Annotated in this window: 106 protein-coding genes and 3 tRNA genes (1 of these 109 cut by a window edge); 66 read left to right on the top strand and 43 right to left on the bottom strand. The window is 72.2% G+C overall.

Annotated features, from left to right (window positions below; translation table 11 throughout):
• Window positions 1-135, top strand: partial view of a histidine phosphatase family protein gene (locus ACWEJ6_RS09900; RefSeq protein ID WP_358283976.1) — the end only. The gene continues 495 nt to the left of window position 1, outside the view; the window shows 135 of its 630 coding nt (coding positions 496-630); its start codon lies beyond the left edge, outside the window; it ends in the stop codon at window positions 133-135.
• A 9-nt stretch (window positions 136-144) separates the two neighbouring features.
• Here ACWEJ6_RS09900 and ACWEJ6_RS09895 read toward each other — a convergent pair whose 3' ends face one another.
• Window positions 145-1,332 (bottom strand): FAD-dependent monooxygenase, encoded by a 1,188-nt coding sequence (locus tag ACWEJ6_RS09895; RefSeq protein ID WP_452422751.1) that lies wholly within the window; start codon window positions 1,330-1,332, stop codon window positions 145-147.
• A gap of 155 nt (window positions 1,333-1,487) precedes the next feature.
• Between ACWEJ6_RS09895 and ACWEJ6_RS09890 the strand changes: the two genes are divergently transcribed.
• A complete protein-coding gene (locus ACWEJ6_RS09890) occupies window positions 1,488-2,399 on the top strand; it encodes a TetR/AcrR family transcriptional regulator C-terminal domain-containing protein (protein ID WP_452422749.1) in 912 nt (303 codons plus the stop codon).
• Window positions 2,400-2,465: 66 nt separating this feature from the next.
• Window positions 2,466-2,538, top strand: a tRNA-Ala gene (locus tag ACWEJ6_RS09885).
• A 44-nt stretch (window positions 2,539-2,582) separates the two neighbouring features.
• Here the strand turns inward: ACWEJ6_RS09885 and ACWEJ6_RS09880 are convergent.
• Both ACWEJ6_RS09880 and ACWEJ6_RS09875 read right to left on the bottom strand, forming a co-directional pair.
• Window positions 2,583-3,065 carry a hemerythrin domain-containing protein gene (locus tag ACWEJ6_RS09880; protein WP_452422748.1) on the bottom strand — a complete coding sequence of 161 codons (483 nt, stop codon included), beginning with the start codon at window positions 3,063-3,065 and terminating at the stop codon, window positions 2,583-2,585.
• A gap of 176 nt (window positions 3,066-3,241) precedes the next feature.
• A complete protein-coding gene (locus tag ACWEJ6_RS09875) occupies window positions 3,242-4,213 on the bottom strand; it encodes a helix-turn-helix transcriptional regulator (RefSeq protein WP_452422746.1) in 972 nt (323 codons plus the stop codon).
• Window positions 4,214-4,259: 46 nt separating this feature from the next.
• On the opposite strand from ACWEJ6_RS09875, the gene ACWEJ6_RS09870 reads away from it, so the two are divergent.
• Window positions 4,260-4,715, top strand: a complete 456-nt coding sequence (locus ACWEJ6_RS09870) for a hypothetical protein (protein WP_452422744.1) — start codon at window positions 4,260-4,262, stop codon at window positions 4,713-4,715.
• Between the two features lie 21 nt (window positions 4,716-4,736).
• On the opposite strand, the gene ACWEJ6_RS09865 is transcribed toward ACWEJ6_RS09870, so the two are convergent.
• The 4 genes from ACWEJ6_RS09865 to ACWEJ6_RS09850 form a co-directional block, all read right to left on the bottom strand.
• Window positions 4,737-5,006 carry a hypothetical protein gene (locus ACWEJ6_RS09865; RefSeq protein ID WP_358283989.1) on the bottom strand — a complete coding sequence of 90 codons (270 nt, stop codon included), beginning with the start codon at window positions 5,004-5,006 and terminating at the stop codon, window positions 4,737-4,739.
• Window positions 5,007-5,090: 84 nt separating this feature from the next.
• Window positions 5,091-5,594, bottom strand: a complete 504-nt coding sequence (locus ACWEJ6_RS09860; RefSeq protein WP_387663405.1) for a hypothetical protein — start codon at window positions 5,592-5,594, stop codon at window positions 5,091-5,093.
• Between the two features lie 36 nt (window positions 5,595-5,630).
• Window positions 5,631-7,427: a Na+/H+ antiporter NhaA gene (nhaA, locus tag ACWEJ6_RS09855; protein WP_452422742.1), complete on the bottom strand. Its 1,797-nt coding sequence runs from the start codon at window positions 7,425-7,427 to the stop codon at window positions 5,631-5,633.
• An 88-nt stretch (window positions 7,428-7,515) separates the two neighbouring features.
• The gene (locus ACWEJ6_RS09850) at window positions 7,516-8,886 is read right to left on the bottom strand and encodes a Dyp-type peroxidase (RefSeq protein WP_452422740.1); all 1,371 of its coding nucleotides are present in this window, start codon (window positions 8,884-8,886) and stop codon (window positions 7,516-7,518) included.
• A 140-nt stretch (window positions 8,887-9,026) separates the two neighbouring features.
• On the opposite strand from ACWEJ6_RS09850, the gene ACWEJ6_RS09845 reads away from it, so the two are divergent.
• Entirely contained in the window at window positions 9,027-9,626 is a 600-nt protein-coding gene (locus tag ACWEJ6_RS09845; protein WP_397163118.1) for a TetR/AcrR family transcriptional regulator, read from the top strand.
• A gap of 41 nt (window positions 9,627-9,667) precedes the next feature.
• The gene (locus tag ACWEJ6_RS09840) at window positions 9,668-10,048 is read left to right on the top strand and encodes a hypothetical protein (protein WP_358284001.1); all 381 of its coding nucleotides are present in this window, start codon (window positions 9,668-9,670) and stop codon (window positions 10,046-10,048) included.
• Here ACWEJ6_RS09840 and ACWEJ6_RS09835 read toward each other — a convergent pair.
• Window positions 10,024-10,518 (bottom strand): DUF523 domain-containing protein, encoded by a 495-nt coding sequence (locus tag ACWEJ6_RS09835; RefSeq protein WP_358284004.1) that lies wholly within the window; start codon window positions 10,516-10,518, stop codon window positions 10,024-10,026. The two genes, ACWEJ6_RS09840 and ACWEJ6_RS09835, sit on opposite strands and share 25 nt — an antisense overlap.
• Before the next feature lie 79 nt (window positions 10,519-10,597).
• On the opposite strand from ACWEJ6_RS09835, the gene ACWEJ6_RS09830 reads away from it, so the two are divergent.
• The 5 genes from ACWEJ6_RS09830 to ACWEJ6_RS09810 all read left to right on the top strand — a co-directional run bounded on the left by ACWEJ6_RS09830 (window position 10,598) and on the right by ACWEJ6_RS09810 (window position 14,164).
• A complete protein-coding gene (locus tag ACWEJ6_RS09830; protein WP_358284006.1) occupies window positions 10,598-10,960 on the top strand; it encodes a hypothetical protein in 363 nt (120 codons plus the stop codon).
• Window positions 10,957-11,334: a hypothetical protein gene (locus ACWEJ6_RS09825; protein ID WP_452422736.1), complete on the top strand. Its 378-nt coding sequence runs from the start codon at window positions 10,957-10,959 to the stop codon at window positions 11,332-11,334. The genes ACWEJ6_RS09830 and ACWEJ6_RS09825 overlap by 4 nt, the downstream gene beginning before the upstream one ends.
• A gap of 31 nt (window positions 11,335-11,365) precedes the next feature.
• On the top strand, window positions 11,366-11,983 hold the full coding sequence (locus tag ACWEJ6_RS09820; protein WP_357984730.1) for an SRPBCC family protein: 618 nt from the start codon (window positions 11,366-11,368) through the stop codon (window positions 11,981-11,983).
• Between the two features lie 181 nt (window positions 11,984-12,164).
• A complete protein-coding gene (locus ACWEJ6_RS09815; RefSeq protein ID WP_452422734.1) occupies window positions 12,165-13,346 on the top strand; it encodes a CynX/NimT family MFS transporter in 1,182 nt (393 codons plus the stop codon).
• Window positions 13,343-14,164: a metal-dependent hydrolase gene (locus ACWEJ6_RS09810; protein WP_452422732.1), complete on the top strand. Its 822-nt coding sequence runs from the start codon at window positions 13,343-13,345 to the stop codon at window positions 14,162-14,164. The genes ACWEJ6_RS09815 and ACWEJ6_RS09810 overlap by 4 nt, the downstream gene beginning before the upstream one ends.
• A gap of 25 nt (window positions 14,165-14,189) precedes the next feature.
• Here the strand turns inward: ACWEJ6_RS09810 and ACWEJ6_RS09805 are convergent, their stop codons facing one another.
• A complete protein-coding gene (locus tag ACWEJ6_RS09805) occupies window positions 14,190-14,930 on the bottom strand; it encodes a dienelactone hydrolase family protein (RefSeq protein WP_452422730.1) in 741 nt (246 codons plus the stop codon).
• Window positions 14,931-14,979: 49 nt separating this feature from the next.
• Here ACWEJ6_RS09805 and ACWEJ6_RS09800 point away from each other — a divergent pair, with 49 nt between their 5' ends.
• From ACWEJ6_RS09800 to ACWEJ6_RS09765, 8 genes are all read left to right on the top strand, one after another.
• The gene (locus tag ACWEJ6_RS09800; protein WP_449920323.1) at window positions 14,980-15,399 is read left to right on the top strand and encodes a MarR family winged helix-turn-helix transcriptional regulator; all 420 of its coding nucleotides are present in this window, start codon (window positions 14,980-14,982) and stop codon (window positions 15,397-15,399) included.
• Between the two features lie 50 nt (window positions 15,400-15,449).
• Window positions 15,450-15,665, top strand: coding sequence for a hypothetical protein (locus tag ACWEJ6_RS09795; RefSeq protein WP_352357954.1), 216 nt, complete (start codon window positions 15,450-15,452; stop codon window positions 15,663-15,665).
• 3 nt (window positions 15,666-15,668) lie between these two features.
• Window positions 15,669-16,199, top strand: a complete 531-nt coding sequence (locus tag ACWEJ6_RS09790) for a Clp protease N-terminal domain-containing protein (RefSeq protein ID WP_452422728.1) — start codon at window positions 15,669-15,671, stop codon at window positions 16,197-16,199.
• A gap of 105 nt (window positions 16,200-16,304) precedes the next feature.
• Window positions 16,305-16,377 (top strand) — tRNA-Ala (locus tag ACWEJ6_RS09785).
• 138 nt (window positions 16,378-16,515) lie between these two features.
• A complete protein-coding gene (locus ACWEJ6_RS09780; protein ID WP_387663430.1) occupies window positions 16,516-17,313 on the top strand; it encodes a hypothetical protein in 798 nt (265 codons plus the stop codon).
• Window positions 17,310-18,452 (top strand): sensor histidine kinase, encoded by a 1,143-nt coding sequence (locus tag ACWEJ6_RS09775; RefSeq protein WP_452422725.1) that lies wholly within the window; start codon window positions 17,310-17,312, stop codon window positions 18,450-18,452. Before ACWEJ6_RS09780 ends, ACWEJ6_RS09775 begins: the two co-directional genes overlap by 4 nt.
• A complete protein-coding gene (locus tag ACWEJ6_RS09770) occupies window positions 18,449-19,090 on the top strand; it encodes a response regulator transcription factor (protein ID WP_364329480.1) in 642 nt (213 codons plus the stop codon). The genes ACWEJ6_RS09775 and ACWEJ6_RS09770 overlap by 4 nt, the downstream gene beginning before the upstream one ends.
• Window positions 19,091-19,166: 76 nt before the next feature.
• Window positions 19,167-19,613, top strand: a complete 447-nt coding sequence (locus tag ACWEJ6_RS09765) for a MarR family winged helix-turn-helix transcriptional regulator (RefSeq protein WP_387663435.1) — start codon at window positions 19,167-19,169, stop codon at window positions 19,611-19,613.
• Here the strand turns inward: ACWEJ6_RS09765 and ACWEJ6_RS09760 are convergent.
• The 3 genes from ACWEJ6_RS09760 to pdxR form a co-directional block, all read right to left on the bottom strand.
• A complete protein-coding gene (locus tag ACWEJ6_RS09760; RefSeq protein ID WP_452422722.1) occupies window positions 19,610-21,118 on the bottom strand; it encodes a pyridoxal-dependent decarboxylase in 1,509 nt (502 codons plus the stop codon). The genes ACWEJ6_RS09765 and ACWEJ6_RS09760 overlap by 4 nt on opposite strands.
• Before the next feature lie 88 nt (window positions 21,119-21,206).
• The gene (locus ACWEJ6_RS09755; protein WP_352326433.1) at window positions 21,207-21,392 is read right to left on the bottom strand and encodes a DUF4236 domain-containing protein; all 186 of its coding nucleotides are present in this window, start codon (window positions 21,390-21,392) and stop codon (window positions 21,207-21,209) included.
• A 36-nt stretch (window positions 21,393-21,428) separates the two neighbouring features.
• Entirely contained in the window at window positions 21,429-22,874 is a 1,446-nt protein-coding gene (gene pdxR, locus ACWEJ6_RS09750; protein ID WP_452422720.1) for a MocR-like pyridoxine biosynthesis transcription factor PdxR, read from the bottom strand.
• Window positions 22,875-22,945: 71 nt separating this feature from the next.
• Here pdxR and ACWEJ6_RS09745 point away from each other — a divergent pair, with 71 nt between their 5' ends.
• From ACWEJ6_RS09745 to araA, 12 genes are all read left to right on the top strand, one after another.
• On the top strand, window positions 22,946-23,695 hold the full coding sequence (locus ACWEJ6_RS09745) for a metallophosphoesterase (RefSeq protein WP_452422718.1): 750 nt from the start codon (window positions 22,946-22,948) through the stop codon (window positions 23,693-23,695).
• A 451-nt stretch (window positions 23,696-24,146) separates the two neighbouring features.
• Window positions 24,147-25,121, top strand: a complete 975-nt coding sequence (locus ACWEJ6_RS09740) for an ABC transporter substrate-binding protein (protein WP_452422716.1) — start codon at window positions 24,147-24,149, stop codon at window positions 25,119-25,121.
• Between the two features lie 52 nt (window positions 25,122-25,173).
• Window positions 25,174-26,682: a sugar ABC transporter ATP-binding protein gene (locus ACWEJ6_RS09735; RefSeq protein ID WP_387663445.1), complete on the top strand. Its 1,509-nt coding sequence runs from the start codon at window positions 25,174-25,176 to the stop codon at window positions 26,680-26,682.
• Window positions 26,682-27,695, top strand: coding sequence for an ABC transporter permease (locus ACWEJ6_RS09730; protein ID WP_352326440.1), 1,014 nt, complete (start codon window positions 26,682-26,684; stop codon window positions 27,693-27,695). The genes ACWEJ6_RS09735 and ACWEJ6_RS09730 overlap by 1 nt, the downstream gene beginning before the upstream one ends.
• A 5-nt stretch (window positions 27,696-27,700) precedes the next feature.
• Window positions 27,701-28,675, top strand: a complete 975-nt coding sequence (yjfF, locus tag ACWEJ6_RS09725) for a galactofuranose ABC transporter, permease protein YjfF (protein WP_387665247.1) — start codon at window positions 27,701-27,703, stop codon at window positions 28,673-28,675.
• A gap of 208 nt (window positions 28,676-28,883) precedes the next feature.
• Window positions 28,884-30,002, top strand: coding sequence for a multiple monosaccharide ABC transporter substrate-binding protein (gene chvE / locus ACWEJ6_RS09720; RefSeq protein WP_352326442.1), 1,119 nt, complete (start codon window positions 28,884-28,886; stop codon window positions 30,000-30,002).
• A gap of 61 nt (window positions 30,003-30,063) precedes the next feature.
• The gene (mmsA, locus tag ACWEJ6_RS09715; protein ID WP_358284042.1) at window positions 30,064-31,593 is read left to right on the top strand and encodes a multiple monosaccharide ABC transporter ATP-binding protein; all 1,530 of its coding nucleotides are present in this window, start codon (window positions 30,064-30,066) and stop codon (window positions 31,591-31,593) included.
• Between the two features lie 5 nt (window positions 31,594-31,598).
• Complete coding sequence (gene mmsB, locus ACWEJ6_RS09710) at window positions 31,599-32,858, top strand: multiple monosaccharide ABC transporter permease (RefSeq protein WP_364329458.1); 1,260 nt, start codon at window positions 31,599-31,601, stop codon at window positions 32,856-32,858.
• Window positions 32,859-32,930: 72 nt separating this feature from the next.
• The gene (locus ACWEJ6_RS09705; RefSeq protein WP_452422776.1) at window positions 32,931-33,914 is read left to right on the top strand and encodes a LacI family DNA-binding transcriptional regulator; all 984 of its coding nucleotides are present in this window, start codon (window positions 32,931-32,933) and stop codon (window positions 33,912-33,914) included.
• A gap of 104 nt (window positions 33,915-34,018) precedes the next feature.
• Window positions 34,019-35,587, top strand: coding sequence for a ribulokinase (araB, locus tag ACWEJ6_RS09700; RefSeq protein WP_452422774.1), 1,569 nt, complete (start codon window positions 34,019-34,021; stop codon window positions 35,585-35,587).
• 11 nt (window positions 35,588-35,598) lie between these two features.
• A complete protein-coding gene (locus ACWEJ6_RS09695) occupies window positions 35,599-36,246 on the top strand; it encodes an L-ribulose-5-phosphate 4-epimerase (RefSeq protein ID WP_452422712.1) in 648 nt (215 codons plus the stop codon).
• A complete protein-coding gene (gene araA, locus ACWEJ6_RS09690) occupies window positions 36,243-37,697 on the top strand; it encodes an L-arabinose isomerase (protein WP_452422710.1) in 1,455 nt (484 codons plus the stop codon). The genes ACWEJ6_RS09695 and araA overlap by 4 nt, the downstream gene beginning before the upstream one ends.
• On the opposite strand, the gene ACWEJ6_RS09685 is transcribed toward araA, so the two are convergent.
• Complete coding sequence (locus ACWEJ6_RS09685) at window positions 37,694-38,041, bottom strand: PLDc N-terminal domain-containing protein (RefSeq protein WP_387663450.1); 348 nt, start codon at window positions 38,039-38,041, stop codon at window positions 37,694-37,696. The two genes, araA and ACWEJ6_RS09685, sit on opposite strands and share 4 nt — an antisense overlap.
• A gap of 66 nt (window positions 38,042-38,107) precedes the next feature.
• Here ACWEJ6_RS09685 and ACWEJ6_RS09680 point away from each other — a divergent pair, with 66 nt between their 5' ends.
• The 3 genes from ACWEJ6_RS09680 to ACWEJ6_RS09670 all read left to right on the top strand — a co-directional run bounded on the left by ACWEJ6_RS09680 (window position 38,108) and on the right by ACWEJ6_RS09670 (window position 40,637).
• Window positions 38,108-39,313, top strand: coding sequence for an FAD-binding protein (locus ACWEJ6_RS09680; RefSeq protein WP_452422708.1), 1,206 nt, complete (start codon window positions 38,108-38,110; stop codon window positions 39,311-39,313).
• A 91-nt stretch (window positions 39,314-39,404) separates the two neighbouring features.
• Entirely contained in the window at window positions 39,405-40,196 is a 792-nt protein-coding gene (locus ACWEJ6_RS09675) for an LLM class flavin-dependent oxidoreductase (RefSeq protein ID WP_452422706.1), read from the top strand.
• Between the two features lie 36 nt (window positions 40,197-40,232).
• The gene (locus tag ACWEJ6_RS09670) at window positions 40,233-40,637 is read left to right on the top strand and encodes a DUF3224 domain-containing protein (RefSeq protein ID WP_452422704.1); all 405 of its coding nucleotides are present in this window, start codon (window positions 40,233-40,235) and stop codon (window positions 40,635-40,637) included.
• Between the two features lie 29 nt (window positions 40,638-40,666).
• On the opposite strand, the gene ACWEJ6_RS09665 is transcribed toward ACWEJ6_RS09670, so the two are convergent.
• A tRNA-Ala gene (locus tag ACWEJ6_RS09665) sits at window positions 40,667-40,739 on the bottom strand.
• 94 nt (window positions 40,740-40,833) lie between these two features.
• On the opposite strand from ACWEJ6_RS09665, the gene ACWEJ6_RS09660 reads away from it, so the two are divergent.
• Window positions 40,834-41,499 carry a tRNA-dependent cyclodipeptide synthase gene (locus ACWEJ6_RS09660; RefSeq protein WP_452422702.1) on the top strand — a complete coding sequence of 222 codons (666 nt, stop codon included), beginning with the start codon at window positions 40,834-40,836 and terminating at the stop codon, window positions 41,497-41,499.
• 14 nt (window positions 41,500-41,513) lie between these two features.
• Here the strand turns inward: ACWEJ6_RS09660 and ACWEJ6_RS09655 are convergent, their stop codons facing one another.
• Together ACWEJ6_RS09655 and ACWEJ6_RS09650 are read right to left on the bottom strand one after the other, a co-directional pair.
• On the bottom strand, window positions 41,514-43,004 hold the full coding sequence (locus ACWEJ6_RS09655) for a YfbK domain-containing protein (protein ID WP_452422700.1): 1,491 nt from the start codon (window positions 43,002-43,004) through the stop codon (window positions 41,514-41,516).
• A 271-nt stretch (window positions 43,005-43,275) separates the two neighbouring features.
• The gene (locus tag ACWEJ6_RS09650; RefSeq protein ID WP_452422698.1) at window positions 43,276-44,295 is read right to left on the bottom strand and encodes a type III polyketide synthase; all 1,020 of its coding nucleotides are present in this window, start codon (window positions 44,293-44,295) and stop codon (window positions 43,276-43,278) included.
• Between the two features lie 184 nt (window positions 44,296-44,479).
• On the opposite strand from ACWEJ6_RS09650, the gene ACWEJ6_RS09645 reads away from it, so the two are divergent.
• Complete coding sequence (locus tag ACWEJ6_RS09645; RefSeq protein ID WP_452422772.1) at window positions 44,480-45,427, top strand: helix-turn-helix domain-containing protein; 948 nt, start codon at window positions 44,480-44,482, stop codon at window positions 45,425-45,427.
• A gap of 1 nt (window position 45,428) precedes the next feature.
• Here ACWEJ6_RS09645 and ACWEJ6_RS09640 read toward each other — a convergent pair whose 3' ends face one another.
• On the bottom strand, window positions 45,429-46,091 hold the full coding sequence (locus ACWEJ6_RS09640; protein ID WP_452422696.1) for a TetR/AcrR family transcriptional regulator: 663 nt from the start codon (window positions 46,089-46,091) through the stop codon (window positions 45,429-45,431).
• A 22-nt stretch (window positions 46,092-46,113) separates the two neighbouring features.
• Here ACWEJ6_RS09640 and ACWEJ6_RS09635 point away from each other — a divergent pair, with 22 nt between their 5' ends.
• Both ACWEJ6_RS09635 and ACWEJ6_RS09630 read left to right on the top strand, forming a co-directional pair.
• The gene (locus tag ACWEJ6_RS09635; protein ID WP_452422694.1) at window positions 46,114-47,445 is read left to right on the top strand and encodes an MFS transporter; all 1,332 of its coding nucleotides are present in this window, start codon (window positions 46,114-46,116) and stop codon (window positions 47,443-47,445) included.
• Window positions 47,442-47,855, top strand: coding sequence for a hemerythrin domain-containing protein (locus tag ACWEJ6_RS09630; protein WP_387663465.1), 414 nt, complete (start codon window positions 47,442-47,444; stop codon window positions 47,853-47,855). Before ACWEJ6_RS09635 ends, ACWEJ6_RS09630 begins: the two co-directional genes overlap by 4 nt.
• 15 nt (window positions 47,856-47,870) lie before the next feature.
• On the opposite strand, the gene ACWEJ6_RS09625 is transcribed toward ACWEJ6_RS09630, so the two are convergent.
• From ACWEJ6_RS09625 to ACWEJ6_RS09615, 3 genes are all read right to left on the bottom strand, one after another.
• Entirely contained in the window at window positions 47,871-48,734 is an 864-nt protein-coding gene (locus ACWEJ6_RS09625; protein WP_452422692.1) for a pyridoxamine 5'-phosphate oxidase family protein, read from the bottom strand.
• A complete protein-coding gene (locus tag ACWEJ6_RS09620) occupies window positions 48,735-49,178 on the bottom strand; it encodes a VOC family protein (protein ID WP_364329419.1) in 444 nt (147 codons plus the stop codon). It abuts the gene before it with no gap.
• A gap of 88 nt (window positions 49,179-49,266) precedes the next feature.
• A complete protein-coding gene (locus ACWEJ6_RS09615) occupies window positions 49,267-49,842 on the bottom strand; it encodes a CGNR zinc finger domain-containing protein (RefSeq protein ID WP_452422689.1) in 576 nt (191 codons plus the stop codon).
• A gap of 98 nt (window positions 49,843-49,940) precedes the next feature.
• On the opposite strand from ACWEJ6_RS09615, the gene ACWEJ6_RS09610 reads away from it, so the two are divergent.
• Both ACWEJ6_RS09610 and ACWEJ6_RS09605 read left to right on the top strand, forming a co-directional pair.
• Window positions 49,941-50,570 (top strand): TetR/AcrR family transcriptional regulator, encoded by a 630-nt coding sequence (locus ACWEJ6_RS09610; RefSeq protein WP_387663470.1) that lies wholly within the window; start codon window positions 49,941-49,943, stop codon window positions 50,568-50,570.
• The gene (locus tag ACWEJ6_RS09605; protein WP_452422687.1) at window positions 50,567-52,048 is read left to right on the top strand and encodes an FAD-dependent monooxygenase; all 1,482 of its coding nucleotides are present in this window, start codon (window positions 50,567-50,569) and stop codon (window positions 52,046-52,048) included. Before ACWEJ6_RS09610 ends, ACWEJ6_RS09605 begins: the two co-directional genes overlap by 4 nt.
• Here the strand turns inward: ACWEJ6_RS09605 and ACWEJ6_RS09600 are convergent.
• Window positions 52,007-52,621, bottom strand: a complete 615-nt coding sequence (locus ACWEJ6_RS09600) for a TetR/AcrR family transcriptional regulator (RefSeq protein WP_358284086.1) — start codon at window positions 52,619-52,621, stop codon at window positions 52,007-52,009. The genes ACWEJ6_RS09605 and ACWEJ6_RS09600 overlap by 42 nt on opposite strands.
• A gap of 38 nt (window positions 52,622-52,659) precedes the next feature.
• Here ACWEJ6_RS09600 and ACWEJ6_RS09595 point away from each other — a divergent pair, with 38 nt between their 5' ends.
• Both ACWEJ6_RS09595 and ACWEJ6_RS09590 read left to right on the top strand, forming a co-directional pair.
• On the top strand, window positions 52,660-53,109 hold the full coding sequence (locus tag ACWEJ6_RS09595) for a hypothetical protein (RefSeq protein ID WP_452422685.1): 450 nt from the start codon (window positions 52,660-52,662) through the stop codon (window positions 53,107-53,109).
• Window positions 53,110-53,147: 38 nt separating this feature from the next.
• Window positions 53,148-53,912 (top strand): class II aldolase/adducin family protein, encoded by a 765-nt coding sequence (locus ACWEJ6_RS09590; RefSeq protein ID WP_352357888.1) that lies wholly within the window; start codon window positions 53,148-53,150, stop codon window positions 53,910-53,912.
• Between the two features lie 6 nt (window positions 53,913-53,918).
• Here the strand turns inward: ACWEJ6_RS09590 and ACWEJ6_RS09585 are convergent, their stop codons facing one another.
• Entirely contained in the window at window positions 53,919-54,869 is a 951-nt protein-coding gene (locus ACWEJ6_RS09585) for a GlxA family transcriptional regulator (RefSeq protein WP_387663476.1), read from the bottom strand.
• A 71-nt stretch (window positions 54,870-54,940) separates the two neighbouring features.
• Here ACWEJ6_RS09585 and ACWEJ6_RS09580 point away from each other — a divergent pair, with 71 nt between their 5' ends.
• Together ACWEJ6_RS09580 and ACWEJ6_RS09575 are read left to right on the top strand one after the other, a co-directional pair.
• Window positions 54,941-56,209 (top strand): MFS transporter, encoded by a 1,269-nt coding sequence (locus ACWEJ6_RS09580; RefSeq protein ID WP_452422682.1) that lies wholly within the window; start codon window positions 54,941-54,943, stop codon window positions 56,207-56,209.
• Window positions 56,209-56,877 (top strand): peptidyl-tRNA hydrolase, encoded by a 669-nt coding sequence (locus ACWEJ6_RS09575; protein ID WP_452422680.1) that lies wholly within the window; start codon window positions 56,209-56,211, stop codon window positions 56,875-56,877. The genes ACWEJ6_RS09580 and ACWEJ6_RS09575 overlap by 1 nt, the downstream gene beginning before the upstream one ends.
• Here the strand turns inward: ACWEJ6_RS09575 and ACWEJ6_RS09570 are convergent.
• Complete coding sequence (locus ACWEJ6_RS09570; protein WP_452422678.1) at window positions 56,867-57,832, bottom strand: DUF3616 domain-containing protein; 966 nt, start codon at window positions 57,830-57,832, stop codon at window positions 56,867-56,869. The genes ACWEJ6_RS09575 and ACWEJ6_RS09570 overlap by 11 nt on opposite strands.
• A 170-nt stretch (window positions 57,833-58,002) precedes the next feature.
• Between ACWEJ6_RS09570 and ACWEJ6_RS09565 the strand changes: the two genes are divergently transcribed.
• From ACWEJ6_RS09565 to ACWEJ6_RS09540, 6 genes are all read left to right on the top strand, one after another.
• On the top strand, window positions 58,003-58,803 hold the full coding sequence (locus ACWEJ6_RS09565) for a hypothetical protein (RefSeq protein ID WP_452422676.1): 801 nt from the start codon (window positions 58,003-58,005) through the stop codon (window positions 58,801-58,803).
• A 37-nt stretch (window positions 58,804-58,840) separates the two neighbouring features.
• A complete protein-coding gene (gene ftsH, locus ACWEJ6_RS09560) occupies window positions 58,841-60,760 on the top strand; it encodes an ATP-dependent zinc metalloprotease FtsH (RefSeq protein WP_358284106.1) in 1,920 nt (639 codons plus the stop codon).
• A 101-nt stretch (window positions 60,761-60,861) separates the two neighbouring features.
• Window positions 60,862-61,452 (top strand): DUF937 domain-containing protein, encoded by a 591-nt coding sequence (locus tag ACWEJ6_RS09555; RefSeq protein WP_387663487.1) that lies wholly within the window; start codon window positions 60,862-60,864, stop codon window positions 61,450-61,452.
• A 28-nt stretch (window positions 61,453-61,480) separates the two neighbouring features.
• Window positions 61,481-62,062 (top strand): Maf family protein, encoded by a 582-nt coding sequence (locus ACWEJ6_RS09550; protein ID WP_352327805.1) that lies wholly within the window; start codon window positions 61,481-61,483, stop codon window positions 62,060-62,062.
• A gap of 10 nt (window positions 62,063-62,072) precedes the next feature.
• Window positions 62,073-62,840 carry an EI24 domain-containing protein gene (locus tag ACWEJ6_RS09545; RefSeq protein WP_452422673.1) on the top strand — a complete coding sequence of 256 codons (768 nt, stop codon included), beginning with the start codon at window positions 62,073-62,075 and terminating at the stop codon, window positions 62,838-62,840.
• 308 nt (window positions 62,841-63,148) lie between these two features.
• Window positions 63,149-64,252 carry a DUF4192 domain-containing protein gene (locus ACWEJ6_RS09540; RefSeq protein ID WP_452422671.1) on the top strand — a complete coding sequence of 368 codons (1,104 nt, stop codon included), beginning with the start codon at window positions 63,149-63,151 and terminating at the stop codon, window positions 64,250-64,252.
• Window positions 64,253-64,296: 44 nt separating this feature from the next.
• On the opposite strand, the gene ACWEJ6_RS09535 is transcribed toward ACWEJ6_RS09540, so the two are convergent.
• Window positions 64,297-64,641: a hypothetical protein gene (locus ACWEJ6_RS09535; protein ID WP_352327808.1), complete on the bottom strand. Its 345-nt coding sequence runs from the start codon at window positions 64,639-64,641 to the stop codon at window positions 64,297-64,299.
• A gap of 130 nt (window positions 64,642-64,771) precedes the next feature.
• On the opposite strand from ACWEJ6_RS09535, the gene ACWEJ6_RS09530 reads away from it, so the two are divergent.
• Window positions 64,772-65,368 (top strand): DUF1707 and DUF4870 domain-containing protein, encoded by a 597-nt coding sequence (locus tag ACWEJ6_RS09530; protein ID WP_387663493.1) that lies wholly within the window; start codon window positions 64,772-64,774, stop codon window positions 65,366-65,368.
• A gap of 1,496 nt (window positions 65,369-66,864) precedes the next feature.
• Here the strand turns inward: ACWEJ6_RS09530 and ACWEJ6_RS09525 are convergent.
• The 4 genes from ACWEJ6_RS09525 to ACWEJ6_RS09510 form a co-directional block, all read right to left on the bottom strand.
• Window positions 66,865-67,677: a septal ring lytic transglycosylase RlpA family protein gene (locus ACWEJ6_RS09525; RefSeq protein WP_452422669.1), complete on the bottom strand. Its 813-nt coding sequence runs from the start codon at window positions 67,675-67,677 to the stop codon at window positions 66,865-66,867.
• Window positions 67,678-68,409: 732 nt separating this feature from the next.
• Complete coding sequence (locus ACWEJ6_RS09520; RefSeq protein WP_452422667.1) at window positions 68,410-69,933, bottom strand: ATP-dependent DNA ligase; 1,524 nt, start codon at window positions 69,931-69,933, stop codon at window positions 68,410-68,412.
• A gap of 109 nt (window positions 69,934-70,042) precedes the next feature.
• The gene (locus ACWEJ6_RS09515) at window positions 70,043-70,417 is read right to left on the bottom strand and encodes an FKBP-type peptidyl-prolyl cis-trans isomerase (protein ID WP_352357863.1); all 375 of its coding nucleotides are present in this window, start codon (window positions 70,415-70,417) and stop codon (window positions 70,043-70,045) included.
• A gap of 139 nt (window positions 70,418-70,556) precedes the next feature.
• The gene (locus tag ACWEJ6_RS09510; protein ID WP_387663500.1) at window positions 70,557-71,996 is read right to left on the bottom strand and encodes a GuaB1 family IMP dehydrogenase-related protein; all 1,440 of its coding nucleotides are present in this window, start codon (window positions 71,994-71,996) and stop codon (window positions 70,557-70,559) included.
• A 96-nt stretch (window positions 71,997-72,092) separates the two neighbouring features.
• Between ACWEJ6_RS09510 and ACWEJ6_RS09505 the strand changes: the two genes are divergently transcribed.
• Window positions 72,093-72,545, top strand: coding sequence for a GyrI-like domain-containing protein (locus tag ACWEJ6_RS09505; protein WP_358284121.1), 453 nt, complete (start codon window positions 72,093-72,095; stop codon window positions 72,543-72,545).
• A gap of 10 nt (window positions 72,546-72,555) precedes the next feature.
• Here ACWEJ6_RS09505 and ACWEJ6_RS09500 read toward each other — a convergent pair whose 3' ends face one another.
• Window positions 72,556-73,074, bottom strand: a complete 519-nt coding sequence (locus tag ACWEJ6_RS09500; protein ID WP_364329365.1) for a TetR/AcrR family transcriptional regulator — start codon at window positions 73,072-73,074, stop codon at window positions 72,556-72,558.
• A gap of 82 nt (window positions 73,075-73,156) precedes the next feature.
• On the opposite strand from ACWEJ6_RS09500, the gene ACWEJ6_RS09495 reads away from it, so the two are divergent.
• The gene (locus tag ACWEJ6_RS09495) at window positions 73,157-74,383 is read left to right on the top strand and encodes an FAD-dependent monooxygenase (protein WP_452422663.1); all 1,227 of its coding nucleotides are present in this window, start codon (window positions 73,157-73,159) and stop codon (window positions 74,381-74,383) included.
• A 7-nt stretch (window positions 74,384-74,390) separates the two neighbouring features.
• On the opposite strand, the gene ACWEJ6_RS09490 is transcribed toward ACWEJ6_RS09495, so the two are convergent.
• Window positions 74,391-75,512, bottom strand: a complete 1,122-nt coding sequence (locus tag ACWEJ6_RS09490; RefSeq protein WP_387663506.1) for a CaiB/BaiF CoA transferase family protein — start codon at window positions 75,510-75,512, stop codon at window positions 74,391-74,393.
• 221 nt (window positions 75,513-75,733) lie between these two features.
• On the opposite strand from ACWEJ6_RS09490, the gene ACWEJ6_RS09485 reads away from it, so the two are divergent.
• The 4 genes from ACWEJ6_RS09485 (at window position 75,734) to ACWEJ6_RS09470 (ending at window position 80,994) form a co-directional block, all read left to right on the top strand.
• Window positions 75,734-77,272, top strand: a complete 1,539-nt coding sequence (locus tag ACWEJ6_RS09485) for a protein kinase domain-containing protein (RefSeq protein ID WP_452422661.1) — start codon at window positions 75,734-75,736, stop codon at window positions 77,270-77,272.
• Window positions 77,269-78,252, top strand: a complete 984-nt coding sequence (locus tag ACWEJ6_RS09480; RefSeq protein ID WP_452422659.1) for an NAD(P)-dependent oxidoreductase — start codon at window positions 77,269-77,271, stop codon at window positions 78,250-78,252. Before ACWEJ6_RS09485 ends, ACWEJ6_RS09480 begins: the two co-directional genes overlap by 4 nt.
• A gap of 130 nt (window positions 78,253-78,382) precedes the next feature.
• A complete protein-coding gene (locus tag ACWEJ6_RS09475; RefSeq protein ID WP_364329616.1) occupies window positions 78,383-79,732 on the top strand; it encodes an FAD-binding oxidoreductase in 1,350 nt (449 codons plus the stop codon).
• Window positions 79,733-79,734: 2 nt separating this feature from the next.
• Window positions 79,735-80,994 (top strand): cyclopropane-fatty-acyl-phospholipid synthase family protein, encoded by a 1,260-nt coding sequence (locus tag ACWEJ6_RS09470; RefSeq protein ID WP_352357847.1) that lies wholly within the window; start codon window positions 79,735-79,737, stop codon window positions 80,992-80,994.
• Window positions 80,995-81,084: 90 nt separating this feature from the next.
• On the opposite strand, the gene ACWEJ6_RS09465 is transcribed toward ACWEJ6_RS09470, so the two are convergent.
• Window positions 81,085-81,462, bottom strand: a complete 378-nt coding sequence (locus ACWEJ6_RS09465; RefSeq protein WP_452422656.1) for a hypothetical protein — start codon at window positions 81,460-81,462, stop codon at window positions 81,085-81,087.
• Window positions 81,463-81,557: 95 nt separating this feature from the next.
• Here ACWEJ6_RS09465 and ACWEJ6_RS09460 point away from each other — a divergent pair, with 95 nt between their 5' ends.
• Window positions 81,558-81,920, top strand: a complete 363-nt coding sequence (locus ACWEJ6_RS09460) for a DUF488 domain-containing protein (RefSeq protein ID WP_358284134.1) — start codon at window positions 81,558-81,560, stop codon at window positions 81,918-81,920.
• 13 nt (window positions 81,921-81,933) lie between these two features.
• On the opposite strand, the gene ACWEJ6_RS09455 is transcribed toward ACWEJ6_RS09460, so the two are convergent.
• The 3 genes from ACWEJ6_RS09455 to ACWEJ6_RS09445 form a co-directional block, all read right to left on the bottom strand.
• Window positions 81,934-82,953, bottom strand: coding sequence for a phosphotransferase (locus ACWEJ6_RS09455; protein ID WP_452422654.1), 1,020 nt, complete (start codon window positions 82,951-82,953; stop codon window positions 81,934-81,936).
• 9 nt (window positions 82,954-82,962) lie between these two features.
• The gene (locus ACWEJ6_RS09450) at window positions 82,963-83,613 is read right to left on the bottom strand and encodes an HAD family hydrolase (RefSeq protein ID WP_452422652.1); all 651 of its coding nucleotides are present in this window, start codon (window positions 83,611-83,613) and stop codon (window positions 82,963-82,965) included.
• Window positions 83,614-83,738: 125 nt separating this feature from the next.
• Window positions 83,739-85,274, bottom strand: a complete 1,536-nt coding sequence (locus ACWEJ6_RS09445; protein ID WP_452422650.1) for a long-chain-fatty-acid--CoA ligase — start codon at window positions 85,272-85,274, stop codon at window positions 83,739-83,741.
• A 147-nt stretch (window positions 85,275-85,421) separates the two neighbouring features.
• On the opposite strand from ACWEJ6_RS09445, the gene ACWEJ6_RS09440 reads away from it, so the two are divergent.
• Both ACWEJ6_RS09440 and ACWEJ6_RS09435 read left to right on the top strand, forming a co-directional pair.
• Window positions 85,422-86,966: a GMC family oxidoreductase gene (locus ACWEJ6_RS09440; RefSeq protein ID WP_452422648.1), complete on the top strand. Its 1,545-nt coding sequence runs from the start codon at window positions 85,422-85,424 to the stop codon at window positions 86,964-86,966.
• A gap of 54 nt (window positions 86,967-87,020) precedes the next feature.
• Window positions 87,021-88,274, top strand: coding sequence for a cytochrome P450 (locus ACWEJ6_RS09435; protein WP_387663524.1), 1,254 nt, complete (start codon window positions 87,021-87,023; stop codon window positions 88,272-88,274).
• On the opposite strand, the gene ACWEJ6_RS09430 is transcribed toward ACWEJ6_RS09435, so the two are convergent.
• Complete coding sequence (locus tag ACWEJ6_RS09430; protein ID WP_452422645.1) at window positions 88,249-89,730, bottom strand: FAD-dependent oxidoreductase; 1,482 nt, start codon at window positions 89,728-89,730, stop codon at window positions 88,249-88,251. The two genes, ACWEJ6_RS09435 and ACWEJ6_RS09430, sit on opposite strands and share 26 nt — an antisense overlap.
• Window positions 89,731-89,780: 50 nt before the next feature.
• Between ACWEJ6_RS09430 and ACWEJ6_RS09425 the strand changes: the two genes are divergently transcribed.
• Complete coding sequence (locus ACWEJ6_RS09425; protein WP_452422643.1) at window positions 89,781-90,467, top strand: TetR/AcrR family transcriptional regulator C-terminal domain-containing protein; 687 nt, start codon at window positions 89,781-89,783, stop codon at window positions 90,465-90,467.
• Here ACWEJ6_RS09425 and ACWEJ6_RS09420 read toward each other — a convergent pair.
• Complete coding sequence (locus ACWEJ6_RS09420; RefSeq protein ID WP_452422641.1) at window positions 90,397-91,038, bottom strand: TetR/AcrR family transcriptional regulator C-terminal domain-containing protein; 642 nt, start codon at window positions 91,036-91,038, stop codon at window positions 90,397-90,399. The two genes, ACWEJ6_RS09425 and ACWEJ6_RS09420, sit on opposite strands and share 71 nt — an antisense overlap.
• 47 nt (window positions 91,039-91,085) lie before the next feature.
• Here ACWEJ6_RS09420 and ACWEJ6_RS09415 point away from each other — a divergent pair, with 47 nt between their 5' ends.
• Complete coding sequence (locus ACWEJ6_RS09415) at window positions 91,086-91,490, top strand: ester cyclase (RefSeq protein ID WP_397163202.1); 405 nt, start codon at window positions 91,086-91,088, stop codon at window positions 91,488-91,490.
• Here the strand turns inward: ACWEJ6_RS09415 and ACWEJ6_RS09410 are convergent.
• Complete coding sequence (locus ACWEJ6_RS09410) at window positions 91,432-92,769, bottom strand: MFS transporter (RefSeq protein WP_387663534.1); 1,338 nt, start codon at window positions 92,767-92,769, stop codon at window positions 91,432-91,434. The two genes, ACWEJ6_RS09415 and ACWEJ6_RS09410, sit on opposite strands and share 59 nt — an antisense overlap.
• 74 nt (window positions 92,770-92,843) lie before the next feature.
• Here ACWEJ6_RS09410 and ACWEJ6_RS09405 point away from each other — a divergent pair, with 74 nt between their 5' ends.
• Entirely contained in the window at window positions 92,844-93,683 is an 840-nt protein-coding gene (locus ACWEJ6_RS09405) for an alpha/beta fold hydrolase (protein WP_358284160.1), read from the top strand.
• A 48-nt stretch (window positions 93,684-93,731) separates the two neighbouring features.
• Here ACWEJ6_RS09405 and ACWEJ6_RS09400 read toward each other — a convergent pair whose 3' ends face one another.
• Window positions 93,732-94,922, bottom strand: coding sequence for a methyltransferase domain-containing protein (locus ACWEJ6_RS09400; RefSeq protein ID WP_452422638.1), 1,191 nt, complete (start codon window positions 94,920-94,922; stop codon window positions 93,732-93,734).
• A 228-nt stretch (window positions 94,923-95,150) separates the two neighbouring features.
• On the opposite strand from ACWEJ6_RS09400, the gene ACWEJ6_RS09395 reads away from it, so the two are divergent.
• Window positions 95,151-96,392: a cytochrome P450 gene (locus ACWEJ6_RS09395; protein ID WP_387663540.1), complete on the top strand. Its 1,242-nt coding sequence runs from the start codon at window positions 95,151-95,153 to the stop codon at window positions 96,390-96,392.
• Between the two features lie 24 nt (window positions 96,393-96,416).
• Here ACWEJ6_RS09395 and ACWEJ6_RS09390 read toward each other — a convergent pair whose 3' ends face one another.
• On the bottom strand, window positions 96,417-98,093 hold the full coding sequence (locus tag ACWEJ6_RS09390) for a hypothetical protein (protein ID WP_452422635.1): 1,677 nt from the start codon (window positions 98,091-98,093) through the stop codon (window positions 96,417-96,419).
• A 537-nt stretch (window positions 98,094-98,630) separates the two neighbouring features.
• Between ACWEJ6_RS09390 and leuS the strand changes: the two genes are divergently transcribed.
• The gene (gene leuS, locus ACWEJ6_RS09385) at window positions 98,631-101,078 is read left to right on the top strand and encodes a leucine--tRNA ligase (protein WP_452422633.1); all 2,448 of its coding nucleotides are present in this window, start codon (window positions 98,631-98,633) and stop codon (window positions 101,076-101,078) included.
• 4 nt (window positions 101,079-101,082) lie between these two features.
• On the opposite strand, the gene ACWEJ6_RS09380 is transcribed toward leuS, so the two are convergent.
• On the bottom strand, window positions 101,083-102,051 hold the full coding sequence (locus ACWEJ6_RS09380) for a TIGR03557 family F420-dependent LLM class oxidoreductase (protein ID WP_452422631.1): 969 nt from the start codon (window positions 102,049-102,051) through the stop codon (window positions 101,083-101,085).
• A 49-nt stretch (window positions 102,052-102,100) separates the two neighbouring features.
• Window positions 102,101-102,523 (bottom strand): hypothetical protein, encoded by a 423-nt coding sequence (locus tag ACWEJ6_RS09375; RefSeq protein WP_387663548.1) that lies wholly within the window; start codon window positions 102,521-102,523, stop codon window positions 102,101-102,103.
• Between the two features lie 156 nt (window positions 102,524-102,679).
• Between ACWEJ6_RS09375 and ACWEJ6_RS09370 the strand changes: the two genes are divergently transcribed.
• The gene (locus ACWEJ6_RS09370) at window positions 102,680-105,826 is read left to right on the top strand and encodes a S41 family peptidase (RefSeq protein ID WP_452422629.1); all 3,147 of its coding nucleotides are present in this window, start codon (window positions 102,680-102,682) and stop codon (window positions 105,824-105,826) included.
• 116 nt (window positions 105,827-105,942) lie between these two features.
• Here the strand turns inward: ACWEJ6_RS09370 and ACWEJ6_RS09365 are convergent, their stop codons facing one another.
• Together ACWEJ6_RS09365 and lexA are read right to left on the bottom strand one after the other, a co-directional pair.
• Window positions 105,943-107,070 (bottom strand): MalY/PatB family protein, encoded by a 1,128-nt coding sequence (locus ACWEJ6_RS09365; RefSeq protein WP_452422627.1) that lies wholly within the window; start codon window positions 107,068-107,070, stop codon window positions 105,943-105,945.
• A gap of 334 nt (window positions 107,071-107,404) precedes the next feature.
• Window positions 107,405-108,112: a transcriptional repressor LexA gene (gene lexA, locus ACWEJ6_RS09360; RefSeq protein ID WP_352357808.1), complete on the bottom strand. Its 708-nt coding sequence runs from the start codon at window positions 108,110-108,112 to the stop codon at window positions 107,405-107,407.
• Between the last annotated feature and the right edge of the window lie 2,132 nt (window positions 108,113-110,244).

The raw sequence follows: 110,244 nt of genomic DNA, 5'->3' as shown, positions 1-110,244 counted from the left end.
GCGCTGGGCGGGCTGGGCAACTGCTCCTGGTCGGTGCTGCAGGAGGGCCGTCAGGGCTGGCGGCTGCTCGAACACAACGCGGGCACCCTGCCCGAGCCCATCAGCAGCGACGACCGCCCTGACGCGGAGGCGTAGCCGACCGGCTCAGGCCGGCTGCGCGGGGCGGCGAGCGCCCTGCCGGGGATGGTCCGGCAGCGTGACGGCGCTCGCGGCCTTGTCCGTCATCCGCTTGACCATGCCCTTGCCCGGCAGGTACGGCAGCATGCGCATCATCTGGTTCCGCATGCGGATCCGCGCCCGCGTGCCCGGCACGAGGTATTTGTCGGCCCCCTCGGCCTGCTTCTGGCACACCTCGACGTACGGCCTCATCCGCCGCTCGTAGGCGTCGAAGGCGGCACTGTGGTCGCCGGGGGCCGCGGCCAGCTCGGCGGCCAGCACGTACGCGCCGATCATGCCGAGCCCCGTGCCCATGCCGCCGGGGCCGGGGGCGTACCCGGCGTCGCCGACCAGCGCCACCCGGCCGGAGGACCACCGGGGCAGGACGACCTGGGCGGCCTGCCAGAAGTAGAAGTCCTCGGCCCTGTCCATGGCCGCCAGCAGGGACGGGACCTGCCAGCCCACTCCCCGGAACGCCCGCGCCACCAGGGCCCGCTGCGCCGCCTGATCGCGGTGGCCGACGTCGAGCGGGGGCGTGGCGAAGTCGAGCGACGCCCTGGTCCGGCCGTTCGTCCTGACGATGGTGGCGCAGCGGCCCGGTACGTTGTGCATGAGGCCGTCGTGGTCCAGCCCGTACGTGCCGGGGATGGAGAAGACGGCCCCGTAGAAGCCGAGATGGCGCAGGGGAGTGGCCGGGAAGGCCAGCTCGCGTACCTTGCTGCGGATGCCGTCCGCGCCGACGACCAGGTCGAACGTGCGGGGCGCGGCCTGTTCGAAGGTCACGTGCACGCCGTCGGGGCGCTCGGTCAGGGAGGTGATCGAGTCGCCGAGGAGCCGTTCGGCGGGGGCGGCCTCGTTCAGGATGCGGGTCAGGTCGCCGCGCAGGATCTCCACGTCGCCGCTGAACACCTCCGACGGCAGCCTGGCCAGCCGTCTGCCGTCGCCGTCGACGATGGCGATGTCGCCCATGCCGGTCTGGGCCGCCCTGATGGCGTCCAGCACTTCCATGCGCTGCAGGACCTCCAGCTGCGGGGCGCCGCGGAAGTCGACGGCCTGGCCGCCGGTGCGCAGGGCGGGGGCGCGTTCGACGACGGTCGGCCGGAACCCGAGGCGGGCCAGCCAGTGGGCGAGCGTGGGCCCGGCGACGCCGCCGCCGGAGATGAGGACGGTCTGCACGGATGCCTCCCTGGGTAGTGCGCCATGTACGTTGTACGCGTACCGTAGGTTCGGGTTTTCCAGCAGGCAAGAGGGTCGCCCGGCGCACTAGTGCGGTGAGAAGGTGCCGCCGGGTGCGCCGAGCCTGGTGCACTAGTGCTGCGGAAGGGGTGGCCGTGGATCGGCCCGTGTATCTGCGGATCGTGGCGGAGTTGCGCGACCGCATCGCCGCCGGCGAGCTGGCGCCGGGGGACAAGGTGCCCTCGACCCGCCAGATCATCCGCGAGTGGGGCGTGGCGATGGCCACCGCGACCAGGGCCCTCGGCAGGTTGCGCGAGGAGGGGCTCACGCGGGCCGTGCCGGGGGTCGGGACCGTCGTCGCCGGGCCCGTGCGGCGACCGGCGCAGGACCTCACCGCTCGGCGCGTCGTGCGCGAGGCGATCAGGGTCGCCGACCGGGAGGGGCTGGCCGCCGTGTCGATGCGCCGCCTGGCCGCCGAGGTCGACGCCTCGGCCATGTCCCTGTACCGGCACGTCGCGGGCAAGGACGAGCTGGTCCGGCTCATGATCGACGCGGTCTACGGCGAGGAGCCGCCCGCCGGGCAGCCGCCGCGCGACTGGCGGGCCCGGCTGGAGCTGGAGCTCCGGCAGCTGTGGCGGGTGCACCTGCGGCATCCGTGGCTGGCGCAGGCGGTCTCGCTGACCCGGCCGCAGCTCGTGCCCAACGGCATGGCGTCCACCGAACGGCTGCTGCGGGCCCTGGACGGGCTCGGCCTCGACGCCGGCACCATGCTGCACGCCGTCGTGTCCCTGGTGAACTTCGTCCGGGGCGCCGCCGTGGCCCTGGAGGCGGAGCTGCAGGCGCGTACCGAGACCGGGGTGACCGAGGACGACTGGCTGAGTGAGCACGAAGGGGAGATGGCGGAGTTGCTCGCCTCCGGCGCCTTCCCGACTCTGGCGAAGGTGGTCACGGATCCCGGGGTGGATCTGGACCTGGACTCCGTCTTCGAGTTCGGGCTCCGCGGGCAGCTCGACGGGCTCGCCGTGCTGGTGGCACGGGCGCAGCGGGGACGGCGGCCGGGCGATTAGGCGAAAGGGCGCGGATGGCTATATGCTCTCGGAGCGCCGCAACGGGTGATCCCGCAGCGGTGACCAGGGGCTATGGCGCAGTTGGTAGCGCGCCTCCATGGCATGGAGGAGGTCTGGGGTTCGAATCCCCATAGCTCCACACAGATTGTTTCCCTGGTCCGGGCAGTCAGGCTCGGCCGCGCGTCAGTCCAGGAACGCCGGAGCGCTCCACGTCGTGGCGGGCAGGGCGTTGAGGGCCGCGACGATCCGCTTCTCCTCGTAGACGAAGTGCGATTCCAGCAGGGCCGACAGGCCGTCCAGCTCGGTGCGCACGTCACGGGTGGCGGGCGCGTCGGCGGTCAGCAGGGTTTCCAGGTCGCGCAGGATGGCGGCCACCTGCTCGTGGTCCCGGCGCAGTTCCTCAAGGACGGGGCGCAGTTCGGGGAACTCGGCGGCGAGCACCGGGAAGGCCGTGGCGTCCTCGCCGGTGTGGTGGGTGATGATCGCCGAGCAGAAGGTCAGGCAGTGCGTGCGCAGGTCGCGCAGGGAACCGCCGCGGCCGGCGGTGTCGCGCAGCCTGGCCAGCTCTTCGCGGAGCCGGAGATGCACGTCGATCAGTTGGTTGCCGAAGGCCGCCAGACGGCGGGCCGGCTCGGGGAAGTCGTTCATGGTCGTGTCCGATGTCACGGCGCCTCCATGCCCGCGGCGGTCTCCTGGCCGGGTGCACTGCGACGCTGATCTGGGATCAGATCATGCTTTTCGCGGCGAATCAACTCGGCGGGCCGAGCCCCGAAGAGGCCCGGCCCTGGAACGGGGTGCGTGTTCCAGGCGTTGGCGGTGTAGGAGACGCGGCAACCTTTCGGTCAGGCGTAGCGCCGGGCCAGCTCCGCCGCCGCCGCGCCCAGGGCCTCGCGCAGCGCGGGCGGGGACAGCACCTCGACGTCGGTCCCGAGCCGCAGGAACTCGCCGAGCGCGTGGTCGTGCGACTCGATCGGCAGGGTGACCCGCGTCCAGCCCTCGGCGTCCGGCGGCTCGGCGGTCTCCCGGGCGGCCGCCGCGACGCCGGGCGTCATGAGGTCGGGCAGGCGTTCCAGGCCGCGCGGCGACAGCCGCACCACCGCCTCGCCGCGCCGCAGCCTGGCCTCGAACTCGGCCAGGTAGTCCTGCCAGTACGCCGCCAGGGAGAAGTCCTCCGGCCTGGCGAACGTCTCGGGGAGGGCGTGCAGGTCGAGGATCTGGGAGACGCGGTAGGTGCGCACATGCTCGCCGCAGCGCGCCACCAGGTACCAGCGGCCCGCCTTGACCACCAGCCCGTACGGCTCCAGCCGCCGTTCCACCTCCTGCGGCGCCTTCCACCGCCGGTAGGTGACCTGGACGGCCCGCTCGTTCCACACGGCGTCGGCCACGGCCGGCAGGTACGTGACCGGCTCGGCGTCCCGGTACCAGGAGGGCGCGTCGAGATGGAACCGCTCCTGGATGCGGCCCGCGCGGTCGCGCAGCTCGACAGGCAGCGCGGCCATCAGCTTGAGCTGGGCGGCGGTCACCACCGCGCCGAGGCCCAGCTCGGCCGCCGGCCCCGGCAGCCCGGCCAGGAACAACGACTCGGCCTCGTCGGTGGTCAGCCCGGTGAGGCGGGTGCGGTAGCCGGCCAGGAGCTGGTAGCCGCCGTTGGGCCCGGCGTCGCCGTAGAGCGGGATGCCGGCGGCGTGCAGGGACTCCATGTCGCGGTAGATGGTGCGGACGGAGACCTCCAGGCGCTCGGCGAGGTCGTGGGCCGTCATGCGGCCGCGCGTCTGCAACAGCAGCAGGATCGAGACCAGGCGGGAGGCGCGCACGGACACTGACACTACATGTCAGTGACCCGGCCGTACGTTCGCCCGCATGGACGACTTCGACTTCCTCGCCGGCACCTGGGACGTGGTGAACCGCAGGCTCCTCAAGCCGCTGGCCGGCAGCGACGAATGGGACGAGTTTCCCGGCCGCTCGGTCGCGACCCGGCACTTCGACGGCGCGGCCAGCTTCGACGAGATCGCCTTCCCCACCAAGGGCCGGCACGGGATGACCGTGCGCGTCTACAACCCCGCCACCCGGCAGTGGTCGATCTACTGGGCCAGCAGCGCGACCGGCACGCTGGACACCCGGCCCATGGTGGGCGCGTTCACCGGGAACCGGGGCGAGTTCTACGGCGAGGAGACCCACGAGGGCCGGCCGGTGCGCTGCCGGTTCGTCTGGACCGTCGTCGACGAGCACCGGGCCAGGTGGGAGCAGGCCTTCTCGGCGGACGACGGCCAGACCTGGGAGACCAACTGGACGATGGACTTCACCCGGGCGTCCTGACCGAGGGGCTTCGTCCGGGCCTCAGGACGCCTGGCCGCGCACCCACAGGACCGTGGCCACGGCCACCACCGCGACCAGCAGCAGGAGCCCGCCCACCAGGACCACCCACCGCCAGGCCGACTTCGGCGGCGGCGGGGGCTCGTACAGGGGGACGTCGGGGAGCATGTCGGGGGTGTAGGGCAGGCTCTGCGTGTACGGCGCTTCCGGGGGGCCCTGGGGAGGGTGCTCCGGGTGCGGGACGCGATGTCGGACGGTCTGGTTCGGGTCCGGCTCCTGCGGCTCTCGCTTCATGATCCCCTCAGACGCGGCTCTGGAGGTGGGTTTCATCGACATTGTCATACTTGCCGGTGAAACGCGGTCCAGACGTCGGAAGGCTCAGTAACCGCTCTGATCGCCGCCGTGCGGCGGCTGCGGCGGCTGCCAGCCACCCTGGGGACCACCCTGGGGACCACCCTGGGGGCCGCCCTGGGGGCCGGGCTGCTGGTAGGGCTGCTGCTGGTAGGGCTGGTGGTACGGCTGCGGGGGCTGCTGCCAGCCGGGGCCCTGCGGCCGCTCCTGCTGGGGGGCGGCGCGGCGCGCGACGACGGCCCAGATCAGCAGCCCGATGCCGGCCAGGTGGAACAGCGAGGAGATGAGGTAGGCGAACGGCAGGACGGCCATCATGCTGGAGCCGTACGACTCGATCAGCGTCTGGGTCAGGATGCTCAGCACGAGGTTGATCAGCGTGCCGATCAGCAGCAGGCCGCAGCCCGACATGCCGAGGGTGGCCGCGCGGCCCACGTGCCGTCTGTTCATCCCGATCAGGACGATGCCCACCACCAGCAGCAGGGCGGTGATGAGAGTGGGGAGCAGGTTCGTGAGCATGTTGAGGAAACTCATGGGGCGACTCCAGCCAGAAGGGGGACTCGGGCGACGTTACGGGGATCCGCGCAGTTCTTCCACCGCACGGCTGATCGACTGCAGGTCGAGACCGCCCTTGTGCCGGCGGCCGTTCAGGAACAGGGTGGGGGTGCCGCGTACGCCGCTCTCCTTGCCCGACGCCTCGTCGAGCGCGATGCGGGAGGCGTGCCCGGCCACGTCCGCCCAGGGGTCGACGTCGAGCTCGGCGGCGTAGTGTTCGAGGTCGGCGTCGGTGAGGAAACGCTGGTTGTCGTAGAGGATGTCGTGCATCTCCCAGAACCGGCCGCGGTCGGCGGCGGCCTCGGAGACGATGGCGGCGGACGCGGCCCGGGGGTGCAGCGTCCGGATCGGGAAGTGCCGGAAGACCAGCCGGACGTCGGGGTTCCGGCGCAGGATCTCGTCCAGGACGGGGTGGAGACGGCCGCAGTAGGGGCACTCGAAGTCGCCGTACTCGACGATGGTCACCTTGGCGGTCGACGGACCCCGTACGTGGTCGTCGGGGCCGACCGGCACCGACAGCACGTCGGGCAGCTCCTCGTCGGGCTCGGCCTCGGGCGGCGCGCAGACGCCGCCCCGGTCCCAGGCCAGCCGGAAGACCACCCAGCCCAGCGCGGCGGACAACAACGACCCGGCCAGGATGCCGATCTTGGCCTGGCTCTGGATCGCCGGGTCGTCGAAGGCCAGGTCGACGATGAACAGCGCCACCGTGAACCCGATGCCGGACACCGCCGCGCCGCCCAGCAGCTGCCCCCACACCAGGTTCCCCGGCAGGATGCCCCAGCCGAACCGCAGCGGCAGCCACGTGCCGAGCGAGATCCCGGCGAACTTCCCGAGCAGCAGCCCCAGCGCGATGCCGAGGGAGATCGGCGAGGTCAGCGCCGCCCGCAGGGTCTCGCCGTCGAGCCGCACCCCGGCGTTGGCCAGGGCGAACACCGGCACGATCACGTAGCTGCTCCAGGGGTGCAGGCGGAGCTGGAGCCGTTCGTTGACCGAGACGGCGCGCTGCACGCGCCGCGAGGCCTCCCTGGCCGCCCGCGCGCTCGGCTCGGTGGTGAACTCCTGGACGGCCTCGCCCGCCAGCAGCAGCTTCTGGTCGCTGGGGGCGTAGACGAACACCAGGACGCCGAGCGCGATGCCCACGAGCGTCGGGTGGATGCCGCTCTCCAGCGTCGCGACCCACAAGCCGAACCCGAGGGCGATGTAGGCCGGCGCCCGCCAGATCTTCAGCCAGCGCAGCAGCACGATCGCCGCCAGCAGCACGACGGCCACGACGAGCGCGGTGAGCTGGAGGCTGGCCGTGTAGAAGATCGCGATGATCATGATGGCCAGCACGTCGTCCACGATGGCCAGCGTCAGCAGGAACGCCCGCAGCGGGTCGGGACAGCGCGCGCCGACGACGGCCAGCACGCCCAGCACGAACGCGGTGTCCGTGGCGATCGGCACACCCCACCCGCCCGCGCCGGGGCCGCCGAGGTTGAGCGCGAGGTAGACGGCGGCGGGCACCAGCATCCCGCCGAGCGCGGCCACGGCCGGGACGGCGATCAGCCGCCGGTCCCTGAGCTGCCCGAGCCGCACCTCGTAGGAGACCTCCAGGCCGATCAGGAAGAAGAACACGCTCATGAGGCCGTCGTTGACCCAGTGACGCAGGTCGAGGGAGAACACCGCGTCGCCGAACGAGATGCCCATGGGCAGGTGCCAGAACGACTCGTAGGTCCCGGCCCACGGCGAGTTGGCCCAGACCATGGCCAGGGCGGTGGCCACGAGCAGCACGCTCGTGCTGCCCGCCTCGGTCTTGAAGAACGCCCGCAACATCGTCAGATCTCCCCCCGGAGATCCGATCTTAGAACCCGCCCCGAAGGCGGCCGGGCCCGGCGGGGGTGTTCCCCGCCGGGCCCGGATGTCACAGGTTGCGGAGATAGGCCAGGGACGGCGCGAAGAAGTACTCGCCGCCCTTCATCGTGATCGTCTGGGCGACCTGCGCCTGCGGGGCCGACGGCTCGGCCCGGCCCCACACCTTCGGCCAGCTCACCTTGGCCTCGCGGGCTCCCTGCCCGATGAGCGGGTCGTGGCCGGTCGCCGGGTTCTGGAAGTCCTCGTTGTTCGCCCAGCTCTGCTGGGTGAACTCGAACTGGGCGAGCAGGCTGCTGTTGAACGCCATGAACAGCAGGCCGACCTCGCCGCTCGGGCGGGCGCCGGGCGGGGAGTCGTCCCAGGGGTCGTCGGTGCGGTCGCCGTAGGTCTGGCCCCGGCGGGCCATGAGGACCTCACGGCCGAACGATCGCGGGTTCGTCTTCCTGATGTGCCCGCTGAAGGGGCACTTCGAGCCCGGGTCGTCGTCGAAGGTGAAGTCGTTGGCCACCGGGCCCCCGCCCGGCTTCTGCTTGAGCGTGACGGGCGTGCCGTCCTTGAAGCGGCCGACGAGCAGGGCGCCCGCGCGGTCCCGGTCGGCGCCGAGCAGGCCGAGGGCGTCGGCCAGGTCCTGCTCGATCTCCTTGAACGCCCGTACGTTCTGCTCCAGCTTCCTGAAGACCAGGTAGCTGCCGAAATGCCGCTCCGGGTGCGGTGCGAAGGGGTCGGCGACCAGGATGTTGGAGAGCGGGAAGGCGGGGTCCCAGTGCTCCTTCGGCTCCTTGTCCACCTCGTCCCGCACGAACAGCGGCTGGCTGCGGCCGTCCACGTACCCGAAGTGCTCGATGCCGTCGCCGGCGGGGTTGCGCATGCCGTGGCCGGTCTCCTCGCCGAGCAGCCGCGCGCTTGCGGGCAGCTCGCCCAGGATCTCCTCGCGCAGCTCCTCGACCCGGTCCTGGCGGGCGTCGCCGATGAGGATGACGGCGTGGATCTCCCGCTGGTAGGCGGGCTCCCACTCCGTCACCGGCGGGTCGTCCAGCTCGGCGCCGCGCCGCTTCATGCCGTCGCGGAACGCCTTGTCGCCGAACCTGCGCACGTCCTCGACCGAGTGGCCGAGGTCGCGGTAGCCGGCCTTGCTGATGCCGATGCCGACGTACGGCGTGCCGCGCCGGCCGTTCGCGCCGAACTCGCGCACCTCCTCAAGGTGCCGGCGCGCCGACTTCATCTTCGTGACGGCGATGTGCCGCAGGAACGCCTTTCCCGCGGCGACGTCGTTGAACCTGACGAACAGCACGGACAGGTGCTCGCGCACGTGCGCGCGGAGAATGTTGGGCTGGAGATTGTCCAGCATCTCCTTGGTGTCCGCGTCGAGCTTGGCCGAATCCCAGGCCAGGGGTTGTGCGTTGTTCAGGTCGACAGCCATTGTCGCCGAATCCTTTCCCCGTTTCGAAATGAATCGGGCCCCCTGCATCTGTACGACTCCCGGGAATGCGAGAAAGTTTCCACTTGATCAGGTCAGTTCGATTTCCTGATCAAACCCGGCGGACCGTACATAATGACCGGATGAAGAACCGGGGCTGGGGACGTTCCAGCGGCACCCGCGACACGCTGCTGCGCGCGGCCCGCGAGGTCTTCCTGGCCAAGGGATACGCCGAGGCCACCGTCGCCGACATCGTCGAGACGTCGGGCATCAGCGTCGGCAGCCTGTACCACCATTTCGGCGGCAAGCCGGGTCTGTTCCTCGCCCTGTGGGAGCAGTTCATGCGCGAACAGGAGGAACGCACCTCCCGCGCGGCCAAGGCCACCGCCGGCGCCGGCGAGGAACGGTTCCTGGCCGGCGCCCGCGCCTATCTGGAGGGCTCGTGGGAGCAGCGCGACGTGGCCAGGCTGTTCCTGGAGAACGACGGCCCGGCCGAGTTCACGACCCTGCGCAGGCAGCGCGGCTGGGAGTGGATCGGCGGCAACAAGCGGCTGCTCGGCCTGGCGGACACGCCGGAGGGCAACGTGCTGGTGGTGCTGCTGACCACGGTGATGGGCGAGGCCGGGCGCGAGGTGGCGGCCTGCGAGTCCGACGGGGACGCCCAGGTGACCATCGACGAGGTGATCCGGATCGTCCGCCGCATGCTGGCTACGACGGGCGGCGTACCGCGGCCTTCTCCCTGAGGACGATTCCGCCGGGCCCCCGCGATGCGAGCGTGTAGCCCATGGACGCACTGCGCAAAGCCCTCGGCGTGCTCTCCCTGGCCTACGCGCTGATCTTCGCCGGGGCCGCGCTGCTGCACTCGGGCGTCACGGTCGGCCCGCTGTCCCAGCCGGTCGTGCCGCCCGCGGTGGTCGTGGAGACGTTGTGCGCCCTCGGCCTGCTCGCCGGCGGCCACGGCGCGCTGACCCGCCGCCGATGGGCCTGGGACGGCCTGGTCCACACCCACGCGGGGGCGCTGGGCGGCGTGCTGATCGGCATCCTGGCGCTGGCCCTGCACCCGTCGGCGGCCACGGCGCTGAGCACCTGGTTCCACGACACGATGGCGGTGCTGCTGGCCGCCGGGCTGGCCGGGGCCTTCTACGCCTCCAGATCGCGCAGGTGATCGGCCGCCTCGGGCAGCTGGTCCTCGGTGAACACGCGGACGCCGTGCGCTTCGAGCAGGGCGGTGGTCACCCCCTGGCCGGGCACCCGCCGGCCGCCGAACGTTCCGTCATGGATCGCCAGCGCGCCGCACGAGGGGCTGCCCTCCTTGAGCACGGCCAGCCGGACCCCGGCCGAACGGGCGGCCTCAAGCGCGGCCCGCGCCCCCGCCACGAACTCGGCCGTCACGTCGGAGCCGTCGCTCGCCAGCACGCGGGCGTCGCCGGAGAGCACCGCCGCCCCGCCCGCGCCGCCCTCGATCTCGGCCGCCGGGCGCGGAACGGGCAGCCCGCCCGCCACCTCGGGGCAGAAGACCACCAGCCGCCCCTCCGCCCGCCAGCCCGCGAGCAGGGCGTCGGCGCTGGTCTTCGCGCCGCCGTCGTAGCGGACCCGGCGGCCCATCAGGCAGGCGCTGACGAGGATTCTCTGCACGTCCCCGATCCTATGAGCGCGATCGGCACCAGCGGGACGGCGGCGAGGGCGACCCGCACGGGCGCTAACCTGTGTCGCGATGAACACCACCGTCGCCACGATCGTCATCGTCGGCTCACTGCTGCTCATGCTGGCGAGCCTGGTCGTCGCCGTCCGCGACCGGCCCATGGGCATGGTCCTGCTGGTCGGCTTCGCCGTGCTGGAGGTGGCGATCCTGGTGCAGGCCGGGTTCGTGATCGCGGCGGTGAGCGGCGGCGAGGGGCCGCCGGAGAAGGCCACGCTGTTCGGGTACATCGGCGGTCAGGTGCTCATCCCGCCTGCCGGGGTGTTCCTCGCGCTGGCCGAGCGCAGCCGGTGGGGCACGGCGATCCTGGTCGTGGCCGGGTTCGCGATCGCGGTGATGAACGCGCGGCTGCTGCAGATCTGGCAGGGCGTGGCGTGAGCGCCCCGATCGGCACCGGCCCCGGGCGCGCGCTGGTCGCCGTCTACGGGCTGTTCTCGCTGGCGGCCGGGGCGCGGGCGGCGGTGCAGATCGCCACCAGGTTCGGCGAGGCGCCGCTGGCCTACGCGCTGTCGGCGTTCGCCGCGCTGGTCTACGTCGTGCTCACCGTCGCCCTCGTGCGCGGCGCCCGTCGTCTCGCGCTCGGCGCGCTCGTCATCGAGCTGGCCGGGGTGCTGCTGATCGGCACCGCGAGCGTGGCCGACCCGGCGGCCTTCCCCGACGCCACGGTGTGGTCGTCGTACGGCAAGGGTTACCTGTTCATCCCGCTCGTGCTGCCCTTCATGGGGCTCTACTGGCTGCTGCGCAGGCGTTAACGCCGGGCGTGCGCGGGCAGGGACAGACCCCATGAGCACGATCGAGCACTCAGTAGACGTCAACGTCCCGATCCGCGTGGCCTACAACCAGTGGACCCAGTTCGAGAGCTTCCCCGAGTTCATGGAGGGCGTGGAGTCCGTCAAGCAGATCTCCGACACGCTCACCGAGTGGGTGGTCGAGATCGCCGGGGTCCGCCGCGAGTTCCAGGCCGAGATCACCGAGCAGCACCCCGACGAGCGCGTCGCCTGGCGCGGCACGGACTCGCCGCACCACGCGGGCGTCGTCACCTTCCACCGCATCGACGCCGACACCACCAAGGTCACCCTCCAGATGGAGTACGACCCGGAGGGCGTCGTCGAGACCGTCGGCGACGCGCTGCAGATCGTCCGGCTGCGCATCAGGAACGACATGGAGCGGTTCAAGTCGTTCATCGAGTCGCGCGGCGGCGAGACGGGCGGCTGGCGCGGCGACGTCCCCGGCGCCCACCAGCACCAGCACGAGCACGGCTCCACCTACGGCGACAGCGGCGCGCCGGTCCCGCCCGGCACCGTCGGCGGCGGCGACTACCCGCCGAGCGGCACCCTGCCGCCCCCCGGCCCCGTTCCCCCGCGCAACCAGCCCCCGGAGGGCCCGAGCCCGGTCCTGTAGGACGGGATCTCCCCCGAGAATCTCAGCCCCCGCCCCGGGGGCTTTCTCATGTCCAGGAATAAAGGGACATTTCGGTCCTGTTAAGGTGGTGATTCGTCCCATGATTTGATGAGTGGAGGACCTGACCAGCATGAGCGTGCTAGCCCAAGAGGCCCGTGGCAGAACAGGCAGAACCGCCCCCTTGGCCTGGCTTCTCGTGCTGGGCATCGTTCTGGCGGCGCTGAACCTGCGTACGGCCGTCACCAGCGTCGGGCCGCTGCTCGACCAGCTCGCCGGGGCGCTCGGCATGAGCAGCGTCGGCACCGGCCTGCTCACCACGCTGCCCGTGCTGGCCTTCGCCGGCGTCGGCGCGGTCACCCCCACCCTGGCCCGCCGGATCGGCGAGCACCGGCTGCTGCTGCTCGCGCTGGTCACCCTCGGCTCGGGCATGCTGGTCAGGTCGCTGGTCGGGTCGGCCCCGGTGTTCCTGCTGAGCAGCGCGGTCGCGCTGTCCGGCGGCGCCGTCGGCAACGTGCTCATCCCGACGCTGATCAAGCGTCACTTCCCCGCGCGTACCGGGATCATGACCACCGTCTACACCACGGCCCTGGCGGCGGGCACCATGCTGGCCGCCGCCGCGACCGTGCCGATCGAGCGCGCGTCGGGGGACTGGCACATCGCGCTCGGCGTGTGGGCGGCCCTGGCCGCCGTGGCCGCCATTCCGTGGCTTGCGCTGCTGCGCAGTGAGCCGGAGCGGGACACGGGCAGCCGGGACGCGGGCATCTCGACCCTGCTCAGGAGCAGACTCGCCTGGATGGTGGCGATCTACTTCGGCACCCAGTCGATGATCGCCTACATCATGTTCGGATGGCTGGCCACGATCCTGACCGACGGGGGATACACCTCCTCGCAGGCCGGGATCATGCTCGGCGTGTTCACCGCCCTGAACATCCCGGTCTCGATCCTCGTGCCGACGATCGCCGCGCGCTTCCGCGACCAGCGGCCGGTCGTCGTGGGGCTGGTCGTGTTCTACACGATCGGCTTCCTCGGGCTGTGGTTCGCGCCCTCCTCGACCGCCATGGTCTGGGTGGTGTTCGTGGCGGTCGGCATGGGGTCGTTCCCGCTGGCGCTGGTGATGCTGGGGCTGCGCACCCGTACGCCGGAGAGCACGGCCGCGCTGTCGGCCTTCGGGCAGAGCGCCGGATATCTCATCGCCGGCGCCGGCCCGCTGCTGGTCGGGGTGATCTACCAGATGACCGGCGGCTGGTCGCTGACGTACGTGCTGATCTTCGGCGTGATCGCCGTCCAGCTCCTCACCGGCCTGTACGCCGGCCGTGACCGCTATCTGGAGGACGAGCGCCGCCCTGCCACAATGACCAGGTGAGATCCACTGTCGTCACCTTCCCCAACGGCCGGGTCAGCGGCCGTTCCCCGATTGTCGGGGCCGTGCCGGTGGGGGACCGGCACGGCCTCGTCACCGCCGAGACGCCGTTCCATCCCCTCGACCACACCTGGCCCGACCAGCCCGCAGACCGGGGGACGATCGGCGAGCTGCCGGTCCTCGACTGCGTGACAGGGGCCCAGTCGAACGACGGTGAGATCTTCGTCGGCGAGTCCATCCCGGTCCGGCGGGGCGCCGAGGGCTGGGAGTGGCTGGTCGTCCACGTCACCGACACCCCGCTGCCCGTCGGCGCCGAGGTGGACCTGGAGGTGGACGCCGGACACCGGGCGGCGCTCTCGGCCGGCCACACCGCCTGCCACCTGGCCGCGCTGGCGCTCAACGCGGCGCTGGCGGACAGGTGGCGCAAGGAGGTGCGGCTGGACCGGCTCGGCCACCCCGACTTCGACCAGACGGCGATCACCTCCTCGCGCATCGTGCCGCACGGCAGCGTGGACGAATACCGCCTCGGCAAGTCGCTGCGCAAGAAGGGCTTCTCCGCCGACGACCTGGACCTGACCGAGCTGGCCAGGCGGGTGAACGAGCAGCTCGGCACATGGGTGGCGGCCCGGGCGCCGGTCCGGCTCGACGTGCCGGGGCCCGGTCTGACCGCGTTGCGCACCTGGCACTGCTCGCTGCCCGAGGGCGAGGCGTCGATCCCGTGCGGCGGCACGCACGTGCGCGACACGGCCGAGCTCGGCACGGTCGAGGTCGCGTTCACCCTGGAGGAAGCCGCCCTCACGATGCGCACCACCTGCGGCTAGCGGGCCCTTAACGCAGGGGCCCGTGTCAGGCTCTCGCTGCCAGGAAGGCGAGGACCCGGCGCCAGGCGTCCGCGCAGATCGCCTCGTGCTCGCCGTGGGCCTCGTCGAAGAAGCCGTGCGGGGCGTCCGGGTAGACGACGATCTCGTGCTCCACCCCGGCCCCGGTCAGCGCGGCCCCGAACTCGGCCACCTGCTCGGCCGGGATGCCCTCGTCGGCCCCGCCGAACAGACCGAGGATCGGCGCGCCCAGCTCGGCGGCGTGCTGGGTGGGGCCGGGGCCGTACGGGCCGGCGATCCCCGGCGCGCCGTAGAACCCGATCACGCCGGCGAACCCGAACCTGGGCGCCGAGGCGAAGAACGCGTTCCTGCCGCCCATGCAGAAGCCGAGCGCCACGGCCGGACGTCCCAGGCGCTCGGTCGCGGCCTGGAGGTCGGCCTGGATGTTCTCCCTGGTCAGCTTGGGGATGTGCGCCATGACCTGGAACGACTCGCCCCGGTCGTCGTCGGTGGCGGTCCTGCCGTAGTAGTCGAGGGCGAGCGCCGGATGGCCCTGCTCGGCCAGCCGTACGGTGAGCTCCTTGTAGAAGCCGTGCAGGCCGCGGACGTCGGGGAGGATCACGACGCCGGGGCCGCTCACCCGGTCGGGACGGGACTCGTAGGCGGCGAACGACGTGCCGTCGGCGGAGGTCAGGCGGAGGTCGGCGGAGCGGGTGCCGGTGATCGGCGGTTGCGGGCGCGGTGGTGCGGCGTCGTTGTCGTAGCACATAGTGCCGGGAAACTACCAAAGCTGGATTGATAAAGCTAGACTTGGTTTTGTGCTCGCCAAGGAACTGCGAATCTCGGTCGGGCGGCTCGCCCGCCGCATCCGGCAGCTTTACACCAACGCCTCGGGCGACGACGTGTCGTTCACCGAGCTCGCCGTGCTCTCCCGCCTCGACCGGGACGGGCCGCACACCTCGGCCCAGCTCGCGCACCTGGAACGCATCACCGCCCAGGCGATCGGCACCGTCCTGGGCGGCCTCCACCAGCGCGGCATGGTGGCCCGCGAGCCCGACCCGGCCGACCGGCGGCGGGTGATCACCGCCATCACCGGCTCCGGCCGCGCCGCGCTCGTCAGCCGCGAAGAGGTGATCACCGAACGCCTGGCCGCGGCCGTCGACTCCCTCACTCCCGACGAGCGCGAACGCCTCGCCGCGGCCCTGCCCGTCCTCGCCGACCTGGCCGAACGGCTATGAGGCGTCAGCATGTGTTGACAAGCGGCGCTCTGTCAGCACATGCTGACACCATGGACGTCACCGAACTGGCCGGGGCGGCAGCCGACCGCGACCCCGGAACGGGCCTCGCGGCGGTGGCCGCGCTCAGGGCCCTGCTGGAGGAGCTGGAGGCGGTCCACGTCAGCAACGCCCGCGCGGCGGGGTGGTCGTGGGAGCAGATCGCCGGCGCGCTCGGGGTCCGGCGGCAGTCCGCCCATCGCAAGCACGCCCGCAGAACGGGGAGGTAGCAGGTGTTCGACAGGTTCACGGAAGGCGCCCGCCGGGCGGTGGTCCGGGCCGGGATCCACGCGCTCGACGCCCACCGCGCCACGCTCGACGCCGACCTCCTGCTGCTGGGCGTGGCCGAGGTGCGGCCGTTCTCGTTGTTGTCGTTCACCGCCTCCGATGCCGGCTTGCGCGCCCGCGTCGACCTGGGCGACGCGCGTGCGCTTCTGGCCACCCTCGGCATCGACCTCGACGAGGTGCATCGCCGCACCAGGGCCGGAACGGACGCGCCCGGCCAGTGGGCCCTGCGCCGGTCCCGGCTGCGCCCGCTGCGCGTCGCCCTGGACGGGCCGCTGGGCACGATCCCGCTGGCCATGCACGCCAGGAAGGTGATCGAGGTGGCGATGTGGAAGCCGGGGCCGGTCACCGGCGAACGGCTGCTGTGGGGCCTGCTCGCCGACGGCGCGAACGGCGCCGGCCGCCTGCTCCGCGAGGCCGGGGTCGACGTGGCCGTGCTGGTCAGGGAGGCGGGCATCCCGTCCCGCCGTGCCGCCTGACGCCACGCCGTTCGGGGCGGGCCGGAGAGCTCCTCCGGCCCGCCGGGGCGCGGGATCCGGCGTGACGCGAGGGGTCCGGAAGTCCGATACACTTGGTGATCGCAAGGGGCTATGGCGCAGTTGGTAGCGCGCCTCCATGGCATGGAGGAGGTCTGGGGTTCGAATCCCCATAGCTCCACAGAAGAAAAGGTGGCGTCCGTGAGGGCGTCACCTTTTTTCGTGTCTCCGCCAGGCCGTGTCAATACCTCTCAGGTCACCTCTTGTCCGGACCTGGGGGAGACGCGGGCGGCGGGCCGGAGCCGCGATCGTCGAGGGCATGCGACTTCAACGACTGCAGATCTCGGCGCTCTCCGTCCTCGCGCTCGTCGTGGCGCTCGCACTCGCGCCGCTGCCGGGGCTGCCGTACACCATGGGGTTCGCGCCGCACTGGGTGACCGTGCTGGCCGCCGGGGTGGGGGCGGTCTTCGTGGTGCGGCCGCATCCGGCGGGGCTGCTGCCCGCCCTGCTGCTGCTGTGGTCGGCGGGTGGGCTCGTGCTCGACGTCTTCCGCGCCTTCTTCGCGCTCACCGGCATCCCCGCCGGGGAGTTCGCGCAGGTCGACTGGCCCGGGATGGCGCTGCGCGGGCTCAGCCTGGCGGGCTGCGCGCTGCTGGGCGCGCTGCTGCTGCCGCGCGTCAGGGTGCCCAGCGGGCCCTGGCTCGGGTACGCCGCGTTCGCCCTCGGGTTCGTCTACCCCCTCGCCAAGCTCTACTGGTCGGCGGGCGGCACCCTGCTGCGCCCCGCGGACTACGGCGAGGGCTTCCCGTACGGTGAGACGATCATGCTGGTCATCGGCGCGGTCGGCTCGCTGGCCCTCGTGCAGAGGTGGGGACGGTCGCTGCCGCGGCGGCTGGTGCTGGCCGGCGGTTGGACGGGCGCCGCCATGTTGACCACTATGGGAGCCATGTCCGTTCTAGGCACGTTCTCCCAGCTTCTCGGCCTCACCCAGGGGCCCGTGCCGCTGTCCGAGCCGGCCACGGTGGCGGCGGTCGCGGTCGTGTACGGGAGCTGGCTGCTGTTCGGACTCGCGGTCGCCGGGGCCACCCTCTCCTACCAGCGCACGACGGCACGATGACGCCCCGCCGCGCCGACGTGGTCCTGGCCCTGGTCGCCGGGGTGACGCTGTTCCCGCTCTCGCTGACGGTGGCGGTGTTGTCGGCGCCCGGCGTGCGGGCGGTCCTGCTGGCGGGGGCCTGCCTGGCGGCGCACGCGGCCGTGGCCTACCGGCGGCGGACGTGGGCGTTCCTCGTGGTCGCCGCGGCCTTCGCCGTCCAGGTCGCGGTGACCGGGTTGTTCCTCGTGCTGCCGTCGTCGGCGCTGTTCCCGCTCGCGGTCTACTCCTGCGCCGCCCACGCCCGGCGGCACCCGCCGCTGGTGGTCGGCCTGGCGGGGGCGGGGGCGGCGGCGGCCAGGTTCGCGACCGACTCCAGCGTCGCGGCGGCCGGGCTCGGGCCGGACCCGTGGCTGCTGCTGGCGTTGCTGGCCGCGGTGGTGGTCGCGGCGTGGGGGCTCGGGCTGTACCGGCGGACCCAGCTCGCCCACCTCGACCTGCTGCGGGAGCGGGCCGGCGAGGCCGCGGCGCGGGCCACCGCCGAGGAACGGGCCAGGATCGCCAGGGAGATGCACGACGTGGTCGCCCACGCGCTGGCCGTCATCGTCGCCCAGGCCAGGGGCGGCCGGTTCGCGCCCGCGCGGGCGGCCGAGATCCTGGCCACGATCGAGGAGACGGGCCGCGCGGCCCTCACCGACATGCGGGCCGCCGTCGGCGCGCTGCGCGCCACGCCCGGGGACGGGCCGCCGCCCGGACTGACCGGCCTGCCGGACCTGGTGGCGCGGACCCGGGACGCCGGGCTGCCCGTCGAGGAGATCGTCCGCGGCACGCCGCGTCCCCTCGGGCCGGGGGCCGATCTGGTCGCCTACCGCGTGGTGCAGGAGGCGCTGACGAACACGCTCAAGCACGCGGGCGCGGGGGCGCGCAGCACCCTCCGGTTGGAGTGGACGGACGACGCCCTGCGCATCACCGCCGGCGACACGGGCGGCGACACGGGCGGCGACGCGGGCGGCATCGCCTCCGCCACGACGTGCGGTGACGGGCCGGGGAACGGGCTGGCGGGCATGCGCGAGCGGGTGACCGCGCTGGGCGGGACCCTGGACGTCCGGACGGAGGAGGAAGGCGGGTTCGTCGTCGAGGCCCGCCTTCCGTACCCGGCATGACCATCGGCGTGTACGTCGTCGACGACCAGCGGCTGGTGCGTACCGGCACGGTGATGGTGATCGACGCCCAGGACGACATGCGCGTGGTGGGGGAGGCCGGCGACGGGGTGGAGGCGCTGGCCGGGCTGCGCGCGGTGACGGCGGACGTGGTGCTCATGGACGTCCGCATGCCGCGCATGGACGGCGTGGAGGCGACCCGGCGGCTGCTGACGACCCCCGGCGCGCCCAAGGTGATCGTCCTGACCACCTTCGACCTGGACGAGTACGCCTTCGCTGCGCTGCGGGCCGGCGCGTCGGGCTTCCTGCTCAAGGACGCCCCCGCCGAGGAGCTGCTGGCCGCGGTGCGGACCGTCCACCGGGGGGACGCGGTGATCGCCCCCTCGACCACCCGCCGCCTGCTCGACCACGTCGCGCCGCACCTGCCGGACGCCGGGCCCGACCCGCTGACCGAACGGGAGCGGGAGGTGCTGCGGCACATCGCCTGGGGCGAGACGAACGCCGAGATCGCCGGCGCGCTGTTCCTGTCCGAGGGCACCGTCAAGACCCACGTCGGCCGCATCCTGGCCAAACTCGGGCTGCGCGACCGGGTCCAGGCGGTCATCTGGGCCTACGAGCACGGCCTGAACCGCCGTCCCTGAGCGGTCGTGCACCGGACGCGACGGGCCGTCGAATCATTCATGCTCTGAATGATGTATCGACGCTACCATCGTGCACGTGGACGAAGTCAAGCCGGTGTCGGTGGCGGGGACGATGGCCTTCAGGATCGGGACGCTCGGGGCGATCCTGACCGAGCGGTTCACGGCCGCGCTCGTCCCGCTCGACCTCAAGCCCAAGCACGTCGGGCTGATGACCCTGCTGGAGGCGCGCGGCGCGGCCTCGCAGCTCGACGTCGCCAAGACCATGGGCGTCGCGCCGAGCCTGGTGGTGACGCTGGCCGACCACCTCGAACGGCTCGGCGCGATCTCCCGGGTGCGCGACCCCGGCGACCGGCGGCGTCAGCTCCTCGACCTCACCGCCGAGGGACGCGCCCTGCTCGGCCGGTGCCTGGAGGTGACGCTGGAGCTCGACGCCGAGCTGACCGGCGGGCTCGGCCCGCGGGACCGGGCCGTGCTCGCCAGGGTCCTCGGCACGCTGGCCGCCCAGGCGGGGCTGCCGATCTAGTCGTCGCGGGCGGTCTCCCGGGCGGTCTCCCGGGCGTTCTCCCCGGCGGTCTCCCCGGCCAGGGCGGCGTGGCCCCGGCGGATGTCGGCCCAGGCCCGCTCGACGTGGCGGAGTTCGGTGGCGGGGCCGCCGACGGCCATGCGGAGCACGATCCGGCCGCCGATCGCGGTGTGCGTCAGGTAGAGGGAGCCGCCGGCGTTCAGGGTCTCCATCAGGCGCAGCGTGGCGGCGTCGGCGTCGGCGGGCGGCAGGCCGGGCCAGCGGGGGCGGAAGCAGACCAGGCCGAGCGGGTGCGGCTCGTGCAGTTCGAAGGCGGGGTCGGCGGCGATCAGGGCGGCCAGGTGCTGGGCCAGGGAGACGCCCTTGCGGATGTGGGCGCGCAGGCCCTCGGCGCCGTACCAGCGGATCACCGACCACAGTTTCAGCGCTCTGAACCGGCGGCCCAGCGGGATCTGCCAGTCGCGGTAGTCGACCACCGAGCCGGCCGTGGTCGCGGCGTTGCGCAGGTACTCCGGCAGGATCGACAGCGCGCCGAGCAAGGGGGCGCGGTCGGCCGTCCACAGGACGGTGCAGTCGAAGTTGGTCAGCAGCCATTTGTGCGGGTTGGTGGAGTAGGTGTCGGCGTACTCCGCCACGCCGTCGTTGAGCCCGCGGAACTCGGGGCAGACGGCGGCGACCCCGGCGTAGGCGGCGTCCACGTGCAGCCACACGTCGTGCTCGCGGCACACCTCGCCGATCTCCGGCACCGGGTCGACGGCGGCCGAGGAGGTGGTGCCGACGGTGGCGCAGACCATCGCGGGGACCGCGCCGGCGGCCTTGTCGGCCGCGACCAGCTCGCGCAGCCGTCCCGGGTCCATGGCCAGCGTACGGGGGTGCACGTCCACCACCCGTACGCCGTCGGAGCCGAGGCCCGCGACGCGGGCGGCCTTCTCCAGCGAGGAGTGCGTCTGCGACGAGACGTAGATCGTGTACCGCTCGGCGACGCCCGTGCGCGTGACCCGGCCGCCGCTCGCCCGGTGCAGGGCGGCGAGCAGCGCCACCAGGCAGGCGCTCGACGCCGAGTCCTGGATCACGCCGCCGCCGCGCGCGTCGGTCCTGAAGTGCGCGGGCAGGCCGAGCAGGCTCGCCAGCCAGTCCACCACCACGGTCTCCAGCTCGGTGCAGGCGGGGCTGGTGACCCACAACATGCCCTGCACGCCGAGGCCGCTGGAGAGCAGGTCGCCGAGGATGGCGGGGCCGCTGGCGTTGGAGGGGTAGTAGGCGAAGAAGGAGGGGTGCTGCCAGTGGGTGATGCCGGGCAGCAGGATGGTGTTCAGGTCGTCCAGGACGGCCTCGAACGGCTCGCCGTGCTCGGGCGGCTCGGCGGGCAACGCGCGGCGGACGTCCCCCGGCTCGGCCCGTGACATCACCGGACGGGACTCGATGCCCGCCATGTAGTCCGCGATCCAGTCGACGACCTGCCTGCCGTGGCGGCGGAACTCCTCGGGGGTCATGTGGGCGTTCATGCCTACAGATCATCATCCGGGCGGCGTCCGGGGAAGACGGGAACGGGCCGGAGGCCGCGCGCCTCCGGCCCGTCGTTCCGGCGGGGGGTCAGCGCCCGCTGAGCGTCTTGCGCCAGTGGAAGCCGCCGGGCAGGTTGACCGACAGCGTACGGCGGCCGTCGGCGGTACGCGTCACCCTGAACAGCCGGTTGCCCCAGCTGTGTCCAACGCCGCCGCGGGACAGGTTCAGCCGGACCGGGCCCAGCTTGATCGTCTTGCGGTAGCTCCAGCTCATCGGACTCCTCCGTCGAGGTCGGTGAGAGCCGGTCAACTACCCCGAAAGGCCGAAAATATCGGGGTTTTCGGCGCTGGAGGCGCCTCCTTCGGCGGATGCCCAGGTCAGAGCGTCGGCCAGGGCGTCCAGGGCGGCGGGGAAGGCGCGTTCGGAGGGGGCGGCGTACCCGATCAGCAGGCCGCCGGGGCCGGGCGTCTGGCGCAGCGGGCTCAGGCCGCGCAGGGCGATGCCGCGCCGTTCGCAGGCCGCCAGCACGGCGGACTCGGCCGGCCCGGACGGCGGGAGCAGCAGCAGGGCGCGCAGGCCGGCGGCCACGCCGGGCAGGCGCGCGCCGGGCAGCGGGGCGTCCGGTCCCGGGCCGAGCCGCGACAGCAGCAAGTCGCGGCGGCGGCGGTAGCGCAGCCGCGCGGCGCGGACGTGCCGGTCGTAGTCGTGGTCGTCGATCAGCCGGGCCAGGACGAGCTGGCCCAGCACCCCGGTGTGGGCGTCGGCGTGCAGCTTGGCCTCGGCGACCGGGCCCACCAGGGCGGGCGGGAGCGCCATCCAGCCCAGGCGCAGCGCCGGGGAGAGCGACTCTGAGGTGGTGCCGCAGTAGACGACCTGGTCGGGGGCCGTGCCCTGGAGGGCGCCCACGGGACGGCGGTCGTAGCGGAACTCGCCGTCGTAGTCGTCCTCGATGACCGGGCCGCCCCACTCGCGCAGCAGGCGGCGGCGCGCCGGGGCCAGCGGGACGCCGGTCGGGTACTGGTGCGCCGGGGTCAGCACGGCGGCCGCCACCCCGGACGTGAGGTCGCCGGTACGGGCGCCCTGCCCGTCCACCGCGAGGGGGACGACCGTGCGGCCGGCGCGGCGCAGGACCTCGCGGTAGAAGTCGTGGCCCGGGTCCTCCATGGCGATCGGGCCCGCGCCGAGCACGCCCGCCAGCAGGTTGAGCGACTGGACGAAGCCCGTGGTGACGACGATCCGGTCGGGGGTGGTGCGCACGCCGCGGGTCCTGCCGAGGTAGCCGGCCAGCGCGGTGCGCAGTTCGATCCGGCCCCGGGGGTCGCAGGGGCCGAAGACGTCGGCGGGGGCCGCGGCGAGCACGTGGCGGGTGGCCCGCAGCCAGGCGCGCGCGGGGAAGGCCGACACGTCCGGCTGCCCGGGACGAAGGTCGTGCACCGGCTGCGTCGGCCCGGCGACGGAAGGGGAGCCGAGCAGCGCGGGGGCGGGTGGCAGGGTGTCGGCGACCTCGGTGCCCGAACCCGGACGGGTGGTGAGGTAGCCCTCCTCGGTGAGCTGGTCGTAGGCGGCGCTCACCGTGCCGCGGGCGAGGCCGAGCCCGGCCGCGAGCACCCTGGTCGAGGGCAGACGGGTGCCGGGCGGCAGCCGCCCGTCGCGGACGGCGGCGCGCAGCGCGTCCTCGACGGCCCGTCGCCGCCCGAGTGCGGGATCGAGCTCCAGATGCAGGTCAACTCCGGAACTGGCCCAATATTTAGCCACAAAACCGGATCTTACGGGTGGGCCGGTGGGCGGCTACCGTCGAGGGCGTACCTCGAAAGGAAGTTCTGCCCATGCTCGTGATCGCCCATCTCAGCGACATCCACCTCGGCGGCTCGGACCGGTCGGTCGAGCGCGCCGACGCCGTCATGCGCTATCTGGACGCCCTCCCGTACGACCTCGACGCGGTGCTCGTCACCGGCGACATCGCCGACCACGGTCTGCCCGAGGAGTACGAGCAGGCGCGCAAGCTGCTGACCTCGCGCCACCCGGTCCTCGTGTGCCCTGGCAACCACGACGTCCGCGAGGAGTTCCGGCGGGTGCTGCTCGGCGAGCCGGCCGCGTCCGGGCCGGTCAACCGGGTCCACCGCACCGGCGGGGCCGTCTACGTGTTGTGCGACTCCTCCGTCCCGGGCCGGCCCGAGGGCCACCTGGACGACGAGACGCTGGCCTGGCTCGACGGCGTGCTCGGCACGGAACGCGGCCTGCCGGTGTTCGTGGCCTTCCACCACCCGCCCGCGACGCTGCACTCGCCGGTCGACACGATCATGCTCCAGGCCCCGGAACGCCTCGCCGGCCTGCTGGCCGGACACCCGCACGTGACGGCCGTGCTGGTCGGTCACGCCCACACCGCGGCGGCCACCACCTTCGCCGGCCGCCCGCTGCTCGCCGCCCCCGGCGTGGTGTCCACGCTGCGGCTGCCGTGGGAGGGCGCGACCACGCTGGCCGACTGCGCCGACTACGAACTCCCGCCGGGGCTCGTCTTCCACGTGCTGGACGACGACGGCCGGATCACCACCCACCACCGCGTCGTGCCGGTCTGAGGACGGGCGGCGGCGGGCCGGGAGGCCGCGGGCCTCCCGGCGCCGGGACGGTTCGCTTCATGGGGGGCTCCTCGGACGAGGGACTGTTAGCGCTACCAGTCGGAGTGACCGCTAACAAAGATGATCGGCGTCACGTTAGGGAGGGAACACCCCTGGAGTCAAGGGGTGTCCGGCGTGACGTGACCGTGATGCGGAGGACTCTTGACGGATGTGCTTGTTAACGTTCACAGTCGTGGCCAAGCCAGGAAAGGAGCGATCGCGGGATCGGTCCGGGGTCGTCTCCCCTCGGTCGCGGCCGAGGAGGCGAGGTGGCGGCCCGCCTCCTGGCGCCCCGCGGTCGCCGGTACGCGAGACGGGCACGGCCCGACGGGACCGCGCAGGCCCCCGAGGCAGGAAGGCGCCGGCAGCCGGGTTCGGTTGTTAGCGCTCACATGAGAAGGGAACCCCCCACGTGTTCAGAAGGATCTCGGCGCTGGTGCTCGCCGGGCTCACCGCGATGTCGGTGGCGAGCTGCGGCGGAGGCAGTGGCGGCAGCGGCGGCGGCGACGGCTCGATCACCATGGGCTTCGCCCAGGTCGGCGCGGAGAGCGGCTGGCGCACCGCGAACACCAAGTCCGTGCAGGACTCGGCCAAGAACGCGGGCGTGACGCTCAAGTTCTCCGACGCCCAGCAGAAGCAGGAGAACCAGATCAAGGCCATCCGCTCCTACATCCAGCAGAAGGTGGACGTCATCGCCTTCTCGCCGGTGGTGGAGTCCGGCTGGGACACGGTGCTCAAGGAGGCCAAGGACGCGAAGATCCCGGTCATCCTGACCGACCGCGCCGTCGACTCCAAGGACACCTCCCTGTACAAGACCTTCCTCGGCTCCGATTTCGTCGAGGAGGGCAAGAAGGCCGGTCAGTGGCTGGTGCAGGAGTACAAGGACGCCAAGGACCCGGTGAACATCGTCGAGCTCCAGGGCACCACCGGCTCGGCCCCCGCCAACGACCGCAAGGCCGGGTTCGCCCAGGTCATCGGCGCCGACCCGAAGTTCAAGGTGATCGCCTCGCAGACCGGCGACTTCACCAGGGCCAAGGGCAAGGAGGTCATGGAGGCCTTCCTGAAGTCCAACCCGGACATCGACGTGCTCTACGCCCACAACGACGACATGGGCCTGGGCGCGATCGAGGCCATCGAGGGCGCGGGCAAGGTGCCCGGCAAGGACATCAAGATCATCACGGTCGACGCCGTCAAGGACGGCATGCAGGCCCTGGCCGACGGCAAGATCAACTACATCGTCGAGTGCTCGCCGCTGCTCGGCCCGCAGCTCATGGACCTGGCCAAGAAGGTCGTCAAGGGCGAGCAGGTGCCGGCCCGCGTGGTGACCGAGGAGACCACGTTCACGCAGGAGCAGGCCAAGCAGGTCCTGTCCAGCCGTCAGTACTGATCGTGCGGGCCGGGCCCGGTGGCCCGGCCCCTTCAGGCGGAAGGGGAGGCGCATGGCCGCACCCGTGCCGGTCCTGACGATGAACGGGATCGGCAAACAGTTTCCCGGGGTCAAGGCCCTGGACGGCGTGGACCTGCGGCTGCTGCCCGGCGAGGTGCACGCGCTCATGGGCGAGAACGGCGCCGGCAAGTCCACCCTGATCAAGGTGCTCACCGGCGTGCATCCCGCCGACTCGGGCACGATCGAGCTGGGCGGGCGGCCCGTCGCCTTCGCCGGCCCGGCCGAGGCGCAGCGGGGCGGCATCAGCACGGTCTACCAGGAGGTCAACCTCTGCGCGAACCTGTCGGTGGCCGAGAACATCTTCATCGGCCGCGAGCCGCGCAGGTTCGGGCGCATCGACTGGAAACGCGTGCGGGCCAGGGCCGGCGAACTGCTGAGCGGGCTGGACCTGAGCATCGACGTCTCGGCGCCGCTGTCGGCGTACTCGCCGGCGGTGCAGCAGATGGTGGCCATCGCGCGGGCGGTCGACATCGAGGCCCGGGTGCTGATCCTGGACGAGCCCACCTCCAGCCTGGACGCCGACGAGGTGCGGCAGCTCTTCCGGGTGATGCGGCGGCTCAAGGAGGAGGGCATCGCCATCCTCTTCGTCTCCCACTTTCTCGACCAGATCTACGAAATTTCGGACCGTATGACGATCCTGCGCAACGGACGGCTCGTCGGCGAGTACCTCACCCGCGAGCTGCCCCAGCTCGACCTGGTCGCCAAGATGATCGGCCAGGAGCTGGCCGCGCTCGACCGCCTGCACGGCGAGGCCAGGGTCTTCGACCGCCCGCTGGTCGAGGCGCGCGGGCTGGGCCGGGCCGGGGCCGTCGAGCCGTTCTCGCTCACCATCCACGAGGGCGAGGTCGTGGGGCTGGCCGGGCTGCTGGGCTCGGGGCGTACCGAGGTCGCGCGGCTGCTGTTCGGCGCCGACCACGCCAGCGGCGGCGAGCTGTCCGTCGGCGGCGCGCCCGCCGCGCTGCGCACGCCCCGCGCGGCGATGAACCACAAGATCGCCTTCTGCTCGGAGAACCGCAAGGAGGACGGCCTGATCCCCGACCTCACCGTGCGCGAGAACATCATCCTGGCGCTCCAGGCCACCCGGGGCTGGACCAGGCCGGTGCCGCGCGAGCAGCAGGACGAGCTGGTCGCCCGGTACGTCAAGGCCCTGCGGATCAGCCCGCCCAACCCCGAGCACCTGGTGCGGAACCTGAGCGGCGGCAACCAGCAGAAGGTGCTGCTGGCACGCTGGCTCATCCTGGAGCCCCGGCTGCTCATCCTCGACGAGCCCACCCGCGGCATCGACGTCGGCGCCAAGACCGAGATCCAGCGCCTGGTCGCCGAGCTGTCCGACGGCGGCATGGCGGTGTTGTTCATCTCCGCCGAGCTGGAGGAGGTGCTGCGGCTCAGCCACAAGGTCGAGGTGCTGCGCGACCGGCGGCTGGTGGCCGAGCTGCCCAACGACGAAGCCCTCACCACGGACGTGCTGATGGAGACGATCGCGAGCGGAGGGCGGCCCTGATGCGGCGGCTGTTGTGGCCCGTGGCGGTGCTCGCGCTGCTGCTGGCCCTGAACGTGTTCTTCACCCCCAGCTTCCTGTCCGTCCAGGTCAGGGACGGGCACCTGTACGGGAGCCTGATCGACATCCTGCGCTTCGGCGCGCCGCTGATCCTGGTCTCGCTGGGCATGACGCTGGTCATCGCGACCGGCGGCATCGACCTGTCGGTGGGCTCGGTGGTGGCGATCTCGGGCGCGCTGGCCTGCCTGCGGATCAGCGAGGACGCCGGCGTGCTCGCCGCCGTGGCGCTCGCGCTCGGACTGTGCCTGCTGCTCGGCGCCTGGAACGGGTTCCTGGTCGCGCAGGCGGGCATCCAGCCGATCATCGCCACGCTGATCCTCATGGTGGCCGGGCGCGGCCTGGCCCAGCTCATCACCGACGGGCAGATCATCACGGTCAACAGCCCGTCGTACAAGCTGATCGGCGGCGGGTATCTGCTGGCGGTGCCGTTCGGGGTGCTGCTGGTGCCGGTCGTGCTGGCGGTCACCGCGTTCCTGACCCGGCGGCTGGCGCTGGGCCTGCTGATCGAGTCGGTCGGCGGGAACGCCGAGGCCAGCCGGCTGGCGGGCATCAGGTCGCGCGGGATCGTCATCATGGTCTACGCCTTCGCCGCCCTGTGCGCGGGCATCGCCGGGATCCTGATCAGCTCGAACGTCTCCAGCGCCGACGGCAACAACGCCGGCCTGTGGATCGAGCTGGACGCGATCCTGGCCGTGGTGATCGGCGGCACCTCGTTGTCGGGCGGCCGGTTCTCGCTGGGCGGGACCGTGGCCGGCGCGCTCGTCATCCAGACGCTCACCACGACGATTTACTCCATCGGCGTGCCGCCCGAGACGACCCTGCTGTTCAAGGCGCTGGTCGTGACGGCGGTCTGTCTCGTGCAGTCGCCGTCGTTCCGCGCGAAGGCGCTGCGCCGGCGCGGCGGCAGCGCGCCGCCCAGCCCGGCCCCCGAGGAGAAAGTGCGGGTGACCCTGTGACGACCATGACCGTGGGCCGGGTCGCGTTGCCGGCCCGCCACCTGCCCGTGCTGGTGACGGCGTGCCTGTTCGTGGCGATGTTCGTCGTCGGCGGCCTCCGGTACGAGGGGTTCGCCAGCGGGCAGGTGGTGCTCAACGTCTTCATCGACAACGCGTTCCTGCTGGTGGTGGCGGTGGGGACGACGTTCGTGATCCTGGCCGGGGGCATCGACCTGTCGGTGGGGTCGGTGGTGGCGCTGTCCACGATGATCTCGGCGTCGCTGATGTCGGGGCCGGGGTGGCCGCCGTACGTGGTGGTGCCGGTGGTGCTGGCCGTCGGGTCCGGGCTCGGGCTGGTGATGGGGTACATCGTGCACGCCTTCGACATCCAGCCGTTCATCGTGACGCTGGCCGGGATGTTCCTGGCCAGGGGGCTGTGCTACACGATCGGCACGGACTCGATCCCGATCGAGGACCCGACGTTCACGGCGTTCGCGCAGACCAGGATCGACCTGTTCGCCGGGCTGTGGATCTCGCCGAGCGTGCTCATCGCGGTGGGGGTCGTGCTGGTGGCGGCGTACGTGCTGCACTACACCCGGCTCGGCCGGGCCGTGTACGCGACGGGCGGCAGCGAGCAGTCGGCGCTGCTCATGGGCCTGCCGGTGGGCCGGACGAAGATCACGGTCTACACGGTGAGCGGCTTCTGCTCGGCGCTCGGCGGCGTGCTGCTGTCGTTCTACATGCTCTCGGGCTACGGCCTGCACGCCGTGGGCATGGAGCTGGACGCCATCGCCGCCGTGGTGATCGGCGGCACGCTGCTCACGGGCGGCAGCGGCTTCCTGCTCGGCACGGTGCTCGGCGTGCTGGTGCTCGGCCTGATCCAGACGATCATCAGCTTCGAGGGCACGCTCAGCTCCTGGTGGACCAAGATCTTCATCGGCCTGCTGCTCTTCGTCTTCATCGTGCTGCAACGGATCTTCAGCGCGCGCCCAAGGCGCTGACCTGCGAGGAGACTGCCGCGAAAGTTACCTAAAGGTTTCCGTGAGGTTATGCTCAACCGTTGACATCGTCTTTGTTAGCGATAACAATCGGCGGGAACGAAGCGAGAACTTTGTTCTGATTCGGCACGTTCTGTGACTGAGTCCTCTGCAAGATCGGCAGTTAACGCTCACATTCCGCTGCCGCAACCCCCATTGCAAGGAGTGCCACATGAGGTTGGGACGTATCGGGGGCGTGGTGTCCGCCATCGCGCTCGCCGCGACCATGACGGCCTGCGGCTCCAGCCAGAAGACGGTCGACGCCGACGCCTCCACGTCGGCCGCCGCCGGCGGCGCGGGCGCCCTGATCGGCGTCACGATGCCCACCAAGTCGTCCGAGCGGTGGATCCACGACGGCGACAACGTCAAGCAGCAGCTCGAACAGCTGGGCTACAAGGTCGACCTCCAGTACGCGGAGAACGACATCCCGACGCAGGCCAACCAGATCGAGAACCAGATCACCAAGGGCGCCAAGCTCCTGATCATCGCCTCGATCGACGGCACCGCGATCACCTCGCAGCTCCAGCAGGCCGCCGACGCCAAGATCCCGGTCATCTCCTACGACCGCCTGATCCGCAACAGCCCCAACGTCGACTACTACGCCACCTTCGACAACTTCAAGGTCGGCGTGCAGCAGGCGACCTCGCTGCTCAAGGGCCTCGGCGTGGACGACGGCAAGAAGGGCCCGTTCAACGTCGAGCTGTTCGGCGGCTCGCCCGACGACAACAACGCCACGTTCTTCTGGAACGGCGCCATGTCGGTGCTCCAGCCCAAGATCGACGACGGCACCCTGCTGGTCAAGAGCGGCCAGAAGGACTTCAAGACCGCCGCCATCCTGCGCTGGGACCCGGCCACGGCCCAGAAGCGCATGGAGGACATCCTCACCAAGACCTACACCGGCGGCACCAAGGTGGACGGCGTGCTGTCCCCGTACGACGGCCTGTCCATCGGCATCCTGTCGGCGCTCAAGAGCTCCGGCTACGGCACCAGCGGCCAGCCCTACCCCGTCGTGACCGGCCAGGACGCCGAGCTCGCCTCGGTCAAGTCGATCATCGCCGGCGAGCAGTACTCCACCATCTTCAAGGACACCCGCAAGCTCGCCGAGCAGACGGTGAAGATGGCCGACGCGGTCCTCAAGGGCGGCAAGCCCGAGGTGAACAACACCAAGGACTACGACAACGGCAACAAGGTCGTCCCCTCCTACCTGCTCGACCCGGTGATCGTGGACAAGAGCAACTACAAGGAGATCATCGTCGGCGGCAACTACTACACCGAGGACCAGCTCAAGTAAGGGCCCGCCCCGGGGGACCGCGGTCCCCCGGGGGCACTTCCCACACCTGAGCGAGGGGCATATGACCGAGCACATCTTGCGGATGAGCGGGATCACCAAGACGTTCCCCGGTGTCAAGGCGCTGCAGGACGTCAACCTGGCCGTCCGGCGCGGCGAGATCCACGCCATCTGCGGCGAGAACGGCGCCGGCAAGTCGACGCTGATGAAGGTGCTGTCCGGGGTCTACCCGCACGGCGACTACGAGGGCGAGATCACCTTCGAGGGCGCGCGCTGCGAGTTCGCCGGCATCCGCGACAGCGAGCACGCCGGGATCGTCATCATCCACCAGGAGCTGGCGCTCAGCCCGCAGCTGTCGATCGCGGAGAACATCTTCCTCGGCAACGAGCGCGCCAGGCGCGGCTTCATCGACTGGAACCGCACCAACTACGAGGCCGCCGAGCTGATGCGCCGCGTCGGCCTCCAGGAGAACCCCACCACCACGGTCTCCGACCTCGGCGTCGGCAAGCAGCAGCTCGTCGAGATCGCCAAGGCGCTGTCGAAGGAGGTGAAGCTGCTCATCCTCGACGAGCCGACCGCCGCGCTCAACGACGACGACTCGGCCCACCTGCTCGACCTGCTGCGCGGCCTGCGGGACGAGGGCATCACCTGCGTGATCATCTCGCACAAGCTCAACGAGGTGACCGCGATCGCCGACTCCGTCACGATCATCCGCGACGGCCGCACCATCGAGACCCTGGACATGGCCACCGACCACGTCACCGAGGACCGGATCATCTCCGGCATGGTCGGCCGCGCGCTGGACAACCGCTTCCCGCCGCACGAGTCGACGATCGGCGAGGAGGTGCTGCGGATCGAGGACTGGACGGTGCACAGCCCGAGCCAGCCCGGCCGGAAGGTCGTGGACGGCGCCTCACTCACCCTGCGCAGGGGCGAGATCGTCGGCCTGGCCGGCCTGATGGGCGCCGGGCGCACCGAGCTGGCGATGAGCCTGTTCGGCCGCACGTACGGCGTGCACATCTCCGGCAAGGTCTTCAAGGACGGCGAGCCGATCGAGATCCGCAACGTGCAGGACGCGATCCGCCACGGCCTGGCCTACGCCACCGAGGACCGCAAGCGGTACGGACTCAACCTCATCGAGGACATCAAGCGCAACATCAGCGCCGCCGGGCTCAAGGGCCTGGCCCGGCGCGGCTGGGTGAACGAGAACGAGGAGTACAAGGTCGCCGAGGAGTTCCACCGGAGCATGAACATCAAGGCGCCCAGCGTCAACAGCGTCGTCGGCAAGCTGAGCGGCGGCAACCAGCAGAAGGTCGTGCTCTCCAAGTGGATCCTGACGCAACCTGACGTGCTCATCCTCGACGAGCCCACCCGCGGCATCGACGTCGGCGCCAAGTACGAGATCTACACGATCATCAACCGCCTCGCCGACCAGGGCAAGGCCGTGCTGGTGATCTCCAGTGAGTTGCCTGAGCTGCTCGGCCTGTGCGACCGCATCTACACGCTCTCCGAAGGTCGCGTCACCGGCGAGGTCCCCCGCCGGGAGGCCACCCAGGAAAGCCTCATGCATCTCATGACCAAGGGACAGGAGTAGCTCCGATGAGCAGCATCACGCCCGCCGACGTGCAGGTCGGCGCGGGAGGCGACGGGGGAGCGCCGCGGCGGCCCGGCCGGGTGTCGCTGGGCGGCCTGTCGCTGAACCTGCGTTCGAGCGGCATCTACATCGCCTTCGCGCTGATCATCGTGCTGTTCTCGGTGCTCACCGACGGCGCGTTGCTCCAGCCGCAGAACATCTCCAACATCATCGTCCAGAACTCCTACGTCCTGATCCTGGCGATCGGGATGATCCTGGTCATCATCGCCGGGCACATCGACCTGTCGGTCGGCTCGGTGGTGGCGGTCACCGGGGCGCTGGCCGCCGTGCTCATGGTGAACATGGGCCTGCCGTGGCCGCTGGCCCTGCTGATCACGGTCGCCGCCGGCGCGCTGATCGGGGCCTGGCAGGGGTACTGGATCGCCTACTTCGGCATCCCGGCCTTCATCGTCACCCTGGCCGGCATGCTGCTGTTCCGCGCGCTCACCATGACCGTGCTCGGCAACCAGGGCATCGGCCCGTTCCCCGACCAGGTCCGCACGCTGGCCAACGGCTTCACCGACGGCTACCTCGGCAACGTGGGCCTCGGCCCGCTGGGCGGCGCCGACCTGTTCAGCCTGCTCATCGGCCTGGTCGCGATCGGCGGCATGGTCGCCGCCCAGTGGCGCACCCGCAACGCCCGCAGGGGCTACGGCCAGTCGGTCGAGCCGATGGCCGTGTTCGCGCTGAAGATGGCGGCCGGCGCCGCGCTGATCCTGTTCCTGGTCGTGCAGCTCGCCCGCTTCAAGAACCTGCCGTGGGTGCTGGTGCTGCTGGCCGCGCTGGTGCTGGCGTACTCGCTGATGGCCAACCGCACGGTCTTCGGCCGGCAGATCTACGCCATCGGCGGCAACCTGCAGGCGGCGGTCATGTCCGGCGTCAAGGTCAAGTCGGTGGTCTTCTGGATCTTCGTCAACATGGGCGTGCTGGCCTCCGTGGCCGGCATCATCTTCGCCGGCCGGCTCAACCAGGCGGGCCCGACCGCGGGCAACAGCTTCGAGCTGGACGCCATCGCGGCCGCCTTCATCGGCGGCGCGGCCGTCCAGGGCGGCGTGGGCAAGGTCGTCGGCGCGATCACCGGCGGTCTGATCATGGCTGTCATCAACAACGGCATGTCGCTCATCGGCTCGCCCAGTGAGCGCGTGATGCTCGTCAAGGGCGCCGTGCTGCTGGCCGCCGTCGCGTTCGACGTGTGGACCAAGCGGCGCGCCGGCGCCTCCCGCTGACCGCCGCAGGCCCCGGCAAGCCCCGCGAAAGGAGAACCCGTGGTACCGAGCCCCAGGCCGCGTCCGCCGGTCATGGCCGACGTGGCCAAGGAGGCCGGCGTGTCGCACCAGACGGTCTCACGGGTGCTCAACGACCACCCGAACGTCCGGGCCGACACCCGTGCCCGGGTGGAGGAGGCGATCGTCCGGCTGGGCTACCGGCGCAACCTGGTCGCCCGCGCGCTGGTCACCAAGCGGTCGCGCACCCTCGGGGTGGTGAGCTTCGACACCACCCTGTACGGCCCGGCCAGCATGGTCTACGGCATCGAGCAGGCGGCCAGGACCGCGGGGTACTTCGTCAGCATCGTGAGCCTGAAGTCGATCGACGCGGCCAGCGTCCGTGACGCGCTCGACTACCTGGCCGAGCAGAGCGTGGACGGGGTGGTGGTGGTCGCGCCGCAGCGCTCGGCCGCCTCCGCGCTGGAGAGCCTGCCGGCCGGGGTGCCCGCGGTCGTGGTCGAGGGCGCGCACGGCGCCGACGTCTCCGCGGTCTGCATCGACCAGGTCGAGGGCGCCAGGCTCGCCACCCGGCACCTGCTCGACCTGGGCCACGAGACGGTCTGGCACGTCGCGGGGCCGTCCGACTGGCTGGAGACCGAGGGGCGCGTCGAGGGCTGGCGGGCCACGCTGGAGGCGGCCGGCCGCCCGGTGCCCGAGCCGCTGCCCGGCGACTGGAGCCCGCGCGCCGGGTACGCGGCCGGCCGGCGCCTGGCCGGGATGGAGGGGGTCACCGCGGTGTTCGCCGCCAACGACCAGATGGCGCTGGGCGTGCTGCGCGCGCTCAGCGAGGCCGGGGTGCCCGTCCCCGGGCGGATCAGCGTCGTGGGCTTCGACGACATCCCCGAGTCCGAGTTCTTCTCCCCGCCGCTCACCACGGTCCGGCAGGACTTCGACGTGGTGGGCCGCCACTGCATCGAGGTGCTGCTGCGGCAGATCGACGCCGGGCCGGCGGCGTACGAGCGCATGGTGGTGCGTCCCAGCTTCGTCGTCAGGTCCAGCACCGCGCCGGCCCGATAGCCGGCAGGCGAACAGACAACTCTCTGGAGTGCAATGTGAACGCTAACAAGTTCGTGGTCGGAGTGGACTTCGGCACGCTGTCGGGGCGCGCGGTCGTCGTCCGCATGTCCGACGGCGCGGAGCTGGGCAGCGCCGTCCACGAGTACGCCGAGCGCGTCATCGAGCACACGCTCCCCGGCACCGGCGTGCGGCTCGGCCCCGACTGGGCGCTGCAGTCGCCGCGCGACTGGCTGGACGTGCTGCGCGTGGCCGTGCCCGGCGCCCTGGCCGCCGCCGGGGTCGCCGCCGAGGACGTGATCGGCATCGGCACCGACTTCACCGCCTGCACCGTCCTGCCGACCACGGCCGACGGCACGCCCCTGTGCTTCGAGACGCCCGAGCAGCCGCACGCCTGGCCGAAGTTGTGGAAGCACCACGCCGCCCAGCCGCACGCCGACCGCATCAACGAGCTGGCCGCGCGGCGGGGCGAGAGCTGGCTGCCGCGCTACGGCGGCAAGATCTCCTCGGAGTGGGAGTTCGCCAAGGCCCTGCAGGTCCTGGAGGAGGCCCCCGAGGTGTACGCCAGGGCCGAGCGCTGGATCGAGGCGGCCGACTGGATCGTCTGGCAGCTGTCCGGCGTCGAGAGCCGCAACATCTGCACCGCCGGCTACAAGGGCGTCTTCCAGGACAGGAGCTACCCCTCCGAGGACTTCCTCGCCGCGCTCGACCCGGGCTTCTCCGGCTTCGTCGGCAAACTGGCCACCGGCGTGGTCGGCGACGACGTCGGCGGCGTCACCCTGGCTCCCCTCGGCGGCCTGGCCGGCGTGCTGACGGCGCGGGCGGCCGGATGGACCGGCCTGCCCGAGGGCATCGCCGTGGCCGTCGGCAACGTGGACGCCCACGTCACCGCCGCCGCCGCGGACGCCGTGCGACCCGGCCAGATGGTGGCCATCATGGGCACCTCCACCTGCCACATCATGCCCAGCGACCGGCTGGCCGAGGTGCCCGGGATGTGCGGTGTCGTCCGGGACGGCATCGTGCCCGGCCTGTGGGGCTACGAGGCCGGCCAGTCCGCCGTCGGCGACATCTTCGCCTGGTACGTCGACGCCTTCGGAACCGACGGCCACGAGCGCCTGACCGAACTGGCCGAGCGCCAGGCGGTCGGCGCGCACGGGCTGGTCGCGCTCGACTGGTTCGGCGGCAACCGCTCGGTGCTCGTGGACCACGACCTGTCCGGCGTGATCGTCGGCCAGACCCTCGCGACCAGGCCCGAGGACGTCTACCGCGCGCTCATCGAGTCCACCGCGTACGGCGCCCGCATGATCGTCGAGACGTTCGAGAAGTCCGGCGTGCCCGTCGAGGAGTTCGTGGTCGCCGGCGGGCTGCTCAAGAACCGTTTCCTCATGCAGGTCTACGCCGACGTGCTGCGCCGCCCGCTGTCGGTCATCGGCTCCGACCAGGGCCCCGCGCTCGGCTCGGCCGTGCACGCCGCCGTCGCCGCCGGGGCCTACCCGGGCATCGAGGAGGCCGCCGCGGCGATGGGCAAGCGCACGCGGGCGGCGTACGTGCCGGACGAGGCCCGCGCCGACGCCTACGACCGCCTGTACGCCCAGTACCGCGAGCTGCACGACCACTTCGGGGACGGGCGCATGCTGCACACCCTCCGCGCGATCAGGAACGAGGCCGCCAAGTGAACCACGAGGCAATGAGAGCGACCGTCGCCGGGCTGCACGCCGAACTGGTGCACTACGGGCTGGTCGTCTGGACCGCGGGCAACGTCTCGGGCCGCGTCCCGGGCGAGGACCTGTTCGTCATCAAGCCGTCCGGGGTCTCCTACGACGAGCTGACCCCGGAGAACATGGTCGTCTGCGACCTCGACGGCAACCTCGTCGAGGGGGCCCACGCGCCCTCCAGCGACACCGCCGCGCACGCCTACGTCTACCGCGAGATGCCCGAGGTGGGCGGCGTCGTGCACACCCACTCGACCTACGCCTCGGCGTGGGCGGCCCGCGGCGAGGCCATCCCGTGCGTGCTGACGGCCATGGCCGACGAGTTCGGCGGCGAGATCCCGGTCGGCCCGTTCGCGCTGATCGGGGACGACTCCATCGGCCAGGGCGTCGTGGAGACGCTCAAGGGGCACCGCTCGCCGGCCGTCCTCATGCAGAACCACGGCGTCTTCACCATCGGCAAGGACCCCAAGGCCGCCGTCAAGGCCGCCGTGATGTGCGAGGACGTGGCCCGCACCGTCCACGTGTCCAGGCAGCTCGGCACGCCGCTGCCCATCGGCCCGGCCCACATCGACCGCCTGTACGACCGCTATCAGAACGTCTACGGACAGAGGAGCCCGCGTTGAACATCTGGTTTCTGACCGGCAGCCAGGGACTGTACGGCGAGGACACGCTGAGCCAGGTGGCCGAGCAGTCGCGGCGCATCGCCGAGCAGCTTCCCGTGCCCGTGCAGTGGCGGCCCGTGCTGACCGACGCCGCCGCGATCAGGCGCGTCATGCTGGAGGCCAACGCGGACGACGAGTGCGCCGGCGTCATCGCCTGGATGCACACCTTCTCCCCGGCCAAGATGTGGATCGCCGGCCTCGACGCGCTGCGCAAGCCGCTGCTGCACCTGCACACGCAGGCCGACGTCGAGCTGCCGTGGAGCTCCATCGACATGGACTTCATGAACCTCAACCAGGCCGCGCACGGCGACCGCGAGTTCGGGTTCGTGCAGACCCGGCTCGGCGTGCCGCGCAAGACGGTCGCCGGGCACGTCAGCGACCTGGCCGTCGGCGCGCGCGTCGAGGCGTGGGCGCGGGCGGCCAGGGGCGTGGCCGAGGTGCGGGCGTTGCGGCTGGCCCGCTTCGGCGACAACATGCGCGACGTGGCCGTGACCGAGGGCGACAAGGTCGAGGCGCAGCTGCGCTTCGGCGTCTCGGTCAACACCTACGGCGTCAACGAGCTGGTCGAGGCCGTGGACGCGGCCTCCGACGCCGACGTGTCGGCACTGGTCAAGGAGTACGCCGAGCTGTACCGGGTGGCCCCCGAGCTGCTCGGCGAGCGCCACGAGTCGCTGCGGTACGCCGCCAGGATCGAGCTCGGCCTGCGCGGCTTCCTGGAGCGCGGCGGCTTCCGCGCCTTCACCACGAACTTCGAGGACCTCGGCGGCCTGCGCCAGCTCCCCGGCCTGGCCGTGCAGCGCCTGATGGCCGACGGCTACGGCTTCGGCGGCGAGGGCGACTGGAAGACCTCGGTCCTGCTGCGCACCCTCAAGGCCATGAAGCCGGGCGGCACGTCGTTCATGGAGGACTACACCTACGACCTGACGCCCGGCAACGAGCTCATCCTCGGCGCCCACATGCTGGAGGTCTGCCCGTCCATCGCCGCCGGGACGCCGTCGTGCGAGATCCACCCGCTGAGCATCGGCGGGCGGGAGGACCCGGTGCGGCTGGTGTTCGACGCCGCGCCCGGCCCCGGCATCGTCGTCGGCCTGGCCGACATGGGCGACAGGTTCCGCCTGGTGGCCAACGAGATCGACGTCGTCGCGCCGCCGCAGCCGCTGCCGAAGCTGCCCGTGGCCCGCGCCGTCTGGTCGCCGCGGCCGAACCTGCGCACCTCGACCGAGTCCTGGCTGACCGCCGGGGCGCCGCACCACACCGTGCTGTCCACGGCCGTCGGGCGCGAGGAGCTGACCGACCTGGCCGACATGCTCGGCGTGGAGCTGCTGGTGATCGACAAGGACACCACGACGGCGCAGTTCACCAAGGAACTGCGCTGGAACCAGGCGTACTACCGGCTCGCCCAGGGCTTCTAGTCCTCCGGCGGCTTCTTCGGGGCGTTCCTGCGCTGCTCCTCGGCACGTTCGCGGCAGCGGCGCAGGAACTCGGCGTCGTCGTCGGGGTCGGTGGCGGCGAACCGCCCCGGGCGGTCGTACTCGGGGAACGCGCTCGGGCGCGAGGCCGCCTGCGGGGCGCGTTCCGGACGGCCCGCCACGAGCCAGATGACCGAGCCGACCAGCGGGAACAGCAGGACCACCAGCACCCATACGATCTTGGGCAGGTTCCTGCAGACCGCGTCCGGCGTGGTGATCACGTCGAAGAGGCAGTAGAGCCACAACACGAGGGTGGCCAGGCCCATGGCCTCGGACAGATACAGCACGGGGCCGAACGTAGTGACGGGCGGGGGAGTCGGCAAGGGAAACCGGATGAATAGGGTGAAGCCGTGATGTTGACCAACTGGGCGGGCAACACCGCCTTCCGGGCGCGGGCCGTCCACCGTCCCGCCTCGCTCGACGAGCTGCGCGGCCTGGTGGCCGGAAGCGACCGGGTGCGGGCCCTGGGCAGCGGTCATTCCTTCAACGACGTCGCCGACACCACCGGCGACCTCGTCGTGCTCGACCGCATGCCCGCGACGGTCGAGATCGACAGCGCGGCGCGCAAGGTCCGGGTCGCGGCCGGCACCACGTACGCGCGGCTGGCCGAGGCGGTGCACGCGGCCGGGTTCGCGCTGGAGAACATGGCCTCGCTGCCGCACATCTCGGTCGCAGGCTCGGTCGCGACCGGCACGCACGGCTCCGGCGACGCCAACCGCTGCCTGGCCGCCGCCGTGTCCGGGCTGGAGCTGGTCACCGCCGACGGCTCGCTGCTGTCGTTGTCGCGCGGGGACGCCGACTTCGCCGGCGCGGTCGTCTCGCTGGGCTCCCTTGGCGTCGTCCACACGCTGACGCTCGACCTCGTACCGGCCTTCGAGCTGCGGCAGTACGTCCGCGAGGGCCTGACGCCCGACGCGCTCGACGGATTCGACGACATCATGGCGAACGGCTACAGCGTCAGCCTGTTCACCGACTGGCGCGACACCCGGATCTGGCTCAAGCGCCACGAGGAGTTCACCGCCGGCTCCTGGCACGGCACCCGCCCCGCCCCGGAACCCCGCCACCCGCTGCCCGGGATGCCCGCCGACGCCTGCACCACGCAGCTCGGCGTGCCGGGCCCCTGGCACGAGCGGCTGCCGCACTTCCGGCCCGACGCCCCGCCGAGCGGCGCCGGTGACGAGCTCCAGTCGGAGTTCCTGCTGCCCCGCGCGCACGCGGTCGCCGCGCTGCGTGAGCTGTACGCCGTCGGCGACCGCGTCCGCCCGGCCCTGCAGATCTCGGAGGTGCGCACGATCGCCGCCGACGACCTGTGGCTCAGCCCCTTCCGCGACCGCGACAGCGTCGGCGTGCATTTCACCTGGATCAGGGACGTCGCCACCGTGCTCCCGGCGATCGACCTGGTCGAGCGGACGCTCGCGCCCTTCGACCCGCGGCCCCACTGGGGCAAGCTGTTCACCCGCCGCCCCGGCTGCCCCGCCGGCTTCCGCGAGCTGGCCGGGCGGCTGGACCCGGCGGGCAAGTTCGCCAACGACTTCGTCCGGCTACTGCCGGAGGAGTAGCGGCCCGCGCCGGGCATGCGCCCGCCGTCGTAGCGGGCCACCGGTCCGGCGGACGATGTGCCGGCCGGGCCGTCGCGGCATCGTGGAGCGCATGACCGATCACCCGTTCAGATTCGGGGCCGTCGCCGGTTACGCCCCCACCGCGCAGGCCTGGACCGGGCTGGCCCGCAGGGTCGAGAGCCTGGGCTTCGCCACCCTGCTCGTCCCCGACACGCTCGGGACGCTGTCGCCGTTCGCCGCCGCGGCCGCGGCCGCCGCCGTCACCACGACGTTGCGCGTCGGCACGTACGTGATCAGCGCCCCGTACCGCACGCCCGAGACCGTCGCCTGGGAGACCGCCACCCTGCACACCCTCACCGGCGGACGCTTCGAGCTGGGGCTGGGCGCCGGGCGTCCGGGCGCCGAGCAGGACGCGGCGGCGCTCGGCGTGCCGTTCGGCACCCCGGCCGAGCGCGTGGCACGCCTGGACGCGACGATCGACGCGGTCAAGGACGTGCCGATCCTGGTCGCCGCGACGGGCGCGCGCGTGCTGGGGCTGGCCGCGCGCAAGGCCGACACGGTGGCGCTCGGCGTGCCGCCGCAGCACACCGAGGACCAGATCGCCGCCAAGCTGGACGAGCTGTACGAGCTGGCCGGCGACCGCTTCCACGACCTGGAGCTCGGCATGAACCTGGTGGCCGCCGGCGGCGAGCCGCCCGCCTGGCTGGCCGGCCGCTTCGGCCCGCTCGGCCCCGAGGCCACCGGCCTGCTCACCGGCACCCCCGACGAGATGGCCGACGTCCTGCGGCGGCGCAGGGACCGGCTCGGGATCTCGTACGTGACGGTGAACGCCCAGTTCATCGACGCCTTCGCGCCCGTCGTGGAACGTCTGGCCGGTACCTGACGGAAACTGACAGGTAAGACCGGCAGGATGTCTCCCATGACCGCACAGGGAACCTTCGACACCGCCGGCTGGGACGCCAAGCCGCCCTTCGACGACCGCGACGGCGTCGCGCTCGGCCTCGTCAGCATGACCAAGACCTTCCACGGCGACCTGACCGGGACGAGCGTCGTCCATCTGATGGTGGCCTCGACCCCGGTGGAGGACTCGCGCGCCTACGTGGCGCTGGAACGCATCGAAGGCACCTTGGAGGGCCGGAAGGGCGGCTTCGTCGTGGCGCACCAGGCGCTGAGCGACCGCGGAGGCCAGTCGCTCACCATCACGATCGTGCCCGACTCGGGCGTCGGCGAGCTGACCGGCATCGCGGGACGGATGAACATCATCATCGCCCCGGACGGCTCGCACTCCTACACCCTGGACTACGAGCTGCGGGAGAGGAAGTGACCCGGGCGAACGCCCGGGTGGATGAGGGGTGGAGCTATGGGGATTCGAACCCCAGACCTCCTCCATGCCATGGAGGCGCGCTACCAACTGCGCCATAGCCCCTTGCTGCGGTCACAAGTGTATCGGACTCCGGGACCCGCCACACACATGCGCGTACCAGGCATACGCTGAGTCAAATCTTGCTACTCTCCGTGCCATGTCCAGCGTGCAGGCCGTCCCGTTGACCCCGCGGTGCGCGAAGATCCTCGCTGCTCGTGAGCATGCCGTCGTCGAGGTCAGCGCGTTCAACGGGTTCTTCACCCTGCGGGCCATCCGCAGCCTGCTGGAGTGGGCGACCCGCACGTTCACCGGCGTGCACGTGCTCGTGCCGGGCGTCGAGCTGGCCGGCACGCTGGTCGCGCGCGGGCTCCCGTCCGGGGCGGCGCTGATCAAGGCGCGGTCGGCGGCCAACAACACGCGCAACCGGGTGATCCGGGTGCTCGAAGGCATGGGCGCGGCCAACGTCACCGTCTTCGACTGGAACGAGCTGGCCGGCAACCGCGCCTACCGGCGCTCCCGGCGGGAGCTGGAGCGGCTGGCCGCCAAGGACGCAGCGTTCCGCGCCCGGTGCGTGGCGGCGGTGCTGCCGAGCGTCGGCGGCCAGGAGCTCACCCCCGAGCAGGCCGCGAACGCGCTGCCGTTCCTGCTGGCCGGGCTGCCGCTGGTGCTGAACAGCCCGGCGATCCTGCGCACGGGCTCGTCGGTGTTCTGCCACCCCGAGCCCATGCCGCTGGTGGGGGAGCTCTACGCGGGCACGCTGCCCGTCTCGCGCTCGCCCCACCAGGGCTTCGTCGCCTCCCGGCCGGCCCCCGACCCCGCCTGACTCCCGGTCGGCGGTCAGCCGACCGAGCGGGCCTTGTCGATCAGGGTGACCAGCTCGGCGACCATCGGGTCCTCCGAGGTCCGCGCCAGGCGTCCGGCGTGCTCGCGCAGCGCCGGCAGGTCCAGGCCGAACGCCTTCCTGTCGCGCAGGTAGACCGCGAAGGCCGCGACCACCACGTCCACCTGCAGCCGGACCGGCGTACCGGTCCAGATCGAGGCGTTCAGCTCGTCGGCCCGCAGCGACTTGCCGGCCTCGGAGGCCGCCCGGGTGTCGGGGTCCTGCCAGCGCACGGTCGCCTGGGCGAGCTGTCCCCGCGCGCCCGGCTTGAGGCGCAGGGCGTACAGGGCCGTGACCGAGTGGCCGGGGCCGATCTCGCCGCCGTCGCGGCTGTCGTCACGGAACTCCTCGGCCGACATCGCGCGGTTCTCGTAGCCGATGAGCTGGTAGCTCTCCACGACCGAGGGGTTGAAGACGACCTGCGCCTTGGCGTCGCGGGCCCGTACCTCGATGGTGGCCGGGAGCTGGGTGGTGAAGACCTTCTCGGCCTCCTGCTCGGAGTCCACGTAGACGGCCATGCCGTCGCCGTTGTCGGCCAGCTGCTCCATCAGCTCGTCGCCGTAGTCACGGCCGACGCCGACGGTGAGCAGCGTGACCTGCTTGCCCGCGTACTCCTTGACCTGCTCCACGATGGACCGCCACTCGGTGGCGCCCTGGTTGGCCAGGCCGTCGGAGAGCAGGACGACCCGGTTCGTGGCGGCGGCCCGGAACGCCTGCGACGCCTCCCGGTACCCGGCCAGGACGCCGCTCTGCAGGTTCGTGCCGCCGGCGGTGTCCAGCTCGTCCACCGCGGCGTGGAGCTGGCTCCTGGCGGTGAGCGGCGTCATGGAGGCCAGCACCTCCGCCTCGTCGCTGAACGCCACGAGCGACACCTGGTCGCCGGGCGCGAGCTGGTCGAGCAGCTTGTGCAGGGCCGACTTGACCAGGTCGAGGCGGCCGGTCTCGGCCATCGAGCCGGAGACGTCGACCACGAACGTGAGGTTGGCCGGGCGGCGCGCGGCCGAGTCGGAGGCGCGGGTCTGCAGGCCCACGCGGAGCACGGCCTCGTCGCGGCCGGGCAGCCGGGCGCCGTCCACGTGCACGGCGAAGCCGTCGTCGGAGGGCTGCGCGTAGTCCTGCCCGAAGGCGTTGACCCACTCCTCGGGGCGGATCTCGCCGGGCGCGGGCCAGCGCCCTTCCTGGAGCGTACGGCGGGCGTAGCCGTACGAGGCGGTGTCCACGTCCAGGGCGAAGGTGGAGATCTGCGCCTTGGTCGTGTCCTGCTCGGATTCCTGGGTGCCGGCCGGGGACGCGCTCGGCGCGGGTTGACGCTGTGTGTCGGACAGGGGGGCCCGCGCGGCGCTGCCGCTGGACGATCCGCCGGAGCCGCCGCACGCGGCGAGTCCGAGAAGCGCGGCGAGCCCGACGCTGATGGCCAGGGGACGAATGGCTAAGGGGCGACATCTCATCACAACCACCTCCGCGTCCTTTGACGGAGATCCGTGTGGCAGCGGCCGGGCCGGAGACGCAAGCGAGCACAAACCGCGATCGTCACGTGATCAGTTGTGACAGATCAGGATTGATGGGATGGGCGGGGATGTGCGGCGTGGGCGGTCCCGCGGGCCCGGAGGAGGCCGCCGTCGCCCCGCCGTTACCGGCCGTCGCCCGGTCGTTGTCGGCCTTCGCCCGCCCGTCGCCCGGTTGTCGCCTGGTTGTCGGGCCGGTCGTCGGCCGGTCGCGTCACCAGTGCAGCAGGAGCAGTTCGGCGGAGAAGCCGGGCCCCAGGGCCATCAGGACGGCGGGGCGCCCGGGGTGCCCGCGGGTCTCCTGGAGCACGTGGAGCACCGAGACCGACGACAGGTTCCCGTACGTCCGCAGCGACCGCCAGGTCACGTCCAGGGCCCTGGGGTCGAGATCGAGGCTCTGCACGATCTTGTCGATGACCTTGGGGCCGCCGGGGTGGCAGATCCACGTCGGCACCTGGTCGGGGGTCAGGCCGTAGTCGGCCAGGAAGGCCCTGATGTCGTCGGCCAGCACCTGGTCCACGAAGTGGGTGAGGTCGGCGTCGAGCACGATGTGGAACCCGTGGTCACCCACCTCCCATCCCATCAGGTGCTCGGTGTCGGGGTAGAGCCTGCTGCGGGTGGCGACGACCTCGGGGCCCCGGCCGCGCCCGGTGGCCACGACGGCCGCCGCGCCGTCCCCGAACAGGCCGCTGGCGATCATGTTGGCGATCGAGGAGTCGTCGCGCTGGATGGTCAGCGAGCACAGCTCCACGCAGACCAGCACGGCGGCGTGGTCCGGCCAGCCGCGCAGATAGTCGTGCAGGCGCGACAGGCCCGAGGCCCCGGCGGCGCAGCCGAGGCCGAACACGGGCACCCGCTTGACGTCGCCGCGCAGCCCGAGGCGCTGGGCGAGCCTGGCGTCCAGCGAGGGCGTGGCCAGGCCGGTGGTCGAGCAGAACAGCAGGTGGTCGATCTTCCCCGGCGGCACGTCGGCCTTTTCGAGGGCGCCTCGGACGGCCTGTTCGCCCAGGTCGAGGGCGATCTCGACGTACATGGCGTTGGCGCGGGCGAAGGAGTCGAGCTTGGTGTAGCCCTCCAGCGGGAGTGCGAGGTTGCGGCCCACGACGCCGGTGGCCGCGTGGAAGCGCCGCAGCAACTCCTCGTCGCAGTCCGTCAGACGGGAGAACGCTTCGGTGATCTCCGCCTGCTCGTAGCGGTGATCGGGGAAAACGGTCTCTACCCCCGAAATATGCATATATCACTCCTGCCGCAGGGAGCGGAGCGCTAACCTGCTCGCGCCGGATATGGGCGGTTAATATGCGTATGTGCCGCTTCCGACCTCCGGCCGACCGCCCTCGACCCCCGCCGCCCCGCTTCCGGCCCCCGCCCGGCCGCCGGTTCCGGTTCCGCCGCCGGTTCCGCTGCCGGTTCCCGCCCGGTTGCCCACGGTCGCCGTGCTGGCCTTCGACGGGATGGCGCCGTTCGAGCTGGGGTGCGTCGTGGAGTTCTTCGGGCTGCCCCGGCCCGAGCTGGACGTCCCCTGGTACGACCTCAAGGTGTGCGCCGAGACCGCCGAGCCGCTGCGCGTGGTCGGCGGGTTCACCATGCAGGCCGCGCACGGGCTCGACGTCCTGGCCGGGGCCGGGACGGTGATCGTGCCCGGCGTGGCCGACGTCCGGGGCGAGGTCTCGGGCGAGCTGGTCGAGGCGCTGCGCCTGGCCCACGGCCGGGGCGCCCGGATGGTGTCGATCTGCTCCGGCGCGTTCGCGCTGGCCGCCGCCGGCCTCCTGGACGGCCGCGAGGCCACCACCCACTGGAGGTACGCCGACCTGCTCCAGCGGCGCTTCCCAGCCGTCCGCGTCAACCCCTCGGTCCTGTACGTGGACGGCTGCGACGTGCTGACCAGCGCGGGCAGCGCCGCCGGCCTCGACCTGCTCGTCCACCTGGTACGCAACGACCACGGGCCGAACGTGGCCAACGCGGTCGCCCGCCGCCTGGTCGTCCCGCCGCACCGGGAGGGCGGTCAGGCCCAGTTCATCGAGGCCGCCGTCACGCCCGTGGCCGACGACGGCGGCGTGGCCAGGGCGATGGGGTGGGCGCTCGACCACCTGGCCGAGCCGATCGGCGTGGCGGACCTGGCCGCGGTGGCGCACATGTCGCAACGCTCGTTCATCAGGCACTTCAAGCGGCAGACCGGGACCAGCCCGCTGCGGTGGGTGATCTCGCAGCGGGTGGCGGCGAGCCTGCCGATGCTGGAGTCGACGGCGGTGCCGGTGGAGGAGATCGGGGCGGCGGTCGGGTTCGAGAGCCCGGCGACGTTCCGCCACCACTTCACCCGCGCGATGCGCACCTCGCCCTCCGCCTACCGCCGCGCCTTCGGCCCCTGACTCAACCCGTCGCCGTCTGGCCGGGGCGGGGGAGCAGGCCGTCCACCAGGGCGCGCAACCCCAGCTCGTAGGTGTCCTCGGCGGTGAGCTCGGCCCAGCGGCCGCCCAGCTCGGCCAGGCGGGGCAGGGCGGCCGGGTCGAGGCCGGCGAAGACCTGGTCGCGGTAGGTCGGCCCGCCCTCCTCGCGCCTGCGCCCGGCCGCCGCGCGGACGGCGATCTCGCCCGCCGTGTAGTGCCAGATGATCCGGTAGAGGTGCACGGCGCGCTCGGCCGTCAGGCCCGCGCCGAGGGCCGCGTCGATGATCTTCTCCGGATACCACAGCGCGCCGACCGCGAGCAGGTCGTCGGCGCGCAGCACGTCCACCGCCCAGGGGCAGCCGGCCACCGCGTCGCGCATGGCCAGGGCCACCACGACCACCCGTTCGCGCGGGTCGGCGGGCAGGTCGGGGCGCGGCAGGCCGGCCGCGTACTCGTCGAGCAGGAGCAGCAGCAGCTCCTCCTTGTCGCGGACGTGGTGGTAGAGCGCCATCGGCGTGCTGCCGACCTCCTTGGCCAGCCTGCGCATGGTCAGCCCGCCGACGCCGTCGGCCTCGATGACCCGGTGCGCCGCTGCCACGATGTCCGCCCGCGAGATCCGGGGCGGCCTTCCAGTGCGTGCGGGCATGCCGTCATGTTACTTTCTATACATGTATAAAAAGACATCTCCCTGGACGGCGGTGGTGGTCCTGGCGTTCGCGGTCGCCGTCGGGTCACTCCAGATGACCGTCGTCGTCCCGATGCTCCCGCTGCTCCAGCAGCAGTTCGCCGCCTCACCCACCTCCGTCTCCTGGACGCTCACCGCCGGCCTGCTGTCCGGCGCGGTCGCGATCCCGCTGCTGTCCCGGCTCGGCGACATGTACGGCCGCCGCGCCGTCGCCCTGTCCGCGCTCGCCCTGCTCGTCGCCGGTGCGGCGGTCGCCGCGCTGTCCGGCGCGCTCGGCGCGGTCGTCGCCGGACGGGTTCTCCAGGGCGTGTCCGCCGCGCTGCTCCCGCTGGCCATGGGGCTGGCCAGGCAGGCGGTCCCCGCGCACCGGCTGGCCACGGCGATCGGCGTGCTCAGCGCCACGATCGGCGTGGGCAGCGGCGGCGGCATGATCCTGGCCGGGCTGGTCGGCGGCGACCACCGGGCCATGTTCTGGATCCTGGCGGCGCTGGGCGCGCTGAGCTTCGTGCTGGTGGCGGCGCTGGTGCGGGAGGCCGTGCCGGCAGGGCGGGCGGGGCGTCCCGACCTGGTGGGGGCCGTGCTCGTCGCCGGCTGGCTGGTCTGCCTGCTGCTCGCGATCAGCAAGGGCGGCGCCTGGGGCTGGACGTCGCCGCCGACGTTGGGCCTGCTCGCGGGGGCCGTCGTGCTCGCGGTGGCGTGGGTGGTCACGGCCCGGCGCACCGCCGCGCCGCTGATCGAGATCCCCATGCTGCTGCACCGGGGCACGGTCGGGGCCACGGTGGCCTCGTTCCTCATCGGGTTCGCGCTGTTCGGGGCGATCACCACGCTGTCGGCGGTCGCCCAGGGCAACCTCGGGGCCTCGGTGCTGCAGGTGGGGCTGTACCTGCTGCCGACCACGGTGCTGATGCTCGCCGTCTCGATGCTGGCCGGGCCGCTGATGCGGCGCTTCCCGGCCGCGGCGCTGGTCTCCGGCGGCTCCGCGCTGGTCACCGCCGCCGCGGTGTGGCTGGTGGTCTTCCGCGACACCGCAGCCGACCTGTACGGGGCCGCCGCCGTCCTGGGCCTCGGCGTCGGCCTGGTGTACGCGGCGCTCGGCACGATGGCCGTCGAGCACGTCGAACCGGCCAAGACCGCGGCGGCCGGAGGCGTGAACGCGCTGGTCAGGGTCGTGGGCAGCAGCCTGGCCGGAGCCGTCGGCGCGGCCGTGTCGGCCGCCGGAGGAGCGGGCTGGAGCTTCGGCGTCGCCGCCGGGGCCGCCCTGCTGGCCGCCGTGTTCGCGGCCGTCCACCGGGCGAGGGCGGTGGCGTGGGCATGAGCGCGGAACAGCGCCTGATCGCGTGGGGTGACGAACTGGTCAAGCTGCACGACGGCTTCCGGCGGGAGCTGGCACGCCTGCGGGCCGGCGGCGAGGGGTTCGACCTGCGCACGCACTGCCTGGCCTTCTGCGCCGCCCTGCACGCCCACCACGAGGGCGAGGACGCGGTGCTGTTCCCGCACCTGGCCGCCGAGCGTCCCGAGCTGGCCGACGTCCTGGCCCGGCTGGGCGCCGAGCACCGCGTGGTGGCCCGGCTGGTGGCCCGCGTCCGCGACCTGGCCGGCACGGACGCGAGCGCGGGCGACGAGCTCGACCGGCTGGCCGCCGAGCTGGAGGCCCACCTGGACTACGAGGAGGAACAGCTCGTCCCGCTGCTGAACGGCATGACCTCGATGCCCGAGAACCTCTGAGCCCGCCGCCCGTCGTCAGCGGGTGACGGGCGGGTTGAAGCGGTGGAGTTCCGGCGGGGTCCAGCCCGCCCCGACCGTGCCGTCCACCTCCGTGTACGCGGTCAGCTCGAACCGCACCGACCGCTGCTCCGCGGCCCAGTCCACCTCCGCCCGGCCGGTCAGGTGAAGGGTCCGGCCGGCGTCCCAGTCGACGAACAGCAGCCCGGCGGCCGGGTCGAGCTCCAGGTTGCCGAGCGTCATGTACATCGAGTTGCCGACGTAGTCCGGGAACTCCAGCGACCCCGGCCCGGTCACCCGGACGAACCCCGGGTTGCCGCCCCGATGGGAGACGTCGGCCCCCAGCCCCGCGGCGCGGGTGGCGATGAAGAACGTGTCGGCCCGCTCGATCCATTCGACGTGGCCCGGCGCGAGCCGCGTCCCGCCGCCGATGACCTCCGGGACGCCGGGCGCGGCGGTGGGCTCGCGGACCTGGATGTACTTGGGGCAGTTGGAGTACACCTGCTCCGTCCAGATCACCAGGCCGCCGCCCGCCTGGACGGCGGTGCCGTTCACGCGCATCCGGCGCCGGGTGCGCGGCTCGATGGCCAGCAGCCCGATGTCGCGTTCCGCCGTGAACAGGCCGCGCAGCGGCGCCGCGGGCAGGGCGCGGACGGTGATCGTGCGGTCGTCGTCGGCGTCGGCGAACCCCGGCTGCCCGGTCAGCACGTCGGCCCACACCTGGCCGAGGTCGTCGGCCGCGCCCGCGACCAGCAGATGCTGGGCCCGCAGGAACGCGGCGGCCACCTCGGGGATCTCGGGACGGGTGCGCGAGCTGCCGAGCGCGCCCGGCGTCCGCACCCCGGCGCGGGCCTGGACGGCGATCTCCCCCGGATGTCTCATTTAGAAGAACCCGCAGGTGGGAGCGCCGGCCGTGGGAGCGGGACGGTCGCCCGCGGCGCCGGGGGCGGAGATCTCCAGCCGGATGCCGTCGGGGTCCTCGAAGAACACGCCGCCGGAGGAGGCGCCCTCGCCGTGCGGGACCACGCCGTCGTGGTGCAGCTTCGCGCCGATCTCCCTGATGACCTGCTCGGCCCTGCGCACCGCGTCGAGGTCCTCGACCTGGAAGGACAGGTGGTGCAGGCCGGGCAGGGCGGTGGGGAAGCGGCCGTCGCTCTGCTGCCAGAGCGTGACGACCAGCTTGCCGTCCTGGGCGAGGAGGGCGTAGCGGCGGCCGTCCTCGGCGGACTCGTGGGCGACGGTGAAGCCGAAGACGCGGCCGTAGAACTCCTTCGACCTGTCGAGGTCGGTGACGTTGAGCCCGACGTGCCCGGTCCGGAATGACATACGACTCTCCTCGTCTAACGGTTGCACGACTGCTTGGCCGTTAGAAATCACTATAACGGCAAAAGTGGGTCGTTGGCGTTAGAGAGGGCTATTTCTTGTGTTCCCGGTAGTGGCGCGCCGCCCGCGCGCGGTTGCCGCACGCCGGTGAGCACCACTCCTGGCGCGGGTGCTCCTTGACGAAATAGAGCACGCAGCGCGGGGCCCCGCAGGTGCGGAGCAGGACGCGGTCGGGGCCGGCCAGGAACTCCACGGCCGCGACGGCGAGCCGTCCCCGCAGGCGCGTGGACGGGTTCGCCTTGGTCGCGGGGGCCATGGTCAGCGCCGGCTCGCCGGTCCACGACAGTTGCGGGGCCGTGGGCGCGGCCAGGGCGGTGGCGTTGACCAGGGCCAGCGACTCGGCGAAACCGGGCAGGGTGGCCGCGTCCGCGGCGCTCGGCGGCTCCGGGGCGATCGCCCTGGCCAGCAGCGCCCGGACGGCCTGGCGCAGCCGTACGGTCTGCTCGCGCAACTCCTCCGTGGCGGTGAAGCCGGGCGGCAGGTCCAGGTCGGTCGCGTGCTCGCGGAGCCATTCGGTCATCGCGGCGGCGTCGCGCAGCCGGTCGACGGGCCCGGAGCGGTCGGCCCTGACCGTGCCGGCGAACTCCATGGTCAGCGTGGTGGACATCTCTCCAATCTAACGCCTGCTCGATCGTACGGCCGTTAGGTAAATATTTGCTTGTTCAGAAAGTTTGCGTGATCAGAAAAAGTGCGTACCCTGAAAGAGTGACCGGATTGAGGGAACGGAAGAAGCAGGCGACCCGCGAGGCGCTGATGGACGCGGCGCTCCGGCTGGCCCTGGAGCGGGGGCTGGAGAACGTCCGGGTGGAGGACGTCGCCGAGCTGGTCGGCGTGTCGCCGCGCACGTTCAACAACTACTTCTCCAGCAAGTACGAGGCCCTCGCCGCCCGCCACACCGACCGCGTCCGGCGGACGGTGGCCGTCCTGCGCGCCCGCCCGGCGGCCGAGCCGCTGTGGGAGGCGCTGATCGCGGCCGTCGCCGAGCCCTGGGAACACGCCTTGACCAGCCCGGGGCCGCCCGACGCCGACCGGCTGGCCCTCACCAGGCTGCTGGCCGAGGAGCCGGCGTTGCGCGCCGAGGCGCTGAAGGCGCAGTTCGCGGCCGACGGCGAGCTGGCCGCGGCCGTGGCCGAGCGCACGGGCACCGACCCGGACGAAGACCTCTACCCGCACCTGGTGGCGGCCACGGTGAGCGCCGCCGTGCAGGTGGCCGTCGGCCACTGGCTGCGCTCCGACCCGCCCGTCCCGCTGGTGCCGGTGCTGCGCGAGGCGCTGCACCGCCTGGCCGCGGGGCTGCCCGCCCCCCACCCCAGAACCGAAGGAGAGACCCCATGACCTCGACAGACGCCGCGGTCGCGGACGTCGTCATCGCCGGCGCCGGACCCAACGGCCTGATGCTGGCCTGCGAGCTCAGCCTGGCCGGAGTCCAGCCCGTCGTGCTCGAACGCCTGCCCGCCCGCAGCGGCCGGCCCAAGGCCAACGGCATCATCGGCCAGGTCGTCGGCCTGCTGCACCAGCGCGGGCTCGCCGCGGCGCCCGCGCCGGTGCCCGCGTTCGTCTTCGGCGCCATGCCGCTCGACCTGGCCGGGCTCGACGGCAACCCGCTGCGGGCGCTGCCCGTCCGGCAGCCGGAGCTGGAGGAGCTGTTCGAGCGGCGGGCCGCCGAGCTGGGCGGGCAGATCCGGCGCGGCCACGAGCTGACCGGCTTCGAGCAGGACGCCGAGGGCGTCACGCTCGCGGTGACGGGCCCCGAAGGCCCCTTCGAGCTGCGGACGCGCTACCTGGTGGGCTGCGACGGCGCCCACAGCCTGGTCAGGAAGCGGGCCGGCATCGGCTTCCCGGGGGTGAGCGCGCCCGACGTCGTCAGCCGCACGGCACACGTCACCGTGCCGGGGGCGGTCGTGCGGCCCGGCACGGCCGAGATGGAGGTGCCCGGCCACGGCACGTTCGTGCTCTACACCTGGCACCGGACCGAGCGCGGCGCGTACGCGATGCTGCCCACGGGGCCGGGCGAGCTCTCGGTCACCGCGATGGAGTGGGGCGGCGAGGTCCCCGGCGACGACGTGCCGATGACGATCGGCGAGCTGCGCGCGAGCCTGGCCCGCGTGCTCGGGGCCGACCTGCCGCTCGCCCCGCCCACCGGCGAGGGCCCCCACCTGCTCCGGCGGCTGAACGGCCGCGAGACCCGGGTGGCCGACCGCTACCGGGCGGGCCGCGTCCTGGTGGCCGGCGACGCCGCCCACGTGCACTCGGCCATGGGCGCCCCCGGGCTCAACCTCGGCCTCCAGGACGCCGCCAACCTGGCCTGGAAGCTGGCCGCCGAGCTCCAGGGCTGGGCGCCCGAGGGGCTGCTCGACACCTACGACGCCGAGCGCAGGCCCGCCGCCGAGCGGGTGGCCCTGCACTCCAGCGCCCAGCTCGCCCTGGCCGCGCCGGGCCCCGACGTGACCGCCCTGCGCACGCTGTTCGCCGAGCTGCTGGACGACGACGCCAACCGGCGGCGCGTCGCGGCGCTCATGGCGGGCTCCGACCTGCCCTACCCGACGCCCGGCAGCGGGCATCCCCTCGCCGGCCGGTTCCTGGCCGATCTGCCCGCCGAGCCCGCCTCCCGGGCCCGTCCGCTGCTGCTCGACCGCACCGGCGAGCTGCGTGTGCGGCACGAGCGGGTCGAGACGGTCACCGTGCCGTCGTGCCCGGCCGAGGCCGTGCTGGTCCGCCCCGACGGCTACGTGGCCTGGGCGGGCACGCCGGACGAGACGCTGACGCGGGCGCTAGAGACCTGGTTCGGCAAGGGTGTCGAGGTGGCGGCGTAGACAGCGGCGCATCAGGCCGGGCGTCATCCGCTCGGGGTGCAGCACGCCCTCGACCGTGAGCCCGTCGATCAGCGCGCACAGCCGTTCGGTCTCCACCTCGACGTCGGCGTCCAGGCGGCCGTGCGCGGCGATGCCCTCGATGATCCGGCCGACCAGGCGGCGCATGCCGTCGTACGCCTCGCGGGCCTGCGGCCGCAGCTCCGGCCGGGTGCGCGCGGCCGTCGTGAAGGCCAGCCAGACCGCCGCCTCCTCCAGCCGCGGCTCGTCCAGGGGCAGCAGCTCCGACAACATCTGCTCCACCAGCTCGGCCCGCTCCTCGCCGTTCCGCGCGGCGAGCAGCGGGCCGACGCGTTCCTCCAGACGCGCGCTGATCCGCTCGATCGAGGCGCGCATCGCGAAGGTCATCAGCTCGGTGTGCCCGGCGAAGTAGTGGCGGACCGAGCCGATGGCGAGCCCGGCCTCCTCCGCCACGTTCCGCAGCGACGCCTGCTCGAACCCGGCGCGGCGCACGACCCGGAACACGGCGTCGGCCACCTCGTCGCGGCGGGCCTCGGGATCCACGACTTTCGGCATGTTGTCCTTTATAGCACGGCCCTGCTAATTTATTTAGCATGGACGTGCTACTAATCGCCGCACTCGTCGTCTACTCCGTGGCCCGGCGCATGATCGGCCAGCCGCTCGTCGCCAAGGACGTGTACGCGCCGCCGGTCATCCTCATCGGCATCGGCCTCCACGGCCTGCTCGACCTGCGCCCCACCGCGCTCGACATCATGTGGCTGGCGGTCACCGCCCTGATCGGCGTCGCCTTCGGCGCCCTGCGCGCGGCCACCACGCAGGTCTTCCCCAGGGAGGGCGTGCTCTGGCAGCGCTACACCTGGCGGACGCTGGTCGTGTGGGTCGTGACGTTCGCGATCAGCTTCGGCGTGGGCGCGCTGGCGCTGGCCACCGGCATGCACGAGGAGGTTCGCTCGATCCCGCTGTCGATCGGCGTCGGCCTGCTCGGCGAGGCCCTGGTGATCCTGGCCAGGTCGCGGACGGCGGGCGTGCCGTTCAGGCGTTAGTCTGCGGTCAGAACAACATTCTGTGCACGAGGAGAGCCATGCCGGACAACCTCATCTTCCGCCTGCCGCCGACGTTCGAGACGATCGAGGAGGAGCGGCGGCACCGCAAGGAACGCCTCGCGGCGGCGCTGCGCATCTTCGGCAGGTTCGGGTTCGAGGAGGGCGTGGCCGGGCACATCACCGCCCGCGACCCCGAGCTGAGCGACCACTTCTGGGTCAACCCGTTCGGCATGTCGTTCAAGCACGTCAGGGTCAGCGACCTCATCCTGGTCAACCACGAGGGCCAGGTCGTCGAGGGCCGCTACCACGTCAACGAGGCCGCCTTCGCCATCCACTCGCAGGTGCACCAGGCCCGTCCCGACGTCGTCGCGGCCGCCCACAGCCACTCGATCCACGGCCGCGCCCTGTCGGCGCTCGGCCAGACCATCGAGCCCATCACCCAGGACGCCTGCGCCTTCTACCAGGACAACGCGCTGTTCGACGACTACACGGGCGTCGTGACCGACCTGGAGGAGGGCAAGCGCATCGCCGCGACGCTGGGCGGCAACAAGGCCCTCGTGCTGCGCAACCACGGTCTGCTGACCGTCGGCGACACGGTCGACGCGGCCGCCTGGTGGTTCATCACCATGGAACGCTCGGCCCAGGTGCAGCTCCTGGCCAAGGCCGCCGGGCAGGTCGTGCCCATCGAGCCCGACAACGCCGCGCTCACCCACCAGCAGATCGGCAACGACCTGGTCGGCTGGATCAACTACCAGCCGCTGCACGACCAGATCGTGCGCGAGCAGCCCGACCTGTTCGAGTAGGGGCTCTCAGGAGCTGCGGAAGGTGTGCCGGTAGGTCAGCGGCGCGACGCCGACGGCCGCGTGCAGGTGCTGCCGGAGCGAGACCGCCGTGCCGAAGCCGGAGCGCCTGGCCACCTCCTCCACGCCGAGGTCGGTGGTCTCCAGCAGCCGCCTGGCGTGGCGGACGCGGTGGCCGGACAGCCATTTGGCGGGGCTCATCCCGGTCTCCTCGCGAAAGCGCCTGGTGAAGGTGCGCACGCTCATCCTGGCGTGGGCGGCCAGCACGGCCAGGTCGAGCGGGGCGTCGAGGTGGGCCAGCATCCAGTCGCGGGTCGCGGCGGTGCCGCCGGCGCCGTCGTGCGGCAGGGGGCGCTCGATGTACTGCGCCTGGCCGCCGTCCCGCCAGGGCGGCATCACGCAGCGGCGGGCGGTCCGGTTGGCCACCTCGGTGCCGTGGTCGCGCTTGATCACGTACAGGCACAGGTCGAGGCCCGCCGCGACGCCGGCCGAGGTCAGCACGTCGCCGTCGTCCACGAAGAGCACGTCGGGGTCCAGCTTGACCTGGGGGAACAGGGCGGCGAACCGGGCCGCCTCGCGCCAGTGCGTGGTGGCCGGACGGCCGTCCAGCAGGCCCGCCGCGGCCAGCACGAACGCGCCCGTGCAGATCGACATGACCCGCGGCCGGTTTTGCAGGGCCGCGCGCAGGGTGGCGGTGATCGTGCCGTCCTTCATCGCCCGTCCCGCGTGGATGCCGGGGACCAGCACCGTGTCGGCCGTGTCCAGCACGTCGAGGTCGTGGTCGGGCAGCACGGTGTAACCGGCCGTGCAGCGGACCGGCTCGCGGTCGGGAGAGCAGGTCACGACCTCGTAGAGCTTCTCGCCGTCCGGCGTCTCGGCCGACTCGAAGACCTGGCCGGGCACGCCGAGGTCGAGCGGGGCGAAGTGGTTCAGCACGACGACCGCGACACGATGGGCCATGGCCCGATTCTTGCACATATTGGCTTTCGGGCCACTCGCGCCGTCAAAATGCGATGAATCAGGATTGGCGCATGACGTTGAGCACCACCCCCGCCCCCACGCGGACCCGCCGGATCCACCGCGCCTGGTGGGTCGCGGCCGTGGCCTTCGTGGCCATCCTCGGCGCGGCCGGCTTCCGCGCCACCCCCGGCGTGCTGATCACCCCGCTGCACGACGAGTTCGGCTGGAGCACGGGCACGATCTCGCTGGCCGTGTCGATCAACCTGGTGCTCTACGGGATGACCGCGCCCTTCGCCGCCGCGCTGATGGACCGCTTCGGCATGCGCCGCGTGGTGTCGCTGGCCCTGCTGCTGGTCGCGGTGGGCAGCGGGCTCACCGTGGTCATGACGGCGAGCTGGCACCTGCTGCTGTTCTGGGGCGTGTTCATCGGGCTCGGCACCGGGTCGATGGCGCTGGTGTTCGCCGCCACGGTGACCGACCGCTGGTTCGTCCGGCACCGGGGGCTGGTCACCGGCATCCTGACCGCGGCGGGCGCGACGGGGCAGCTCATCTTCCTGCCCGTGCTGGCCTGGCTCGCCGAGGGACCGGGCTGGCGGGTGGCCTCCCTGACGGTGGCGGGCGCCGCGCTCGCGGTGGTGCCGTTCGTCTGGTGGTTGCTGCGCGACCACCCCGAGGAGGTGGGCACGACGGCGCTCGGCGCCGAGGCGGGCGCCGTACGGACCCGGCCGGCCGGCGGGAACGCGGCGGCGCGGGCGCTGACGGTGCTGCGCTCGGCCGCGCGCACGCGGCCCTTCTGGTTCCTCGCCGGCGGCTTCGCGATCTGCGGCATGAGCACGAACGGCCTGGTCGGCACGCACTTCATCCCCGCCGCGCACGACCACGGCATGGCCGAGCCGGTCGCCGCCGGCCTGCTCGCGATCATCGGGATCTTCGACATCGCCGGGACGGTCGCCTCCGGCTGGCTCAGCGACAAGGTCAACCCCAAGCTGCTGCTCGGCGTCTACTACGGCCTGCGCGGCCTGTCGCTGATGCTGCTGCCCGGCCTGTTCGCGGCCACCACCGAGCCCAGCATGCTGATCTTCATCGTGTTCTACGGCCTGGACTGGGTGGCCACCGTGCCCCCGACCGTCGCCCTGTGCCGCCAGATCTACGGCCAGGACGGCGCGGTCGTGTTCGGCTGGGTGTTCGCCTCGCACCAGGTGGGCGCCGCCGTCGCCGCCGTGGGCGCCGGCCTGACCCGCGACCACCTCGGCGCCTACGACCTGGCCTGGTACGCCGCCGGCGCCCTCTGCCTCCTGGCCGCGGGAATGTCCCTGGCCATCCGGCATGCTAGACGGTGATGAACGAGACCGAACTGATGGTCCTCCCCCTCGTGGTCAGGATCGAGAGGGCCGCTCCCCCCGAGCGCACCGACGCGCTGGAGGCCGCCGCCATGGCCGTGCTGAGCCTGCTGGACGACCCGGGGGAGTGGGCCGCCGAGCTGCACGCCTGGCAGTCCACCGGCAAGATCCGCAAGGTGGTGCGGCGCGCCAGGGGCGCCGAGTGGCGCAGGGCCGCCGCGCTCCCCGGCCGCACGGTCGAGCACCGCACGGCGGAGGTGCGGGTGCACCCGCCCGTCCCGCTCGACGCCTGGCCCAAGGACCTGGCCCGGCTCCAGGTGGGCGGCACGGAGCTGAGCGACGCCGCCGAGCCCGGCGACCCGCCCGCCGGCCCGCCGGTCCTGTGGGAGAACCCCGTGCTGACCATGTCGGCGGGCAAGGCCATGGCCCAGGCCGGGCATGCCGCGCAGCTCGCCTGGTGGGCCAGTGACGAGGCCGAGCGGGCCGCCTGGCGGGCGGACGGCCTGGCCGTCTCCGTGCGCGCCGCGCCCGGCAGCGACGACTTCGACGCCAAGGTGGCCGCCGGGCTGCCCGTGGTGCGCGACGCCGGGTTCACCGAGATCGAGCCGGGTTCGTGCACGTTCGTCGCCGAGGCGCCCTGGCTCCTGGGACGGGTCGCTAGATCGTGAAGACGTCGGCCAGCACGCCGCCCGCCGGGGTGATCCGGGCGGGCGACGGGCTGTCGTAGACGACCATGAGCCGGCCGTCGGGCAGCACGGCCAGGCCCTCCGGATGGTCGTCGCCGACGCCGTAGGGCAGCTCCAGGACCGTTTCCAGGTCGTGCGCGGGCACCAGCCCGCCGCCCTGCCGCTCCCGCCAGCGCACGACCCGGACCGGGCCGTCCAGGCTCATCGTGGGCCCGGTGAGCAGCAGCAGGTCGCCGCCGTGCGGGCACATGTCCCGCACGCCCAGCCCGCCGAGGTCGAGGAAGTGCTTGCGGTACGGCCCGTCGAGCCGTAACCGGCCGCCGCCGTCGTCCACGGGACGGATCTCCAGCACCACCGCCCAGCCGCGCAGCACCGGCCCGCGCAGCCCCAGGTAGACCCGCTCGCCCACGACCGCGATGCCCTCGATGTCGAGCCCGTTGTCCTTGCCCGGCAGCGCCAGGAACGGCGCCAGATGGCGGTCGCCGGACAGCATGGCGGCGACGTTGCGCTCGCCGGACAGGATCGCGCCGGGCAGCGGACGCTCGCCGGTCGCGTCCAGCGGCAGGCGGACCAGGATGAACCGGTTCTCCTCGCGGACGACCGTGCCCAGCCGCCTGATCGACTTCTCCGGGCTGCCCGGCTTGGCCTTGCGGCGCTTGAGGCTGTGCGAGCCGACCGCCCACAGATGGCCGTCGGTCCTGGCCAGGCCCTCGATGTCGGCCTCGTCGAAGCGTCCGGCGGGCAGGTCCACGTAGTCGGCCAGGAAGAAGGAGCGCTCGTCGCCGAAGTGGTCGCCGGTCCAGGTGAGCCGCTCGACGGTGGCGGTCTCGTCGCCGGCCACCCACAGTCCCGACGGCTCCCACCTGACCGCGGAGAGATTCGTGTGCGTCTGGGCGAACCGGGAGTCCTCGCCGAACCGCAGTTCCACCTGTTCCACCCCGCCATGATTGCACTTCGGTCGCTTCACACACGCAATGGCGGGATATGTCGTACGCTCCCGTCGTGCTCCATGGGGAAGATGAGACCGAGGGTTCACGAGTGAGAACCACAGACCGCCCTGCGAACCCTGTTTCACCGCCCAGGCGCTCCCGCATCGGCGATGTCCGGATGCGGTCGATATATCGGGGGCTCGCCGTCGTGGCGGCCGTGGCGGTCGGCGCCACGGTGATCGTCCTGGCGCTCCCGTCCGGGCCGGACGAGGTCGTGGCGGGGCCGGTAACCGCGCCGCCGGCCGCACCCGCCTCGTCCGCACCCGCCTCGTCCGCGGCGGCCCCCACGCCGTCGGCCACCCCCACGCCGACGTCCTCCCTCACGCCGACGTCCGCTCTCACGCCGACCCCGACGCCGTCGCCGGGCTCCTCGCTCGCGCCCGGCTACACCGCCATGCAGGCCCTGTACGCCGACCCGCGGGTGCCCCGCCTGACCGGCCGCGTCAAGCGGATGGCCCTGCCCCGGCCGGCCAGACGGCTGGTGAAGGACCGGCGCACCGGCCTGGCCGTGCCCCGGCTGGGCAAGCCGTGGAAGACGCACGGGGCGGCGCCGTTCACCAGCAAGCAGGTGCTGCCGGCGGTGCGCGGCGGCAGGCTGCGCGGCATGCTGGTGACCTGCCCGCTGCCGATCATGGAGCAGAAGTCGCCGCGCGACACGGCGCTGCTGGCCGCGCGCTGGACGCTCAACCACCACCCCAAGGGCTCCAAGATCAGCTGGCTCGCCTCACAACGCGTCAAAACCGGATGGATGCTCGTATACCGCGTCAAATACGGCAAACATTCCTCCCGGGCGGCCGTCGTGGTGATGGACGGGGGAATGAGCAAGCCAGGACTTGCGTTCGTCACAGTGCCTGACTCGCAGAGGAAGCGTTGGCGTGATATTGGCCGCGTGGTCTCAGGAGTGCGTGTTCTAGGCTAGAAAGATCATGTATGCGGCGATGTGGGGGAGTGACGCCGTGGAACGCTCTGGACCGCCGCAGGCACCGAACAAGGGCAAGGTCAAGCCGCCCTGGCGCTCGGAGGGCCTGCCCGGTTCGCCAGGCGGGCGGCCGAAGATCAACTGGTGGCGCTTCGTCGTCACCCTGCTCGTGGTGTACGCGGGCTTCTTCGTCGTCTCCTCCCTGGTCGACAACAACTCGGTCGAGACGATCTCCTACACCGAGTTCACCAAGCAGGTCGAGGCGAAGAACGTCAAGGACATCTACGCCCAGGGGCTGTCGGTCGAAGGCGACCTGAGAAGCGCGGCCAAGAACCCCGAGAGCAACGAGTCCTACACCAAGTTCCAGACCGAGATCCCCGCCTTCGCCAACACCGACCAGCTCGACCAGCAGCTCAAGTCGGCCCAGGTGGAGACCACGTCCAAGCCGCTGACCCGCGGCTTCTTCTCCAACCTGCTGCTGTCGCTGCTGCCCGTGCTGCTGCTGGCCGGCCTGTGGATCTGGATCATGCGCCGCGGCGCCAGCATGATGGGCGGCGGCCTGAGCGGGCTCGGCAAGTCCAAGGCCGCCAAGCCGGTCGAGGCCCACAAGGTGCGCGTCACGTTCGACGACGTCGCCGGCATCGACGAGGTGGAGAACGAGCTCGTCGAGGTCGTCGACTACCTGAAGGACCCCGGCAAGTACCGCCGGCTGGGCGCCAAGCTGCCCAAGGGCGTGCTGCTCGCCGGCCCTCCCGGCACCGGCAAGACGCTGCTGGCCAGGGCCGTGGCGGGCGAGGCCAAGGTGCCGTACTTCTCGGCCAGCGCCTCCGAGTTCATCGAGATGATCGTCGGCGTGGGCGCCTCGCGCGTCCGCGACCTGTTCGAGGAGGCCCGCAAGGTCGCGCCCTCGATCGTGTTCATCGACGAGATCGACGCCATCGGACGGGCCCGCGGCGGCGCGGGCGGCATCGGCGGCCACGACGAGCGCGAGCAGACGCTGAACCAGATCCTCACCGAGATGGACGGCTTCTCCGGCGCCGAGGGCGTGATCGTCATCGGGGCCACCAACCGGCCCGAGATCCTCGACCCGGCGCTGCTCCGTCCCGGGCGCTTCGACCGTACGGTGCAGGTGGGCCTGCCCGACGCGGCAGGACGCACCGCCATCCTGGAGGTCCACTCGCGCGGCGTGCCGCTCGACGGCGAGGTCAGCCTCGACCGCATCGCCAAGACCACCCCCGGCATGACCGGCGCCGACCTGGCCAACCTGGTCAACGAGGCCGCACTCCTCGCCGCCAAGCGCGGCAAGGAGAAGGTCGACATGTCCGACTTCGCGGACGCGCTGGAGAAGCTCCAGCTCGGCGCCGCCCGCAGCATCGTGATGCCGGAGGAGGAGCGCACCCGCACCGCCTTCCACGAGGCCGGGCACGCCCTGCTCGGCATGCTCCAGCCCGGCGCCGACCCGGTCAGGAAGATCTCGATCATCCCCCGCGGCCGGGCGCTCGGCGTCACGCTGTCCACCCCCGACACCGACCGCTACGCCTACGACGAGCCGTACCTGCGCGGGCGCATCACCGGCGCGCTCGGCGGCATGGCGGCCGAGCAGGTCGTCTACGGCATCATCACCACCGGCGCCGAGAACGACCTCGAACAGGTCACCATGATCGCGCGCGGCATGGTGGGCCGCTGGGGCATGTCGGAGAAGATCGGCCCGCTGACCATCCTGCCCAACGACGGCTCCTCGCCGCAGGCGTCGCCGGCCACGCTGGCCACCGTCGACGAGGAGGCGCGGCGCATCGTGGACGAGTGCTACGAGCGCGCCGTCCAGGTGCTCACCGAGAACCGCGAACGGCTCGACGGCATCGTGGCGGCCCTGCTCGAACACGAGACGCTCGACGAGGCGAGCGCGTACGCCGCCGCCGGCCTGGCCAGCGGCAGCAAGCAGCCCGCCCTCGACTGAGCCCCGCGGGAGACCCGCCTTTCCCGAGACTTAGGGGAACCCCGGCCTTGCCTCGATCACGGCCGGGGAACGTCTCCCGCGACTCGGATCGGGGGACTGCCTTGACACTGAATGACGAGCTTCTCACCCAGCTCGGCGACTCAGGCGTAGACCAGATCGCCGGCATGCTCGGCACCGACACGGCCACGGCGCGCAAGGTCGTCGAGGCCGTGGCCGGCACCGTCATCGGCGGCATGGCCCGCAACGCCGAGCACCCCGACGGCGCCGAGGCCCTGCGCGGCGCCCTCGACGACCACGTCGACGCCGACCCCTTCAACGGCGACGTGGCCTCCCTGACCCGCGACGGCCACAGCATCCTCGGCCACGTCCTCGGCGGCCAGGGCACCGAACGGGCCGCGGCCGGGCTCTCGCAACTGGCCGGCGTCAGCTCCGGCACCATCATGCGGCTGCTCCCGCTGGTCGCCCCCATGGTCATGTCCCTCCTGGCCGGCCGCGCCGCCAAGGCCAACATGGACGCCTCCGCCCTGGCCGCCGACCTGCGCGAGGAGCACGCCTCGCTGCCCGGCGGCCTCGGCCACCTGCTCGACGGCCTGCTGAGCGGCATCTTCGGCGGCGCCGTCCCGGCCCAGGGCGGACCGTACGACCCGGCCGACCGGCAGCCCGCGAGGGGCACCCCCAACCACGACTGGTGACCGCGCGGGCCTTCGGTAAGCTGGGACGGTGATCGTTCTGGCCTCTGCCTCGCCCACCCGCCTCACCGTTCTGCGCAACGCCGGCCTCGACCCCAAGGTGATCGTCTCCGGGGTCGACGAGGACGCCTTCTCCGCGCACTCGCCGGCGGCGCTCAGCCTCGTCCTGGCCAAGGCCAAGGCGCAGGCCGTCGCGAGCGGGCTGGAGGAGGGGCTGGTCATCGGCTGCGACTCGATCCTCGAACTCGACGGCCGCCCCTACGGCAAGCCCGGCACCCCCGAGGAGGCCGTCGAGCGCTGGCGCATCATGCGCGGGCGCACCGGCCGCCTGGTGACCGGCCACTGCGTGATCGACGTGCCGGCCGGCCGGCAGGCGGCGCAGGTGGCCACCACCGTGGTGCGCTTCGGCCAGCCGTCGGAGGAGGAGATCGCCGCCTACGTCGCCACCGGCGAGCCGCTCGGCCTGGCCGGCGGGTTCAGCATCGAGGGGCGCGGCGGCTGGTTCGTCGAGGGCATCGAGGGCGACCACGGCAACGTGCTCGGGGTGTCCCTGCCGCTGCTGCGCGAGCTGTTCGACGAGCTGGGTTACGCGGTCACGTCGTTCTGGCGCTAGCCTGCCGGGCATGCGATCTCTGCGCGACTTCGCCGCCGGCGTCGGCTTCTTCTTCCAGGGTCTCGGATGGGTGTCGCGGCACGGCCGGTGGTGGCTGTTCGGGCTGATCCCGGCGGTGATCGCGTTCGCCGTCTACGTGGCGGCGCTGATCCTGCTCGGCACCCACGCGCGCGACGTGGCCGAGTTCTTCACCCCCTTCGCCGACTCGTGGAGCTGGGCCGACCTGTTCCGCACGCTGGTCGGCATCGCGATCTTCCTCGGCGGGCTGGCGCTGGCGGTGCTGACGTTCACGGCGCTGACGCTGGCGATCGGCGAGCCGTTCTACGAACGGCTCTCGGCCGAGGCCGACCCGCTGCCCGGCGCGGTGGAGCAGCCGTGGTGGCGTACGCTGCCCCGCTCGATCAGGGACAGCCTGATCACCCTGTTCTACGTGCTGCTGTTCACCGTGCCGCTGTTCTTCCTGGGGTTCGTGCCGGTGATCGGCCAGACGGTGGTGCCCGTGGTCGGCGCCTTCGTCTCCGGGTTCTTCCTGACGGTCGAGCTGACCACGCTGGCCCTCGAAAGGCGGGGGGTTGCCAGGAAGGAACGGTTCGCGCTGCTGCGCCGGAACATGGCGACCACGCTGGGGTTCGGGGTGGTGGGGTTCCTGCTGTTCCTGGTGCCGTTCGTGGCGGTGGTGGCCATGCCGGCCGCGGTGGCCGGCGCCGCCCTCCTCGTACGCGCCCGCACAACCCCCACCCCACCCCCCGACCCCACCCACGTGACCCCACCGGCATAACCCACCCGCGCGATACCACCGGCGTGACCTCCCACCCGCGCCCCCACCCACGTGATCCAACCGGCGTGCCCCCACCCGCGTGATCCCAGCGGCCTGACTCCCACCCGCGTAACCCCCCCCACTGGCGTGACCCCCACAGACGTGACCCCCCCACCCGCCTGATCCCCGTCTCCGGCTTCGCCGCCTGACCTGCCGGTTTGTTCCATTCGTGCGAGGTCGTCCACAGGGTGGGCCGTCGGGGCGCTCGTCATCCACAGAACCGCGCTCGGGCGTTCGCGAGGCGTGCCTCCCCGGCACCCTTGACGCTCATGACGACCAACGCCCCGGCCCCCTGCCTCACGCTCACCAGTCCGGCCGACATCCTGGCCGCCGTCCCCTACCTGGTCGGCTTCCACCCCCACGACAGCCTGGTCGTGGTCGGCCTCCACCGGGGCCAGGCCAAGGTGGCCGCGCGGTGGGACCTCCCGTTCCCCCGGGGCACCCTCGCCCCCCTCCCCGGCCTGCTGTCCCGTGAAGGCGTCACCGAACTGGTCATCGTCGGCTACGGCAGAGGCGACACGGTCACACCCGCCGTCGACGAGGCCAGGCGGCTCGCCGCCGCATCGGAGATCCGCGTGGGCGAGGCGCTCCGCGCCCACGAAGGCCGCTACTGGTCCTACGTCTGCGACCTGCCCCGGTGCTGCCCGCCCGAAGGCACCCCGTACGACCCGACCACCAGCCAGATCGCCGCCGAGGCCACCGTGCGCGGCCTGGTCGCCCTCCCCGACCGCCGCAGTCTCGAACGCACGATCGCCCCCGCCGCCGGCCCGGTCCGCATGGCGATGCGCCAGGCCACCGCCACCGCCGTCGCCGAGGTCCGCGCCCGCCTGGTGGCCGCCCCTGACCTGGACACCTTCGCCCGCGGCTACGTCGCCGAGGCGCTCGCCGAAGTCCGCGCGACTCTGACCGCCCCCGGCGACGGCCTCCGCCTCGACGACATCGCAGCCGCCCGCCTGGGCCTGGCCCTGACCGTGATCAGAGTCCGCGACGAAGCCTGGACCATGATGCGCGAGGCCCATTTGCCTCTGTGGAAAGACCTCACCCGCCGCCTGGAGCCCCGCTTCGTCCCGCCGGCCGCCTCCCTGCTGGCCATGGCGGCCTGGCGTACGGGCGACAACATCCTGGCCACCATCGCCCTCGAACGCGCCCTCACCACCGACCCCCACTACTCGATGGCCAATCTCCTGATGCACGCCCTGCAGAGCCTGCTCTCACCCGCCGTCGTCCGAGACCGCCTGCCCAGCCCCGCCGAGCTCGACACCGCCATGGGGCCGGCCAACGGCGGCTGGCTGATCCCCATGCTCGGCCTGCTCGACGACGTCCCGCCCCCGCCGGGGCCCGACCGGCACCGGGGGCCGGGCGGGAGCGCATGAAGAAAGGGTGCCGGTGGCCTCCACCAGCACCCTTTCCGCCGGAACTACAGGCTGCCTTCTTCGCGGCGCCGGCGCTCGTTGTAAGCACGCATCCGAGGGGGATAGCCCGTCAGCTGCACGTCGTACACCGGTAACGCCAGATCTCGGGCCACCTTGTGGATCACCGCGGGCGACCCGACCCTGCGCCTGGTCCACTCGCCGTCGTCGGCCACCGCCACAGCGGTCGTGTCGGTGGCGAACGTCTCAGGCTCGACGTAGAACTCGACGCCACGCCGCGAACGTGCGAAGGCGATGAGCGCTTCGATGTCGGCATCGGTCGCCTCGCGGTCGAACCGCGCGATCTTCTGCCCGCGCAGCCGACGGATACCGTAGCGGTCTCGCCATCTCATGGATCCTTTTTATACCGTCCGGAGCGCCGGTGTCGGGGATGATCTCGGGGACAGCTCGGGGTTTCTCCCGATGGCACGTCCGGCTCCGAGGACGCAGTATGAAAGTTGACTGCCGATTCCAAGGAGAGGCATGACCATCATGGCTGGGGTACCCAAGACCCCCGGGCCGGGACAGGTGCCGCCAGCTCATCTGCGCGTCACCCACCAGGACCGAGAGCACGTCGTCGAGCACGTCAAGGCTGCCTACGCGGAAGGCCGCTTCGACAAGCTGGAGTTCGACGACCGGCTGGAACGTGCGATGACCGCGCGTACGCACGGCGACCTGATGCCCATCATGAACGAGCTGTACGGGACGATGGCGGTGCCGAGATTCGCGCCGCCGATGCCCCGTCCGGTCCGTCCGGAACGGGCTCCGGAGAGCAACGAACGCGTCCAGGCCGCCTTCGGCCACCTGCTGATGGCCATCGGGATCCCGGTGGTGGGCCCGTTGATCCTGCTGCTCACGGCGGCCAAGACCTCTCCGTACCTGCGGCGGCAGGCGCTGGAGGCCCTGAACTTCCAGCTCACCGTGGTGGGGGCGACCTGCATCCTGCCGCTCACCGTCATCGGCATCGTGCTGCTGCCGGTGATCTGGGTCGGCGCCGTCGTCCTGGGCATCGTCGGTGGCATCTCGGCCCTGGCCGAGAGCAGCTTCCGCTACCCGCTGACGGTCCGCCTGGTCAAGTAACGCCTCCCGGCAGCACGCGGGGGAGCCTGCTCTCGACGAAACGGCGGCGTGCGCACGGGTTGGAGAAAAGCCGACGCGCGGTGCCGGCTAATAGACGGACGCGCAATTCGCAGAGGCGGGGGTCTCACGGACAGCGGATGTCGGGGGGATATCCGAGAGGTGGATCGCGACGTCCGAGGATCTGGATCAGGACCAAGCGATGCCGAGACCCGGGCAACTCAGATCGGGCTCAAGGGATGTCGGGGGACGTCCCAGGAATCGCGGAGGACCGGGGCCGAGACACGCGGTACCGGGACCATGGGGCGTCGGGGGACGTCCGGGGACATCGGGGGCGTCCCCGGAAAATCATGGTCCGGGGATTTCGGGTCGGGATGCCTGAGGGATCACGGGATCGGTACCGCATCGAGGTATCCGCGGATGCGGGTGGGCGGGGGATATCGGGTCGAGGGCCTTGAGGTATCAGGCTCGAGACCGGGGAGCGGGACCGAGGGATGTTGCGGGACATTTGGGGATGCCAAGTGCCCGGAGACTCGGGTGGGGGGCCCGATATACCGGAACCGCGGTGTCGGGACTGCGATCGGGGAGCCCTCCGGGAGCGGGCCTGCGGGATGTCGGGGGACGTCCGGGAATGGCGAGGATCGGGAGATCCGGATCGGGGCCCGCGGCATCGGGACTGAGGGACGTCGGGGAAGCTCCGGGGACGTCGGGGGCGTCCCCCTGGGGAATCGGGGTGCGGGGACTTCGGGTTGAAGGCCCGAGCCATCGAAATCGCGGTATCGAGACCGCGATCGAGGAGACGTCCGGGAGCGGGCCTGCGGGATGTCGGGGACGTCCGGGAATGGCAGGGGAGCGGGACCCGCGGCATCGGGACTGAGGGACGTCCGGGGACGTTGGGGGCGTCCCCCTGGAAAATCGGGGTGCGGGGATTTCGGGCCGGGGCCCGAGCCATCGAGACCGCGGTATCGAGATCGCCATCGAAGAGACGTCCAGGCAGCGGGGCCGAGGGATTCGGGGACGTCTGGAAGAGCAGGGGGGCAGGGGGCTCGGATCCCGGGCTGCGGTAACGGCCCGAGGGATGTCGGTGATGTCCGGAACCAGTTGTCCACCTGAGGCCTCCAGGCATCCCGGTCGCAGCTCCTGGACATCCGGGGCCCAGTCCTCGGGTTCCGGCCCTCCGGGGGCCCAGTCCTCGGGTTCCGGCCCTCCGGGGGCCCAGTCCTCGGGTTCCGCCCTCCGGGCATTCCGGTCGCAGCCCCGACATTCCGGGTTCGGTCCCCGGGTGACCGATGTCCGCCCCCGAACACCCCGATCCCGATGTCGCGGTTCCATTTCCTCGGCTCCCCGGCCCTCCGATAGAGACCGGCGATCGGGCTGGGATGTCGGCAGCCAGGATCGGCGCATTTGTGGATTCGTGGGGGGCGGTGTTGGGGGAGGGCCCGGCCCGCCCCCAGGGACGAATGAGCGGGGGCGGGGCCGAGGAGAGAGACCGAACGCGGTCAGCGGGCCAGGACTTCGTAGCGGACGGTCATCACGCCCGCCCCAAGGCTGCCGATCGCGTCGAACGCGGCCCTGGAGAGGTCGAGGCACCGGCCGCCCACGTACGGGCCGCGGTCGTTGATGCGTACGGTCACCGCCGAACCGTTGCGCGGGTTGGTGACGCGGACACGGCTGCCCAGCGGAAGGGTCTTGTGCGCGGCGGTCATGGCGGAGGGGTTGAAGCGTTCGCCGCTGGCCGTCATCTGGGGATCGCCGTAGTACGAGGCGCCACACGTCCCGGAGGACAGGACGCGGACCTTCGGCTTCGTGGCCCGGAGCTTGACCGGCTTGACGGTCTTGGTCGTCTTCTTCGCCGTGTCGGACGTTGCCGTGTCGGATGCCGCTGTGTCGGATGCCGCCGTGTCGGACGAGGCTGTGTCGGAGGCCGACGTTTCGGTGGCGTCGGGCCGGGCGGCGGCGGGGGCCTTCGGCGCGGGGTTGGCGCCGTGCGGGGAGTTCGGGACGCCCTTCGCGCTCGGCCCCGAAGCAGTGGAGGTCGAGGCGCTGGGGCTCGAAGCCTTGGGAACCGGGGTGGCGGTCCTGGCCTGGGAGAGGTTGGCAGCGACCGGCGGGTTGGGGGTGCCGGTGGAGGTGGTCGCCGTGGCGGCGTCCTTGGCGGCGGTGGTGCCGGGGGCGTCGTTGCCGACGGCGGCCCAGGCGGTGGTCGAGGCGGCGGCCACTACGGCGGCCCCAGCGGCGATGGCGGTCCAGCGGCGCTTGCCCGGGGAGAGCTTGCGGTCGTTGGGGGACGATTTGTGAGAGTGCTGGCCCAAGGTAAACCACGGTCCTAGCTAGGGGACAGGAAAGGGAAAGGCCAGGTCAAGGGGGGTGGGCGGCGTGTGACGGCCTGTCCGCCCGCAAGGGATGGGGGATCCGGCGGGCGAGGACGAACATATGCGACAAACAGCAGGTAAAGACAACTTAATGCGACATACAGTGACATATCTCACTTAAGGGCGCAAGAGGCCCAGAACGCCGAGCGTACGCCGAGGATCTTGGGCTTTCCGGCGAACGACAGAACTCGTCTAACACCACACCGCAGGCCAACCCGACCGCAGCCCACAAACAGGCGCAACTCGATCTAAGGCCGCAACTGGGCTGACCTTGATCTAAGGCCGCGAACGGCCCAACCCGCCCCTCAGGTCGAGACCGAGGGCATCCTCACGCCGTGAACAGCAGAGCACGGCGCCAAGACGGCCAGCCTCCTCCTCGCCGCCGCACTCGCCGCGGTGCCTGTTCTTGGGTGTGCAGTCCGTTCGAGGAGGGTGTGCGGGGGATTGGTGGCAAGGCGGGTGGGTACCCCGTGCTCGTCGGTGCTCGCGTGCTGCTGAGCCTGCTTCTTGGGTGTGCAGTTCCGTACGGGGAAGGGTGCGAGGGTCTGTCGGCAAGGCGGTGGGGCGGCGGTTCTTGGGTGCGGATGTGCAGGGTCTTCGGGAGTGTGCGGGGGAAGCGACGGGAGCGGCAGGTGACCCCTCGCTTACCCCCAAGGGGTCTGTGCGGTGTGGTCAGAGCATGAGGGAGCGGACGGTGTCTACGGTGTCGGCGTCCTCGGGGCGTTTGTCCGGGCGGTAGCGCAGCACCCGGGCGAACCGCAGCGCCATCCCCCCGGGGTAGCGCGGCGAACGCTGCACGCCGTCGAAGGCGATCTCCACCACCAGCTCGGGCCGCAGCTTGACCGCCCATTCGTCGGTGGGGCCGTCGGCGAGTTCGAGGAAGCGTTCGGTCTGCCAGGCCAGCAGCTCGTCGGTGAGCCCCTTGAACGTCTTGCCGAGCATGACGAACCCGCCCTCGGGGTCGCGCGCGCCCAGGTGCAGGTTGGACAGCTTGCCCTCCCGCCGGCCATGGCCCCACTCGGCCGCCAGGACGACCAGGTCGAGCGTGTGCCGGGGCTTGACCTTGATCCAGCCCGCGCCGCGCCGGCCGGCCGCGTACGGGGAGGACAGGGACTTCACCACCAGGCCCTCGTGGCCCGCCTTGACCACGTCGGTGAAGAACTTCTCCGCCTCGGCCACGTCGGCGGTGATCAGCCGCGGCGTCAGCAGACCGGGCGGGACGGCGCGGGCCAGGGCCTCCTGGCGCTGCGAGTACGGCAGGTCGAGCAGGTCGGCGCCGTCGGCGCGCAGCGCGTCGAAGAAGAACACACTGAGCGGGGTCTGCTCGCGCAGCCTGGCGACGTCGGTCTTGCTGGAGACGCGGCTCGCGGTCACCTGGAACGGGTGGGGACGCCCGTCCGGCCGCAGCGCGAGGACCTCGCCGTCGAGCACCAGGTCGGCGGAGTCGAGCCCGAGCACCGCCTCGACCAGCTCGGGCACCTGCGCGGTGATGTCGTCGAGAGTGCGGGTGAAGACCCGCACCTGCGCGCCCGAGCGGTGGGCCTGCACGCGTACGCCGTCGAGCTTCCACTCCAGGGACGCGGGCGAGCCGGCCTTCTCCAGCGCGGCGGCCACGTTGGGCGCGCTGCCGGCGAGCATGGGGGAGACCGGCCGCCCCACCTCCAGCTTGAACGCGTGCAGCGCCGCCACGCCGCCCGTCAGCGCCGCCGCGCCCACGGCGGGCAGCCAGCCGCGCAGGGTGAGCGCCCGCCGCACGTCGGCCGACGGCGCGCCGGACGCCTTGGCCAGCGCTTCGATCATCACGCCGTCGAGGGCGCCCTGGCGCAGCTCGCCGTTGAGCAGCCTGCGCATGAACTGCTGCTCCTGGCTGGTCAGCCCGGCGAACAGCTCGGCGACCAGCGCTCTGCGCGCCGCCTGCGAGCCGGGGCCGGAGACGGCCTTGATCTGGGTCAGCAGCGCGTCGACGGTCGTGAGGGTGGCGGTTGCGGCGAGTTTGGGCTGCGGGACGTCCTCCAGTGAGCGCCAGCCCACGCCGATCTGGCGCTGCGGCAGGTCGCCCGACAGGTAGGCGATGGCGATCTCCGCCTCGTCCGGGCCGACCCGGGCGAGCAGTTCGGCCAGATGCCCGACCTTGCCCAGCCGTGCGGAGGTGCGCGTCACCGCGTCGGAGGTCCGGACCACGTCGATCAGAAGCACACCGCTATCGTGCCTCACCACGCCGACATTTCCCCACCCGATATGTGCCGGGTTCTCCAAAGCAGGGGTAGCCGGGCGGGCCGCCGTCGGCGGCCCGCCCGTTCCCGGTCTAGCTGACGCCGAGCAGGTCGACCACGAAGATCAGCGTCTCGCCGCCCTTGATGCGCGGCGGCGCGCCGCGGTCGCCGTAACCGAGGTGCGGCGGGATGACCAGCTTGCGACGGCCGCCGACCTTCATCCCGGCGACCCCGCGGTCCCAGCCCGCGATGACGCGGCCGCCCCCGAGCGGGAACTCGAACGCCTGGCCGCGGTTCCACGACGCGTCGAACTCCTCCCCGGACGAGAACGAGACACCCACGTAGTGGACGCTGACGTTGTGGCCCGGCTTGGCCTCGGGGCCAGTGCCTTCGACGAGGTCGACGATCTCCAGGTCGGCGGGCGGGTTGCCCTCGGGGAAGTCGATCTCGGGCTTCTCGAGTGCCACGAATGTGCTCCTGTTGACGATGACAATAACCCGACGACTCTATGCCGTCGGGGTACGGCCGTCGTTCATGCCCGCCCTTTTCTCCCGGCGCCGGGCCGTCCGAAGCCGGGAGAAAAGGCACGTCACCGGCGCCGGTGGATCACCAGCTCTGGTGCAGCGGCATGCCCTCGGCGTAGCCGGAGGAGCTCTGGATGCCGACGACGGCCTGCTGGTGGAACTCCTCCAGGTTCGCCGCGCCCGCGTACGTGCACGACGACCGCAGGCCCGCGACGATCCCGTCGATCTGGTCCTCCACGCTGGGCCGCTTGGGGTCGAGGTACATGCGCGAGGTCGAGATGCCCTCCTCGAACAGTGCCTTCCTGGCGCGGTCGTAGGCGGAGTCCTCGGCCGTCCTGAGCCGTACGGCGCGGGAGGAGGCCATGCCGAAGTTCTCCTTGTACTTGCGCCCGTCGGCGTCGGTGCGGGCGTCGCCGGGCGACTCGTACGTGCCGGCGAACCACGAGCCGATCATCACGTTGGACGCCCCGGCCGCCAGCGCCAGGGCCACGTCACGGGGGTGCCGGACGCCGCCGTCCGCCCAGACGTGCCTGCCGAGCCGCCGGGCCTCGGCCGAGCATTCGAGCACCGCCGAGAACTGCGGACGCCCGACGCCGGTCATCATCCGCGTGGTGCACATGGCGCCCGGCCCCACGCCGACCTTGAGGATGTCGGCCCCGGCCTCGACCAGGTCGCGCACGCCCTCGGCGGTCACCACGTTGCCCGCCGCGACCGGCACGCCGGGGTCGAGCGCCCGGACGGCGCGCAGGGCGGCGATCATCTTCTCCTGGTGGCCGTGGGCGGTGTCCACGACCAGGCAGTCGGCCCCGGCCTCCAGCAGTTCCTTGGCCTTGGCGGCGACGTCGCCGTTCACGCCGACGGCCGCGGCGATGCGCAGGCGGCCCTGGGCGTCGAGCGCGGGCTGGTAGAGGGTGGCCCGCAGCGCGCCCGTGCGGGTGAGGATGCCGACCAGCCGGCCCTCGTCGTCCACGATGGGGGCGAGGCGGTGGCGGCCCTCGTGCAGGCGGTCGAAGGCGCCGCGCGGGTCGAGTCCGGCGGGCAGCGTGAGCAGCTCGCTCGACATGACCTCGGACAGCTGCGTGTACATGTCCACGCCCTGGCAGTCGGCCTCGGTCACCACGCCGACGGGCCGGTTGTCCCAGTCGACGACGATGACCGCGTTGTGGGCGCGTTTGGGCAGCAGTTGCAGCGCCTCGCCCACGGTGTCGTGCGGGGTGAGGGTGAGCGGCGTGTCGTGGACCAGGTCGCGCTTCTTGACCCAGTCGACCACGTCGGCGACGACGTCGAGGGGGATGTCCTGGGGGATCACGGTGATCCCGCCGCGGCGGGCCACGGTCTCGGCCATGCGGCGGCCGGCGACCGCGGTCATGTTGGCGACGACAATGGGGATCGTGGTGCCCGTGCCGTCGTTCGTGGAGAGGTCGACCGCGAGCCGCGATCCGACCGAGGAGCGCGACGGCACCATGAACACGTCGCTGTAAGTCAAATCGTAACGAGGCTCTTGGTCGTTGAGAAACTTCACGTTCATCCATCTTATGGGGTGACAGGTCCAACAAGGGGTTTCCCCCGTTCTCCGGGGCTTATGATCGGCCGGGGACACATTTGGGGGAGGTAAGTCGTGGACATCGTCGAACGGGCCGAGCTGACCGTCGTGGGCTTCGCCGTACGCACGACGAACGCCGACGAGGCGGATCCGGCGCGGGCCGCGTTGCCCGCGCTGTGGCAGCGGGCGGGCGCGCCGGGGGCCTTCGCGCACGTGCCGGGCCGCATCGACGAGAACCTCTACGCGGTGCTGACCGACTACGAGAGCGACCACACCGGCGCCTACACGCAGATCGTCGGCATCGGCGTGCGCACGGTGCCGCGCCTGCCCGAGGGCATGGTGGCGGTGCGCGTGCCGGCCGCCAAGTCGATCCGGCTGGCGGCCCGCGGGCAGCTGCCGCAGGCGCTGATCGAGGCGTGGCAGCAGGTGTGGCAGCACACCGAGTCGGGCGGCCAGCCCTCCCGCGCCTTCACCACGGACCTGGAGGTCCATCACTTCGAGGGCGCCGACCTCTACGTGGCCGTCTAGGCCCGGGGGGTCACAGGCCGAGCGCCTCGGCCGCCGCCGCGACGGCCGTCGGCTTGACCTCCTCCAGGGGGAGGCCGGCGTACTCGACCGTGCAGTCGGCCATGCCGCCGAGCGCCAGTGTGGCGCGGATCTGCTGGGCCCGCGTGAGGTCGGGGCCGAGCAGCAGGGCGATCAGCTCGCGCCGCCATTCGAACATGCGCTGACCCAGGTCGAGGTAGGCCAGGATCGAGATGTCGCGCACCATCATCCCGGTCACGTCGCGGTGGCGCCACATGAGCTCGAAGTAGTCGTCGAGCAGCGCCCGCGGGTCGCCGGGCTCCTGCCTGGCGGCGAAGCGCTCGAAGTCCTCCACCAGCGGCTGCACGATGCTGCGCACCAGGTCGTCGCGTGAGGCGAAGTGGTAGTAGAGCGCAGGCTTGGTGATGCCCAGCCGGTCGGAGATCTGGCGCAGGCTGGTGTTCTGCACGCCCTGCTCGGCGAACAGCTCGCGGGCCACCGCCTGGATGCGGGACTTGGTGTCACTGGGCATGCCTGAAGTTTATCCCTTACCTACCGTTAAGTAAGGGCGCGTGCTAGCGTGTACTTACCAACCGTTAAGTAAGGAGGGGGCCATGAAGGTCCTCGTCTCGGGAGCCAGCGTCACCGGGCCGGTGCTGGCGTACTGGCTGACCAGGTACGGCTTCGAGGTCACGGTGGTCGAACGAGCCCCGGCGCTCAGGAAGTCGGGCGGCCACGCGGTGGACCTGTTCCGGCCCGCCATGGACATCGTCGAGAAGATGGGGCTCCTGGAGCCGGTCATGGCGAAGAAGACCGGCACCGACTGGCTCCGGGTCCACCGCGAGGGCCGGGCGCGGCCCGTGGAGCTGGAGCTGCGCCGCATCCTCAGCGCCGTCTCCGACCGGCACGTGGAGATCATGCGCGACGACCTGAGCGAGGTCCTCCACGAGGCCACCCGGCACGACGCCGCCTATGTCTTCGGCGACTCCATCGCCTCGATCGCCGAGGACGGCGCGGTGCGCTTCGACAGCGGCCGGCAGGACCGCTTCGACCTGGTGATCGGCGCCGACGGACTGCACTCCAACGTGCGCCGCCTGACCTTCGGCCCCGAGGAGCGCTTCGCCACCTGGATCGGCGCGTACCTCGCCGTCGCCTCCGTCCCCGACTTCCTGGGTCTCGACGGCCGGATGGAGGCTCTGGCGGGCGAGGGTTACATGGCCGCCGTCTACAGCGCCGCGCACATGGACGACGCCCGCGCCGGCTTCCTGTTCAGAACGCCCGAGCCGCTCGACTACCACTACCGGGACGTGGCCCGGCAGAAGGAACTGCTGCGCGAGCGGTTCGGCGGCCTCGGCTGGCAGGTCCCCAGGATCCTGGACGAGGTGGACCGCACGTCCGTCTTCTACTTCGACTCCATCACCCAGCTCAGGCTCGACTCCTGGTCGCGCGGCCGGGTGACGCTGGCCGGCGACGCCGGTTACTGCCCCGGGCCGGCCGTGGGCGGCAGCACGAGCCTGGCGGTCGTGGGGGCGTACGTGCTGGCGGGCGAGCTGGCCGCGCACGGCGGCGACCACCGCACGGCCTACCCCGCCTACGAGGCCGAGATCGGCGAGTACGTGCGCCGCAGCCGCGCCTTCGCCCGCCGCGCGGCCAGGGGGATCGTCCCCGGGAGCCGCTTCGACCTGTGGGCACTCACCCAGGGCATCCGCCTGGTCAGCCACCTGCCGGTCGCCCTCACCAGGGCCGCCACCAAGATCAGCAGCAAGGGGATGCGCCTGCACGACTCGATCCGGCTCAAGGACTACGCCGCCCACGCCCGCCCGGCGACGTCCCGCCCCTGACGAAGGCTCAGGCCAGCACGCCCTGCTCCCGCAGCTTCTCCGCCTCCGCCGCCGGCAGCCCCCACGCGGACAGGTCCGTGAGGCGGGTGGCCGGCGACAGGTCCGGGTCCGGCACGCCGAGCAGGCGCGGCGCGGGCACCGGATGGGTCACGCCGCCGACCTCGGCGAACGTGCCCCGGGCGACGTTGTGCGGGTGCCGCGCGGCCTCGGCCATGGACAGGACGGGCGAGACGCAGGCGTCCGAGCCCTCGAACAGGGCCTCCCACTCGGCACGGGTGCGCTTGGCGAACTCCTCGGCCAGCCGGGCCTTGAGCGCGGGCCACTGCGTCCTGTCGTCGCGGTCGGGCAGGCCGGTCAGGCCCATCAGGTTCACCATGGCGTCCCAGAACTGCGGTTCGAGCGAGCCGACGGCCAGGAAGCCGCCGTCGGCGGTCTCGTAGGTGTCGTACTGGGGGGCGCCGGTGTCGAGCAGGTTGGTGCCGCGCGGGCCCCAGAAGCCGCTCTGCGCGGCCTGGTAGAACATCGAGAACAGCAGGGCGGCGCCGTCCACCATGGCGGCGTCGATCACCCGGCCCTTCCCGGTGCGCTCGCGTTCGAACAGGGCCAGCAGCACGCCGTAGGCGAGCATGAGGCCGCCGCCGGCGAAGTCGCCGAGGATGTTGATCGGCGGGGTCGGCTTGCCGCCCTCGCGGCCGAGCATCGACAGCACGCCGGAGATCGCGATGTAGTCGATGTCGTGGCCGGCGGTGGGCGCGAGCGGGCCGTCCTGGCCCCAGCCGGTCATCCGGCCGTACACCAGCCGCTCGTTCACCGCGTGCAGGTCGGCGGGGCCGATGCCGAGCCGTTCTGCGACGCCGGGACGGAAGACCTCGATCACCACGTCGGCGTTGCGGGCCAGCTCCTTGAAGGCGGCCACGCCCTCGGGCGACTTCAGGTCCAGGCCGATCGTCCGCTTGCCGCGGTCCATGACGTCCGTACGAGGTCGGTCGGAGACGGCCTGCACCCGGTCGACCCGCAGCACCTCGGCGCCGTGGTCGGCCAGCATCATCCCGGCGAACGGCCCCGGGGCCAGCCCCGCGAGCTCCAGCACGCGCACTCCGGCCAGCGGGCCGCCACTACCCTTCGACATGGACATCTCCTCGACAGTCGCACAGGCAAACGGTTGGCTTCACGGCTCCGAACCTGCCTCAGTAGAACAACATTCGGCAAGTCGTGGCAAGCGGCCTTTTGCGTCCTTCCCGCGAACTCGTGGGAGGTATGGGAAACTTGCCCACTGTTCGGGTGGTCTACAGATCGCCGGCGTCCAGCGGCTGTCTGCAGCAGGCGCTCGCGCCGCTACAGGGGTAGGACATGGTTTCGGAGAGCAACCGGCTTGTCGCCAGGCGCTACCAGTTACGGCGTGAACTGGGCCGCGGGGGTATGGGCGTCGTCTGGGAGGGCTACGACACGCTGCTCAACCGGCAGGTGGCCATCAAGGAGGTGCTGCTGCCCGAGGGGTTGTCGCCGGGCGAGCAGGAGCGCCACCTCATGCGCACCGCCCGCGAGGCCCGTACGGCGGCCAAGCTCAACCACCCCTCCGTGGTCGCGGTCTACGACGTGGTCGAGGAGGGCGGCCGGCCCTGGATCGTCATGGAGCTGGTCGCGCACCCCTCGCTCGAAGAGGTCGTGGCCACCTCGGGGGCGCTGCCCGTACGGCAGGCGGCCGACGTGGGCCGCCAGGTGCTGTCGGCGCTCAGGGCCGCCCACGAGGCCGGGATCCTGCACAGGGACGTCAAGCCCGCCAACATCCTGCTCGCCGACGACGGCCGCGCGGTGCTGATGGACTTCGGCATCGCCACGGTCGAGGGCGACGCCTCGCTGACCAGGACGGGCATGGTGACCGGCTCGCCCAGCTTCCTGGCCCCCGAACGGGTGCGCGCGGACGAGGCCGGACCGCCCTCCGACCTGTGGTCGCTCGGCGCGACGCTGTTCGCCGCGATGGTCGGCCGCTCGCCCTTCGACCGCGGCGAGGCCATGGCGACGATCAACGCGCTGCTCAACGAGGAGCCCGACTACCGGCGCATCCCGCCGATCATGCACCCGATCCTGAAGGGCCTGCTGCGCAAGGAGCCCGCCGACCGGGTGGACGCCGAGGAGGCCGACCGGCTGCTCGCGGCCATCGAGGTGGCGGCCAAGCCCGCCTACACCGACCTGCCGGAGAAGAAGCCGGGCAGCGGGCGCGGGCGGGCCGTGCTGGCCGTGGCCGCCGCCGCCGTCGTGGTCGTCGCGGGCGGCGCGGTCGCCTACTTCAAGCTCGCCACGCCCGCTGAGGGCGCTCCGCGCACCGCCCAGCCGGCCGCCGCGGCCAGCCCGCTGAGCCCGTCACCCTCGCAGCAGCCCACGACGAGCCGGACGCCGTCGGCGACCCCCACGCCGACCGTGCGGCGGGTGCGCCCGGCCGTACGGGCGTGGACCTCGCGGGAGGGCTGGTCGATCCTGCGCCCGATCGGCTGGCGGGGCGCGCTGCGCGAGTCCGTCACCGAGTGGACGCGCCGCGACGGCAACGCCCACCTCGGCGTGGAGGCCCTGTACTCCAGCCTCGACGCCAACCAGATCCTGCGCGACTCGGAGGAGACGCTGCGGCAGGAGGGCCAGGAGGTGATCAGCCGCGGCCGCCGCGTCGTCAACCACCGGGGCGTCAAGGCGGTCGAGTGGGAGTTCTCCTGGACCGCCGCCAGCGCCGCCGGCACCCACTGGATCAGGCCGGGCATGACCTACCACGAGGTGCGCCGCGCGGTGGTGTCCGGCGAGACGGCCTACATCCTGTCCTGGACGGTCACCCAGGACCAGTGGCTGCGCAACAGGGCACTGATGCGACAGGTGATCGACAGCTTTACGGTGAAGGCATGAGCCCCTGGAACCTGCTCGCCCTGCCGCCGCTCCCCGAGGAGGCGACGCGCGGCCTGCTCGCCCCGCTCGGCGACCGGGTGACGGTCCGCGTGCCCGCCACCCGCGACCGGGCCGGGCTGCTGGCCGCGCTGCCCGAGGCCGAGATCGTGCTCGGCGACTGGACCTCCACGCTCGTGCTCGACGCCGAGGCGGTCAAGCACGCGCCCGCGCTGGCCTTCGTGCAGCAGCCCTCGGTGGGCGTCGACGGCCACGACCTGGCCGCCCTGGCCGAGGCCGGGGTGCCGCTGGCCAACACGCCGGGCGTCAGCGCCGTCGCGGTGTCGGAGTGGTGCCTGGCCGCCACGCTGTCGCTGTCGCGCCGGCTGGGGGCCGCCGACGCCGCCGTGCGCGCGGGGGAGTGGCCGCAGCAGGGCCTGCGCCCGCGCGAGCTGAGCGGCCGCCGGGTCGGCGTCGTCGGGTACGGCCCGATCGGCGAGAACTGCGTGCGCCTGTTCGGCGCCCTGGGCTGCGAGGTCTCCTACTGGACCAGGTCCCCGCGGCAGGCGCCGGGCCGCGCCGACCTGGAGACGCTGGTGGCCGCCAGCGACGTGCTGGTGGTGGTGATCGCGCTGTCGGAGGAGACCCGCGGGCTGATCGACCCGCGCCGCATGAAGCAGGGCGCGCTGCTGGTCAACGCGGCCAGGGGCGGCGTCGTCGACCAGGCGGCGCTGGTCGCCGCGCTGCGCGACGGGCACCTCGGCGGGGCCGCGCTCGACGTGTTCGACACCGAGCCGCTGCCCGCCGGCGACCCGCTGCGCGATCTGCCGGACGTGCTGCTGTCGCCGCACGCCGCCGGGGTGACGCCCGAGGCGACGACGCGCCTGCTCACGGCCGTGCTGGACAACCTCACGGCGGCACTGGAGGGACGAGAGGTGCGTGCCGTGCTCAATGGGGTCTCACCTCTGGTTCGACGTAGATTTCCGCATTTGCCTGCCACATAGGCGTTTCACCTGGCACGATGAACAGTTTTCGTGTCTTTAACGACCCCGGTCTGTTCGAGGCGGGCTGCGGGAGATACGGTCTTACGGACGATCTCTACCAGCTCAAGGGGGTGCTTCCGTGACGACGACGATGTCGACACACCAACGGGCAGTAGAGCAGATCCGGCAGTCCTACGCCGAGATCCCCGGCGACGCCGCTCCCCGGTTGGCCAAGTCCACGTCCAACCTGTTCAGGTTCCGTGACGGAGGCAGGACGGCCAAGCTGTCGGCCAGAGACCTCGACGAGGTCATCAGCGTGGATCCGGCGACGATGACGGCCGAGGTCCAGGGCATGACCACCTACGAGCACCTCGTCGAGGCCACGTTGCCGCACGGGCTCATGCCGTACGTGGTGCCGCAGCTCAAGACGATCACGCTCGGCGGCGCCGTCACCGGCCTCGGCATCGAGTCGACCAGCTTCCGGGACGGCCTGCCGCACGAGTCGGTGGAGGAACTGGAGATCCTCACCGGCGACGGCCGCATCGTCGTGGCCCGTGACGACAACGAGCACCAGGATCTGTTCCGCGCCTTCCCCAACTCCTACGGGACGCTCGGCTACGCCCTGCGCATCCGGATCAAGCTCCGCAAGGTCCAGCCGTACGTGCACCTGACGCACATCAGGTTCACCGACGCGGCCAAGTGCATGCTGGCCATGCAGGAGATCTGCGACAGCATGGTGCACGACGGCGAGCAGGTCGACTTCGTGGACGGCGTCTTCTTCGACCCGGAGGAGATGTACATCACGCTGGGCCGCTTCGCCGACCGCGCGCCCTACGTCTCCGACTACACCGGCATGCGCATCTACTACCAGTCGATCAGGCAGCGCAGCCGCGACTGGCTGAGCATCCACGACTACCTGTGGCGCTGGGACACCGACTGGTTCTGGTGCTCGCGGGCGTTCGGCGTGCAGCAGCCGGTGGTCCGCTCGCTGATGCCGCGCCGCTGGATGCGCTCCGACGTCTACCGCAGGCTCGTCGCCCTCGACCGGCGGACCGGCCTGACCGCCCGCATCGACCGCTGGCGTGACCAGCCCGTCCAGGAGTCGGTCATCCAGGACGTCGAGGTGCCGGTCGAGCGCGGCGCGCAGTTCCTGGAGTTCTTCCACGACAAGGTGGGCATGACCCCCGTCTGGATGTGCCCGCTGCGGTCGAGCTCCCAGTGGCCGCTGTACCCGCTGGAGCCCGGGAAGCTCTACGTCAACTTCGGCTTCTGGGGCATGGTCCCGCTGCCCCGCGGCCAGTTCGACGGCTACTACAACAGGCTCATCGAGGACTCGGTACACGAGCTGGACGGCCACAAGTCGCTCTACTCGACCTCCTTCTACGCCCGTGAGCAGTTCTGGGAGCTGTACAACGGTGATGCTTATTGGCCGGTCAAGCGGGAATACGACCCGAACGGTCGCCTGCTGGACCTGTACGAAAAGTGTGTACGGGGAAGGTGAGCATGGCTCTCGCAAGCATCTTTGAGAAGATCGTCGGCTCTGACGCGAACATCTCGTTCATGGCCTATGACGGCAGCAAGGCCGGTCCCGACGGCGCCGACCTCGGTCTTGAGGTCAAGTCGCCCATCGCGGTGGCCTACCTGGCACAGGCCCCCGGGGAACTGGGTCTGGCCAGGGCGTACATCTCGGGGCACATCGACGTGCACGGCGACCTGTACACCCTGCTCGACCGCATGTGGAACATCACCACCAACGACCTGACCGCGGGCGAGAAGCTGGCCGCCGTGCGGTCGCTGGGCGTCAAGCCGTTGCTGATGCGGGTGCCGCCGCCTCCGCAGGAGGTGCGTCAGAGCGCCCTGGCCCGGCTCGGCTCGCGGCACGCCAAGCAGCGTGACGCCGAGGCGATCCACCACCACTACGACGTGTCCAACCGGTTCTACCGGTGGGTGCTGGGGCCGTCCATGGCCTACACGTGCGCGACCTACCCCGAGGAGGGCGCGACGCTGGAGGAGGCCCAGTACACGAAGTTCGACCTGGTGGCCAGGAAGCTCGACCTCAAGCCGGGCATGCGCCTGCTCGACGTCGGCTGCGGCTGGGGCGGCATGGTCATCCACGCGGCCAAGCACTACGGCGTCAAGGCGCTGGGCGTGACGCTGAGCCGCCAGCAGGCCGAGTGGGCCCAGAAGGCGATCGCGGACGAGGGCCTCCAGGACCTCGCCGAGGTGCGCTTCATGGACTACCGCGACGTGCGGGAGACCGGTTTCGACGCGGTCAGCTCCATCGGCCTGACCGAGCACATCGGCAAGGACAACGTCCCGTCGTACTTCGAGTTCCTCTACGGCAAGCTCAAGCCCGGCGGCCGGCTGCTCAACCACTGCATCACCCGTCCGACGGGCAAGGAGAAGACGTTCAACAAGGGCGGCTTCATCAACCGCTACGTCTTCCCCGACGGCGAGCTGGAGTCGGTGGGCTGGCTGATCAGGCAGATGGAGGACATCGGCTTCGAGATCCGCCACGAGGAGAACCTGCGCGAGCACTACGCCAAGACCCTGCGCCACTGGTGCGACAACCTCGACGCCAACTGGGACGAGGCCGTCCAGGAGGTCGGGATGGGCACGGCCAGGGTGTGGGCCCTGTACATGGCGGGCTGCATCGTGGGCTTCGAGCGCAACAAGGTCCAGCTGCACCAGGTGCTGGGCGTCAAGCTCGACGACGACGGCCGGTCCGGTGTGCAGCTGCGTCCGGCGGTCAACTGGCCGTGACGGGCGGGAGAGGGCCCGTCGCCCTCTCCCCACGGCTCACCCCGCCCCAAGGCGCGGTCCGAGCGGCCGGCCCCCTGGGTGTGTCCGGGGTCAGAGGTGGCCCACGGCGGTGACGGGCACGCGGGTGCGCGGGCACGACCAGGTCGCGACGCCGTCCACCACCGTCGCGGCCAGCGGGTGGGTGCCGGGATGCTCGGGGCACTCCGGCCACACCGCGGGCAGCCCCTGACCCCACAGCGCCTCGACCGCCCACTCCTGCGCCTGGTCGGCGAGGTCGGCCACCTGCTCGGCCGGGCCGCCGGCGACGCCGAGGCGCAGGCCCACGCCGCTGCCGTCGGGCGCGAACAGCATGAGCACCCGCTCGCCGCCCCAGAGCGGCGTCTCCTCCCGCAGGTCCGGGCGCACCCCGCAGGTGGCGCGCAGGTCGCGGAGCACGGGCAGCAGCGCGTCGGGGATCGGCTCGTCCACATCCCGGATCCTAGACGTCCCCCGGCCGGGTCCCTGAACGGCGCTTGGCGTCGCCCGGCGTAGCGTGGTCTCACGGTCGGAAGGAGGGGCGGACGGTGACGGCTGGGAACAAGGTTCGGGTGCGCCGGGTCTACGAGGAGCCCGCGCCGGACGACGGCGCCCGGGTGCTGGTCGACCGGCTGTGGCCGCGCGGGCTGGCCAAGGCCGACGCCCATCTCGACGAATGGTGCAAGCAGGTCGCTCCCTCCACCGAGCTGCGCACCTGGTACCGGCACGACCCCGACCGGTTCGCGGAGTTCGGCGACCGCTACCGGGACGAGCTGGCCGAGCCCGAGCGGGCCGAGGCGGTCGCCCACCTGCGCGAGCTCGCCGGGAAGGGCCCGCTGACCCTGCTCACCGCCACCAAGCAGCCCGAGATCAGCGAGGCCGCGGTGCTCGCCGAACTGCTCGGCGCCTGACCGCCGGGGACGCTCAGCGGGCGGAGGGCCCGCCGGCGGCCAGGCCGTCGAGCGTGCGGGTGAGGAAGTGCCAGCTCAGCTCGGCGTCGCGGGTGTGGCCGTGCGGGGCGCGGAACAGGGCGACGTACTGGGCCACGTCGTCGAGGCTCCAGCGCAGCCGGTAGAGGGCCAGGGCGGCGGGGTCGGGCGTACGGCCGGTGGCGGCCGCGTACCTGGCCAGGTCGCCGGGGGTCCTGGCGACCAGCCACAGGTCCCGTTCCGGCACGGCCAGGCCGACGGTGTCCCAGTCGATCAGCAGGCAGCGGCCCTCGTGCCGGAGCACGTTGCCGGGGTGGGGTTCGCCGTGGGTGACGACGGGCGGGCCGAGGTCGCGGCAGCCGCGGTCGAAGTCGCGCAGCCGGGCGTGCAGGGTTCCGGCGTGCCGGTCGAGCAGGGCTCGGGCCCGCTCGGCGTACGGGCCGCCGGTCCACGGGCGGCCGGTCTCGTCGAGGGCCCGCTCCAGCGCCGCCCGTCCGGCCGGCTGCAGGGGGCGGGACGGGGTGGATGGGGGCGGGGGCGTGCCGTGCAGCTCGGCCAGCAGGTCGATGACCTGGGCGCGGTCGTGCTCGGCCGGCTCGTCGTCGAAGCCGCCGGTGACGCCGTCGACGAACGGGAAGACGCTCAGCGCGTACCGGGCGGCGAGCGGGCGGAGCAGCGCGCCGCCGTCGAGGTCCGGCACGGGCGCGACCACGAACTTCAGGGTCGCGGACAGCGCCGCCGCCGTCTCCAGCGCCCGCCCCAGCTCCCCGAACGCCACCCGCGCCCCTTCGCCCAGGCCACCGGCCGCCCGTGGCTCGCGGGGGAGGGGGGCATTCGGCGCGGAGGGCAGGGTGGCGGCGGTGAGGAACCAGCGTCGTCCGTCGGCGCCGGTCGCGATCCAGTGGTGGTCGCCGAAGCCCACCGGCGCGTGCGCCAGCCCGACGGCCTTGATCCCCCACGCCTCCAGGGCGGGCACCAGCAGCGATTCGTCCAGATCCGCGGGCTTGTCACGCATCCGGCCACATTAGCGACCGCCCTCGCCGCCGGGCATCCCGATTAACAGCTCCATGGCCGCCAGCACGTCGTCCACCGTGAGGTCCGACGGGGGAGCCGCCGCGCCCGTCCCGCGGTCGATCCAGATCGTCCGCAGTCCGGCCGCGCGTCCGCCCGCGATGTCCTTCTCCGGGTCGTCGCCCACCATCCACCCGCCCGCCGGCACGGCTCCGCACCGGTCGGCGGCGATCCGGAACAGCCGCGCGCCGGGTTTGCGCACGCCCTCCGCGCCGGAGATCGCCCACCCGTCCACCCGCTCGGCCAGCCCGGTACGCCGGATCTTGCCCGTCTGGTTGTCGGCCATCCCGTTCGTCACGATCCCGACCGCCCACCCCGCCGCCCGCAGCCGGTCGAGCCCCGCCAGCACCTCGGCACGGCACTCCACCAGCCACGGCAGCCTGGCCCGGTAGGCCCGCCACAACTCCTCGACGGGCTCGGCAAGCGCGAAGCGCTCGCGTACGCGGGCGAAGAAGGCGTCCATCGGCACGGACCCGTCGGCGTCCAGCCGTACCAGCCAGTCCACGGCGTCCGGGCCCAGCCCGCGCTCCGCGGCGAACCCGGCCGCCCACAGCCGGAACGCCGCCAGCCGGTCGATCAGCGTGTTGTCCAGGTCGAACAGCACGAGCGGGCGGGCCTCGGTGATCGGCTCAGCGGTCGGCTCAGCGGTCGGCTCAGCGGTCGGCTCAGCGGTCGGCTCGGTGATCGGCGCGGCCGGAAGGCGCGGGCCGGGGCCCGCGCCGTGGCCGGTCAGCGGAGCTCGCGCTTGAGGATCTTGCCCGTGGCCGTCATCGGCAGGGCGTCGCGGAACTCGACGATCCTCGGGTACTTGTAGGCCGCCATGTTCTCCTTGGCCCAGGCGATCAGCTCGTCCTCGGTGACCGACGAGCCGGGCGTGCGGATGACGTACGCCTTGACCTCCTCGCCGTGCGACTCGTGCGGGACGCCCACGACCGCCGCCAGCGACACCGCCTCGTGGGTCATGAGCACCTCCTCCAGCTCGCGCGGGTAGACGTTGAAGCCGCCCCGGATGATCATGTCCTTGGCCCGGTCGATGATGGCGTAGTAGCCGTCGGCGTCGCGGGTGGCGATGTCGCCGGTGCGGAACCAGCCGTCCTTGAGCACCTCGGCCGTCGCCTCCGGGCGGCCGTAGTAGCCCTTCATGACGTTGTGGCCGCGGATGGCGATCTCGCCGGGGCCCTCGCCCTCGACCGTCTTCCAGTCGCCGTCGATCAGCTTCATCTCCACGCCCCAGATGGGCGTGCCGATCGTGCCGGGCTTGGTGGGCCGTCCGAGCTGGTTGAAGCTGGCCACGGGGGAGGTCTCCGACAGGCCGTACCCCTCCAGGATGCCGATGCCGAAGGTCTGCTCGAAGTCCTTCAGCACCTCCACCGGCGAGGACGCGCCACCGGCCACGGCCACCTTCAGGCTGCGCGCCACCTCGGCGCCCTCGGCGTGGATCTTCGTGAGCATGCCCCAGTACATCGTCGGGACGCCGGCGAAGGTCGTCACGCTCTCCTTGCGCATGAGCTCCAGGGCCTCGCCCGGCTCGAAGCGCGGCATCAGCACGACCGTCGCGCCGCGCATGAAGGCGGTGTTCATGACGGTCGTCTGGCCGAAGGAGTGGAACAGCGGCAGCACCGCGAGGTAGGTGTCGCCGCCCTCGCTGCGCGGGAACATCCGGTCGCTGATCAGGGCGTTCATCAGCATGTTCTGGTGGCTGAGCTCGGCGCCCTTGGGCTGGCCCGTGGTGCCCGAGGTGTAGAGGATCACGGCGGTGTCCTCGGGGTCGGTCTGCACCGTCTCGAAGTCGGCCGGCACGCCGTTGAGCGCCGCCCACACCGTCTCGCCGTACGGGGACTCGGTGGCCAGCGGGGTGGCGGGCAGCACGAAGAAGTGCTCGCAGCCGTCCGCGGCCTCGAAGCCCGCCTTGCCGCGCTCGCCCAGCGGCAGCTCCGGCGAGCCCTCGAAGCAGAACAGCGCCTTGGCGTCGCTGTCGTCGAGGTGGTAGGCGATCTCCCGGCCCTGCAGCAGCACGTTCAGCGGCACCACGGTGGCGCCGGCCTTGAGGATGCCGAAGTAGACGAACGGGAAGTACGGCAGGTTGGGACAGGCCAGCGCCACCTTGTCGCCCTTGCCGATGCCCCGCGACACCAGCAGGTTCGCCACCTGGCGGGCGACAGTGTCGATCATGCCGTACGGCAGGCGCATGTCGCCGAAGACGATCGCCGTGCCGTCGGGGTTGTTTCTGGCGCTGTCCTCCAGGACGACCGACAAGTTGAGCATGAACGCCTTCCTCCTCTGTACGCGCTTGCCGCCATCTTGGCATCACCCCATACCGACCGGTAGGTAACCAAGGTTACAGATGCATATGGACGCGAAAGCTCACCTGGAGTAAGCAAGTGGCAGGTTACTTAGCCCCCTGGAGTGCTCATGCAGTACGACTACGTGATCGTCGGAGCGGGGTCCGCCGGGTGCGTGCTGGCCAACCGGCTGTCGGCGGACCCGTCGGTGTCGGTGGCGCTGGTCGAGGCGGGCGGGCATGACGACAAGCTGGAGATCCGCATGCCCGCCGGCTTCGCCAAGCTGTTCAAGACCGACTACGACTGGAACTTCACGACGGCCAAGCAGGGCGAGATGTCCGGCCGCGAGCTCTACTGGCCGCGCGGCCGGGTGATCGGGGGCTCGTCCTCGCTCAACGCGCAGATGTGGGTGCGCGGCTGCCAGGAGGACTACGACCAGTGGGGGGTGCCCGGCTGGACGTACGAGGAGGTCCTGCCCTACTTCACCAGGGCCGAGCAGCGCGTCGGCAGCAACCACGGCGGCGTCTACGGCACCTCCGGCCCGCTCTACGTCTCCGAGCTGCGCAGCCCCAACGTCACCACGGCGGCCTTCCTGCGGGCCTGCGAGGAGCTGGGCCTGACCCGGCTGGCGGAGCTGAACGGCCGCTCCAACGAGGGCTACTGCCCCACCCCCGTCACCCAGAACCGCGGCCGCAGGTGGAGCGCCGCGGACGCCTACCTGCGCCCGGCCGCCGCCAGGCCGAACCTCACCGTGCTCACCGGCGCGACCGTGGACCGCGTGGTGTTCGAGGGCTCCCGCGCCGTCGGCATCGAGCACAGCGGCGGCACCATGGTCAGGGCGGCCAGGGAGGTCGTCCTGTCGGCGGGGGCGATCGGCTCGCCGTACCTGCTGATGCGCTCCGGGGTGGGCGCGGCCGATGAGCTGCGCGACGCGGGGGTGCCGGTCGTGCGCGAGCTGCCCGAGGTCGGCAAGAACCTCCAGGACCACCTCGCCTCCGGCGTGTACGTCGAGTGCAAGGAGCCGGTGACGCTGACCAAGGCCGAGTCCCTGGTGAACCTGCTGCGCTACATCGTGCTGCGTTCGGGCATGCTGACCACGAACGTCGGCGAGGCGGTCGCCTTCGTCCGGACCTCGGCCGAGGAGCCCGCCCCCGACATCGAGCTCGTCTTCGCCCCCGGCCCGTTCGTCGACCACGGGCTCACCCCGCCGACCGGCCACGGCCTGACTGTCGGCGTCGTGCTGCTGCAGCCGCAGAGCCGCGGCAGGGTCGGGCTGAGCGGCCGCGACGTGCTGATCGACCCCGGCTATCTGAGCGCGGAGGCCGACGTCAAGCGCCTGGTCGCCGGGCTGAAGACGGCCAAGCAGGTGTTCGCGACGAGCGCGATGAAGCGGTACGCGGGCGGCCCGATGGCGCCGTACTGGGGGCCGGAGAGCGACGAGGAGCTGGCCCGGTGGGTGCGCGAACGCGGCGAGACCCTCTACCACCCCGTCGGCACCTGCCGGATGGGCACCGACGAGGGGTCGGTCGTGGACCCGTCGCTCCGGGTGCGCGGCCTCGAAGGGCTCAGGGTGGTGGACGTGTCCGTCATGCCGACGCTCAACCGCGGCCACACGCACGCCCCGGCGATCATGATCGGCGAGAAGGGCTCCGAGTTGATCCTGGGAAACCGGTAGCCGCGATGCGGCGGACCTTGACGTAAGTGAGCACTTGCCCAAGGCTTGGACGGTATGACGCTCTCCGCGGATCTGGACATCTCGCAGATACCGTTCTGGGGACTGCCGCAGGCGGACCGCTTGGAGACCTTCCGCCGCCTGCGCCGGCTCGAACGGCCCCTCTTCGTGCCGGAGCAGACCGTGCCGTTCATCGGCGGCGGGCCCGGCTACCACGCCCTCGTGCGCCACGCCGACGTGACCGAGGCCAGCAGGAACGCGGCTGTCTTCAGCAGTGAGCCGTGCTCCAACAGCATCCCGGACATGCCGCGCTGGCTCAGCGTCTACTTCGGTTCGATGATCAACATGGACGACCCGCGCCACGCCCGCCTGCGCAGGATCGTCTCCAGGGCCTTCACCCCGCGCATCCTGGCCAAGATGGAGGAGGACCTGGCCAGGGCCGCCGCCGAGATCGTGGACGAGGCGATCGAGCAGGGGCCGGGCGACTTCGTGGCGCAGGTCGCCGCCCGGCTCCCCGTACGGGTCATCTGCGACATGATGGGGATTCCGCCGAAATTTCATGACCTGGTGTTGCGACGGACCAACGTCATCCTCGGCAACGCCGACCCCGAGTACACCGGCATCGACCCGAACTTCAGCCGCGTCAACGTCGCCCGCGGCCTGGCCAAGCTGCTGCGCGCCGGCTACTCGCTGAACCGGATGGCCGCCCGCCTCGGCGACGAGCGCCGCAAACGCCCGACCGGCGACCTGGTCAGCCTGCTCGTGGGCGGCGAGGAGCGGCTCAGCCCGCAGGAGCTGGGGTCGTTCTTCATCCTGCTGGTGGTGGCCGGCAGCGAGACCACCCGCAACGCCATCGCCTATGGGCTGAAGCTGTTCACCGACCATCCCGGCCAGCGGGAGCTGCTGCTGGCCGACTTCGACGCGCGCGTCGGCCGGGCGTGCGACGAGATCGTGCGCTACGCGACCCCGGTGATCCAGTTCCGCCGCACGCTGACCCGGGACCACGAGATGAACGGCGTGCCGTACAAGAAGGGCGACAAGGTGCTGCTCTTCTACAACTCGGCCAACCGCGACGAGTCCGTCTTCACCGACCCGGACGTCTTCGACATCACCCGCGACCCCAACCCGCACGTCGGCTTCGGCGGCCCCGGGCCGCACTACTGCCTGGGCGCCCACCTGGCGCGCAGGGAGATGAGCGTGATGTTCCGCGAGCTGTTCACCCGCCTGCCCGGCATCAGGACGGCCGGCGAGCCCGACTTCCTGCTGTCGAACTTCATCAACGGCATCAAGCACCTGCCGTACACGTTCTGACCGCCTCGGCCAGGTCGTCGTCCGCGCCGCGCCAGGCCACGAACCCGTCCGGCCGCACCAGCACGGTCCCGTACGGCCAGCCCTCGACCACGTGCACCGGGACGCCGGGGTCGGGCACCGGCGCGCCGGTGAACACGCTGAAATCGGGCCCGACCAGGTCGAGGCTGGACCGTTCGCCGATCCACACGTGCGGCAGCCGCGAGCCGGGCGAGCCGTCGAGGCAGAGCGTCACGTCCTCGGTGGAGGGCAGGCCCTCGACCGCCGAGGCGCCGCCGTAACGGTAACCGACGTGCACGATCGGGGCGTTCACCGCGCCCGCCGCCGCCCTGAGCCGGGCGGCCTCGGGGCCGGAGCCGAAGTGCATCCGCAGGTCCCGCATCCGCAGCCGCGACTGCTCCAGCGCCAGCAGCGCGACCGGCCGCCGCTCGTCGTGGTAGGTGTCCAGCAGTGCGGGCGCCGACCGGCCGGTCAGCACGCGGGCCAGCTTCCAGGCCAGGTTGTGGGCGTCGGCGACCCCCGTGTTCAGCCCGAACGCGCCCGTCGGGGGCACGGCGTGCGCCGCGTCGCCGGCGAGGAAGACCCGCCCTTCGCGGAACCGGTCGGCGACCTGGCCGCGGGCCCGCCAGCCCAGCACGCTGACGATCTCGACCTTCAGCCCGGGGTCGCCGATCGCGGTCCTGAGCAGGTCGGGGCTCGGTTCCTGGGCGGTGTGGAAGACCCATTCGGTCTCGCCGTCGATGGCCATGAGCATGCCCGGCGCGTCGGGAGTGGTGAGCTCGGCGAGCGCGAAGCCGTACCCGTCGGTCAGGTGGCTCAGGTCGGCGTGGAACATGACGTTGTGCAGCTCGGGGCCGAGCGCGCCGGGGCCGGTCACGCCGATGCCGAGCGCCGCCCGTACCCCGCTGCGCACGCCGTCCGCGGCGATCACGTAGCGGGCGCGCAGGGTGCGGGTCCCGTCCGGGCCGGACACGACCGCCGTCACGCCGTCGGCGTCCTGCTCCAGGGAGAGCAGTTCGGTGTCGTACGCGACGTGCGCGCCGCGCTCGCGGGCGGCGTCGAGCAGCACCCGGTCCAGCCGGTTCTGCGGGCATATGCCGCGCAGCCGGGCCGGGCTGTAGGCCGCCGTGTCGAACATCCGCGTCCGGGCGGGCAGGCCGGCCGCGATCGCGGCGAGGTCGGCGCCGGCCAGCGTGTCCACGGTGATCTTGCCGAGGGTCGCGTTCGTCATGTCGATGGCCACCTCGTCCACCGCCCGTTCGAGGCCGGCCTCGCGGAGCAGCTCGACCGTCCGCGGGCCGATGCCGGTGGCGCGGGGGTGCGCCCGCGGGCCGGGCTCGCGCTCGACGACCAGGGCGGGCACGCCGTGGCGGGCGAGGAACACGGCCGCGCTCAGCCCGACGCTGCCGCCGCCGACGATCAGGACGTCGGTGGTTTGTGGGAACACTGTTTCCGTCATGGGAACACTGTAACCACAGGCGTACGATGAAGGCCAGAGGGGGGAGCCGGATGTCACTGGTGTGGAGTCGCGAGCCGTACGCGCCGAAGCGTCAGGCCCTGAGCGTCGAGGCGATCGTGCGGGCCGCGATCGCGGTGGCCGACGCCGAGGGCCTCGACGCGGTGTCCATGCGCCGGGTGGCGAGCGAGGTCAAGTCGGGCACCACCTCGCTCTACCGCTACCTGGAGAACCGCGACGAGCTGCTCGACCTCATGGTCGACGCGGTGTGGGGCGAGGGGGAGCCCGGTCCGCTGACCGGAGACTGGCGGGCCGACCTGGCCGGGGTGGCCCGCGACCAGCGCGCGGGCGTGCTGCGCCATCCGTGGCTGGCCGCGCTGATGACGAGCAGGCCGGCGCTCGGGCCCAACTCGCTGCGGCGGGTGGAGCACGCGCTGTCCGCGGCCCGGTCGCTGACCTCCGACATCACCCGGGCCGCCGCCGTGATCGGGGTGATCGGCGACTACGTGCTGGGCGCGGTGGCCAAGGAGCTGGCCGAGCAGGAGGCGCTGCGCCGCACGGGGCTGTCGGAGGAGGAGTGGCGGGCGACGATCGGCCCCTATGTCCGCGAGGTGATGGCCACCGGCGCCTACCCGGAGTTCAACCGGCGGGTGGCCGAGGCCGACGACCTCAGCTTCGCCGACCAGTTCGAGTTCGGGCTGGAGTGCCTCCTTCAGGGGTTCGCGGAGCGAATCCGCTGAGCAGGGCCGCCACGGCCAGCTCGAAGCGCTCCCGGTGGTCCTCGGGCGTGCCGAGGCCGTCGGCGACCGCCCGCGCCAGCACCGGATGGTCCGCCAGGTCCAGGTCGGGCTGCCGCGGGCTGTCCGGCCCCGCCTCGGCCAGCGTGTGCCCGATCACGAACGTCGACACCGCGTTGATGACGTGCAGCGCCTCCTTGGCCGTGAAGCCCGCCCGGGTCAGCGCGGCGGCGGCGCCTTCGACCATGCCCAGGGCTCCCGGCGTGGCCACCGGCCGGATCGCGACCACCGGCATGAGCGCGGGATGCCGCAGCAGCTCGGCCCTGATCGACTCGGCGAACGCCCGCATCCACACCCGCCAGTCGCCGGAGGGCTCGATCGTGACGCGCGAGAGCACCAGCTCGACCAGCCCGTCGAGGACCGCGTCCTTGTTCGGCACGTAGTAGTAGAGCGTCATCGCCTCCACGCCCAGCTCCTTGCCCAGCTTGCGCATGGACAGCCCGGCCGCGCCCTCGCGGTCGAGGAGTTCGAGGGCCGCCTCCAGCACCCGCTCCCTTGACATCCGCTCTCTCATACACCGTAAGATACTGCTGTCTTACACCGTAAGAGAGAGGGCCGACCGTGATCACCGACTTCTTCGCCGCCGTCAACGAACGCCGCCTCGACGACCTGGGCGACTACCTGACCCCCGACGTCGTCGACCACAACAAGATCATTTTTGGCGAGCCGGACGAGCCCGGCGCCGCCTTCGAGGGCATCCGGATGCAGCTCGACGCGTTCGACCCGTTCCACATCGAGGTCGAGGAGGTCGTCGCCGAGGGGGACAGACTGGTCGCCCGGCTCCGCATGACCGGCACGCACTCCGGCACCCACCCGCGCATGCCCACGCCCACCGGGCGCAGTTTCGACGTCGAGGCGATCTTCCTGGTCACCCTGCGCGAGGGGCGGATCAGCGAGATCCGCGCGGTCAGCGACCGGCTGGGCCTGTTCCTCCAGCTGGGCTGGGACTGGCCGGAGACCGACTGACCCGCCCGCCAGCCAGGGCCAGCGGCAGCAGCGCGCCCGCCAGCGCCAGCCCGGCCGCCACCAGCAACATCGTGGACACCCCCGACCGGTACGGCGCCGCCAGCACCGCCACGCCCACCGCCGTGCCGACCTGCTTGAGCGTGTTCACCGTCCCGGTGGCCATGCCCACCTGATCCATCGGCGCGGTCAGGCCGACCTGGTTGGCCACCACGTTGCCCGCGCCGAGCCCCAGGCCGCCGAGGAACAGCCCGGCCATGATGGGCGTCCACCGGTCGGCCGCCGGGATCGCCATCACCAGCAGCGCCACGGTGATCAGCGCCGGGCCGGCGGCGATCAGCACGCCCATGGGCCAGCGGTGCAGCACCTGGCCGACCGCGATCGGGCCGATGACCGCGGCCACGCTGAAGGCCAGGAAACGCACCCCGGCCTCGATCGGGCTCGCCTCCAGGGGGCCCTGCACGTACAGGGTGAGGTACGTGAACCCGCCCAGCAGCGCGGCCAGCATGAGCAGCGTCGTGGCTGAGCCGACCGCGAACACCCGGTTCCGGAACAGCCCGAAGTCGATCATCGGGGTCGCCGTCCGCCGCTCGGCGAAGACGAACGCCGCCAGCAGCGCGAGCCCGGCCACCAGCAGCAGCGGCACGTCGTGGATGAGCGCCGGGATGACGGCGAACAGCGCCGCGGCGATCAGCACGACGCCCAGCGGGTCCAGGTGGCCCCGGCCGCGCGACTCCGGCACCCGCTGCCGCAGCGCCACCACCACGAACACGCCGATCGGCAGGTTGATCAGGAAGATGGCCCGCCAGCCGAACGTCGCCGTCAGCACGCCGCCCACCACCGGGCCCAGCGTCATCGCCAGGCCGGAGACGGCGCTGAAGATGCCGAGCGCCCGGCCCCGGGCCGGGCCCTCCGGGTAGACCGAGGCGATCAGCGGGGTCGTGGTGCCGTACAGCGCGGACGCGCCCAGGCCCTGGACGCCCCTGGCCACGTCCAGCAGGGCAGCCGTGGGGGCCAGCGCGCAGGCCAGCGAGGCCACCGTGAAGACCGTCACGCCCACGGCCAGCATCCGGCGGCGGCCGTACCTGTCGGCCAGCACCCCGGCGGGCAGCAGGACGGCGGCCAGCGTCAGAGCGTACGCGTCCACCACCCACTGCACCTCGGGCAGGCTCGCCCCCAGGGCGGCGCGGATGTCGGGCAGCGCGATCGTCACGGCGGTCAGGTCCACCACCACGAGCACGATGGTCAGTGAGGCGAGAGCGAGAACCCATCCGCGTCGCATGCCTGCTCCTCACGATGAAAGGCCCCTTGTGCAGTGGTACTCCCGGAAGGAGGCGAATGCTAGGTTTCGCAGTCATGGAGATCAGAACGATCCACGCCAACGGTGTGGAGTTCGCGTATCTGACCGTGGGGGAGGGGCCGCTGGCGTTGTGCCTGCACGGGTTCCCCGACACCGCGCACACCTGGCGGCACCTGATGCCCGAGCTGGCCGGACGCGGCTACCGCGCCGTCGCGCCGTTCAGCCGCGGCTACGCGCCCACCGAGATCCCGGCCGACGGCGCGTACGAGGAGGCCGCCCTGGTCGCCGACGTGCGCGCGTTGCACGAGGAGCTCGGCGGCGACGAGAACGCGGTGATCGTCGGGCACGACTGGGGGGCCTTCCCCGCCTACGCCCTGGCCGGGCGTTTCCGCCGGGCGGTCGCGCTCGCGGTGCCGCCGCCGGGCGCGCAGCTTCCCGGGCTGCTGGCGTACGAGCAGCTCAAGCGGTCGTTCTACATCTTCCTGTTCCAGACCGTGCTGGCCGAGCCGGCCGCGGCAGACCCGGCCTTCCTCGACCGGCTGTGGCGGGACTGGTCGCCCGGCCACGACCCGGCCGAGGACCTGGCGTTCGTCCGGCGCAGCCTGGGCGAGCCCGCCAACATGGCGGCGGCCATCGGGTACTACCGCGCCGCGCTCGGCACCACGCCCCCCTCGGGCCGCTACCCGGACGTCGACCCCGCCACCGCGGGCCCGGTCCTGTACCTGCACGGCGAGCGCGACGGGTGCATGGGCGTGGAGATGGCCAAGGACGCGGCCGGCAGCCTGCCGCCGGGGTCGCGGGTCGAGCTGGTGGCGGACGCGGGCCACTTCCTGCACCTGGAACGGCCCGCGGAGGTCAACCGCCTCATCCTCGACTGGCTCGGCCCCGCCTCCTGACCTCGGCGATCACCGGGTGGGGACCGGCTCGCCTCCTGACCTCGGCGCTCACCGGGTGGCACCTCGTCCGGCGCGGTCCCGCCTGCTGAGTACGGTGATCACCGGGTGGCGTCCTGACAGGCTCACCGGGAGCGCCTGCTCGATCGTGAACCCGCGCGGGGCGCCGCCCGGTGTCCCGCCGGGGCCGGGGTCGTCGTGGAGCAGCGCCACGGCCAGGCCGCCGGGTTCCAGCACCCGCCGCACCTCCCGCCACAACGGGTCCAGGCCGGGCCCGAGCAGGCCGCGCGGCGGCACCTGACGTCCCCAGGGCGGGTTCACCAGCACCCGTCGCACGCTTCCGTCCGCCACGGGGAGCCGTCCGGCGTCGGCGAGCCCCCAGCGGAACGGGCGCGGACCGTCCAGTGGCAGGGCGGCCCGAGCGTTCGCGGCGGCCGCCGCGACGGCGGCCGGGTCGCGGTCGAACCCGACGAACCCGACACCCCCGACACCCCCGACACCCCCGACACCCCCGACACCCCCGACACTCTTGGAACCCCCGGCGAGCCCGGAGAGCCCGGAGAGCCCGGTGGGCTCGGTGTGGGGCGCGCGCGTGAGCGCGTGGGCCTCGATGAGTGTGGTGCCCGCCCCGCAGCAGGGGTCGAGCACGACGCCGCGGAAGCCCTCCGCGCCCAGCCCGGCGAGCTGGGCCATCGCGGCCGCCAGCGGCGGGTGCAGCGTGCCCGGGATCGAGGCCGTCTTGTACGGCCTGCGGTGCAGCGGCCGGTCACCGGCCCGCCGGGCGATGACCGCCTGGTCGCCCTCGATCGTCACCCGCCACGCCGTCGCCCCCGCGGGTGGCCGGCCGCCGTCCCGCCGGGAGTGGTAGCGCAGGCGCCACGACCGGGCCAGCTCGGTCCCGACGGCGTCCTCGATCTCGTGCCTGGTGTAGTTGCGGCGTCCCACGAACGAGGCCGAGACCTCGACGTCGGGGCCGCCGGGCGGGCCGAGGTCGATCCCGCGGGCCGCCCGCGCCAGCCGGGCGAGCGCGGAGCGGCCGTGGCCGACCCCGTCCACCACGGCCGCGGCCAGCAGTACGTCGTCCGCGGTGCGCAATCCCAGGAGCCCGGCGCCGGGCCGGACCTCGAACCACACCTCCCGATGGCGGACGCCGACGACGACCCCGAGACGGGCACGCCGGATCTCCGCCGCGACCAGGGGTTCGGTGCCACGCACCGCCCTGGCCACCGCCAAGGTGAGCAACTGTTCTTCTCCCACGTAGCGACCCGGGACGGCGGCAGGCCGCCCCGCATCACCGGCGGTGGGTCAGCCCACGGCCCGCCGGCGGATCGCTAGCCGAGGAGGAAGAAGAACGTCATGCGCGGCACCCTACAAAGCCCCGACGGCGCGAGCCACCGGTTTTTCGGGCAGCCACGTACGGTGTACGTCGAACCCATTGACGTAAGTGGTCGCTTTCCGAATGATGGCCCTATGACCGTCCTGGACTTCGACCTTTCGGACCGGAACTTCTGGGCCAGGCCCATGAGCGAGCGCGAGGCGGCGTTCGACCGGTTGCGCGCCCGCGAGACGCCGGCCTTCTTCGAGGAGATGGAGATGGCCGTCGCGCCCAAGGGGCCCGGCTACTACGCGCTGGCCAGGCACGCCGACATCCTGGAGGCGAGCCGCAACCCCGAGGTCTTCTGCTCCGGCGACGGCGGCGCGACGAACATCCCCGACATGCCCGCCGAGTTCACCGAGTACTTCGGCTCCATGATCAACATGGACGACCCCCGGCACGCCCGGCTGCGCAGGATCGTCTCCCGCGCGTTCACCCCCAAGATGATCAAACAGTTCGAGTCGGACGTCGAGGCCGCCGCCGTGCGCATCGTGGACGACCTGGTGGCCGCCGGTCCCGGCGGCGACTTCGTCACCGACGTGGCCGCGCGCCTTCCGCTGAAGATCATCTGCGACATGATGGGCATTCCCGAGCGCGACTACCGGTTCGTCTTCGACCGCTCGAACATCATCCTCGGCGGCTTCGACCCCGAGTACACCGGTGGCGACCTCGACCAGCTCGCCACCCGCCTGCTCACCGCCGGGATGGAGCTGCAGCAGCTCGTCCAGGACCTCGCCGCCCACCGCACCGCCAACCCCACCAACGACCTGACGTCCTCGCTGGTCAACGCCAACATCGACGGCGAGCGGCTGACGATGCAGGAGCTGGGGTCGTTCTTCATCCTGCTGGTGGTCGCGGGCAACGAGACGACCAGGAACGCCATCTCCTACGGCCTGCGCCTGCTCACCAAGAACCCCGACCAGCGCGCCCTGTGGCTGGAGGACGTCGAGGGCCGCGCCCCCGGGGCGGTGGAGGAGATCGTCCGGCTGGCCTCGCCGGTGAACTTCATGCGCCGCAAGGTCACCCGCGACCACGAGATGAACGGCCACCTCTACCGCGCCGGCGAGAAGGTGGTGCTGTTCTACTGGGCGGCGAACCGGGACGAGCGGGTGTTCGCCGACCCGTACCGCTTCGACATCACCCGCCACCCCAACCCGCACGTCGGCTTCGGCGGGCCGGGGCCGCACTTCTGCCTCGGCGCCCACCTGGCCCGGCGGGAGATCACGGTGATGTTCCGCGAGCTGCTGCGCCGGGTGCCGCAGATCGAGGGCGGCAGGCCCGACCGCCTGCACTCCTCGTTCATCAACGGGATCAAGCACATGGAGTGCACGTTCTGAGCCGGGCGCGGCGGCGCCCGGGGCTCAGGACTGCGCGGTCAGCTTGAGCTGGTTCATCACGGTACGGATGTCCGGCAGGAGCTGCTTGCCCTCGTCCGGGATCGACACGAACACGATGGCGGGCACGCTGCCGCCGGTGTTGACCGCCATCGTGACGATCGTGGCCTTCTCCGTGCCGGCGGTCATGGCGTAGGCGATGAGCCGGCCGGTGGAGGCGCCCACCTTGATCGGCTGCTGCGCGATCTTCCTGACCTTGTTGCCGTCGGGGTAGAAGTCCTTGCGGGCCTGCAGCACCATGCGCCGGATGACCGGCTCCAGGTCGTCCTCCTGGTACAGGGAGGACAGGTTCGCCGGCAGCGGGCCCGACATGACCTGGGCGTACTTGTCGGGCGCGACCTCCGTGTACTGGCGGGTGTCGTAGCCGAACGTGGACTTGACCGTGGCCCGCTGGTCGAGCTGCCAGCTGCCGCCCAGGCGGGGCAGGGAGACCCCGGCCGCCGCGTCCTCGACCCGGCCGGTCACCGGGGACGCCTTGCCCGGGTACTTGGGCAGGGCCGGGATCGTGGTGGAGCGCTTGCCCGTGCCCGCCTTCGTGGGGCCGGCCGAGGCCGTGGGGGAGGAGGCGGTCTTGCCCTCCGGGGTGTCCTCGCCGGCCAGCGGGCCCGCGAGGAAGGCCCACAGCAGCGCCGCGACCAGGGCGATCACGACCGAGCCGCCGAGCGCGTAGATCCAGATGGGCTTGCCCGGCTCGTCGTCCAGGGAGTCGTGGTCGCCGCCCTGGTACTCGTCGCCGAAGACGTTGTTCCAGAGCTCCTGCTGGCGGTCGGGGGGCGGGGTGCGCGAGCCGCTGATCTGACCGGCCGTCACGAACCGGCGGTCGGGGTCGGAGGGGTCGCGGTTCAGGTTGGAGCCGGGGCGCGGCTGGTCGGGGTGGCCGTCGCCGGGCATGCCCGGTCCGGCCGGGGGCGCTCCGACGTGGGCCGCCGCGAGCGGGCCGGAGGGTATCGCGGGGTCGCCCACCATGGTGTCGGCCTGCCGGCCGCCGTACATGACGGTGTGCTCGTCGGCCGGGCCGGCGGACGGCGCGCCAGGTCCGCCAGGTCCGCCATGTCCGCCGGGCCCGTCGAGCGGCGACGGCGCGGGCTGGACGGGGGCGTCGAGCGGGCCGGGCGCGCGGCCCAGCGTGACCGTGCGGTCCAGCGGGTCGGCGGCGGACGCCGACGGGGCGGGGGAGGGGGCAGGGGCGGGGCTGTTGGGCCAGGGCGCCGGCGTGGACAGGTTGGACCACGCGCCGGGGGACGGCGTCGGCGGCTGCGACCAGGCGGGCACCGGGTCCTGCGGCTGGGCCGGCTGCTGCTGCTCCGGCCAGGAGACGGGAACCTCCTGGCGGGGGGTCTCGGGCCAGCCCTGCTCCTGCCGGGGCGGGTCGGGCCAGGACGGCCGCGCCGGCTCCGGCCACGACGCGTCGCCGCCCCGCTGCTGCGCGCGGGAGTCGTTGCGAGACGGGTCGTTGCGCGGTGAGTCGTTCCGCGACGAATCGTTGCGCGGGACGTCGGGCCAGGAGGGGTCGGGGCGCGGCGGCTCGGGCCAGGAGGGCGCCTGCGGGGCCTCGGGCCAGGACGGCTGGGCCGGGGCGGCCTCCGGCCACGACATCGGCACGCCGGAGGACTCCTGCCCGCCGGACGGCCAGGAGGAAGGCACGTCGTTGCGGACCTCCGGCCAGGACGGTGGCAGGTGCGACGCTCCGGAGCTCGCGGAATTCTCCGTTGCCATTGCTGCCGGCCCTCCCGAGGTTGTGTCCGGATGTGCCGCTATATCCGGATTTGACGTACCAGGCATGATCTCATGGGATTTTCCAGGAGATACGGCTGGTTTCGCAGCGAAACGAGCGAAGCCGCGCGGATCGGTTGGCGGATCCTGCAGCGGCAGGTCGCCCTCCGGTCGATCTGGCTCAGCTGGGTACACCACGCGACGACAGTATTCTAAAGGGACATATGAGGTCACAACGGATACATCACCATCAGGTCTCGCTGGACCTGAAGGGTCCATTGTGCCTGCGCCGGTCCCCGGAGTATCTGCATTCCGTCGAAGACGTGCGCTAGGCTTGACACATGCGTTCCGCGACCCTGCTTCTTAGCGGGCCGCGACGGCCCTGAGAGGTCTCGCCGTCGCGGCTACCCCTCGTCGTGCACGAGGGGTTTTCTTATGGGTCCGAGTCAAGCCAGAAGGACAGTAGCCGTGAGTGAGTACGACCCGCAGGCGCTGCAGGCCAAGTGGCAGCAGCGATGGGAGGAACAGGAGCCCTACCGGGCGAGCGAGGACGCGGCCGACACCCGGGAGCGGCGCTACATGCTCGACATGTTCCCCTACCCGTCGGGCGACCTCCACATGGGCCACGGCGAGGTGTTCGCCATCGGCGACGTCGTCGCGCGCTACTGGATGCAGCAGGGCTACAACGTCCTGCACCCGATCGGCTGGGACTCCTTCGGCCTGCCCGCCGAGAACGCCGCGATCAAGCGCAACGCCCACCCCGCCGAGTGGACCTACGCCAACATCGAGACGCAGGCCCACTCCTTCCGGCGCTACGGCATCTCCTTCGACTGGTCGCGCCGCCTGCACACCAGCGACCCCGAGTACTACCGCTGGAACCAGTGGCTGTTCAACCGCTTCTTCGAGCGCGGCCTGGCCTACCGCAAGGGCGGCCTGGTCAACTGGTGCCCCAACGACCAGACGGTGCTGGCCAACGAGCAGGTCGTGGCGGGCAAGTGCGAGCGCTGCGGCGCCGACGTCATCCGCCGCGAGCTGACGCAGTGGTACTTCAAGATCACTGACTACGCCCAGCGCCTGCTGGACGACATGGAGCAGCTCGACGGCTGGCCCGAGCGCCTGCTGACCATGCAGCGCAACTGGATCGGCCGCTCCGAGGGCGCCGACGTGCTGTTCGAGATCGAGGGCCGCGACGAGCCGGTCCACGTCTACACCACGCGCCCCGACACCCTGTACGGCGCCACGTTCTTCGTGGTCGCGGTCGACGCCGCGCTGGCCGACGAGATCGTCACCGACGAGCAGCGCCCGGCCTTCGAGGCCTACCGCGCCGAGGTCGCCAAGCTGAGCGACATCGAGCGCCTGTCCACCGACAAGGAGAAGACCGGCGTCTTCCTGGGCCGCCACGCGGTCAACCCGGTCAGCGGCGAGCGCATCCCGGTCTGGGCGGCCGACTACGTGCTGTCCGACTACGGCCACGGCGCGATCATGGCCGTGCCCGCCCACGACCAGCGCGACCTCGACTTCGCCAGGAAGTTCGAGCTGCCGGTCAAGGTCGTCGTCCACACCGGCCTGGCCGACCCCGGCGAGACCGGCGAGGCCACGCCCGGCGAGGGCACGCTGGTCAACTCCGGCCCCCTCGACGGGCTGACCAAGGCCGAGGCCATCGCCAAGATCATCGAGATCCTGGAGGCCGAGGGCCGGGGCACCGGCGCGGTCAACTTCCGGCTGCGCGACTGGCTGCTGTCCCGCCAGCGGTTCTGGGGCACGCCGATCCCGATCATCCACTGCGCCGACTGCGGCGAGGTGCCCGTCCCCGACGAGCAGCTGCCCGTCACGCTGCCCGACCTGCGCGGCGAGGCGCTGGCGCCCAAGGGCGTCTCCCCGCTGGCCAGCGCCACCGAGTGGGTCAACGTCGAGTGCCCCAAGTGCGGCGGTGCGGCCAAGCGCGACACCGACACGATGGACACGTTCGTCGACTCGTCCTGGTACTTCCTGCGTTACACCTCGCCCGGCTACACCGACGGGCCGTTCGACCCCGAGCAGGTGCGCAAGTGGGGCCCGATCGACCAGTACGTCGGCGGCATCGAGCACGCCGTCCTCCACCTGCTGTACTCGCGCTTCTTCACCAAGGTCCTGCACGACATGGGCATGGTGAGCTTCACCGAGCCGTTCCTGCGCATGCTGAACCAGGGGCAGGTGATCAACGGCGGCAAGGCGATGTCGAAGTCCCTGGGCAACGGCATCGACCTGGGCCAGCAGATCGACGCGTACGGCGTCGACGCCGTCCGCCTGACGATGATCTTCGCCGGTCCGCCGGAGGACGACATCGACTGGGCCGACGTCTCGCCGGCCGCCTCGCAGAAGTTCCTGGCCCGCGTGCTGCGCGTGATGTCGGAGGCGACCGCCGAGCCGGGCGTGTCGTTCGAGGGCGGCGACGCCGAGCTGCGCAAGGTCACCCACCGCACGATCGACGAGGTCACCAAGCTGGTCGAGTCGCAGCGCTTCAACGTCGCGGTGGCCCGCATGATGGAGTTGACCTCGGCCGCCCGCAAGGCCATCGACTCCGGTCCCGGCGCGGCCGACCCGGCGGTGCGCGAGGCCGCCGAGTCGCTGGCCGTCATGCTGTCGCTGGTGGCGCCCTACGTCGCCGAGGAGGGCTGGGAGCGCCTGGGCCGCACCGGTCCGGTCGCCTTCGCCGGCTGGCCCGTCGCCGACCCCGCGCTGCTGGTGCAGGAGTCGGTCACGTGCGTGGTGCAGGTGGCGGGCAAGGTGCGCGACCGGCTGGAGGTCGCCCCCGACATCTCCGAGGACGAGCTGCGGGCCCTGGCCCTGGCCTCCGACAAGGTGTCCGGCTACCTCCAGGGCGCGCCGCGCAAGGTGATCGTGCGCGCGCCCAAGCTGGTCAACATCGTCCCGTAGGCGGCTAGATCCGGCGCAGGGCCGGCAGGAGCTCCTTCTCCGCCCAGTCGAAGAACGGCTCCTGCTGGTCGTGCCCGATCTGCACGAGCGCCACGTGCGTGTACCCGGCGTCGGCGAACTTCTTGACGCCCTGCACGACCGCGTCCAGGTCGTCGCCGCAGGGCACGCTCTGGGCGACGTCCTCGGGGCGCACCGAGCCGGCCGCGGCGGCGAAGTTCACCGGGCCGGGCAGCTCGGCCATGACCTTCCAGCCGCCGACGCCCGACCAGCGCCACAGCCGGTGGGCCCGCTCCTTGGCGGCCTCGGGGTCGGTGTCGTAGGCGATGGGCAGCTGGCCGTAGACCGGTCTGCCCTGGCCGCCCGCGGCGTGGAACTGCTGCACCACCTCGGGCATCGGGTCGTTGATGACCAGCACGTCGCCCAGCTCCGCGGCGAGCTCGGCCGACCGGCCGCCGGAGGCGGCGATGCCGATCGGCACCTGCGCGTCCGGCAGGTCGTAGAGCTTGGCGGAGTCGACGTCGAAGAACTCGCCCTGGTAGGTGACGTACTCGCCGCTGAACAGCTCCTTGATGATCTGCACGGCCTCGGCGAACATCCGGTGCCTGGTGTCCACCGGCGGCCAGCCCTCGCCGACGACGTGCTCGTTGAGGTTCTCGCCGGCGCCCAGGCCCAGGGTGAACCTGCCCTCGCTCAGCACCCCCATCGTGGCCGCCTTCTGCGCCACCACGGCCGGGTGGTAGCGCATGATGGGGCAGGTCACGTACGTCATGAGCGGCAGGCGCTCGGTCACCTGCGCCGCCGCGCCCAGCACCGACCAGCAGTACGGCGAGTGGCCCATCTCCTCGATCCACGGGAAGTAGTGGTCGGAGATGACCGCGTAGTCGAAGCCGACGCGCTCGGCGGTGGCGGCGTAGTCCACCAGTTCGCGGGCCGGGGTCTGCTCGGACATCAAGGTGTAGCCGATTTGTACCATGTGGTCGGGCTACCCAGGTTTGTCCGGATTAGGGTCGGGCGTCCGGAGATCAATCGTCACTGCGCAGCTCCTCGATCACCAGCCCGAGGCCGATGGCCAGCAGCCAGAGGTCCTTGGACAGGCCGATGCCCTGCTGGGTCGGGCGCAGGCTGCCCTCCTCGCGCATGCCCGGCGTCCTGAGGTAGAGCCCGAGCAGGCCCGCCGCGAACGCGGTCAGCCCCGCGCCGGCCAGCAACGACGGCACGAACGGCAGGACGAGCGCGGCCCCGAGGGCGAGCTCGCCCTTCGACAGCAGCCGGGTGAAGGCCACCGGGTCCTGGCCGCGCAGGAACGGGTACGTGCCCGCGGCCATGCCGTGCAGGCCGGCCGCCGTCTGCTCGTCGGCCTTGGTCTTGCCGATCCCGGAGTTGAGGATGATGGCGGCGGCGGCCAGGCGGCCCGGGATCTGGTGTGGGCGGACGAAAAATCGCATGATTCCTCACAGCGTGTGATTTGTGGCGATTGGCTCCTTCCCTGCCGTTCCCCGCACATCCGGGACATCGGACGGTCTTGGCTGTTCGCGGACGGTGGACCGCTGCTCTGAGAGAAAATCTTTAGCTGGTTTGGTGTCTCGCATTAGTGTCTAGCTGTGACATATGGCGCATACCTGAGATATCCACATCTGTCTGGTGACCTGGTCACCTTCGTCGCCGACGACGATGTCTGGCTCGCCCCCGTCGCCGGCGGCCGGGCCTGGCGCTTCACCGCCGACCGCGTGCCGGTCTCCACCCCGCGCTTCTCGCCCGACGGCTCGCGCATCGCGTGGACCAGCGGCAAGGAGGGCGCCCCCGAGGTGTTCGCGGCCGAGCTCGACGGCGCCGAAGGCACCCGGCTGACGCACTGGGGCAACGCCATGACCGGCGTCCGCGGCTGGACCGCGGACGGAGCCGTGCTCGCGGTCAGCTCCACCGGGGAGGCGTCGCGTACCCGGCTGTGGGCGTACGCCGTCCCGCTCGACGGCGGGCCGGCCGAGCGGCTGCCGTACGGCTGGGTCGGCGAGGCGGCCGTCAGCGGCGCGAAGGTGGCCACGGTGTCGCCGGTCTGGCGCGAGCCGTCCCAGTGGAAGCGCTACCGGGGCGGCACGGCGGCCAAGATCTGGGTCGACGCCGACGGCGACGGGGAGTTCGTCCGGCTGTTCGCCGACAGCCCCGCCCAGCACTGGGCGGTGAACTGGGTCGGCGACCGGATCGTCTACCTGTCCGACGCGGACGGCGTGGGGAACCTCTACTCGGCCCTTCCCGACGGGTCCGACGTGCGCCGGCACACCAGCCATGACGAGTTCTACGCCCGTCACGCCACGAGCGACGGCGAGCGGGTGATCTACAGCCACGCGGGCGACCTGTGGCTGCTGGAGAGCCTGGACGCCGAGCCGTACAAGCTGGAGGTGAAGCTCGGCGGCCCGCGGCCGGGACGGGCGCGCCGCCCCGCGCCCACGCGCGTCGGCGCCTTCTCGCCGGACACGACCGGGCGGGCCAGCGCGGTCGAGATCCGCGGCACCGCGCACTGGGTGACCCACCGCGACGGGCCCGCGGGCGCGCTCCGGGTGGAACCCGGCGTGCGGGTACGCCTGCCGCGCGCCCTCGGCGCCGACGGCCGGGCCGTGTGGGTCTCCGACGCCGGCGGCGAGGACGGCCTGGAGATCGGCACCCCCGGCGGCGAGATCAGGAGCCTGGCCGGCGGGCAGCTCGGCAGGGTGCTCGAACTGACCGCCGCCCCCGACGGCAAGCACGCGGCCGTGGCCACGCACGACGGGCGGCTGCTCGTCGTGGACCTGGAGTCGGGCGACCTGCGCGAGCTCGACCGCACCACCCAGGGCGACATCAGCGGGGTCACCTTCTCGCCGGACTCCGGCTGGCTGGCCTGGGTGCATCCGGACCACGAGCCGCTGTCGCAGATCAAGATGGGCCGCGTGGACGGCACATCGGTGATCGACGTGACGCCGCTGCGCTTCTCCGACTACGACCCGGTGTTCACCAAGGACGGCAAGCACCTGGCCTTCCTGTCGGTGCGCACGTTCGACCCGGTGTACGACGCGCACGTGTTCGACCTGTCGTTCCCGGCGGGCTGCCGGCCGTACATCGTGCCGCTGCAGGCCGCCACGCCGTCGCCGTTCGACCCCTCGTTGCAGGGACGGGGGTTCAACGGGGAGGACGACAAGCCCGGCAAGGACGACAAGAAGGACGACGCGCCGCCGCGTACCGAGGTGGACCCGGAGGCGCTGGCCTCCCGCGTGGTGCCCGTACCCGTGCCGGCGGGCCGCTACGGCAACCTCAGGACCGCCAAGGACGCGCTGCTCTGGCTCCGCCACCCCCTGACGGGCCAGCTCGGCGACGGCACCGAGCCGGTGAACGAGACCGTGCTCGAACGCTACGACCTCAAGAAGCGCGCCAAGGCCGAGCTCGGCAAGGAGGTGCGGGCCTTCGAGGTCAGCGGCGACGGCACCAGGCTCGTCACCAACGGCAAGAACGGCCTGCAGACGCGGGCGGCCGGCGAGGGCGACGAGGTCGTCACCATCGACCTCGACCGCATCACCGTCCAGATCGACCCGGTCGCCGAATGGCTCCAGGGCTACCGCGAGGCCGGCCGGCTCATGCGCGACCACTTCTGGCGCGAGGACATGGGCGGCCACGACTGGCAGGCCACGCTCGACCGGTACGAGCCGCTGGTCAGCCGCCTCGGCTGCCACTCCGAGCTGATCGACCTGCTGTGGGAGGTGCAGGGCGAGCTCGGCACCTCGCACGCCTACGCCAGGGGCCACGACGGCGTCAACGACCCGCGCCGCCGCCAGGGCCTGCTCGGCGCCGACCTGGCCAAGGACGAGGACGGGACCTGGCGGGTCGAGCGCATCCTGCCGGGCGAGACCTCCGACCACGCGGCCCGCTCGCCGCTGCTCGCGCCCGGCGTCGCGATCCGTCCCGGCGACGCGATCGTGGCGGTGGGCGGGCGTCCGGTCGATCCGGTACGCGGCCCGCTCGCGCTGCTGTCCGGCACCGCCGACCAGCCGGTGGAGCTGACCGTGCGGCCCGCGGCCGGCGGCTCGACGCGCCGGGTCGTCGTCACCCCGCTCGCCGACGACAGCCAGCTGCGCTACCACGACTGGGTGGAGAGCCGGCGGGCCTTCGTCCGCGAGTCGTCCGGTGGGCGGCTCGGTTACCTGCACGTCCCGGACATGGTGGCCTCGGGGTGGGCGCAGTTCCACCGCGACCTGCGTACCGAGATGGCCTTCGAGGGGCTGGTCGTGGACGTGCGCGAGAACGGCGGCGGGCACCTGTCGGAGCTGGTGCTGGAGAAGTTGTCGCGCAAGGTCACCGGCTGGGCGCGGGCCCGCGGCTACGAGCCGATGCGCTATCCCGAGGACTCGCCCCGCGGCCCCATCGTGGCCGTCGCCGACGAGTTCGCCGGGTCCGACGGCGACATCGTCAGCGCCGGGATCAAGAACCGCGGCCTCGGCCCGCTGGTCGGCACCAGGACCTGGGGCGGCGTCATCGGCATCGACTCGCGCTACTCCCTGGTGGACGGGACCGTGGTGACCCAGCCGCGGTACGCGTTCTGGCTGGAGGGGCCGGGCTGGGGCGTGGAGAACTACGGCGTCGATCCCGACGTCGAGGTCGTGATCACGCCGCAGGACCGGGTGGCGGGCCGCGACCCGCAGCTGGCGAAGGCGGTCGAGCTGGCGCTCGCCGCGCTGGAGGAGCGTCCGGCCGCCACCCCGCCGGACCTGCCGCCGCTGAGCTGACCGTCCTGAGGGGCGGCCCGTCGGGGCCGCCCCTCAGGCCGGCGGGATCTCGGAGAGCGGCGGTTCGGCCGTCTGCCGGCCCGGCCTGGTCGCCTCGAAGAGCGCCGGGCCCCTCCTCAGTTCAGCCTGGTGAGGATCTCCGAGAGCACCGGTTCGGTCGTCGCGAAGTTCAGCCGTACGTAGTCCGCGCCGCCGGGCCCGAACGACGCGCCGTCGTTGAGCCGCACCCGGGCCTCCCGCTCGATGAGCTCGGCCATGCCCGGCTGCCCGGTGTGCAGCCAGGCCAGGTAGGTGGCCTGGGGCATCCGGTACCCGAACCGGTCCGGCAGCCGCTCGGCGAGCAGCCGGCGGTTGCGGTCGAGCAGCGCCCGGGTCCGGTCCAGCCAGGCGTCGCCGTGCCGCCAGGCCGCGACCGTGGCCTCCACCCCGAACAGGTGCGTCGAGCCGAAGAGGAACGGCGGCTGCGCCGCCAGCGCCGCGCGGATCCCGGCGTGCCCGACGTGGGCGACCGAGCAGCGGATGCCGCCCAGGTTGAACGCCTTCGTGGCCGAGGTGAGGGTGACCGTGCGCTCGGGGAGGATCGTCGCGAAGGGGATGTGCCGGTGGGGCGCGTAGGTGAGGTCGGCGTGGATCTCGTCGGCCAGCACCAGCAGGTCGTGGCGTTCGGCGTGCTCGGCCAGCCCTTCCAGCTCGGCGCGGGTGAACACGCGGCCCGTCGGGTTCTGCGGGTTGACCAGCAGCAGCACCCGGCAGCCGGACAGGTCGGGCACCTCGAACCGCCACGCGTCGCCGTCCGGTTCGAGCTGGATGGGGACGAGCGGACGTTCCATGACGTCGAGGGTCGTCAGGAACGGGTGGTAGGCGGGGGTGTGCAGCGCGACGCCGTCCCCCGGCTTGGTCCAGAGGTGCAGCAGTACCTGGAGGGCCTGGTTGATGTCGCTGAACGTGTGGACGTGCGAGGGGTCGGCCGTCCAGCCGTGGCGGACGGCCATGCGCTCGGCGAACGCCTCGGCCAGGGGGCCGGCCTGCGGCTTGTCCAGCCAGGTCGGGTAGCCGAGGTCACCGGCGGCGCGGCGGGTCAGGGCCTCGATCACCTCGGGGGCGGTGGACAGGTCCATGTCGGCGATCCAGGCGGGGATGACACCGGGGGCGGTGATTGCCCACTTGAGACCGTCATGCGTCTCTTTGAGGTCCTTCAACTCTTTGGAGGCGGGGGTCTCTTTTGGGGCATTCGTGTCGGTCACGGGCACAGTCTAGGAGTCTGCGGTGTGGCGGTATGGGGGGCCTGATGCCGGTGCCTGCCGTCTGGGGCGTGGGCGGCTGCGCGGGGGTGGACGCGTTGTGTTCTGGGGCCCGAAGGAACGTCCAGAGAGAAAGGCGAGCGGGTGATGCGACGCCGCCCTCCACGCGAGGCCGGGGTGGAAGGGCCTCGCGTGGAGGGCGGCGTTCGGTGCGTGCGACTTGCGAGGAATCGCCACATGGCGCCGACGATCACAGCCCCCGTGCGAGGGAAGCCGGATCGCGGAGAAACCGAACGGCGGCCGCAGCCTCAGGGAGGAGGGCCGGCCGGCGGACGGACTAGAGGCGGCGGAGGACGGCCACCACCTTGCCCAGCACGCTGGCCTCGTCACCGGGGATGGGCTCGTAGTTCGAGTTGTGAGGCACCAGCCACACGTGCCCGTCCTTGCGCTTGAACGTCTTGACCGTGGCCTCGCCCTCGATCATGGCGGCCACGATGTCACCGCTCTCGGCGACCGGCTGCTGGCGGACGACCACCCAGTCGCCGTCGGCGATGGCGGCCTCGATCATCGAGTCACCGGCCACCTGGAGCAGGAAGAGCGTGCCCTCGCCGACGAGCTGCTTGGGAAGGGCGAAGACGTCCTCCACGCTCTCCTCGGCCAGGATCGGGCCACCGGCGGCGATGCGGCCCACGAGCGGGACGTAGGCGGCGGTCGGCCGGCTCACCGGGGCCTCGTCGTCGGTGGCGTCGGGGTCGACCCACAGCACGGGCTCGCCGGGCAGGCGCACCTCCAGGGCGCGCGGCCGGTGCGGGTCGCGGCGCAGGTATCCCTTGCGCTGCAGGGCGGTCAACTGGTGCGACACGCTGGACGTGCTCGTCAGCTGCACGGCCTCGCCGATCTCGCGCATCGAGGGCGGGTAGCCGCGCTGCTGCACCGAATCGCGGATCACTTCGAGGATCTTGCGCTGCCTGGGCGTCAGGCCCAGGGAGTCGCGTCGGCGCACCGCGAGGTCTGTGACCCCGTTAGCGTCTTCCCGCTCGCTCATGCTCTTCCTCCTCGCCTGGCGGCGGCCCGCCTCACCGGCGAACCTCCCGGTCCGTGGTCTTGATGTCGCACACAGCGACCGTATCGCTGTTGAAGATCATCTTCAAACAATTGTTCGAGTCTTCCTCGAAATTGTCGCCAGCGTGGTGTACAACATCGTACGGGAGTTCGATCGACACCGTGTTCGATTTGCTGATCTTATTTTGGCCGTTTCCTCGGGCCAGACGGCGGGAGGTCAATCGTGCGAACGACCCCGAGCACCGACCCGACCAGCGAAGACGCCAACCGGCTCACCCTCATCGCCGACGCCACCCGGGGCGCGGGCCGACGGGGGGACGACCCGCACACCGGCTCCGGCCGCCACGAAAATCCGGGAAAACGACCGGCTCCCGATTCGAACACCCGGCGGCGCCGCGCCGGCGGCTCAGGGGGAGCCGTCCACGGCTCGGGCCGCCCCCGGCTGTGGCTGGTCCCCTCCCCGCGTCCCGACACGGACACGGACACGGGCGGCGACCGGACGCTGCCTCAGGAGGGCGGTGGACGGCCCCTCGCCGACGACACGCTGACTGGCCGCCGTCCCGAAGGCAAACAGGGCACCCCCGGCACGGGCGTGACAAAACCCCGCGCCCGCCCGCCCGAGCCCGGCCCCTGGCGCCGACGGCCGCCCGAAGCGAGCGGACGACGTCCGGAAGACGAGACGGAGGGGCGGCGAGGCCGAGGTCAGGCGGAGGGGCCAGGCAGGCGCGGCGAGGCCGACATGTCAGGAAGCCGAGGTCTGGCGGAGGCGCCGGGGAGGCGAGGTCAGGGGGGCCGTGCGGCGCGACCGGCGGGCCGGAACGCGGCGATCGTGCCGGAAGGGGAGCGGGAGCGCCGGGCGGAGGCCCGGGCGGACCGCCCCTGGGAACGGCGGCGTCCAGGGGAGGCCACGGGCCGGCCCGAGCTTCGCAGGCGGCGCTCTGGTGAGCCCACGGCCCGGCCCGAGACGCGAAGGCGCCGCTCAGGTGACTCGACCGAGCAGCCCGAAGCAGAGGGGCGGCGCCGGAAGAGGAGCGAGCGGTTGGGCGAGCAGGGGCGGCGCCGGGAGGAGGCCGCCGAACGGTCCAGCGAGCAGGGGCGACGCTCGGGACGGTTGGTGGAGCGGCCGGACGAGCCAGGGCGGCGCTCAGAGCAGTCGGCCGAGCGGTCGGACAGGCAGGGGCGGCGGTCGGGACGGGCGGCGGAGCGGTTCTCGGTACGGGGGCGGCGCTCTGGGGAGGCCAAGGGCCGGGATCGGGGACAGGTGGTGAGCGGGCCGGGGGGCTCGCGGCGCCGGGGGGCGCGGAGGAACGGGGGTTCTGGTGACGGTGAGGCTCGCGGGGGGCGGGAGATGTTGGGACGTGTTGTGGGGGCGGAGAGTGCTCCGGCCGGTGACGGTGCGGGGTTTGTGCGGAATGGCCGTACGTTGCGGCGGCGGCGGGGCCGTGGGCGGGGTGTCGGGGTGATTCCTACGGGGGCCGGCGTCAAGGCTGCGGCTCCTCCGGTGCGGCTGACCCGCCGGGGGCGGATCGTGCTTCTGGTGGTGGTGATGGTGTTGCTGTCCCTGGGTGGGTTCTGGCTCGGGACGCGGGCGGCCGGGCATGCGGCTGTGGGCGCCGGGGCGCCCGGCGCTTCGGCTGTGGGCGTCGGGGTGGCCGGCCGCGCGGCCGTGAGTGCTGGGCTGCCCGGCCGGGCGGGGTAGCCAAGGGCGGAGGTCGGCTGAAGGCACTCCCTGCGGGGGATCGCCGGACGCTGGGCGCAGGGGGCAGAGCTCCAGAGGGCCGACCTCAAGGGCGTCTAGGGATGGGCCCAGGCTGATGGGCCCTGGCCCCTAGCAAGCAGGCACAAAGGGGGTCCCACGGGAACGGGCGCAGGCTGGCCTGGCCTCAAGAAGGCGGAAAGCGGGCAGGTGGCCTGGCCTCAAGGGAACGGGGGAGGAGTCCCTCCAAGCTGCCCCACGGGCCAGGCCGGCCTGGGCCCCCACCAGGTGCGCGCCGGACGGCCTGGCACCGGCACCTCGCCCTGGCCATGCTCGCGCTGGCCATGCTCGCGCTGGCCATGCTCGCGCTGGCCATGCTCGCGCTGGCCATGCTCGCGCTGGCCATGCTCGCGCTGGCG

It is taken from the genome of Nonomuraea sp. NPDC004702, assembly GCF_053601695.1.
This window is presented reverse-complemented; position numbering and strand designations above follow the sequence as displayed.

What these genes read in the sequence shown, in the direction of transcription:
- ACWEJ6_RS09760 (WP_452422722.1), bottom strand. Translation starts at nt 21,118, where the DNA reads ATGAACGCCCACATGACCCCCGAGGAGTTCCGCCGCCACGGCAGGCAG.
- ACWEJ6_RS09780 (WP_387663430.1), top strand. Translation starts at nt 16,516, where the DNA reads ATGCGACTTCAACGACTGCAGATCTCGGCGCTCTCCGTCCTCGCGCTC.
- ACWEJ6_RS09600 (WP_358284086.1), bottom strand. Translation starts at nt 52,621, where the DNA reads ATGCCGAAAGTCGTGGATCCCGAGGCCCGCCGCGACGAGGTGGCCGAC.
- ACWEJ6_RS09495 (WP_452422663.1), top strand. Translation starts at nt 73,157, where the DNA reads ATGAAGGTCCTCGTCTCGGGAGCCAGCGTCACCGGGCCGGTGCTGGCG.
- ACWEJ6_RS09535 (WP_352327808.1), bottom strand. Translation starts at nt 64,641, where the DNA reads ATGAGATGGCGAGACCGCTACGGTATCCGTCGGCTGCGCGGGCAGAAG.
- ACWEJ6_RS09650 (WP_452422698.1), bottom strand. Translation starts at nt 44,295, where the DNA reads ATGCATATTTCGGGGGTAGAGACCGTTTTCCCCGATCACCGCTACGAG.
- ACWEJ6_RS09820 (WP_357984730.1), top strand. Translation starts at nt 11,366, where the DNA reads ATGAGCACGATCGAGCACTCAGTAGACGTCAACGTCCCGATCCGCGTG.
- ACWEJ6_RS09410 (WP_387663534.1), bottom strand. Translation starts at nt 92,769, where the DNA reads ATGCGACGCGGATGGGTTCTCGCTCTCGCCTCACTGACCATCGTGCTC.
- ACWEJ6_RS09770 (WP_364329480.1), top strand. Translation starts at nt 18,449, where the DNA reads ATGACCATCGGCGTGTACGTCGTCGACGACCAGCGGCTGGTGCGTACC.
- ACWEJ6_RS09640 (WP_452422696.1), bottom strand. Translation starts at nt 46,091, where the DNA reads ATGCCCGCACGCACTGGAAGGCCGCCCCGGATCTCGCGGGCGGACATC.
- ACWEJ6_RS09870 (WP_452422744.1), top strand. Translation starts at nt 4,260, where the DNA reads ATGGACGACTTCGACTTCCTCGCCGGCACCTGGGACGTGGTGAACCGC.
- ACWEJ6_RS09735 (WP_387663445.1), top strand. Translation starts at nt 25,174, where the DNA reads ATGGCCGCACCCGTGCCGGTCCTGACGATGAACGGGATCGGCAAACAG.
- ACWEJ6_RS09795 (WP_352357954.1), top strand. Translation starts at nt 15,450, where the DNA reads ATGGACGTCACCGAACTGGCCGGGGCGGCAGCCGACCGCGACCCCGGA.
- ACWEJ6_RS09605 (WP_452422687.1), top strand. Translation starts at nt 50,567, where the DNA reads ATGACCTCGACAGACGCCGCGGTCGCGGACGTCGTCATCGCCGGCGCC.
- ACWEJ6_RS09430 (WP_452422645.1), bottom strand. Translation starts at nt 89,730, where the DNA reads ATGACGGAAACAGTGTTCCCACAAACCACCGACGTCCTGATCGTCGGC.
- araB (WP_452422774.1), top strand. Translation starts at nt 34,019, where the DNA reads ATGTCCGACGGCGCGGAGCTGGGCAGCGCCGTCCACGAGTACGCCGAG.
- ACWEJ6_RS09405 (WP_358284160.1), top strand. Translation starts at nt 92,844, where the DNA reads ATGGAGATCAGAACGATCCACGCCAACGGTGTGGAGTTCGCGTATCTG.
- ACWEJ6_RS09865 (WP_358283989.1), bottom strand. Translation starts at nt 5,006, where the DNA reads ATGAAGCGAGAGCCGCAGGAGCCGGACCCGAACCAGACCGTCCGACAT.
- ACWEJ6_RS09585 (WP_387663476.1), bottom strand. Translation starts at nt 54,869, where the DNA reads ATGGCCCATCGTGTCGCGGTCGTCGTGCTGAACCACTTCGCCCCGCTC.
- ACWEJ6_RS09730 (WP_352326440.1), top strand. Translation starts at nt 26,682, where the DNA reads ATGCGGCGGCTGTTGTGGCCCGTGGCGGTGCTCGCGCTGCTGCTGGCC.
- ACWEJ6_RS09620 (WP_364329419.1), bottom strand. Translation starts at nt 49,178, where the DNA reads ATGTCATTCCGGACCGGGCACGTCGGGCTCAACGTCACCGACCTCGAC.
- ACWEJ6_RS09575 (WP_452422680.1), top strand. Translation starts at nt 56,209, where the DNA reads ATGAACGAGACCGAACTGATGGTCCTCCCCCTCGTGGTCAGGATCGAG.
- ACWEJ6_RS09480 (WP_452422659.1), top strand. Translation starts at nt 77,269, where the DNA reads ATGAGCCCCTGGAACCTGCTCGCCCTGCCGCCGCTCCCCGAGGAGGCG.
- ACWEJ6_RS09500 (WP_364329365.1), bottom strand. Translation starts at nt 73,074, where the DNA reads ATGCCCAGTGACACCAAGTCCCGCATCCAGGCGGTGGCCCGCGAGCTG.
- ACWEJ6_RS09805 (WP_452422730.1), bottom strand. Translation starts at nt 14,930, where the DNA reads ATGTGCTACGACAACGACGCCGCACCACCGCGCCCGCAACCGCCGATC.
- ACWEJ6_RS09440 (WP_452422648.1), top strand. Translation starts at nt 85,422, where the DNA reads ATGCAGTACGACTACGTGATCGTCGGAGCGGGGTCCGCCGGGTGCGTG.
- chvE (WP_352326442.1), top strand. Translation starts at nt 28,884, where the DNA reads ATGAGGTTGGGACGTATCGGGGGCGTGGTGTCCGCCATCGCGCTCGCC.
- ACWEJ6_RS09590 (WP_352357888.1), top strand. Translation starts at nt 53,148, where the DNA reads ATGCCGGACAACCTCATCTTCCGCCTGCCGCCGACGTTCGAGACGATC.
- ACWEJ6_RS09380 (WP_452422631.1), bottom strand. Translation starts at nt 102,051, where the DNA reads ATGGTACAAATCGGCTACACCTTGATGTCCGAGCAGACCCCGGCCCGC.
- ACWEJ6_RS09455 (WP_452422654.1), bottom strand. Translation starts at nt 82,953, where the DNA reads ATGCGTGACAAGCCCGCGGATCTGGACGAATCGCTGCTGGTGCCCGCC.
- ACWEJ6_RS09490 (WP_387663506.1), bottom strand. Translation starts at nt 75,512, where the DNA reads ATGTCGAAGGGTAGTGGCGGCCCGCTGGCCGGAGTGCGCGTGCTGGAG.
- ACWEJ6_RS09680 (WP_452422708.1), top strand. Translation starts at nt 38,108, where the DNA reads ATGTTGACCAACTGGGCGGGCAACACCGCCTTCCGGGCGCGGGCCGTC.
- ACWEJ6_RS09425 (WP_452422643.1), top strand. Translation starts at nt 89,781, where the DNA reads ATGTCACTGGTGTGGAGTCGCGAGCCGTACGCGCCGAAGCGTCAGGCC.
- mmsA (WP_358284042.1), top strand. Translation starts at nt 30,064, where the DNA reads ATGACCGAGCACATCTTGCGGATGAGCGGGATCACCAAGACGTTCCCC.
- ACWEJ6_RS09635 (WP_452422694.1), top strand. Translation starts at nt 46,114, where the DNA reads ATGTATAAAAAGACATCTCCCTGGACGGCGGTGGTGGTCCTGGCGTTC.
- ACWEJ6_RS09595 (WP_452422685.1), top strand. Translation starts at nt 52,660, where the DNA reads ATGGACGTGCTACTAATCGCCGCACTCGTCGTCTACTCCGTGGCCCGG.
- ACWEJ6_RS09545 (WP_452422673.1), top strand. Translation starts at nt 62,073, where the DNA reads ATGCGATCTCTGCGCGACTTCGCCGCCGGCGTCGGCTTCTTCTTCCAG.
- ACWEJ6_RS09695 (WP_452422712.1), top strand. Translation starts at nt 35,599, where the DNA reads ATGAGAGCGACCGTCGCCGGGCTGCACGCCGAACTGGTGCACTACGGG.
- ACWEJ6_RS09470 (WP_352357847.1), top strand. Translation starts at nt 79,735, where the DNA reads ATGGCTCTCGCAAGCATCTTTGAGAAGATCGTCGGCTCTGACGCGAAC.
- ACWEJ6_RS09565 (WP_452422676.1), top strand. Translation starts at nt 58,003, where the DNA reads ATGCGGTCGATATATCGGGGGCTCGCCGTCGTGGCGGCCGTGGCGGTC.
- ACWEJ6_RS09830 (WP_358284006.1), top strand. Translation starts at nt 10,598, where the DNA reads ATGAACACCACCGTCGCCACGATCGTCATCGTCGGCTCACTGCTGCTC.
- ACWEJ6_RS09840 (WP_358284001.1), top strand. Translation starts at nt 9,668, where the DNA reads ATGGACGCACTGCGCAAAGCCCTCGGCGTGCTCTCCCTGGCCTACGCG.
- ACWEJ6_RS09850 (WP_452422740.1), bottom strand. Translation starts at nt 8,886, where the DNA reads ATGGCTGTCGACCTGAACAACGCACAACCCCTGGCCTGGGATTCGGCC.
- ACWEJ6_RS09705 (WP_452422776.1), top strand. Translation starts at nt 32,931, where the DNA reads ATGGCCGACGTGGCCAAGGAGGCCGGCGTGTCGCACCAGACGGTCTCA.
- ACWEJ6_RS09375 (WP_387663548.1), bottom strand. Translation starts at nt 102,523, where the DNA reads ATGCGATTTTTCGTCCGCCCACACCAGATCCCGGGCCGCCTGGCCGCC.
- ACWEJ6_RS09625 (WP_452422692.1), bottom strand. Translation starts at nt 48,734, where the DNA reads ATGAGACATCCGGGGGAGATCGCCGTCCAGGCCCGCGCCGGGGTGCGG.
- ACWEJ6_RS09475 (WP_364329616.1), top strand. Translation starts at nt 78,383, where the DNA reads ATGTCGACACACCAACGGGCAGTAGAGCAGATCCGGCAGTCCTACGCC.
- ACWEJ6_RS09630 (WP_387663465.1), top strand. Translation starts at nt 47,442, where the DNA reads ATGAGCGCGGAACAGCGCCTGATCGCGTGGGGTGACGAACTGGTCAAG.
- mmsB (WP_364329458.1), top strand. Translation starts at nt 31,599, where the DNA reads ATGAGCAGCATCACGCCCGCCGACGTGCAGGTCGGCGCGGGAGGCGAC.
- ACWEJ6_RS09675 (WP_452422706.1), top strand. Translation starts at nt 39,405, where the DNA reads ATGACCGATCACCCGTTCAGATTCGGGGCCGTCGCCGGTTACGCCCCC.
- ACWEJ6_RS09755 (WP_352326433.1), bottom strand. Translation starts at nt 21,392, where the DNA reads ATGAGCTGGAGCTACCGCAAGACGATCAAGCTGGGCCCGGTCCGGCTG.
- ACWEJ6_RS09860 (WP_387663405.1), bottom strand. Translation starts at nt 5,594, where the DNA reads ATGAGTTTCCTCAACATGCTCACGAACCTGCTCCCCACTCTCATCACC.
- yjfF (WP_387665247.1), top strand. Translation starts at nt 27,701, where the DNA reads ATGACCGTGGGCCGGGTCGCGTTGCCGGCCCGCCACCTGCCCGTGCTG.
- ACWEJ6_RS09540 (WP_452422671.1), top strand. Translation starts at nt 63,149, where the DNA reads ATGACGACCAACGCCCCGGCCCCCTGCCTCACGCTCACCAGTCCGGCC.
- ACWEJ6_RS09670 (WP_452422704.1), top strand. Translation starts at nt 40,233, where the DNA reads ATGACCGCACAGGGAACCTTCGACACCGCCGGCTGGGACGCCAAGCCG.
- ACWEJ6_RS09580 (WP_452422682.1), top strand. Translation starts at nt 54,941, where the DNA reads ATGACGTTGAGCACCACCCCCGCCCCCACGCGGACCCGCCGGATCCAC.
- ACWEJ6_RS09615 (WP_452422689.1), bottom strand. Translation starts at nt 49,842, where the DNA reads ATGTCCACCACGCTGACCATGGAGTTCGCCGGCACGGTCAGGGCCGAC.
- ACWEJ6_RS09395 (WP_387663540.1), top strand. Translation starts at nt 95,151, where the DNA reads ATGACCGTCCTGGACTTCGACCTTTCGGACCGGAACTTCTGGGCCAGG.
- ACWEJ6_RS09775 (WP_452422725.1), top strand. Translation starts at nt 17,310, where the DNA reads ATGACGCCCCGCCGCGCCGACGTGGTCCTGGCCCTGGTCGCCGGGGTG.
- ACWEJ6_RS09660 (WP_452422702.1), top strand. Translation starts at nt 40,834, where the DNA reads ATGTCCAGCGTGCAGGCCGTCCCGTTGACCCCGCGGTGCGCGAAGATC.
- ACWEJ6_RS09845 (WP_397163118.1), top strand. Translation starts at nt 9,027, where the DNA reads ATGAAGAACCGGGGCTGGGGACGTTCCAGCGGCACCCGCGACACGCTG.
- ACWEJ6_RS09530 (WP_387663493.1), top strand. Translation starts at nt 64,772, where the DNA reads ATGACCATCATGGCTGGGGTACCCAAGACCCCCGGGCCGGGACAGGTG.
- lexA (WP_352357808.1), bottom strand. Translation starts at nt 108,112, where the DNA reads ATGAGCGAGCGGGAAGACGCTAACGGGGTCACAGACCTCGCGGTGCGC.
- nhaA (WP_452422742.1), bottom strand. Translation starts at nt 7,427, where the DNA reads ATGTTGCGGGCGTTCTTCAAGACCGAGGCGGGCAGCACGAGCGTGCTG.
- ACWEJ6_RS09420 (WP_452422641.1), bottom strand. Translation starts at nt 91,038, where the DNA reads ATGAGAGAGCGGATGTCAAGGGAGCGGGTGCTGGAGGCGGCCCTCGAA.
- ACWEJ6_RS09445 (WP_452422650.1), bottom strand. Translation starts at nt 85,274, where the DNA reads ATGCTCAACTTGTCGGTCGTCCTGGAGGACAGCGCCAGAAACAACCCC.
- ACWEJ6_RS09745 (WP_452422718.1), top strand. Translation starts at nt 22,946, where the DNA reads ATGCTCGTGATCGCCCATCTCAGCGACATCCACCTCGGCGGCTCGGAC.
- ACWEJ6_RS09485 (WP_452422661.1), top strand. Translation starts at nt 75,734, where the DNA reads ATGGTTTCGGAGAGCAACCGGCTTGTCGCCAGGCGCTACCAGTTACGG.
- ACWEJ6_RS09435 (WP_387663524.1), top strand. Translation starts at nt 87,021, where the DNA reads ATGACGCTCTCCGCGGATCTGGACATCTCGCAGATACCGTTCTGGGGA.
- ACWEJ6_RS09655 (WP_452422700.1), bottom strand. Translation starts at nt 43,004, where the DNA reads ATGAGATGTCGCCCCTTAGCCATTCGTCCCCTGGCCATCAGCGTCGGG.